Source organism: Halorubrum marinum (assembly GCF_048381195.1).
In the GTDB taxonomy this organism is placed as follows: Archaea; Halobacteriota; Halobacteria; order Halobacteriales; family Haloferacaceae; genus Halorubrum.
Window position 1 is genome coordinate 284,912 of the sequence record NZ_JBLWMM010000004.1, and the last position, 110,021, is coordinate 394,932.

The following is a 110,021-nucleotide window of genomic DNA, read 5'->3' on the forward strand; positions in this document are numbered from 1 at the left end:
GACGACGTCGGGAGCGCCGAACAGCAGGCGGCGGACGGTGCGTGACCACACCGTCCGTCACTTCCGGTCGCCGTCGATCGACTCGACCGCGTACCCCTCGTGTGCGAGTTCGAGCGTCTCCCTCGCGACGCCGTTGCCGCGCGCGTCGAGCGTCGGCCCCGCGAGCCGGACCGGCCACGCGTTCTTCACCTTCCAAACCACGGCGGGGTCGTGATTCTCGTCGAGCAGCGAGACGCTGACGTCCCGGCGCTCGACCGATCCGAGTTCGATCGTGTTCAGCCACGCGAAGAACTCGTTGTCGCCGGGGACCACCCCCCGCTCCAACACGAGATTCGCGTACCGCGGCCGCCCGGGAAGCTTGCGGTCGCCGTACTCGGAGGCCGATCCCTCGCGGTAGGCGATGTCGTCGTAGGCGATCTCGAGGCCTGACACCCTCGTGCAGCCGATCCGGCTGCCGCCCCACTCGACGGTGAAGTGGATCGGGCTGACGGTATCTGTTGACATGGTCCGTGGACACACATACCAAATATAACCGTATCGGTCGCTGACGGCGATTCGGAGTGAGCGACGCAACCCCCGCCGCGACGCACCCTTTTAACCCAATTCGATACGAGAGGCGATCACGTATGACACGTCACGAGGGAGACGCGGACGCGGCGACCGCTCGACGCGAGTACACCGTCGATCACCGCCTCTCGGACGCCGAGCGCAACATCCACCGGGCGTGGGACAACTCGCTCGATCCCGTGCTCACGGTCGAGTCGGGCGAGGTCGTCAGGTTCGAGTGCCGAGACGCCGTCGACCGTCAGCTCGACGTGGAGTCGACCGCGGCGGACTTCGCGGACGTGAGCTTCGATCCGGTCCATCCCCTCACCGGACCCGTCGCCGTCGAGGGCGCCGAACCGGGCGACGTGCTCGAAATCGAGCTGCTCGATCTCCAGCACAAGGGCTGGGGATACACCGGCTATCTTCCCGGTGAAATGGGACTCGGTCTCCTCCCCGAGGAGTTCCCGGAGGCCGACGTACACGTCTGGGACCTCGACGGCGACGTCGGCCACTTCGTCGACGGGATCGAGGTCCCCCTCGATCCGTTCCCCGGCGTCATCGGGCTCGCACCGGGCGACGACGGCGAACACGACACGCTCCCGCCGTACGACACCGGCGGCAACATGGACGTGAAACACATGACCGCGGGGTCGACCGTCTACCTCCCCGTCGAGGTCGGTGGCGGGCTGTTCTCGACCGGGGACTGTCACGCCGCGCAGGGCGACGGAGAGGTGTGCGTCACCGGCGTGGAAGCGCCCATGTTCGTCACCGCCCGCCTCTCGGTGCGGACGGACATGGACGTCGAACAGCCGCAGTTGCGGACCTCGGGCCCGTTCACGGCGACCGGTCGCGACGAGTCGATGTACGCGACGACGGGGATCGCCGACGACCTGATGGTCGCGACGAAGAAGGCGACCAGTCACATGATCGACCACTTGGAGGCCGAGCGGGGTCTCACGCGCGGCGAGGCGTACATCCTCTGTTCGGCCGCGATGGACCTCAAAATAAGCGAGGTCGTCGACGCGCCGAACTGGACGGTGACGGCGTACGTCCCGGACAGCATCTTCCCCGAGAACTAGGCTGTCCGGGACGGGGAGGCCGCCTCAGTACCCCGTTCCGAGCGCCCAGTTCGCGGCGAGAACGACGACGGTGACGCCGAACAGCGCGGCGAGGATCCCGAGGGACACGCCCCACCCGAACAGGTCGGCGGCGAGCCCGACGCCGACGGAGCCCGCGGAGCCGATCACGGTGTAGACGGTCCGGACGAGGCCGAATCCGGCGCCGCGCTCCGCGTCGTCGAGCGCGTCCATGAACCGCGGGTCGATGGCGGAGAAGAAGCTCGACCCGGTGCCGGCCAGCACGACCGCGACGGCGATACCGGCGAGTCCCGGGCCGAGGACGAACGCGGCGGTGCCGAGCGCCCCCGCGAGCATCGCCCCGCCGATGGCGGCGTCGCGGCCCAAACGGTCCGACAGCCGCCCGAGCCCGACCTGCGCGACGGCGCGAACCACGAAGAACGCCGAGAACACCCCGGCGGCGAACCCCGTCGAGTACCCGCGGAACTCGACCAGAAAGGTCGGGAGAAACGACATCATCCCCTGCACCACGTACGTGCCGACCATGGCGACGAACAGCGAGAGGAGAATGCTCGGCCGCGAGAGCAGTTCGAACAGCGGCGCGAGCCGAAACCGGTCCCGCATCGGCTGGTCGGGGCGCCGGGGCTCCGTCGGACGGACGCGCCACGCGAACAGCGCGAACACCGGGAGGCCGACGAGCGCGGCCAGCGCGACCGCCGGCCGCCAGCCGTACCGGACGCCGACCCACGCCGCGGCGACCGGCGCGACCAGTCCGGCGAGCGGGCCGCCGACGGAGTGAAGCCCGATCGCGGTCCCGATGTCCTCGAAGGTCCGCGAGAGCAGCGTCGTCGCCACCGCGTAGTGGAGTCCCGCGACGAGTCCCAACAGCACGGCCGCCAGCACGAACGCGGGGAACGCGGGGGCGAGCGCGAGCAACACGCTCATCGCGGCGGTCCCGCCCACGGCGACGAGGATCACCCGCCGTTCGCCGAACCGGTCGGCGAGCACGCCGCTCGGGAACTGAGAGACGCCGTACGCCAGCCACATCCCCGAGAGCGCGAGGCCGATGGCGGCGTTCGACACCGCGAACTCCTCGACGATGAGCGGCACGACGGGGCTGATCGCCAGCCGGGCGAAGTACGTCACGAGGAACGCGAGCATACACAGCGACAGCACCGTGTGCCGGTACTGCCAGCTCATCCGAGGGTCACGACCGAGCGGTCGTCCGGTCGGCGCTCAACGCTTTCGGTTCCGGAAGTCCGCGCCGTCATGGCGGCGAGTCTATGCGGGACTCACTCGCCCGCTCCCGATCGCTCCCGAATTCGATCCGCGATTGCGGCGCCCGCGGACCGCGGATCCGCCGTCGCGATCGCGACCTCGTCGCCCACGGTCACCGGACCCGCTTCGATCACGTCACAGCAGAGCCCGCCGCGATTTCGCAGCGCCGACGCCAGTCCCGCTTCGCCAGCGAGCGATTCGACGTGTGCACAGGGTGGCCGCCGACGCGTCGGTCGCAGGAGCGCGTCGCCGACCGACACGGTCGCCTCCAGCAAGTCGTCCATTCCGGTTCCGAACCCCTCGACGACGACGTTCCGACGGTGCCGTCCGTCGGAGACGTCGATTCCGGTCTCCTCGCGGACGGCCGCAACGGCCTCGGCCGCGACGAGGGTAACCGCGCAGCCGTCGAGTTGGAAGTGACCCTCGCCGCGTCGGTAGCGGTCGCCCTCGACGCCGTCCGGGCGGATCGCAACCGACTCCCGCGGCTCGGGCGGGGCTCCGCTCTCCGGGGCGACGAACAGCGCCGCGACCGACCCCGCCCTGTCTCCCGCCATCACGGCCCCCCGAGAAGAGCGGGGTCGCCGGGCTTCAGCCACTCGCGGTGGGCGTAGTACGCGACCGCGATCGGCGGAACGACGAGGGCGACGAACGCGTAGAGCCATTTGAAAAGGCCGAAGTCGGCGACTCCGCGCTCGGCGAGCGAAAGCGCGTCGAGGAGAATGGCGGTCGTGACGAGCGGAGCGAGGAGGTACGCGTGTGCGAACCCGACCGCGGCGCCGGCGGGAGTGCCCGCCTCCAAGAGGAATCTGTCGAGTCCGTAGAAGACGGTCCAGCCGCCCGCAGCGACGGCCATAATTCGGAGCCACGGCCCGTCGAACCGCCGGTCCGGCGCGGCGCCGTCGGATCCGACACCGGACCCGGCGTCCGGGTCGTTTCTCGGTGCGTCGTGCGTGTTCACGGCGGACCTGCGTGCCGGATCGTACTCAACGTTCGGGTGGCTGCGACGGTCTCGCGCTCGGCGCGCTCCGGGGACTCACTCGTCGAACGTCCCGGCCGAGAGGTACCGCTCGCCGCTGTCCCAGAACACGGTGACGACGAGCGGCTCGTCGCCGGCGTACTCGCCCGTGTCCCGGAGTCCGGCGGCGACCGCCTTCGCCGCGAGGTTCGAGGCACCGGACGACTGCCCGACGAGGAGCCCCTCCTCTCGGGCGAGCCGACGGCACTCGGCCTCCGCTTCGTCGATGTCGACCGTGTGAACCGCGTCGAGGAGGTCGGTGTCGAGGTTCGGCGCGATGAATCCGGGACCCATTCCCTGGAACTCGTCGACGCCGGGCTCGCCGCCGGAAAGCACGGCGTTGGTGGTCGGCTCGACCGCGTCGATCCGCACGTCGGGAAACGCCTCGCGGAGTCGGCGACCGATTCCGGTGATGGTGCCGCCGGTGCCGACTCCGGCGACGAGCGCGTCGACGGTCCGGTCCCCGACTTGGTCGAGGACCTCCGGGCCGGTCGTCTCGTAGTGCGCCCGCGGGTTCGCGGGATTGTCGAACTGGCGGAGCTGGACCATGCCCTCGTCGCGTTCGAGGGCGTCCGCTCGGTCTTTTGCCGCCGAGATGTCGCCGTCGACGAGCTCGACGGCGGCGCCGTACGCCCGCATGAGCCGGCGGCGCTCCATCGACTTTCCGTCGGGAATCACGAGCGTCACGTCGTACCCCTTCACGGCGCCGACCATCGCGAGACCGATCCCCGTGTTGCCCGACGTGGGCTCGACGATCCCGTCGCCCGGTTCGAGGTCACCGGCCTCCTCGGCGGCCTCGACCATGTACAGCGCGGGCCGGTCCTTCGCGGAGCCGCCGGGGTTGCGCGACTCGACCTTCGCCGCTATCGTCGTCTCCGGCGGGGAGTCGACTCGAACGAGCGGCGACCCGAGCCCCTCCAGCACGTCCTCTTGCATTAGCGGAACCGAGGTGACCGGCACTCAAATGCCCGACGGACTGCGGCAACGTTCATCGAGGTGTTCGGACGTCCCCGATACTGGCGCTCGTTGCCATCGACGCGTCGTTTACAAGCGTCGGCGACGTACGCGAGGTATGTCACTCGAAACGCTCGCTCCCGCGTCGGATCTCGGCACGGACGACTTCGATGAGGCGGTGCTGGACGCGCTCGCCGCCGCCGACTACCGATTCAAGGTGTGGGGCGGCGACTGGTGTGTCGACTGCCAGCAGCAGCTCCCCGCGTTCGGCGCGGCGCTCGCCGCCGCCGGCGTTCCCGACGACCGGATCGAGGCGTTCCCCGTCACGAAGGGGCCGAACGGCAAGGAGGGCCCCCAAGTCGAAGCGTACGACATCGACCTGATCCCGACCGTCGTCGTCGAGACCCCCGACGGCGAGGAAGTCGCTCGATTCGTCGAGGAGGCGAACGTGACCATCGCCGAGTTCATCGCGCGGCAGCTCGCGGATATCGAAGTCAGCGCCTAACCGGGCGCGTCCCGTCAGTCCAACTCCGCCACGATCCGTTCCCGTATCTCACCGGCGTCGACGGGCGCCCACGCCTCGAGGTCGTAAGTCACGTCCGCGAGAGTCTCCAATCGTTCCGTCTCTCGGTCGTTGATCGCCGCGACCGCGTCCGCGGACAGCCTATCCAAGACCGCCGCCGAGAGCGACTCACGGTCCACGTCGCGCTCGGGCACGTCGAGAATGTGCGGAAGGTCCTCGGCGTCGGCCGGGAGTGACGGAAACGCGGCGGGGCCGACCGCGAGCGCGACATCGCCTCGGTCAGTGTTGTCTCCGGCTCCGGCTCCGTCTCCGGCGCTCGCTGGGTCGATCACGCCGGTCGGTTCGGACGATCCCGCCTCGAAAAGCGCCGTTGGCGGCGCTGGCACCAGCGCATATTCCGTGACGGCGATATCGATGGCGGCGGCGATGGCGTCTTCGTCGACTTCGGTGCGCTGCTTGAACGCCAACTCCGAGAGCGCTCGCGAGAGCTCCGCGCGAGTGAGCCAGTCGAACAGGTCGACGATGCCTGCGAGATCGTCGCGGGCGGCGACGCTCGGCGCGTCTGCGCTCACGTCACTCCTCCTCCGGCGCGGAGCCGGGCTCTGACTGACCGCCGGAGTCGCGGGCGACTTCGGGGGCACGGTTGCCGTTGAGGTCGACGTGCGGGCGATGGCCGTTCCGATTCGAGGTCTCTCGGGACGCCTGCGATCCCGTTGCCCCCTCGTCCATCGCCGCTTCGATGTCCGCTCGGACCGCCGCTCCGACCGCCTCCGGAGTGATCGGCGCGTCCCGCCACGCCGGGAGCCGCGTGTCTGGACCGGGCGGGGCGAGGCCCTCCGCGTACGTCGCGACCTGTGACCGTTCGCTCGCGCGGTCGTAGTCGAGCCCGTTGAACGCGGCGTCCGTCTCGTAGCCGTCGATCAACCGGTCTGCCGCCGCCCGGTAGCGTGCTTCGAGCCCGTCGTAGTCGACGTCGATGCCTCCCTCCTCGACCGCGCGCAGCGTTGCCGCGCCGACCGCACGGCTCATGTCTGCGAGGCCGGTCGGTCCGTCGACGGAGCGGTGGTCGTGCTCGTACCGACCGAGGTCGACCTGCGCGCTGTCGGTGAAGCCGGCGTGTGCGAACGCCTCGCCGAGACTGCCGACCTCCAGCCCCCAGCCCCGCTGAACGCGGAGCCGCGAGACGAGGTCGGTCGTCGCCGCGAACTCTCCGGCGAGCGCGTACCGGAAGGCGTCGAGGTACTCGATCACCCCGGCCTCGCGGGTGTCGGTCCCATCTGCGAGCGCGCGGACGAGCGGGCGGAAGAACAGTCGGAACAGCCGCCCGTACAGCGCGCCGTCCTCGACGCGGGCGTAGTACCCCTTCGAGAACGAGTGGCCGTGTGCGAGCGGGAAGAGGAGCCGGTTCACGAACGCCTGCGAGTAGGTCTTCGTGTCGGCGTCGTGGACGACGACGTACTCCGCTGCGAGCGCCCGCCCGAGACCGAGCCACACGTCGCGACCCTTCCCGCGGGACCCGTCGAGCCCGTGCTCGGTGAGCAGGTCTGCGAGTCGCGGACCGCCGCACCACAGCGTCTCGACGTCGAGGTCGAAGTCGCCGAGCCATCGCACGAACGGACCGACGCGTTCGGCGGGGGCTCGGAGGGGAACGATCACACGAGCGGGGTCGACCGTCTCTAGTGTCGTCAGCACGCCGTCGGCCGCGAGCGTCCCGTACTCGCGCTCCGTCATCGGCACCACGACCGCCGCCCGACCGGTCGGGGCGTCCGGTCGATGGTCGGTCAACGCGTGCAGGGTCGTTACGCGCTCTTGCACGTACTCCATTTACCAATTACACGAGCGGGACGAACTAAATAGGTGCGATACCCGTGGTCCGTGCGGCTCCCGTGAGCGGTGGTGATCCGTGCCGTTGCCGGTGATGCCGAGCCGATCGGACCGCGCCAGCGATCAGTCGGGTCAGACGGCGCCAGCCGCACCGCCCGGCACGCGACCCAATCCTTCCAAGACCGCGTACGCGAGGACAATGAGTCCGAGTCCGCCAGCGAGCGTGAGGAAGACGGCGTCGTATCCCGCGCCCGCTTCGATCGCCTCGCCGACGACCCATGATCCGGCGGCTTGCGTCGTCATCATCCCCGCCGAGAACACGGCGTACGCGGACGCCCTGGACTCATCTGGCAGCGACGCGAGCAGGTAGGTGTCGCCTGCGGGGAACAGCATGTGGATGGCGAAGCCGACGGCCACGCTCGCGACGACGATCGCGACGATCCCGGAAGAGACGACGACGAGGACGACGCTCGCGATGAACGTCGTGACGATCCCGAGCAGGTACGGGACGTGCGGGAGCCGGTCAGCGAGGTCACCGGAGATCAGAAAGGCCGGGACGCCCGCGGCGAATATCACCGTCAGCAGGTTGCGCGCGGTCGTCGGCGCGAGCCCCTTGTCGATCATGTACAGCTCGTAGAAGTTGAACAGGCCCTGCCAGACGAAGCTGGTGAGTCCCATCAGGACGACCCCGGCGACGATCAGCTTCCACTCGGAGCGCGCACCCGCGACGAAATCGGTGTCGCCGACTCCCGCGCCCGGCAGGTCGGTCCGTCGAGCGAGGACGGCAAAGATGACCGTTGTGGCGGCCGCGACGACCGCGAGCCCGTAGAAGGCGAGCCGCCAGTCGTACCAGAGCGCGACGGTGACGACGGGCGCGGCCGCGACGGCCGCGAGCTGGCTCGCCATCCCGTGCACACCCATTACGCGTCCGACGCGGTTCGGGAACAGCTCCGAGATGAACGGGTTCGCGGCGACGAAGTAGACGCCGGACGCTAAGCCGATCGCGAACGCGGCAGCCATCAACGTCGGCACGCCGGGGGCCAGCGCCACGCCGAGGGCTCCGACGGTCAACATGACGCCGGAGACCAAAACGACGCGCTGACGGGAGAACCGGGTGAGCGCCCAACCGGCCGGGAGCCGCGGCGCGGCAGAGCCGATCCACGCGAGCGTGACGATGAGTCCGGCCGTCCCCTCTCCGATGGAGAACTCGCCGATGAACTCGCCGACGAGCGGCGCGAACACGACGCGAGCGAAGTTGACGAGGAAGACCAGCGCACAGAGCGAGCCGAACAGCCGGTTCCGTGACACGGCCGAGTTACTCCGGGGGGAGAGACAAGCGTTGCGAAATGAGGACGGCCGGCGGAACGGCCCGATACCGACGCCGTTCGGGTTTTCTGGTCGCCCGATTTCGTTGAAACCCGCAGTAGGTGCTATTTCGCCGCACCCCAAGCTCAGTACAGGCGCCCGAGGTATCGCGGTGGGAGCGCTCTATCACGGCCTGTCAGAATGAAATTGCGGAATAGAGACAGCTTATTTTATTGAGATCGATAGATATTGATTTTCAAATAATGTACAATATTATATAATATTCGTTATTATTCAACAGTCACTATTATTCAATTATTACCTACTTGGTGTGGCTATCTAACTTTACGCGTGAGGGCCCTCTTATCAACGTGGTACACTATGCGTAGTAACAACAGGGCGGATTCCGATGACAGGCCGAGCACCGATATGGGCATGAACGCAAACCGTCGCGATGATGATCGCGCTGCCCACGAGCGTCGAGACGCCAACGATGACCGCGGATATCGGGACGACGACGCGACCCGCGAGCGTCGCGATGCCAACGATGACCACGGATATCGAGACGTCAACGCGACCCGCGAGCGTCGCGATAACAACGTTAACGAGGCGAATCCGGGGGGACGTGGCAAATGGCTCTCGCCGCTGATTGCACTCCTCGGGGCCTGGATGATCGTACTGACCCTCGTATTAGACGTCACCGGAGCGCATTTCTGGAGCGCCGTCCTCGTTGGGGCGCTCCTGGTCGGCGTCGGAGCATACAACTACTCGCGACAGTCGAACGAACGGCTGGCGAATTCCGCGATCGCCCTGATCGCCGTTGCAGCCGGTCTGTGGCTGATCGCGGCACCGTACGTGCTGGGTGGCGATGCCGGGCTCACCGAGTCGGCTTACGAGCTGTGGTTCTACAACCACATCGCTGTTGGCTTGCTCGCGGCGGGTCTCGGCGCATACAGCGCCTACGTGGCCCGAGATCACCAGCAGGACACTCGGCGAACAGAAGCCTGAACCGGCCCTTCTCCTCGTGATTTTTCACAGTACGCGTTATCCCCACCGTCGAGAGAGCCGTTGCCGCCGGTAGGCCGCGAGCTGATACTGGGCCAGCAGTACCGAGGAAGCGATTGCCAGCACGACGAAGCTGCCGATATACACCAGCGACCCTCCGTGGAGAATCCCGTTCAGCAGCTGCAGGAGCGCGAATACCGGAAGGCTGAACGTGAAAAGGCCGGTCCGAATTGGGAACTCCCGCGCCATTCGGATGAACGTGTCCGTCTCGGTCGCCGTGGTGTCGTCCATTGTTCTGCTTGTTAACACCAACATAAGAGCACATATAATCGCTTCGAACGGCGGTAAGACAGAGTGTCCTCGGGGGCTCGTGGGAGGGCCGACCGAGAAAATCGGCGACGTGAAGGGTACCTCCTCCGTCGGCGTGTCCGACTCGTGTCGGACGGGGTTTTTATACCCTCCCGGGATCAACGCTGACGCATGAAATCAACGCGGAAGGGACTTCGGGACGGTGACCTGACGAAAGACACCTACGAGCGTCTCAACTGCGCCCGATGCGAGCAGGTGCTTAAAAAGAAAAACGACCCCGACGAAGTGTTCGCGGTCCGCATCTGCCCCGAGTGCGGAGCGAAGTTCAAGGAACTGCGCTAGACGCCGAACGCTCGGCGTCCCTTCTGCTCTCGTTCGTCGTCAATACGTTTCGTCGCTCAGCGAGCGATTCGCGCTGATTCTGTCCGAGACCGGATGTATCGAAGCACCGGTCCAGGCTCACTCGAAGATCGCGTCGAACGCCGACGCACCGAGCGGATCGAAGGTGCCTGCGGCGACGTTCTCGCGAACGTGAGCGGGGTCGCTCGCGCCGACCAGCGAGGACGTGACCCCGGGCGCGCTTCGCGCGAAGTTGAGCGCGCGCTGCGCCGGTGTCTCTCCTGCGAGCGTCGCGTCGATATCTGTCGGTATCGCGCCCGCAACCGCGAGCGCTCCCTGCCCGATGCTCGCGCTCGTCACAACGGAGAGCCCGGCTTCGTGCGCGAACTCCAAGGCGGAGACGGGTTCGTCGTCGCCGTCATCGGCGTCGGCAACGGGGGTATCGCTGGCTCCGTCGATCGGTCGCTGGTTCGCTCGTGTAAACGCGTCCGCCATTGCGACGTTGAACGGGAGCTGTATCGTCTCGAACCCGTGGTCGTCGTCGGGGCCGACCGCCTCGCCGGCGGCCTCGGCGCGCGCGAGCACCTCCGCGAGCGAGAGGAACGCGTCGTCGTCCGCGGCGACGCGGAAGGCGGTCCACGTCGCGACGCCGTACGAGCCGACGTCGCCGGCGACGCGCCGGCGCTCCAACATCTCGAAGGCGGCCTCCAGCTGGTCGTAGACGGCCTCGCGGGAACGCACCGCGAGCTGCGTCTCCGGATTGTGGACGTAGAAGCAGTCGACGCCGTCGAGCCCGAGACGGTCGAGCGAGCGGTCGAGCGACCACTCCAGGTAGTCTGGCGCGATAGCGTGCGCACCGTTCGCGAGGTCGGCGGCGTCGACGATCCCGTTCGCGAGGAAGCGGTCGCGGACGTACGCGGAGGGCTCGGCCGGGCGCTCGCCCTCGAACGGGAGGAACCCGCCTTTTGTCGCGACCACGATCGCCTCGCGGTCGATCGGCGAGTCACGGATCGCCTCACCGACGACGCGCTCGGCGCGGCCAGCGCGGTAGTTTATCGCGGTGTCGACGTGGTTGATCCCGGAGCGGAGCGCGAGCGCGATCGACTCGCGATAGGCGTCGTCGACCGCGGCGGTCGCGTCGCCGAGGTAGGTCCCGAGCCCGATGCTGGAAACCACGCCCGGGCCGAACCGCCGAAAGTAGGTCCGCCCGAAGGCGTCGCCGAACTCGTTTCGATAGTTCCAGAGGGCCTCACGGGTCGCCATATGCGTCCGGGTAGTCGACTCGCGGGTAAAAGTCGCGCGGGAAGTCGCCTCACGGTCACTGCTCACGGTCAAGGACAACGCTCGTGGGGAGCGGTCACCTGACGAGTTCGGCCGATTGATCGTCGACCATCAGCGTGTCCCGAATGAGGGTGTCAATCCCCCGTCGCAACCGTTCGGAGAGCGCCTGATGAGACACGCCTAAGTCCGCGGCGATGTCGACGAGCTCGGCCCCGCGGGGAACTGTGTAGAAGCCCTTCCCCCAGGCGGTCGTCAACGCCTCGAACTGCGGGTCGGTGAGTCCGTACCGGCCCGCTGGTTGGCCGTTCATCTCGCGGATCGCGATCATCTCCAGATCGATGTCGTGCGCCTTACAGTGGGCCATCGTTTCGCTCACGCCGTCGTGAGTCGGGAACATGAGCCGTACGATCCAGCGCTCGTTGTTCGTCGTCGCCGTCAGGATCGTTGCCTGATTCGTCACGAGCGTCTCAAGCAGGCCCTGGACGTTGCTGATCCATTTCATCCGATACAACCACCGATCGGCGTGATCCGAGAGTAATTCGACCTCCTGTGTCGTGGGATCATCCGAGAGGGCCGTCTCGAGATGGTCGTGATCGGCGGCGCTCGCCCATATGAGGGGCATCACGCTGGTCTCGCACGTCTCAACCACCCCCTCGACCTCGAAGCTCGCGTTCGGAACCGACGACAGCGTCTCCGTGAGAACGAACTTCTCGTGGGGAAGCGCGGCTGACAATAGCGTGACCATAGCGATCGCTCACTTGTCTGACCTACATATTAAAGCCAGAGTATAGTTCACAATTAAATATTGTTATCTCTGAAATAACTCGGTGGGAGGAATTCCGCTGAACCGGCCCGGAGACGAGCCCCGATGCCTCCCATAGATTAGCCGGACGCTTCCGTTCGAAGCAGCTAGAGAGGTGGGGACCACTAGCGCACCGGCCATCCGCGGCCCGTCTCAGAACTCGGTATCGACATCCGATTTCATCGCAGCTTAACCGACCGAGCCGTCCCGTTTTTCCGTTCAGTCACCGGCTCGACAGGGTACACCCCTGCGTCGGGTGTCGTCACCGAGCGCGTCGGTCTACCGTCGTTGCGCTGTCGTACACCCCTCAGTCCTCTTCGACCGCGACGATCGCTTCCTCCGGCGCGCCACACGACGGACACGACTCCGGCATCCCGCCCTCGAGGTCGCCCATCTCGCCGCACTCCGAACAGCGCCACATCAGGTACCCCTCGCCGAACTCCTGTCCCGGGATGGTCTCCGCAGTGTCTCCGCCGGTTGAGCCGCTCTCCGTGGTCGTGACCTCGAACCCGTCGGGGGTGTATCCGCTGACCTGCCCGAGGGCCTGTCCGTCCTCGTCGTACACCGTCTCTCCGGGTTCAACGGGCGTGTCGTCCGGATCCGACCCCTCCCCTGCGTTCTCGCTCATGCTCGACCCCTCCTCGGTAGCCGTCCAGCCCGAGGGGCGCGGCGGGTCATCGTTTCACCCCCATCCCGAAGCGGAGCGCGCCCTGCTCGATCAGCTCGGCACCTCCCGAGGCCAGACGTCGACCGCGCCGGATCCTCCGGTAGAGCCGAATGAAGACGGAAATGACCACACCCGATCCCGGCACCCAGTTCGAGACGACAGCCGCACCGAGTAAGAGAATCCCCGTCCGGACGTCCCGGCGGGCGAACGCCGCAGCGGCGTCCAGCAGGATCGAGACGAGTTCTACCCTCCGCAGCGTTCGTCCTCCGAGCATCGATCGTATCATAGTACAGATACAGAATCGACGTACAATAGCGTCGGGCTTGCGTTCGCAAGTTCTTCGCCGGCGAATCGTCCTCCTGAGCAGTCCGGGAACCGCACCGGCGCGAGCCAGAACAGTGCGACACCGCAGTGTCGATACAACCGTCTCGGAGCCTCGTGCGCGCCTGATTCGGCGGAATCAGTCAGTGTGAATCGAGTCCGATCCCGGTATACTCGCTCACGCTCGACCGCCCCCTGACAGTCACCCGATCCAATGATATGGTGGACGCGATCCAAGGATACGGTCGTGGGTCACCGGTCGGCCTCCCCTTCCTCCTCAAACCGGCGCACGCCCTCCTTGGTCCGGTCTGCGCTTCCGAGGGTCCAGACGTCGACCTCGCCGCCGGTGTCGGCGTCCCGTTCCATCACGGTCTCCAGCACGTTCCGTACCGCTGCGGCGGGATCGGTTGCCGCCTCGTCCGGGTCGAGTGCCTCCAGCAGTCCGAGGGCGACCGCGTCCCCGGTACCGAGGGCGACCTCGCCGGTCTCGAGTACGCGCCCGTCCGAGCCGACCTTCCGAAGGCTCGCGGCCCCGTCGGCGTCGCGCGCGCCCACCACGGCGTCGACGCTCGCTCGCTGCGCCTCCCGGGCTGCGATGCGAGCGATAGCGTCGATATCGGGGGTATCATTCCCCTCAAAACCGCGATCTTGAATCGCGACATCGAGCCACTGCCTGAACTGCTGGACCGCTCCCGACTCGCCGACGACGCCAACGCCGACGCCCCTGACATCGAACACGCGTTGGAACTGATCCGATGATACCGACTCGCCGTCAACGGCTCGGGTGTCCCCGGCGATAGCTACCCCTGTCGGCGTCTCGACCGCCACTACGGTGCTCATCGTCGATTGGGGACTGCTGCTACCGTTGTAACGTCACTGCCTGCGTGTGCGGGGAGGGGACAGAGACAGGTACACCGGTGCCCCGTCAGGGGGTGACGGTGCCTTCGAGAGTCCGACGGCGATCGCGCGGAGCGGAGTTCCGCGGACCATTCGAGCAGAGCAGGCCTGCGGACCATTCGAGCAGAGCAGGCCTGCGACCCACGAGAAGAAGCCGTGAGCGAGTGGGGGAGGGAGGGAGGATACGGACTCACCAGCGAACACTAACTAAGTCATCGTGTGACAAACAAGCAAGGTGATGGATGTAACCGATCCGACGACGAACGAAGTGATCGAATCGTACGAGGAGCACTCACCGTCCGATGTCGACGAGATGCTCGGAGCCGCCGCGACCGCGTTCGAGACGTGGAGACACCGCCCGCTTACCGATCGGGAGCGACTGCTCGCGGCGGCCGCGGAGGTCCTCCGAGAGAACGCCAGCGAGTACGCCGAGACGATGACGCGCGAGATGGGTAAGCCGATCACGCAGGCCGAAGCCGAGGTCGAGAAGTGCGCGTGGGTCTGCGACCACTACGCCGAGCACGCGAGCGCCTACCTCGAACCCGAACACCACCCGAGTCCGCCGGGGACGACGGTCAAGACCGTCCACGAACCGCTGGGGCCCGTGCTGGCGGTGATGCCGTGGAACTTCCCGTTCTGGCAGGTGTTCCGGTTCGCCGCACCGTACCTCACGGCGGGCAACGTCGGCCTGTTGAAACACGCCTCGAACGTCCCCGGGTGTGCGCTCGCCATCGAGGAGGTGTTCCGCGAGGCGGGCTACCCGGAGGGGGTGTTCCAGTCCCTACTGGTCCCGTCCGACCGCGTCGAAGACGTGATCGGCGACGACCGCGTGACGAGCGCGACCCTCACCGGGAGTGACGCCGCGGGGCGGGCGATCGCCTCGACGGCCGGCGAACACCTGAAAAAGACGGTGCTGGAACTCGGTGGGAGCGACCCGTTCGTCGTCCTCGAAGACGCCGACCTCGACGCCGCGGCGTCGACCGGCGCGTGGGCGCGCAACCAGAACGGCGGACAGTCGTGTATCGCCGCGAAGCGGTTCGTCGTCGTCGACGCGGTGTACGACGAGTTCCTCGACCGGTTCGTGGAGACAGTCGAATCACTCGCGGTCGGCGACCCGACGGATCCGGCCACGGACGTGGGACCGCAGGCCCGCCAGGACCTGCTCGACGACGTTCACGAGCAGGTGCGGGCGAGCGTCGAGGCGGGGGCGACGGTCGTCACCGGCGGCGATCTCCTCGACCGGGAGGGCGCGTATTACCCGCCGACGGTGCTCACGGATATTCCGGAGGGATGTCCCGTAGATACGGAGGAGGTGTTCGGTCCCGTGGCGACGGTGTACCGCGCCGACGACGAGGCGGCCGCCGTCGAGAAGGCGAACGACACCGCGTTCGGACTGGGCGCCAGCGTGTGGACGGCCGACCGGGACCAAGGCGAGCGACTCGCCGCCGACATCGACGCCGGCTGCGTGTACGTGAACGAGCTCGTGAAGTCCGATCCGCGGGTCCCCTTCGGTGGAGTCGGTATCTCGGGGTACGGCCGCGAGCTCTCCGAGGCCGGGATCAAGGAGTTCGTCAACCGCAAGACCGTCTGGCTCGCCGACGAACCGGGAGACGGACCGGTGGTCGAATGAAGGCCTCTGACCTGCTGGTCCGGTGTCTCGAAGCGGAGGGCGTCGATCACGTCTTCGGTCTACCCGGGGAGGAGCTCGAGGACCTGCTGTTCTCGCTCCAGGCGTCCGACATCGAGTTCATCCCCACGCGCCACGAGCAGGGGGCGGCGTTCATGGCCGACGTCCACGGACGGCTGACCGGCGGCGCCGGCGTCTGTCTGGCGACGCTCGGCCCCGGCGCGACCAACCTCATCACCGGCGTCGCCGACGCGCACCTCGACAAGTCGCCGCTGGTGGCGATCACGGGCCAAGGCGGGCGTGAGCGACTTCACAAGGAGAGCCATCAGGCGCTGAACATCGTTCAGATGTTCGAGCCGGTGGTCAAGTGGAACAGCCAGATCGCCGAGGCCGAAACCGTACCCGAGTCGGTGCGAAAGGCGTTCAAACTGGCTCAGTACGAGAAGCCGGGCGCGACCCACCTCGAGTTTCCCGAAGACGTGGCTGCCGAGACGGTCGAGGCAGCGCCGCTCTCGAGCCGTCAGCGGGTGCGTCGCTCGGATCCGGACCAGGCCTCACTGGACCGGGCGGCGGATCTGGTTTCGACCGCGGAGGCGCCGTTGGTACTCGCCGGCAACGGTGCCGTTCGGACTCCCACCGCCCGTCAACTCCGAGAGTTGGTCGAGCGGGTCAGCATGCCAGTCGTCGCGACGTACATGGGAAAGGGGGCGATCTCGGACCGACTCGACGCGTCGCTGATGACGCTGGACTCCGGACCGGACGGCGAGGCGGCCGCCGCGATCGAGCGGGCCGACTGCATTCTCGCGGTCGGATACGACATCGCTGAACACGATCCGAAGTCGTGGAATCCCGACCGTGACAAGACGGTCGTCCACATCGACTACGAACCGGCGGAGGTGTACGAGCACTACAATCCCGACGTCGAGATCGTTGCGGATATCTCGGCGACGCTCCGAGGCCTCCGCGAGCAGCTGAACGACGGGACGACACCGACGTGGTGTCAGGACCTGCACGAGCGAATCGTCGCCGACGTCTCCCGCGAGCCCGACCCGGACGACCCCTTCTCGGTGAAGGGGGTGCTCCCGTACCTCCGGACGGCGATGGCCGACGAGGACGTCCTGATCTCCGACGTGGGGAGCCACAAGATGGCTATCGCACAGCACTTCCGCACCTACGAGCCCAACACCTGCATCATCTCGAACGGCCTCGCGAGCATGGGGATCGCCGTCCCCGGCGGAGTCGCGGCCGACCTCGCCGTCGACGCCAACGTGGTGGTCGCGACCGGCGACGGCGGGTTCCTCATGAACGCCGCCGAGATCGAAACCGCGACTCGACTCGGGTCGGGGTTCACCATCATCGTATTCAACGACGACGACTACGGGCTCATCTCGCGGAATCAACTCGAGCACACGGGCGAACAGTTCGGGACCGAGCTGACGAACCCCGACTTTCAGCGGTTCGCAGAGAGCTTCGGGATCGACGGCTACCGTCCGGAGACGTGGGACGACGTCGAGTCGACGCTTCGAGAGGTCGTCCCCGGAGACGAGATGGCGCTCGTCGAGATCGCCTTGGGGAATCAGTCCCCGTGAGCGAGGTGCTCACGGACTATTCGGATGTCTCCCTCGCAGAACCGATGCGTCTCTCCGTCCGTTGGAGATCGCGGTTCGGGGGTGAGTAGAACTCGGTGACTCGGCCGGAAGCGCGTCGGGGCCGTCACTGCTGCAGGGAGAAGGGCCCCGCTCCGGCGGTTCGCTGGGCGACCGCCGAGAGCCGAAGCATGTACGAAGTCAACACGAGAAACGGGGCCAGCGAGATCGTGAACACGGTCGCGACGAAGCTCAGCAGGGGCGGAAGCCCGAACACCCACGCGCCGGGCAGAAGCCCCGCGTTGATCGCGAGGATGGCCGACGCGGTGACGAGGATCGACGGCAGCGAGACAACGAGAAGCGTCTGCGATAGCTGAGACACCTCTTGGGTGTAGTAGATCGTCTTGAAGTACTCCTTGCCGACGGCGAACAGCTGGAACGCCTGGACGAGGTCGTCGAGCCGCTCGTCGAACGTCTCGGACAGTTCGTTTCCGTGTGAGCTCCGCAGCATTCGCGAGCGGTCCATGAACGGCCCGTAATCCGCCTCTAGACCGAGCCAGAGGATACCGAACTCCGCGCCCGAGGCGCTGTCGTCCTGATGGCCGAGCGGCTCGACCGTTTCGGTCACCTCGGCGACGTACTCCTCGATGTCCTGAGTTAGCTCCTCGCCGCTCCCCCTCGAGACGCCTTGGAGGGCGGTCGCGCGGTCGTGAATGACCGACGCCATCAGGCTGAGGAACGAAGCCGGATCCGTGGGGCTCTCGCCGCCCTCGGTCAACTCGCCGATATCCCGTCGGAACTCCATAACGCCATGGATACGGCTTTCCTGCGCGTCCATGGAGGTGATGTCGTGAGACAGGACGATCGAGTTGATCGACACCACGATCGACACGAGCAGGATAATGCCGCTCAACAACGAGCTCAGAATCGTCTGGACCGCGGGCGTCTCCGTGAGGACCTGTTGCATCTCGAAGGTCCAGGTAGACCCGATGAGCATGAGCGCCGCGAACATAAACGTCAGCAACGCGCCGGTGACAGCGAGCCGGTTGGCCTCCAGCAGGACCCACCGGATCACGTGGATCCGACCGTTTCTCTGCGGGACCGGGAACCAGTCGCGGAGGTCCCAGTAGTAATCGACGACGTTCATGAACCGTTTGTGGGATCGCGCGTCACCGTTCTCTACACCGGACGCGCCCAGCGACTCGGGGCCTATCAGTCACACGAGCGCCCTCGCGTTCGTCATCATGCGTGCCCCGACGTAGGGTCCCGTCGCACCGACGAGCGGGCTCGCTAGGAGCGCGATCAGTGTCGCGGATTGCCATGAAAGTGACGCGGCTCTGAGAGTGATAAAATCGCGGCTTGCAGACGCAACCTACCGTCGGTTGTAATCCGGGATCTCGCGACCGCCGCGCTCGTCCCGGTTCGAGTCACGGTCAGGTTCGGGCTCGGAACCGCTGCCCGAGGAATCGCCTTGCTTGGCACGCCCCGCCTTCGGTTTCTCCCGATCTTGAGTCCACGCCGATGGAGAACCGGACGCGAGAACGAGGTCCGCCTCCCACGTGAACAGACTCGCAGCCGAGTATCAACGTCTTGCTCTTGCAAGCCGACGGCACTTAATGCTCTCTCGCGCGTAGTGTGACGTGACCACTGACACCGACGTCGCGTTCCCGCCGGACGCGGACGCTTCTGCCATCCGCGTGCCAGCGATGGGCGCCGAGACGGTTACGATGCGCTACTCGCCGCTGCAGTCCCGCTCGGAGTTCGAACCGGGCAGTTGGGACCGAGCGGCGCTGTCACCGACCGACGACGACGGGTGGTACGAACTGGATCTGACCGAATTGGACTTGCCCGACGGCCGCTACGAGTACGAGTTTCTCGTCGATCGCGGTGAGGACGAGCCCGTCGTGGCTTCCGACCCGTTCGCCGAGGAGATCACTCGATTCCAAGGGATCCGCGGCAGCTTTCGGATTCGGGACGGCGAGCGCTACCGCCCACCGTTCTCGTGGAACGACGAGCTCCCCGAAAACGGGCTGCCGGGAAACCACGAGTTGGTCCTGTACGAGTTTCCGCCCCGCTGGGCTGCGCCCGCGGCGAGCGGGAACCGGCGTAACGTCGCCGACGGCGACCTGCAGGACTTGTTGACCGACCACTTGGACGCGATCGCGGACTTGGGTGTCAACGCGATCGAGCTGCTGCCGATCATGGATTCGCCGGACGATCGGGGGTGGGGGTACGGTACGCGGTTCTTTTTCGCACCCGACAACGACCTCGGCGGGCCGATCGACACGAAGTTCCTGATAAAGGAGTGTCACCGCCGCGGTATTCGGGTGTTCCTCGACGTGGTGGTGAACCACGCGACGGAGTGTCCACTGGAGCCGCTTGCGGACGGCTGGTTCTTCCGTCACCCGGACGAACAGCCGGAGCGGAGCGACTGGGGCGGGCGCCGCTTCGACTTCGAGGCGACGCTCGACGGCTATCACCCGGCACAGGAGTTTCTCTGTCGGATGGGGGAATACTGGGTCGAGGAGTACCACGTCGACGGCTTCCGACTAGACGAGTTCAAGGGCGCCGACCACTGGCGGTTCATCCAGCGGTTCCGCGACCGCACCCACGCGGCCCACGCCGAGTTGTTCCCCGACCGACCGTTCCTCGTCGTCGCTGAGGACTCGCACAGCCGCGCACAGATCGTTCGTGACCACGAGGAGAACCCCGACGGTCGATCCGTCGTCGACGCCATGTGGAACTTCGACTTCCAGGTCGAAGCCAGACGCGTCCTTCGGGACGGAATCGAGCCCGACGAGGACGGACCCCCCCGGAGCGAACGGCTCCGGGCGCTGATCGCCAACGACCGGACGTACGACGGTCGGACCGGAGAGTTTGAGAAGGGATTCGACGACCTCTCGCAGGCGGTCAACTACGTTACGTCCCACGACGTGGGCGCGGAGGGAGACCAACGGCTGATGAACTTCCTGTTCGGCGCCATGGTCGCCGAACGGGGCCTCGGCGACGGAGCGATCGAGAACGTCGAATACCTGATCGACAGCCTCGTCACCGCCGGCGATGGCGTGCAGATCGACGCCCATACCGAGGCGATCGACCGAGTCCGAGGGGCGTTCGCGATCCTACTGACGTCGGTCGGGATCCCGATGATCTTGGCGGGCGAGGAGTTCGCCGAGATTCACGACCTCGATTACGAGAACTGGCAGCGAAAGATGGAAGACCCCGTCGACTGGTCGCGCCGCGAGTACCCCGGCCACGACGCGCTCCACGAGGCCGTCCGCGACCTGATCCGCCTGCGGACGTCGACGGCGGCGCTCCAGCGGAACGAGGTGGAGTTCCTCCACGTCCACCCCGAGACGGACGACCCCGACGGCCCCACCGCGGTCGCCTACTGTCGGTCGGGGGGCGAACCGGTCGGGAGCGACGGCCAAGTCGTCGTCGTCGCCAATTTCGGCCCGGAGTCGTTCGAGGCGTTCGAGATCCCGTGGATGTGGGGGGAAGCGGTGACGGAGCGTGGCGCACCTCTGCGCGGGGGAGACCTGGATATATCGCCGGACGAGGAACTCGCACGACTCGATCTGGCGCCCCATCAAGTACGAGTCCTGCTGACCTAGGCGGCGTGCGACGTGGCGACGCCGCGACTACGGAGAACTCGCCATCCGGACGGGGCGCGCACTGTTCTTCCGCTTCGTCGGTGGGACCGATCGGAGAGGGGGTCGAGTCGCTCAGCGGCCGCGTTCGTCATATACGCCTAGCACAGGCAAGCAGAACGATTAGTCTTTGGAGCGGTGTTTATCGATTCGCCATGGACGATACTGTAACACTGACGGAGAACGACGAAGGGAAGAACGTGGTAAACGCCAGCGGCGACGCGGTCGGTCGTGTCACCAGTGTGGAACACGGTACGGCACACGTCGATCCCGACCCGGGGCTGACAGACACGATCCGGTCCAAACTGGGCTGGGGCGATGCCGACGAAGACAGCTACCAGCTCGACACCGAGAGCATCGAGACCGTCTCTGACGACGAGATTCGACTGAACAGGTAACACCACCCACCGGGCCTTCACCGGTCCGTCTCCCGCTGGATCCTTCGTTTCAGTGCGAAACTTCGGTGTGTTGACGCATAACTATAAAGGCAGATGATATTTCAGAGACACTAGCTCACATGAATGTTCGCCCTGCGGAGTCGGACGACCGAGAACAGATCGGCGCAATCACCCGCGACTCGCTGCAGTCGTCGTACTCGCTCAGTCCGGAACAGATCGAGATGATTCTCGAAGCGGAGTTCGACGACGCAGCGCTGGCCGACCTACTCGATGACGCGGATACGACGGTGCTCGTCGCCGAAGAGACGGTCGACGGCACGGAAACCGTCCGCGGGTTCATCACCGTCGAAATCGGCACGGAAGCGACGATCCGGTGGCTCCACGTGGATCCGACGGCACGGGGTGGAGGCGTTGCCACGGCGCTGCTCGATCGCGTCCGCGAACAGTACGCCGAAAAGCCGCTCGCGGCGTGTATCCTCGACGAGGCGGTTGAGGGCGGCGAGTTCCTCGAAGAGTTCGGCCTCAAACAGGGCGAGCACGAGCACGTACTGCTCGGCGGAGAGGAGTTCGCAGTCACCATGTTCACGGAAGGCCAATCGACGGAGACGCCGAACGAACCGACCGTCACGGTCCCGGAGTTCGTCACCGTCGACGGACGTGACCGACCCGTCGATCACGACGAGAGCGTTCCCGGCAGCGAGGCCCCGTTCTTCACGATGTACAGCGCGGACGACGAGGAGGAAGAGGCGTACGGGTACTTCTGTTCGCAGTGCGGCAGTACGAACGTCTCCATCGACGGGCTCGAGAGGCTCGAATGCGGGGACTGCGGCAACACTCACCTGGCCGACGAGTGGGACGACGCGTACCTCTGACACGGGCGAATGATAGCTCCTCCTCGGTCACCGGATCCCAAGTTCTCGGGTACCGATCGAGACTCCTCCGGCGACACAGTGACTGACGTCGATAGGCCTGTAGGGTCCGACCCGCTGACTGTGGACGGTCGGCGTGGCGACGAGGCTGCGCCGCAAATCGACGTCGGGGTCCTCATCGCGCACTCGCCGGGAGCGGACGTCGAGCCGCTGCAGTCGTTCGCCGAGGAGATGGCCCGCGACGGCGTCGACGAGCTCGCGTCGGCCACGGACGCGATCTGGCGGGTGTATTGCGCCGAGCCGGACCCGCTCTCCGACGGCGCCCCTCGACGGCCGTCCGAGTTCCTCGACGAGGCCGCACTGCACATGGTGAAACGACCGTACGACCTCGTCGTCGTCGTGACCGACGTGCCCCTGACCACGCGACAGGAGCGATCCGTCGAGGGACTCGCGTCCCCGCTCGCCCGCGTCGTCGTCGTCTCCACACGGCGACTCCTGCGGACCCACGACCGGGAGGCGGTCAGGGCGCTCGATTCACCGGCGGTCCGCTGGAACGCCGCGACGCTCCTCGTTCACCTCTTGGGGCACGTGTTTCGTGTGGGCCACGATGCTGGCGGCGTAATGGCTCCGTTCTCGTTCGATCCCGACCGACGGAGCGTCCCGGCGTTCGATGCGGACATCACGAACCACCTCCGGAAAATCGCCACGCGCATCCCCGAAGAAGACGTCTCGCGGGGGCGACTCCGACGGCTGGCGTTTCACGCGCTGAGTCTCGTGCGAAACCCGCGCATCGTTATCGCGACGCTGCTGCAGAGCCGCGCACCGCTGCTTCCGTTCTCGCTCCCGCGCCTCTCGACGGCCGCGGTGACGCCGACGCTAATCTTAGTGTTCAGTGCCGAGGCGTGGGACGTCGGGCTGAACCTGACCAACGGGACCGCCGCGCTGTTCGCCATCGGGAGTATAATCGCCGCCGCGGTCCATCTCTTGTACGTCCAGCGGCTGTCCTTCCCGCACGAGCGTAGCCAAGTGATCACCGAACACATGGCACTGGTGAACGTGACGGTGTTCTTCATCCTCGTCGCGGCGATGACGGGACTCTTCGTCCTCGTCGGATCGATCATGCTCCTGATCGAGCTCGCCGTCTTCCCGCCGAACCTGATGACGAACTGGCCGAGCCTCGAGGATCCCGCTGTCGGGCTCGTCGACCTCGTCCGCGTCGGTGGCTTCATCAGCACGTTAGGTGTGCTATCGGGCGCGCTCGCCGGCGGAATCGAGAACCGCATGGCGCTTCGGCATCTCGCGCTCTTCCGCGACCGGCCTTGACGGCCTTTCACACCGAACCACCGACGACCGCGGGCACAGTCATCTCGACACACGACACACGATGTAACATGACAGATCAGAATATCGGCACGAATCAGCGACAGACCGGCGAACAGAGAGGATCGACCACCAGTTCCGGATTACGCGTCCTCCGTGGGCTGATTCGGGGGTTCGTCGGCGGGCTGATCGCCACGGTGCTCATGACCCTGTACCGGTTCCCCGTCTTCCGGGCGCTGCCGCCGACTGCCGACTTTTGGGCGAAATACGTCGGGGGCGAAGACGCGGAAGCCCATCTCACCGTCGGACTCGCCTTGCACTTCCTGTACGGTGGCATCGCGGGCGGCCTGTTCGGCGTCGGGATCAGTCTATCGACGTTCCGGAACGAGCGTGAACACGACCTCGGCGTGATCGGGCTCGCTCTCGTCTACGGGCTCGCGCTCTCCGCCTTCGGTACGCGGTTCGTCTTCCGCTATCTTCTCGACGAGGAACTCAAGCCGGACGAAGCCGTGATATTCCACGTCGGACACGTCATCTACGGGCTGACTCTCGGCACGTGGATCAGCTTCAGGGCACGGAAGGGCGAGGTGTACGACTGAGGAGTGCGGAACAGTCGGCCGATCCACCGTCTCTTCGGACGGGGAGCGCGGCGGACCTCAACGGTACCGGTGAACGTACTCGTATCCGGTCTGCACGAGTTCGTTGACCCGCGAGTCGCGAATCTCTACCGCAACTGCGCCCTCCCGAATCGCCGTGACCACGGCTTCAGGCGTGAGTTCCGCCGCCTCGATCCGAGTCACCGTCCGCCCGACCTCGAAGGGATAGTGGGCGTCGCTCCCGCCGACGACCGGTATTCCGAGCGATTCGGAGAGCCCCCGTACGCGCTCGGCGTCGTCGGGATGCTTCCCGTTTATTTCGACGGCGTCGAAATCCGCGTCGCTCTCGCGGACGCGGCTCCGCCGATACGGGTGCGCGATGATCGCGGCACACCCGTTGCTGTGCGCCTGTGACACGACCTCCTCCGGGGTCCGTTTGCCGGGAACCGTCCGACGTGGGGGATCCGGTCCGACGACCAAGAGGTGGCCGAGCGTCGTCGTCACTTCGATGCCCGGAATGAACTGCGGGCCTCCTATTCCGGTGTCGAATGAACGGTAGTAGTCGTGATTGGTCAGCGCGATCCCGTCGAGCCCAGCGCGTCGCCCCCACAGTGCTAACAGACGCACGCCGATCGGGTCGAAGGCGGTCGGTTCCGCTTGGAAGCCGTGGAAAAACCGAGTGTGGGCGTGGAGATCTACCGTGAACATTGGTACCCCGAGAGACGATTCGCCGTCCTCCAGCGGTCCGCGGGACCGTCCGAAGTCACGTGTCTGTCGGGGCGGAGTCGTATCCCTCCCCGACGACGAGCCCCAGTGTGTTCGGCCGGACGTCGAGCGCGAGGTCGCGTTGCTGAATGATCTCCCCGTCCAAGCTGAATCTGACGGGGTCCGACGAGTGGCTCACGATATCCAGCGACGCGGCTTGAAACCGCTCAATGTGCGCCGAATCCTGTCCGAACAGACGCTCAAGTACCGTGTCACTCATCAGATCGATCGCGGGCACGTTCGTGATAATCGCGACCTCGAAGAGGCCGTCCTCCATGTTGGCCTGTGTCGTCCCGTCCGCCGCGAACTGACGGCCGTTCCCGACCATTACACAGAGCGCTTCGCCGCTCCAAGTCGGGGTCTCCCCGTCGCTCACCTCGTTATCGATAGTAAGCTCCAGCGGCTCGAAGTCAGACACGGTTCGGAGCGTCGTGAGCACGTATGCCAACTCACCGATACGAGACTTCAACTCCCCGGACGTCTCGCTGCTTGACGTGGCGGTCAACCCCGCGACACAGGAGTTCACGAACGGCCGGTCGGTCGCCATCCCGATGTCAATAGTACGCCGGACATCGTTATCCAGAGCAGTGAAAGCGGTTTCGAGGTCGGTGATACCGATCTGTTTCGCGAAGTTGTTTCCCGTCCCGAGCGGGAGGACGCCGAGCGTGACATCGTCGAACGCGTCGGCCTGGTCGATCCCCTGAACGACTTCGTTGACCGTACCGTCACCGCCCCCGGCCACGACCGTCGAGTATCCGGCTTCGACGGCCTCCCGTGTCAGTGTGACCACTTCGCCGGCTTGTTCGGACCGTTCGAGCGCGTACCCACACAGATCCGCTCGGGCCCCGACCTGGTCGGCGTGGGAGCCGCTTCCGCTCTGCGGGTTGTAGATGATCACGGTCCGTGTCATCCGAGACTCCCGATGTCCGATCGCGGACCCCGAGATTTCCGGATACGTCCGTCCGGATCGAGTAGAGGCGTTCGAGACATTATCTGCTAATCGCACTGCTGTTAGATTGTTAGGACGCCCCCTATCTCTTAAGTATAGCATATTTTCTCATTAATCATCTATGGATAGAAACTAATTCAGACTCGCTCGGAAGAGACGATGACGACGGAGAGAGAGCGTGACGAACCGATCGGAGCAGCGCTGGTACGTGATCGCCGCCGAGGCGTACGAGGCGTGTGCCGACGAGTGCGTGCCGCACACGCGCCCACTGCTCGCGCTGTATCGATGCACCCGGGACTGCGTGACAGACTGCCGGGAGACGAACGCACCCGAGAGCCCACCGTCCGACTGGGACCGCCCGCATGGAACCGTTCCCCTCCCACCCGGCGAGGGCCTGCACAGATCGTAAATAGCTTCGGCACGGCGTTATAGGACTGATGACCGATCAGAACGACGATAGCCGCGAGCAGGGCGTGGAACTCGGTCCGCTCGCGGACGAGCTCGAGGACGAGGAGTACCCGATCGATCTGGAGGAGTTACTGGAGCGGTACGGCGACCACGAGTTAGGGCTGGGAGACGACACGGCGACGCTTCAAACGGTGTTAGAACCGCAGGAAGACGCCACCTTCGAGTCCGCAGACGACGTGCGACAGAGCATCATCGGGATGGTCAGTGACGACGCGATCGGGCGGAAGAACTACTCGGACCGCGGTGGCAGCGCGGGCGACGAGGAGGACACCGAGGAGTCGGCGTAGGCGGCTGACTGGCCGCCCCCTTCGCCTTCCGTACGACGAGACCGCTCCGCGCTCTCAAAGCGCCGAGGGCCCCGAGGAGAGGGGTAGTTGACGAAGCGGTTCGGTCCAACCCCCACTGTACCGGCCGGTCACGCGGTTCGCTTATTTTCGCAGCCTGACCTCGTCGTCGGTAACCGTGTCGATATGACTGCCGTCGAGTCGATAGATATCCTCGTCGTCCCTGTCGCCCCACCCCAGTTTGTCGATGAGTCTTTCGCCCAGTCCCGGGTTGGGGTCGACGTGGGCCGTCCCGTCCTGAACCTTGATCACACGACCGATCTCGTCGCCGCGGGCGTTCACCAGGTTTTTCCCCTCGTCGCCGTCCGTAAGGGTCGTGTCTTCTCGCATCGTCACTCGACGAAGGCGGCCCGATCGCATCACGATTCACCTTGCGGGCGCAGGGAGATTCCGCTGCTATTGACGTCCACCGCTAGCAGCTGGCGCATGAGAAAGACAACGACGTGGGCTTGCGCTTGCATGCCGCCCGATTATGTTCGTCCGACACCTCCTTTCCGCTGAATCATGCTCAAGCGCCTACTCAAGCTCGCGTACTACGCATCCAGTGTCGGTACTACTCTCCGCCTCCTCCAGAAGCTGGTCCGGGCGGTCCGTGGTCGATCCAGCTGAGCGGCGAGCGGCGTTCGAATTGGATCTCTCGCGGGAGAACGCGCCGCTCGAGCCGAAACGGACCGGCGAACGGGACCGGCCGACGCTGAGGCTCCCGGAAGGAGCGGCGGCGGCCGACGCCGAAAAGCGAGCGACCGAACGAGCAACTGACATGATCGTATCGACATCGACCCCGCCGACCCCGACGGCGAAAGCGTCGTCCGCTAGGAATCCGACACGGCCGGCTCCGCCTCCGTTTTTCGCGGCTGTCGACCGCCGGGTACCCGACCACGCCAGCCGAGATCATACCGACTGGAGCAGGTCGCTCTCGCTACTGAGAGGAGAGGGATACTGATTCAACGCGCTCGTATGAAGATGGACCCTGACATTCGAACTGAGAGTTCCGTATACGGGAAGACCACCTGGGAACGCGCGACGTCGTGGGTGCTTATCAAGGGCGATCGACGCGTTGTCGCGAGTGGGATCACCATCGGTGTCGTCGGGATCGTTGGAGCGCTACTCTGGAACGGCATGCTGGCCGTGGGATCGGACAGCGCAGTCGACTCGCTCTTTTCGAGTGGATTTACCGCCGGTGTCATCACGCTAATCACGATCTCTCTTTCGATAATTCAACTCGTTATCTCACGTGTGTTCGGGACGGTGAACTCGCTGAGAGACCGCCTCGACGGCGCGCGCGAACTCCATGCGGACGTCGCAGCCCTCGCGGGACGACCGTCGAGTCCGAACGACCCGGCTGCGTTCCTCTCACTCATCGCTCGGACGCTGAGCGAACGGGTCGCGACCCTCCGTGCGATGGACGAATCCGGCGAGTGGGACCCACCGAGCGAGGTGACGAACGCGCTTCGCGACATCGGCGACTACGGAGAAAACATCGAGTCACGTCTCGACGACAACATTCGGGTTGACTCCGTGCTCACCATTCTCTTGGGACCAGAATACGCCGTGAATCTGAATGCAGTACAACATCTGCAGAACAGATACGCCGGGTCGTTCCCGGAGGCCGCTCAGGCGGAGTTGCAGGCGATCGACGAGCTCCTCAAATCGATCGCCGTCGTCCGTCAGTTCTACAAGACGATAGCCCTCCAACAGGATTTCGCAGAGCTCTCGCGGATGATCGTCTACGCCGGGTTGATAGCGTTCGTCACGACGATCTCGGTGACGCTTCTCTACCGGACGAACTCCGTTACGATTCCGCCCTCGATGCTTCCCGCCGTCGTCACTCTGGGTATCGGTGTCGTCACCGTGCCGCTAGCGCTCTTCGTGTCGTATATCCTCAGGGCAGCGACGGTCGCCCGGCAAACCGTCTCGGTCGGTCCCTTTATTCCCCCGTAATGACGTCTCCACCCACTCCTTCGTATCGCCTCTGGGGACGAACGGTCCTCCCAGCGGCCCTCGTGGTTGTTCAAGCGACGGCACCACCACCGGAGGTCGGTCCTGGGGAACTCTTCGAGTACTGGCCTACCGTCATCCGTGTCGGCTGGTTCCTCGCCGGCGTCCTCGCAGTCGTGATACTCAACCGAATCTTCATCCAACCGGTCTTCACGCGGATACTCCGTAAGCGAAACCGCAACAACCCCACGCTGCAGAACGCCCTGCACAGGTACTTTCAGGTTGTTGTTATTCTCGTTGCCGTCTTCGTCGGTGTAAGCATCGCCGGATACGGTCCGACGCTCGGCAACTCCGCGCTCCTCATCAGTGCTGTCGCACTAGCGATCGGTGTCGCGGCCCAGTCGGTGATCGGCTCGCTGGTTAGCGGTATCGCCCTCGTACTCGACCCGGACTTCAACGTCGGCGACTACATCCAATGGCCGAACGGCGAGGGGGTCGTCCAGTCGATCGCCCTTCGAACCACGCGCGTCAAAACGCGGGACGGAGGGCTCGTGACAATTCCGAACACGATTCTGACGAGCAATGAGATATCTCGGCCGTTCGGCCGGGGGAATCATCGGGTAGTTCAGCAGTTTGCGATCGGCTACGAGAACGAGATCGACGACGCGATAAGACACCTCGAGGACATCGCAGCCTCAATCGACGCAGTTCTCTCGGACCCGGCTCCGGTGGTGTATGTCGACGAACTCGGAGACGTGGTCACAGTTCGCGTCCATTACTGGATAAGAGATCCCGGTCAGCAAGACATCCTCGCCGTCCAGTCGAAGTACGCTCGTCGAATCAAACGCCGATTCGAGACGGAGGGACTCACGATCAGTCCCGCACCGGAGCTAGATATCAGTGGACAGATCGCTATCGACGAGCCGGGGCGATTTCGGCACTCCAACGCGGACACCGACTCCGACAGTGGAACGAACGGAGAGGATCGCTGATATCCTCAGCGGTGTCAGACGCTCGCACGACGCCGACACAACGACTATACGTCGTCCGGGAGTCAATTCGAGCAATGGCCTCGCTCACTGACCACCTGTCCGATCTCGTCGAGGACGCGGACGCGGTGCTCCTGTTCTCGCCGACGAGTTCGTTTTACGCCCGGTTCAGGGACGGCGACACGGAGATCGTCGTCGTCGCCCCCGACAACGACGTCGACGCCGACACCTTCGTCGAACTCCCCCTCCCGTTCGACAACGTCAAAGATCGGATCCGGTTCGGGATCGAGGGCGCGATGGACGCCGAGCTGGTCTCCGAGGGCGACGAGGTGGTCTGTATCGCCTCCGTCTTCGACGGGGGCTCCGACGCGGTGATCCGCGTCACCGTCGACGAGACGATTCACACCGGGATCTACGACCTGTTCGTCAACTCGCGGGCGGAACCAAGCGTGATCCGCGACGTGTTCGAGGTCGCGATCGAGCTCGGACAGAAGGGACAGAAGGGGAAGCCGGTCGGCGCGCTGTTCGTCGTCGGCGACGCCGGAAAGGTGATGAACAAGTCCCGCCCGCTGAGCTACAACCCCTTCGAGAAGTCCCACGTCCACGTCGGCGATCCCATCGTCAACGTCATGGTCAAGGAGTTCTCCCGGCTCGACGGCGCGTTCGTCGTCTCCGACTCCGGGAAGATCGTCTCCGCGTACCGCTACCTCGAACCGGGCGCCGAGGGCGTCGACATCCCGAAGGGGCTCGGCGCGCGCCACATGGCCGGCGGGGCGATCACCCGCGACACGAACGCGACGTCGATCGTGCTGTCGGAATCCGACGGTCTCGTTCGGGCGTTCAAGGCGGGTGAGCTCGTCTTGGAGATCGATCCGGAGGAGTACTGATCCCGATGTCGGGCGTTCAGTCTGCAGTCGTCGAGGCCGTAGCCCGCGTTCCCGACAGAATCTGGCTCGCGCTGTTCGTGCTCGTGCTCGGACTCATTGCGGCCTATCTCGTCGGGGTGATCAACCGACGGCTCCTGACACGGGCGGGAGTTCCCGACGTGATCGAGGGGACCGCCTTCGAGCGCACGGCCCGGGAGTTCAACACGTCGACGGTCCGCATTCTCGCGAAGCTGTCCAGTTACTTCATTCTCGCCGTCGCGATTATCGTCGCCGTCACGGTCGCCGACGTGCAGTTCCTCGAACAGTTCTGGGCCAGTGTAGCAGCGTTCCTCCCGCGGCTGTTCGTCGCCACCCTCGTGGTGATCATCGGCATCGTCGTCGGCGACAAGGCGGAACTCCTCGTCGCCGAGCGACTCCGCGGGATCAAGCTCCCCGAGCTCGGCGCGGTGCCGCCGCTCGTCAAGTACAGCGTCGTCTACGTCGCGGCGCTGATCGCGCTGGGACAGATCGGCGTCCAGACGCTCGCGCTCACGGTGTTGCTCGCGGCGTACGCGTTCGCCGTCGTGCTCTTCGCCGCGCTGGCGACGAAGGACCTCGTCGCGTCCGCCGCGGCCGGCGTCTTCCTCCTCCTCCGGCAACCGTACGAGATCGGCGACGAGGTGCGCGTCAGCGGCGAGCGCGGGATCGTCCAAGAGGTCGACCTGTTCGTCACGCATATCGAGGTCGACGGCGAGGAACACGTGGTCCCGAACCACTCGGTGTTCCGAGACGGGATCGTGTTGATCCGGGAGTGAGAGACCGTTCCCAGGCGGAGAGACCGTTCCCACAGCGTGGGAGCAGCTCACACGATATAACCCGCCGGGCGACGAACGCGTAGCCATGAGCACTCACACCACGGACACCGCCTGCGACGGGTGGGACGGAAGCGAGTGCGAGGGGACTCCCCACTGCCCCCCTCGCTGCCCCCGATTCGTCGATACGGAGGGAACGCGGTGGACCGTCCGGCCGGCCGTCCGCGAGGACGCCGCGGCGCTCGCGGAGATGTACGAGCGGTTCGGTGCCGAGAACCGCGCGCAGGGGCTCCCTCCGGTGACACGGAGCCGTCGGGCCGAATGGCTCGACGCGATGCTGACCGAGGGGAGCAACGTCGTCGTCGAGCGCGGCGGCGAGCTGTTCGGCCACGCGATGTACACGCCGACGGACGCGAAGCGTCCCGAACTCGCGGTCTTCGTCTATCCGGACGTCCAGGGCCGGGGACTCGGGACCGAGCTCTGCCGACACGTGATCGCCGACGCGGCCGCAGCGGGACGGGAGGGGCTCGAACTCCACGTCGAGAGCGGAAACCGAATCGCCCGGAGCGTCTACCGCACCGTGGGGTTCCAGATCGCCGAGCGGAAGGGCGACCTTCGGATGGAGCTCGATCTGACCGACCCGATCGCGATCGAGGTCCGGTGGCCTCCGGTCGTTCGGGAGGGACCTGCCGACCCCGCGCCGCGAGACCTTCCGGGCGGCGGCTCGCGAGCGATTCCGAGCGGCGATTGAGCGGCGGCGGTCCCGAGCGACCGCGACGGACCGGCGAGAGCGGCGACGCCGACCACAACGATTAGGCGGTCGCATCCCGTGCAATGGGTATCGTGGAGGACGCCATCGAATGGCTGCGGGATCGACCGTTCTACGAGGGACAGATCGCGGAGCACCGTCGCCTCCCCGCCCGAGAGCCCGAGTTCGCCGATGTGGACCTCGCGCCCCGCATGGCCGACGCGCTCTCGAAGCGGGGAATCGAGCGCCTCTACCGGCATCAGGCGGACGCCATCGAGGCGGTCCGCGACGGCGACGACGTCGCGCTCGCCACGGAGACCGCGAGCGGGAAGTCGCTCGCGTATACCGTCCCGGCGTTCGAGGCGGCGATGGACCACGGCGGTCGCACCCTCTATCTCGGTCCGCAGAACGCGCTCATCGCCGACCAGGAGGAGTCGCTCTCGGAGCTCGCTCGCGGGCTCGGGTTCGGGAGCCGCGTCTCGGTCGACTCCTACACCGGACGGCTCTCGCAGAGCGAAAAGCGGGACGTGCGCGACCGACAGCCGACGGTCCTACTCTCGAACCCGGACATGCTGCACTACGCGCTCCTGCCGTACGCGGGCCGACTCTGGGAGTGGTTCTTCTCGTCGCTGGAGTACGTCGTGATCGACGAGATCCACAGCTACCGCGGCGTGTTCGGGTCGCAGGTCGCCATGACCCTGCGCCGACTCGCTCGGACCTGCGAGCGGTTCGGATCGACCCCGCAGTTCGTCTGCTGTTCGGCGACGATCAACAATCCCGTCGACCACGTCGCGACGGTGACCGGCCGCGACCCCGGACGGATCGCGCTCGTCGACGAAGACACATCGGGACGAGGCCCCCGCGACTGGGTGCTGTGGAACCCGCCGGAGTACGACGACGACTGGCAGGAGCGCGGCAGCGGCCGTCGGAAGTCGAGTCACACCGAAAGCAAGCGGCTGTTCTGTGACCTCGTAACGGCGGGGGCGCAGACGCTCGCGTTCACGCGGGCTCGTCAGACCGCGGAGCAGTACGCGACCGACAGCGCGAGCGAACTGCGGAGCCGCGGCGAACGCGACCTCGCCGGGAAGGTCGGCGCGTACCAGGCGGCCCTGAAAAACGAGCGCCGACGCGAGATCGAGACGGACCTCCACTCGGGAGCGCTTCGGGGCGTCTGGACGACGAGCGCGCTCGAACTCGGCGTCGACGTCGGCGGCCTCGACGCCGTCATCCTGGACGGCTACCCGGGCACGCGGATGTCGGCGTATCAGCGCGCGGGGCGGGCCGGGCGCGGCGACGATCCCGCGCTCGTCGTGATGGTCGGCGGCGAGGACCAACTGGACCAGTACCTCATGGCCAACCCGGCCGACTTCTTCGAGGCGCCGCCGGAGGACGCGATCTGCGATCCGGCGAACGACCGGCTCCTCCCTCGGCACGTCGCCTGCGCGGCCGACGAGCGCTGGCTCTCGCCCGACGACGAGCGGTTCTTCGGCGAGACGTTCCCCGCGGTCGTCGGCGACCTCACCGACGAGGGCGTCCTCGATCGACGGGAGACGGCGTCGGGGATCCGGTGGGTCCACGCCGGGTCGTCAAGTCCGCAACAGGCCGTGAACCTCCGAACCGCCGAGGATCGGGAGGTCGAGCTGATCGACGAGTCGAGGAACGAGACGGTCGCCTCGTTGGGGTTCGGGGACGCGCTCCGCGACGCCCACCCCGGCGCGATATACCACCAGCAGGGCCGCACCTACGAGGTGACGACGCTCGACCTCGATCGGAACGTCGCCGAGCTCCAGCACTCGTGGGCCGACTACTACACGCAGACCCTCTCGGAGAAGGACATCGTCGTGAACGACGACGTGGGCGAACACGCGCTGACGGCTCGCCCGGACGTGCCGGTCCGGTTCGCGGACGTCACCGTCACGGAGCGGATCACCGGCTTCGAGCGGAAGGACGCCGCGACCGGGGAGTCGCTCGGGGAGTCGTCGCTCGATCTCCCGGAGACGAGTCTTCGGACCAAGGCGCTGTACTTCCCGGTTCCGACGGACATCGAATCTGAAATGCGGTCGATCGGGGCGAGTAGGTCCGACGCCGTGACCGATGGCGGTGACAGAGAATCGCTCGGAAGCGACAGCGCCGACGGCGGATCGCTCGACGGCGACGACGCGTCACCGCCGAGCGGCGAGTACGGATTCAACGGCGGGATCCACGCCGCCGAACACGGGATCATCTCGCTGTTCCCGTTCCACCTGCTGTGCGACCGCGCCGACATCGGCGGGATTTCGACGCCGTATCACCCGCACACCGACGCGCCGGCGGTGTTCGTGTACGACGGCTACCCCGGCGGAGTCGGACTCACGCGGCGCGGCCACGAGCGTATCGAGGAGCTGATGGAGCGCACGGCGCGGCTCATCGACGGCTGCGACTGCGCCGACGGCTGTCCGGCCTGTGTCCAGTCGCCGCACTGCGGAAACGCCAACGAACCGCTGGCGAAGGCGACCGCGGTGCACCTGCTGCGAGCGTTGACCGGCTCCGGGGACTGAGACCGTCCCGACGCGAGGACGACCGACGGGTACCGCCCTCGGTCGACGAGCGGCGTCCCGACCGACATGGTTCGGCACAACGCATTTGCTACCAACTGCCGTGCGATCGATAGATGCCGGTCAAGATCAAGGAGGTCACCGATCCGTCGGCGAGCGCGATGCGGTGGCTCGTGCTCGGAGCGGCGTACTTCCTCCTCGTGCTGTTCGTGATCGGTCTCTTCGACATGCTGTTGTCGCTGTACGGTCTGCTTCGCACCGGCCGGTTCACCGACCCGATCGCCGTCGTCGATCTCCTCGACACCGTTCTGTTGCTGCTCATCATCGTCGAGGTCCACCGGACGCTTATCGCGTATGCGCGGGAGGAGCCGGTCCTGCGGATCGTCGTCAGCGCGGCGATCATCGCGGTCTCCCGAGAGGTGATCAGCTTCCGAGTCGCGGACTACGGGACCGGCGAAGAGGCGCTCTCCGTCGCGACCGCGTTCGCGGTGCTGATCCTGACGCTCGTTCTCGGATACTTCCTCCTCGACCGCGTCGATATCACGAACTGACCCGTCGAGCGGCGGACGGGCCGCGAGCGGGGACACACCGGAGGCCGGTGGTTTGACGGTGTTCGCACCCGTGGCGATCCCATGGAGCTGTTCTGGCACCGACGGGACCTCAGACTGGCCGACAACGTCGGGCTTGCGGCCGCGATCGAGCGGGCCGACGACGGCGTCGCGTCGCTTTTCGTGTTCGACGACGACGTGCTCGCACACGCCAGCGACGTGCGGGTCCGACGCCTACTCGACGGGCTCGTCGCGCTGCGGGAAGCGTACCGCGACCGCGACAGCGACCTCCTCGTGGCACACGGGGACCCTGAGACGGTCGTCCCGACGGTCGCCGACGCGCTCGACGCCGAACGGGTGGTGTGGAACCGCGACTATTCCGGGCTCGCTCGCGAGCGGGACGCGGGGGTCCGCCAAGCCCTCAACGAGGAGGAGATCGACCGCGAGGCGCACCACGACGCCGTGTTGCACACGCCCGATTCGATACGAACGAACGCCGGCGACCCCTACTCGGTGTTCACCTACTACTGGCGGAAGTGGACCGACCGCGAGACCGACCCACCGGCGTCGATACCCAACGCGGGAGACCTCGCCGAGCCCGCGCAACTGGCCGCAGCGGCGGAGGGTCTCGACGCGCGGGCGGACGGCGGCATCGGGGGGACGACCGCCGGGGGCGTCGCCGTCGGCGACCTCCCGACGCCGGGGGACCTCGGGTTTTCAGAGCCGGAGGCCACCGTCGGCCCGGCCGGGACCGAGGCCGCACGCGAGCGGCTCGACGAGTTCCTCTCGGAGGCGGTGTTCTCGTACGACGCGGAGCGCGACTATCCGGCCCGCGAGGCGACCTCGCGGCTGTCCGCGTTCCTGAAGTACGGCGAGATCGGCGTGCGCGAAGTGTACGAGGCAACTACGCGAGCGATGGCGAGGGCCGAGGAACGGGCCGCAGGCGGCGGGGCGGTGAGCGAGAGCGACGGTGACGGCGGCGACGCGGACGACGAGAGCGGCGGCGACGCGGACGACGAGAGCGGCCCCGTCGCGGCGGTCGGGGAGTTCCAGCAACAGCTCGCGTGGCGGGAGTTCTACACGCAGGTGTTGTACCACAACCCCGAGGTCGTCACCGAGAACTACAAGCAGTACGAGGCGGGGATCGAGTGGCGCGACGACCCCGAGGAGATCGCGGCGTGGAAGCGCGGCGAGACCGGGTATCCGATCGTCGACGCCGGGATGCGCCAGCTCCGCGAGGAGGCGTTCATGCACAACCGCGTGCGGATGATCGTCGCCTCCTTCCTGACGAAGGACCTGCTCGCCGACTGGCGGCACGGCTACGAGCACTTCAGGGAGCGGCTCGCGGATCACGACACCGGCAACGACAGCGGCGGGTGGCAGTGGGCGGCCTCCACGGGCACCGACGCCCAGCCGTACTTCCGCATCTTCAACCCGATGACGCAGGGGGAGCGGTACGACCCCGACGCGGAGTATATAACCGAACACGTCCCCGAGCTCCGCGGGCTCGACGCCGACCTGATCCACGAGTGGCACGAGCTGTCGCCCACCCAGCGCGCGAACGCCGCGCCCGAGTATCCCGCGCCGATCGTGGACCACTCGGAGCGACGCGAGGCGGCGTTGGCGATGTATAAACGGGCGCGCGGCGAGGACCCGGACGAATAGACCACCCGCCGACGGGCTCAGCGACCGGAAACTCCGGACCGCCGTGTCGAGCGCAGGGCGTGTATTCATCAGTCGCGCGCACGACATCTGAAACGGCGATACATCATGGTCGTAAGCGTTCACCACTACGAGCTGTCGGAGTCGGCGACCCCGTCGGAGTTCCGTGACGCGGTGAATGAGGCCGTCGATCGCGGCCTGTTCGAGAACGTTCCCGGCCTGGTCGACTACCGGATCGGCCGCGGTATCAGAGGCGATCGAGCCGGAAGGTTCGCCGCCGTTTGGATATACGAGAGTCGAGAGGCATGGGCTGACGTCTGGGGACCGGCCGACGATCCGGTGACGAGGACCGACTACCCCGACGAGTGGCTCACGTGGGAAGACGAACTGCTCGATCCGTTACTTTCCGAGGATCCCGACGCGATCGAGTACACGTCGTACGAACTCGTCGCCGGACGTGCCGATATGAGCGAGAGTCGGTGATGGCGTCGCGGCCGCCGCGGTACCGCTCGCGATCCGTCGCCCGTCCGCCGCCGACGGATCGACGGTCCGATTTAAAAAAGCGCCTCGCTCTCGTCGAGCAGGTGCGCCGGACCGCCGACCTCCCAGACGTCGGTGTCGACGCCGACCTCGGCGATTCTGCGCTCGACCTCGTCGGCGTGGTCGGCCAGCGTGTTCACGTACACCGACGCGCCGGTGTCCGTCGAGAAGTAGACCGGGACGCCGTCCTCGCGGAGTTCGCGGACCGCGTTGAAGACGGCGATCGTCTCCGGCTGCCAGTACACCCACCCGGCTGGGCCGGTCATCGTGGTGGCCGTCAGCGACAGCGAGTCGTGCTCGGCGGTGCCGAAGATGCGGTCGAAGTCGCCGTCGCGGAGCGCGTCGGTCATCTCGACCAGTTGGTCCTGCACGTGAGCGGTCCGCGCCTGCATCATGTGACTCGCGGCGGCCTCGCGGTGCGCCTCTTCCGTCTCCTTATAAGCGGGAACGTGCGCGGCGACGATCCGGAGGTCCTCCTCGGGATCGAATCCGTCCTCGCCCACGCCCGTGTCGAGTCGATACGAGCGGCAGTCCTCGTCGTTGAGTCCGGCGTCGAGCCGGGAGTACGCGCCCGTGACCGCGCGGGCCGCGGAGGAGGACCCGCGACGGGCGACGGTCGAGACCTCGGGTAAGGAGAGGTCGAGACCGGCGGCCTCGGTGAGCGCGAGCGCGGCGGCCGCGAAGCCCGACGAGGAGGAACCGAAGCCGATGTTCGACGGGAAGGAGTTCTCGCTCTCCAGTCGGACGGCGGCGTCGACGCCAGCCAGTTCCCGGACGTGCTCGACGACCATGTCGATGCGCTCGGCGGCGCGGCCCCCCACTTCCTCGTCGCCGATGACGTAGACGTCCTCGCTCGCGTCCGGCTGCCACTCGACGGTCGTCGTCGTCGCGGTCGGCGCGGTACAGAGGCTGATGCTGTCGTGGTACGGTAATCGCAGTTGCTCGTCGCGCATCCCGTGGTACTTGACGAGCCCCTGGATCGGGTGGGCTCGCGCGGTGGCCTTCTCGGTCATACCTCGGGAAGCGTTCGGCGGGGGATTAGTCGTTGCGATACCACCGACTCGTCCGTCTACCTCGAAGGATCTGTGCGTCTCGATCCGTTCCCACCGAGGCGACGCGATCGAGGGGAACCCTTTTTGAGGAGTCGGCGGGAATCTCGGGTATGACCGAGTACACCGTCGAGTTCGTCGGCACCGACGAAACGATCGAGGTGGCCGACACGGAGACGATCCTCCAGCCCTGCATCGAGGAGGGGATCGCCCAAGAGTACTCCTGCCGCGTCGGGATGTGTCTCGCTTGTTCCGCCGAAATCGTCGAAGGGGAGGTGACCCAGCCGGCTGCTCGCGGGCTCACCGACGAGGAGGCCGACGACTACGCGCTCACCTGCATGGCGCGCCCGCAGTCCGACCTGAAACTCGACCGCGGCAAGTACCCGCCGAGCATCGAGGACGACAACGCGACCGACGCCAGCGACGCCGACGGCGCCGCCGCGGACGACGACTGACTGCGACCACCGGGCGTGACGACTAGTTACTCGACGCGCTCGAACCGGTGGCGCACCACGTCGGCGTCGTCGTCCCAGTCGAAGCTTCCGCCGTGTGCGCGGACCATCCGCTCTTTATACGCGTCGAGCGAGGGTGACCCCTCGCGCCGCGCGTCCTCGTCCGTCATGTCGCCGAGGGTTCGCTCGGTGACCTCGGTCAGTTCGAACGTCACGCCCTCGATATCGAAGGTGTCGCCGGTCTCGCCGTACTGATTGCCGCGGTGGAGCTGCGTCACGTCGCCGTCGAGCGCCGCCTGCTTCACGCGGTCGTTCGGAAGGAGATCTGCGGGGTCGTTTTCGGACATGCTCGTGTGTTCGGACCGGATTCAGTTATAAGCGCTGCCGAGACGAACCACAGACAGTACCTCGCCGCCGGTCCCTGCCGGGGCGTCGCGCGGGAGCGAGCCCCGCGTTCTACGAATCTCGAAGCGGCGCGCGCGTGAATCGACACGGACGTGAACACCGGATACGGCGCCCGAGCCGAGAGATTCAAGAGAGTGCCGGTCCCCTTCTTCGACGATGCGTCAGGACCACCTCATCACCGCGACCCAGCTCTCGCGGGACGACATCGAGGCGGTGCTCGACCGGGCCAGGGCGGTCGCCGACGACCCCGCCGCCTACGCGGACCGGCACGCCGGATCGGTGCTCGCGCTCTGTTTTTTCGAGCCGAGCACCCGAACCCGGATGAGCTTCGACAGCGCGGCAAAACGCCTCGGCATCGACACCATCGGCATGGGCAACGTCGACTCCTCGTCGGTGTCGAAAGGCGAATCGCTCTCCGACACCGTCCGCGTCATCGAAGGGTACGCGGACGCATTGGTGCTCCGCCATCCCAGCGAGGGCGCCGCGACGCTCGCCGCCGAGAACGTCTCCGTCCCCGTGGTCAACGCGGGCGACGGTGCCGGACAACACCCCTCACAGACGCTCCTCGATCTGCACACGATCCGCGAGAACCACGGGCTCGACGACCTCACCGTCGGGATCATGGGCGACCTGAAGTACGGCCGCACCGTCCACTCGCTGGCCGCGGCGCTGACCAACTTCGACGTCAACCAGCACTTCATCAGTCCGGAGTCGCTGCGGCTCCCGCGGTCGGTCCGCTTCGACCTCCACGAGACCGGCGCGCAGGTACGCGAGCACGAGGACCTGGACGGCGTCATCGACGAGCTCGACGTGCTGTACGTCACTCGGATCCAGAAGGAGCGCTTCCCCGACGAGAACGAGTACCACCGCGTCGCCGGCGAGTACCAGATCGACGCCGAGACGCTGGCCGCGGCGCCCGACCACCTCTCCGTGATGCACCCGCTGCCACGCGTCGACGAAATCGCGCCCGACGTCGACGACACCGACCACGCCCGTTACTTCGAGCAGGCGCACAACGGGATCCCGGTGCGGATGGCGTTACTCGACACCTTACTCGAAAACGCCGACGGCGAGGCCGCCGAAGGGATGGAGGTGGACCGATGAGCGACCACGAACTCCGCGTCTCGAAGATCCGTAACGGCACCGTCATCGACCACGTCGAGGGCGGACAGGCGCTCAACGTGCTCGCGATTCTCGGCATCGACGGCTCGGAGGGGCTCGGCGTCTCCGTCGGGATGAACGTCCCCTCCGACCGGCTCGGCCGCAAGGACATCGTGAAGGTCGAAGACAGAGAGCTGTCGCCGTCCGAGGTCGACGTGCTCTCGCTCATCGCCCCCGAGGCGTCGATCAACATCATCCGCGAGTTCGAGGTCGTCGAGAAGAACCGCGTCACCCGCCCGGACAGCGTGACCGGCGTGCTCTCGTGCCCGAACCGTAACTGCATCACGAACGCCGGCGAGCCGGTCGAGACCCGGTTCGACGTCGTCGCCGACGGCGTCCGGTGTGACTACTGCTCGACGATCCTCCGCAGCGACATCGCCGAACACATCGACGTCTGAGGCGGTCCAGTCCGGCCGGTCCGAATCGTCCTGACTCGGTTCGACTCGAGGGTGCCCGAGCCCTCCGGTAGGTTTTAGCGCCCGCCGTTCGTTATCTGAGGCATGAGCAAGAAAGCGAAGCTCGTCCTCGTCCTGTCGTTGGTTGCGCTCGCGTACTTCCTCTTCGCCGGCGACAAGACGCCGGTCGAAGTCGAGTAGCGACGACGCCGCGGAGCGACCCCGTCGTACAGCGCGCTGACCGCCGCGCGCACCGCGGACCGGATGCCCGCCGTTTTTATCCGTCAGCCACGTAGCGACTGCCATGTACGGGGTCGTCACGCGTAACGCCGACGAGGTCGAGATGGAGCCGTTCGACCTCGGCTTCTACGAGGTCAAAGACGTCACGGGGCGGGCGGCCGCGCCGCTCCCGAACGCCGTGAACATGGTGTCGTGTTTCGGCGACAACGCCGCGGCGAGCGAGAACCCCGATCTCGTTCCCGTCGACGAGCGGGGCGAACCGGCGACCCGCGACCGCGACTACTTCGACTGGGCGTACATCTGTCCGACGCACCCCGAGTACCGCGAGGGACTCCTCGAGATCATCGAGGACTGCGCGGCCGAAAACGGCGACGTGCGCCTCGATGATGTCGGATTCCCGCGGGAGGGGTTCTGCCGGTGTGAGCGCTGTGAACGCCTGTTCGCCGAGAGCGACCGCGAGCGCTGGGCAGACTGGCGCGCCGACGTGATCACGGAGTTCGTCGCCGACGCGACCGACCGGATCCCCGGGCGCGCGCTGCTCACGCTGTATCCCGACCCGTACCCCGGCCACCTCTACGCGCGGAGCGGCCTCGACCTCGACCGGCTCGCCGAGCGCGTCGACGAGTTCGTCGTCCCGCTGTACGACTTGGAGTACGGAACCACGTACTGGCTCGAAACCATCGCCCGCGGCTTCCGCACGCGACTCGGCGGCGACTACGACGTGCACGGCGCCCCGCCGGAGACCCCCTTCTCGCTGGAGCTGTACGCGGTCGACGTCGGCGTCGACGAGCTCGTCCACGCGACCGAGGTTGCAGAGACGTACGCGAAGGACGTGTTCTTCGGCTACGACGCGAACAACGCGGCCGCCGCGCTCCGTCGGAAGGACGCCGAGTCGCGCGACGGCGAGGTCCACCGCCCGGAGTAGGTCGGTCGCGGTTCGTTGTCGGCGAGTGCGAGACGAGGCGGCGTCCCCACAAGCGAGGCGTTATATATCTCCGTGGCGGACGGTTACTCGACCGGCCGCCGGTGTGCGACACACCGATCGTCTCGCGTTCGCGCGAGGCGGTCGCCTTTCAACGTCCGCACCGTAGCGGCGGTCGCCCTACACTCGTGAGCCGACGGCTCGGCGATTTCGCTCGAACGCGCTTCCGCCTGTTAGTGCACCGTCCGGTCGTCGCTCGTGTCGATGTCCTCGATCGGGTCGGCGTTACCGAAGTCGGGCGTCGGCCCGTCGCCCGGAGCCGCCCATTCGACCGCATTACGGAGCACCTGACGCACGTCGTCGTTGTAATAAACGGGGTACGTCTCGTGTCCCGGGCGGAAGTAGAACACCTTGCCGCTGCCGCGGCGGTAACAGCAGCCGGAACGGAACGTCTCGCCGCCGGCGAACCAGGAGTTGAACACGAGCGTGTCGGGCGCCGGGATGTCGAAGCGCTCCCCGTACATCTCGGCCTCGTCGACCTCGATGTACTCGCCGAGTCCGTCCGCGATCGGGTGGCTCGGCTCGATCGTCCAGAGCCGCTCCGTCTCGGCGGCCTCCCGCCACTTCAGCGAGCAGCTCGTTCCCATGAGTCGCTTGAATATCTTCGAGTAGTGGGCGGAGTGGAGCACTAAGAGTCCCATCCCGTCGAGCACGCGCTCGTGGACGCGGTCGACGACCTCGTCGCGGACCTCGTCGTGGGCGGCGTGACCCCACCACGTGAGCACGTCGGTGTCGTCGAGAACGTCCTCGGTGAGCCCGTGGTCCGGCCCCTCGTCGAGGGTCGCCGTGCGCACGTCGTGACCGGCCTCCTCCAGCGCCTCGGCGACGACGGCGTGGATGCCGTCGGGATACAGGTCGGCGACGACGTCGCTCTCGCGCTCGTGGCGATACTCGTTCCAGACCGTGACGCGTACCATACGTCCGGTCTCGCTCGGAGCGACTTGTACGATCGTATCTGGGTCGCGTCGGTCTAGCCCGAAAATTCCGACTCGCTCACGCGAACGATCAGCGTCTCCTCGACGTCACGGAGGTCGTACTCGGGCGTCTCGCCCTGCGTCCGGCGGACGTACAGCGGTTCGACCGGGTTGCCGTCGACGAGGCCGAACACCTTCAGCCGCTGGTCGGTCTCCTCTGGGGGGACCGCGCCGTCACGTACCTCGCGTGCGAGGTCGCGAGAGAGCCACTCGTCCGGGGATACCGAGGGCTCTCGGACCAGCGCCTCGTCGACGAATCGGACGAGATACCAGTTGAGGTCGTTTAACAGCGACACCGCGGCTCCGAGGCTCACGGTGTCGACGGCGACGCTGTTCTCGAACGGCTCCTCGATGTCGTAGGTCGCGAGCGCGTCCCGCGCGGTCTCGCGAGACAGCAGCTCGTAGGTGAGGTTCACGTCCGGGTCGCCGAGGAGACACACCCGCGTCACACGCGAACGATCTCGCCCGTTCCTCAAATCGGTTGTGGTCGTTCGGTCGCGTTCTCATCGCGGGCTGACGGACGGAGCCGTCGAGAGCCGCTCAGAACGTCGAGACGTCGCCGTCGATGACGCTACGGGTCACGTCGCTGACGTTCGCCAGCTCGTCGTCGACGATCGCGCGGACCTCGTCTTCGATGTCACCGAGCGCGACCCCCTCCTCGGTGACCAGCTGCGCGTCGGCGACGTGGGGCTCGTCGATCGGGCGCCCGATCTGCGAGAGCAGTCGGACCTGGAGATCGCGGATGCCGTCGACCTCGTCCGTGACCGACTCGGCGATTCGCGTCGACAGCAGGTTGTAGATCTTCCCGATGTGGTTGACGGGGTTCTTCCCCGAGGTCGCCTCCATCGACATCGGACGGTTGGGCGTGATGAGCCCGTTCGCGCGGTTACCCCGCCCGACGGAGCCGTCGTCGCCGTGCTCGGCGGAGGTGCCGGTGACGGTGAGGTAGATCGAGCCCTCGTCGTAGTCGTCGGCGGTGTTGACCTCGACGTTGACGTCGCGGTCGGTGTATCCCTCGGCCAACTCGGTGACGAACGCCCTGACGTCGGTGACGGCGTCGGCGTAGTCGTCGAGGTCGTCGATGTACCCGTCGACCATCGCGGCCGCGACGGTGATGTCGATCTGGTCGCCCTCGCGTTTACCCATGATCTTCACGTCCGGGCCGAGCTCGGGGTGCTCGTCGTAGTACGTCGTGTTGAGGGCGCGCTCGGCCTCGCGAACGATCGTCTCCGTCTCCGTCAGGGGCGCGTGGCCGACGCCGAAGGAGGTGTCGTTCGCCATCGGCACTTCCTGCGTCTCCTCGCCGAAGACGTCCTGTAGGTCGCCGGAGCCCTCGCCGAGTCGGATGTCGACGATCACGTCGGTCCCGTACTCGAGTTCCGGGATCGCCTCGGAGAGGTAGTCGCGGGCGGCCGACAGCGCGGTCGAGTCGACCGGGAGCTGCGTTCCGTCGTACTCCTTCGTCGCTCGGCCGACGATGAGCACGTACATCGGCTCGACGACCTCACCGCCGCCGTACGCGGGGGCGGCGCGGCCGGCGACGAGCTGCGTCTCGTCGGTGTTGTAGTGGAGTACCTTTCCGACGCGGTCCAAGTAGAGCTGTGAGAGCGCTCGCGAGACCGACTCCGCGATCCCGTCGCAGATGGAGTCCGGGTGGCCGATACCCTTCCGTTCGACGATCTCGACCTCTTGGTCCTCGACCGCCTGTCGGTCGAGGCGGCTAACCTGAATGTTCCGATCCATTAGGTGTCGGTACTCCGCGGGTCACAGTATAACTTGCGGAAACCTCCCGTCGACGGGTAATACCTGGAGGTTATTATTTGGTAGTACTTGCCGCTACTTCGCCGCCTCGTAGGCGTCGGCCATCACGTCGAGCGCTTCGTGAAGTTCGTCCTCGTCGGTCGCGTACGAGATGCGCGCGTGTCCCCGGCCGTGCTCCCCGAACGCCTCGCCCGGGACGACGATTACCCCGCGTTCGAGACACTCGTCGACGAACCCGTCGGGGACTCGGGGCATCGCGTAGAACGCCCCCTGTGGCGTCGGACAGTCGATGCCGATCTCCGCGAACCCGTCGAGGAGGAGGTCCCGTCGGCGCTCGAACGACGCCGTCATCTCGTCGACGACCTCGCGGCTCCCCCGCAGTGCGCCCTCCGCGGCGTACTGGGCGGGCGCAGAGGCGCAGGCTTGGGCGTACTGGTGGACGCGAACCATCCGCTCGACGCGCTCGGACGAGCCGTACACCCAGCCGAGCCGCCAGCCGGTCATCGAGAACAGCTTCGAGGCGGAGTTGACGACGACGACGTTGTCCGTCTCCGCGAATTCGATGGGAGAGTAGTGCTCGCCGTCGAAGACGGTGTACTCGTACACCTCGTCGGAGATACACAGCACGTCGTGTTCGTCGGCGATGCGCGCGAACTCGCGCACGTCGGCCTCGGAGGAGACCGCGCCCGTCGGGTTGCCGGGGGAGTTGACGACGAACGCCGCGGTGTCGTCCGTGATCGCCGCTTCGATCGCGGCCGGGTCGATAGTGAGGTCGTCTCGGAGCGGGACTGGAACCGGTTCGCCGCCGGCCAGCTTCGTCAGCGCGTCGTAGGAGACGAATCCGGGATCGGGGATGATCACCTCGTCGCCCGCGCTCACGTGCGCCTCCATTGCGATGTGCAGCGCTTCGCTTCCCCCCGCCGTGGCGATCACGTCGTCCGGATCGAGGTCGATCCCCTGATCCGTCCGGTGCTTCTCGGCGATCGCCTCCCGGAGCGACCGCGTTCCCTTGTTTTCCGTGTAGGCGTCGACCTCGCCAGCCTCGATGGCGTCGATGGCGGCTCGGCGCGCGTGCTCGGGCGTCGGGAAGTCCGGCTGTCCCAGTCCCAGATTGATCGCGTCGTCGCCCGCCGCCTCGAACACCTCGCGGATGCCGCTGATGGAGATCCGCTCGACCCTCTCGGAGAATGTCGGCATGAATGAGTCGGAGCGCCGCCGGGAGTTAGTTCTTGTCACGTCGACCGTTGCGTCGTCCCGGCCGCCTCGGCCGACCGTGCACCGGAGGGCGTCACCGCTTTCGCTCCCACACCGGTCGGCGTTCTTGGGATCCGGGGCCACCGCGAAGCCTCCCGTCGACGTCGAGGGGCAGCGCGAACCGCCCGCGAAGCACGCTGAGGACTTCCTCGGGTCGAGCACGCAGCAGCGCCTCGTCGACCGCGCGGAGCCGCAGCCGCGGGCGACCGGGACCCATCGGCACCTTGATCGACTCGATCAGCTGTCGCTCGACGAGTGCGCGGCGATCGGCGGTAAGCTCTTGGCCCGGCGCGATCCCGACCCCCGCCTCGTCCTCGCTCCCGATCCAGCGGCGGAGATCCCCGAAAAGGTGATCGTGCCGGGCCGCCAGCGCGACGAGCAGCGTCTGATCGGTGACCGTTCCCGTCCGGCCGACCTCGCCGTAGCGGAGCGCGGCGAGCACCGATTCCACGTCATCGGCGAACCGGTCGTCCAACAGCTCGCGGGCGCGCGACAGCAGTCGCGTCCGCGAGGGCATGTCGACGGCCGCGGGGGTCGACGCCTCGAAGCGTCTCGTCGCTACGTCGATCGCCCTAGCGACCGCGTCGTCGCCGCGCTCAGTGACCAGCGTTCTGGCTCCCGTCGGCCCCGCAACCGCGTCCACTCGCTCGGGCGTCGCGAAGAGGATCCGGTCCGCGCCGCGCTCGCCGACCCGACGGTCGGAGTCGTGAACTCGCAACTCGATCGCGTCGCTCGCTGTCGTCTCTGCGACGGCCGTGCCGAGCGCGAACGCCCGCCCGAGCGCGTCGGCACCTCCCGGCCGACAGGCGATTCGCCACGAACCGCCAGTCGTCCGACTGCGAGCCGAAAGAATCGCCGGAAAGAGCCCGAGCGGAACGCCCACGGCGACGACGCCGGATCGACCGACGAGCGCGGACTCGACCGACGCGGCGAACCCGTCATCGACCGCCGCGAGGGCTGCGCCGACCTCCGTGTCTGCGTCGTCGAGAGGGTCGTCCTCATCGAAGGGTCCGTCGTCATCGGAGGCGTCGCCGGGGGGAGAACCCATGTACCTCCGTGTCGGCGCGAGCAGAAAGAACGTTGCGCCGATTCAGGGCGCCCGCGCGAACACGAGGTAGCCGGTGTGGCCGACGCCCGCGGTCGACGGGCGCGAGCCGCGCTCCGAGAAGTCCATCTCTCGTTGTATCGTTTCGAGGGTCTCGACATCGGTGAGACCGGCGTCTCGGGCCGCGAGAACCGCCTCGCGGGTCCCTTCGACGAACGGCGAGTAGACGGCGAGGAACCCGCCCGGAACGAGCAGTTCGTCCGCGCGCCCGACGACTGCGGGCGCGTCGCCCGTGTCGAGGGTGAGCACGTCGAACGGCTCTCCCGCCGCGAGTTCGTCGATCTCCTCGGAGACGTCGCCGGTACGGACCTCGACGCGGTCCGCGACCCCGGCGGTGTCCATATTCTCGCGGGCGACGTCCGCGAACTCGGCGTCGATCTCGTAGGTGGTCACGTCGGCACCGGCTCTCCCGAGATACGCAGAGAGTATGCCGGAGCCCGTCCCCGCGTCGAGCACGCGATCGCCGGCAGAGGCGCCGGTGTGGCCCATCACGAGGCCGATATCGCGGGGCATCATCGGCGCGCCGGTGCGTTCGAGGTGATTGAACAGATCCGGGCCGCGGAGCTCGCGGACCTCGAAGACGGTGCCGAGGTGCGTTTCGATCTCGTCGCCGCCCTCGACGTCCTCGGGCACCTCGATCACGCCGAGGTCGGTGCCGAACTCCTCGCCCGGCTCCAAGAGGTACTCCCGATCGTCGTGGACCAACAGGTACGCGGCGTCGGTCACGTCGAATCAGTCACTCCAGGTCCGCGATCGCGGCCGCGAGGTCGCCGTTGGCGTCCTCCAGCGCCTCGCGGGCGGTCGACTTCGGGACGCCGGCGCGCTCGGCGACGAGCGCCACGTCTTCGTCGGGGATAGCGGCGTCGCCCGCATCGGTCGCGTCGGTCGCGTCCTCCGCGCCGTCTGCGTCGGTCGCGTCCCCCGAACCGGCTTCGACCGCACCGACCGCGGACCCGCTCTCGACTTCCGACGGCGAGCCGACGATCTGGTAGGTCTCCTGACCCTGCGCGTCCATCTTGGTGACCTGCGCGCCGTCGAAGACGAGATCGGCGTCGGCCGTCTCGATGACGACCCGCTCGGCGTCGATCTCCTCGACGTCGATCCCCATCTGTTTCATCATCTGTTTCATCTTCCGCGGGTTCATGCCGCCTCCTCCGAACATACCTGGGATTTCGGTCGGACGGACCAAAAAGGGTGGCGACACGGGACGGCGGGCGGATACGTTGAACATAGAGACGTGGCGCCGTGACGAAACGAGCCGGCGAACCGGGCCGCGACAGCCGGATTGATACGCCTCCCGCGTGAGGTGACCGCATGTACCTCGCCGACCAGACGTGGCCCGAACTCGGGGAGCGGCTCACGGAGGAGTCCGTCGCGGTCGTTCCGCTCGGTTCCACGGAGCAGCACGGCCCGCACCTCCCGCTCGCGACCGACCACCTCATCGCGGAGGCGCTCGCGACCGCGGCGAGCGAGGAGACCGGGTTCGTCCGCACGCCGACGATCACCGTCGGCGTCAGCCCCCATCACCGGCAGTTTCCCGGGACGATGTGGGTGGACCCGCCGGCGTTTCGCGACTACGTCGAGAGCGTCACGCGGAACCTCGCGTACCACGGGATCGACCGCGTCGTGTACGTGAACGCTCACGGCGGCAACGTCTCGCACCTCCGGGAGGTCGGTCGGCGCCTCCACGAGGACGGCACGAGCTACGCGATCGAGTGGATGTGGGACGAATCGATCCCGGAACTCGTCGACGAGCTGTTCGAGCGCAACGGCCCCCACGCGGGACCGAAAGAGACCGCGATGATCACCCACATCGCCCCGGAGCTCGTCCGAACCGACCGCTTGGAAGACGCTCGCGACGGGGGGCTCGTCGATCTAGCCGGCTCGGACGCGCGGGTCCACGGCTCGCGCACCTACTACGACGCGATCGACAACTCCGCGAACGGCGCGTTCGGCGACCCGACGGACGTGACTCGCGAAAAGGCCGAGCGGCTGTTCGAGGCCGCGGCGGATCAGCTCGTGGGGCTGCTGGAGTGGCTCGACGCTCGCGATCGCGAGGAGCTGCTACCGAAAGGGCGGGTCGCGTAGACGGGAGACGGTGGCGTTGCGAAGCGCCCGTTTAAGCGATGTCGAGAATCGGGTCGAGCGCCGCGTCGAGTCCCCGTCGGCGACCGTCGAGGACCTCGAACTCCTCGTCGCGGCGTCGTTCGAGCCATCGGAGCAGTCGGGCGGCCCACGTCAACTTCCGCGCCTTCATCGGACCGACGGCGGGATCGTCGAAGTCCCAGCCGAGGAACGCGAGTTGACCCGCACCGACGTGGTCGGCGAGGAACGCGGCGCGGTCCCCGTCGGTGAACCCGCCCGGATTCACCACGGGTCCCGCGGGCGCCGCCTGCGTCGTTACCAGCGTCCACTCGGGGTCGAACCGCGGCAGCCACTCGCGGACCGCGGGAACGTTGTCGCCGTGAGCGTGTGCCGCGACCGGGACGCCCTCGCGCGTCAGCGCCGCGGCCGTCTCGGGATTTTTGTCGAGGTCGGTCACCATGCAGTCGACGGCGATCCCGCTGTCGCGAAGCACGTCCGCCGCGGTGGAGGCCGCGACCACGGCGTCGGCCGTAGCGGCAACGTCGAGTTCGTCGGCGAGACAGGGGGCCGCGCCCGCGACCGCCACCGTGGCCCCCTCCCAGTCGCCGAGGCCGTCGAGATCGAACGGTGTCGCCAGTTCGACGGCAACGTCGCGTGCACGCTCGTCGGCGTCGCGAGCGAAGCCGAAGTCGGCGAGAATCGCCTCGTACATCGGCTCGAACGTCGCGAAATTCACGGTTCAATCGCCTCCGAACGCGCGTGGTTTCGACGATCGGCTCGCGAATTCAGCGGTAGCAGTGGAGCCGAGATCGTCCGGCCCATCGACCGACGAGACCGCGTTCGACGGCGCCGCGGCTGGCGGAGTCGAATATGGTATGGACCGGAGTAGCACAGAGTACCCCTACCCGCGTGCCCCTCCGGCGTCCAATCGATTGGTTGTCTGCACGGCGGCATAAACTTTCTCTTAGGGTGAGCCGACATCGATCGTTTCGAGCGCGGCGTCGAGTGCCGCCGAGACGCCCGATGCTTCCGATTTCACCGCACCGAGCGCTCGCGGCGTCCCGACGAGGAGTCCGCGACGACCGGACGCGCGACTCGTCGCGTCGGCGGCGGCAGGCCCCGTCGATCCACCGTCGGTCATCGAGTGCTGTGTCGCGGCCACGTCACCCCCGGCGAGGGCGAACGACGCGTTCGTATCGGCGCTCGCGACCGCCGCCCGGAGGGCACCGACGCCCTCGGCCGTCAGGCCGGAGAGCTCGTACGTTCGAACGACGGCGTCGCCGGCGACCGTCGGATCGGTACCGAGCCGGTCGAGGTGTCGTTCGGCCTCGCTGACGGTCGTCACGTCGAGTTCCTCGACGCCGACCGCTCCCGGGGCACTCGTCGTTCGGATTCGCTCGCGGGCGAACTCGGCGCCGACGAGGGCGGCATCGCGGGTCTCCGCCACGTCGTGGGTTCGGATCACGTGCGCGCCGCGCTCGACGGCCATCGAGGTCGCCGCCAGCGAGACGGGCAGCGCCTCCTCGGTCGTTCGACCAGCGATCGTCTTCAAGAAGCTCTTGCGGTTGATCGAGACGAGAAGGGGGCGGCCGTAGCCGCGGAACTCGCGGAGCCGGTGGAACGTCTCGCGGTCGTCGTCGTGGGTCTTGGCCGCCGACCAGCCGCCGAAGGCCGGGTCGAGGATCGTCTTGTCGGTGAGGCCGTTCATCGCGAGGGCGTCGTAGATCTCGTCCACGTCCTCGATGGCTCCGGGGCGTTCCAGGTCCGGCGGGGACGCCATCTTCGAGACGGCGACGTCGTGTTCGCGGCAGACGCGGGGCATCTCGGGGTCGGCGAAGCCGCAGATGTCGTTGACCATGTCGAACCCGCACGAGATCGCCGCGTCGGCGACCTCGTGGTAGCGCGTCTCGATCGACCAGACGGCGTCGCCGGAGGTGGACTCGAGCGTCTCGACCGCCGTGTCGAGCCGGTCGAGCTCCTGCTCGGCGGAGAGCACGTCCAGGTCCTTGTTCGCCGACTCGAGGCCGACGTCGACGATGTCGGCGCCCTCGCCGATCAGCTCCTCGTCGACGTACTCGGCCGCTTCGCCCGGGTCGTCGTACACGCTCGGATCGTACGGCGACTCCTCGGAGACGTTGAGCACTCCCATGATTCGAGGCGGATGGTCGTCGCCGATTCCGAGGCCCGCGGCGTCCACGTTTCGCATACGATCACCACGGGCGCGAGCGACATAAACGGGGCGAGTGGGCGAGGTGGCGATCGGCGACGCGGCATCGATCGGTTCACGCTTCCGACGAGACGTGTCAGTGTGAGACATGACGGCAGCCGTCGGGCACGAGTTAACCGCGTCTAGCACGTGATCAGGGTATGAACACGAAAGCGGAAGACAGCTTGATCGGACTCGCGTTAGCGGCCCTCGTCACGACGATGGGCGGCGAACTACTCGGGAGCCAACTCCTCGTCACGGTCGGGGTGGCCGGGTTCGCTCTCGCTCTCGTAGCGCTGTTCGCGGTCATGGCCACGGTGCTCGCGGTGAGTGTCGCTCGAACGCCGGATTTGACCGCGCTCGACTCGGCGACGACCGACCGGGCTCGCTAAAACGGGGTCACTGAAACGGAGTCACTGAAACGGGGTCACAGTTCGAACGCCAGCGTATCGCCGACCGTGACAGCGTTGCGGTCGGTCCATTTATACGGCACCTCCAGCACGTACTGCCCCGATCCGGGGTAGCGCTGGTCGCTTCCGTCCTCGTCCGGTCCCGGTTCCGGCGCGTTGTGGATCCGAGTTATCGTCCTGTCTCCGTCGACGTAGACGATGTCGATCCCGAAGTCCATCTCGCGCATGACGTACGTGAGCGACTCGCGTGGGGTGTTGTAGGTAAACAACATCCCGGCGCCGTCGGGGAGCGCTGTCGCATCGCTGAGGCCGAGATACCGCTTGTCGCGCGTGTCCGCGATCGCGGCTGTCACCGTGGCGAGTGCGTCGCCGTCGGCCGATCGTACGGTTACCTCGGTCGTCTCGTACTCGGCGTAGGGGGCCGAGGGCCACTCGGGAGCGGTGTCGTCGGTCGCGGAATCGCCTCGAGCGTCGCCGCCGAGATCCGACCTCGCACAGCCCGCAGTCCCGCCGACTGCCCCCGTGGCGACCGCCGCGAGAAATCCTCGCCGTTGCATTACGGTCGGGTACGTGTCACTCGGGTAAAGGCGTCGCGGCGACTGCCCCGGTGTCCTGATCCGCCGCGAACGGGCCGTTCGTTCCTCGAAGGACGCGCTTTTATCCGTCCCTCATCTATCGACTCGCATGGCGAAAGTGAGCGTCGGCCTCCGCGGATGGCGGTTCGACGAAGACGAGATCTTCACCGAGGAGGGGGAGCTGAAGCCCCTCGACGAGATCCCCGAAGAGCCCCGCGAGCGACTCGTCAGGCTCGTCGGGCTCGTCGAGGAGCCCTGCGACGTCTGTTACCTCGAACACGGCGAGGACGAGATCCACCGGTGTACCCAGGCGGAGATCGTGTACGGCGAGCCCAACGGGGAAGTGCTCCTCTGTCCCGAACACGAGCCTGACCTGATCTACTGGTACCGCGAGGAGGGCGGGAGCGACCACGCCGGCAGCGTCGAGTTCGGCGACCGTTTCCACGAGTGGGTCGCCGCCGGAAACGCGGCTCCAGACGACTACGGGACCGTCGAGCACGTCGAAGAGGATCCGGAGGGACTCCCGGACCTCCCGGACCAGCAGGAGATCCAGGAGCGCGTCGAGGCGAACTTCGAGGGCGAGCGGATCGATATCCTCGAACTCGCGGGCGTGAGAGAGGGAGAGAACGGAGCGTCCGACGGCGACGAAGTCGACGATGACACCGACAAACTGACCGAAGCGGACCTCGCCGACTCCGACGTCGATCTGGGAACGGAGTACCCGTCGAACAGATGACCGACACGGATCCCGGCTCGAAAACGGCTGACGCGGACCCCGACTCGGAGCGGACCGGCGTAGACCCCGTAAACACCGAGGAGGGCGGGTCTCGTGCGCGCCGCAAGCCCGTCGTGGTGGTCGTCGAGCCGGAGACGCCCGGCAACGTCGGCACCATCGCCCGGGCGATGAAGAACTTCGGGCTCACTGACCTCAAGCTGGTGAACCCGCCGGAACTCCGCGAGGACGGCGAGGCGTACGGCTTCGCCGGTCACGCCCGCGAGGACGTGCTGCCGAACGCAGAGGAGGTGACCTTCGACGAGGTCGTCGAGCGCTACCACACGGTCGGTACCACCGCGATCACCGGCGAAGACGACCAGAGCCACGAGCGGTTTCCATTCAAGACACCGGCCGAGCTCCGGGAGTCGCTGCGGACCGTCGACGCGCCCACCGCGATCGTCTTCGGTCGGGAGGGACGCGGGCTCAACAACGAGGAGCTCTCGCGGCTCGACGAGGTGTGCTCGATCCCCGCGGACGACGACTACCCCGTGTTGAACCTCGGACAGGCCGCCACGGTGCTGCTGTACGAGCTCCGCGACCTCACCGTCGAGGAGACGCAGCTGCCCGACACGTCGGTCACGCGGGCTCCCGAGCCCGACATCGAGCGCTTCCACGAGTACTTCGGGGAGTTCCTCGAATCCACGGGACAGCGAGACCACCACGTCGAGAAGAACGCGCTGCTCGTGCGCCGGCTGCTCGGGCGTGCACACCCGACCGAACGCGAGATTCACTCGCTGTTGGGAACCTTCCGCAAGGCCAATCGGAAGCTCGAACACGCCGACCACCTCGCCGCGAAGTACGACGAGCCGGTGTATCCGCGGGAGTGAGACCGATGGACGAACCCTCCTCGGACGACGGATTTCTCGAGGGCCTCCGCGACGGCGACCTGTGGGCAGGAGTGCGGGACGTCTCGCCGTTGATGCTGGGAATCGTTCCGTTCGCGCTCGTCGCCGGCATCGCCGCCGTCGACGCGGGGCTTTCGCTCGTCGAGGCGGTGGGGATGTCCGTGATCGTGTTCGCGGGGGCCTCACAGCTCGCCGCGCTCGACCTGCTCGGGTCGAACGCGCCGCTCGCGGTCGTGGTCGGCACGGCCGTTATCATCAACGTCAGGATGGTGATGTACTCCGCGTCGATCGCGCCGCACTTCTCCCGGTACGCCCGTCGAACGCGGGCGACGCTCGCGTACTTCCTCACCGATCAGGCGTACGCGCTCTCCGTCGCCGAGTTCGCCGAGAACGAGGCGCGGACGCGCTGGCGGTACTACCTCGGCGCGGCGGCGTCGCTGTGGCTCGTCTGGCAGGTCGGGACGATCGCCGGGGTCGTGCTCGGCGCGGGCGTCCCCGACGAGTGGGGACTCACCTTCGCGGTGCCGCTCGTTTTCCTCGCGCTCCTCGTACCCGCGATGAAGGACCGTCCGACCATCGGCGCCGGGGTGGCCGGTGGCGTGGTGGCCGTCGCGGCCGCCGGACTCCCGCTCAATCTGGGCCTGCTCGCGGGGGCGGTCGTCGGCATCCTTGCGGGGCTCGTGACGGAGGCGATCGACCGATGACGGGCGCGCTCGCGCTCGGCGGCTCCGCGCGGGTCTGGGTCGCGATCGTCCTGATCGGGATCGCGACGTACGGGTTTCGACTCTCCTTCATCCACCTCTTCGGGCGGATCGACGAAGTGCCGAAGTCGGTGCAGCGACCGCTTCGGTTCGTCCCGCCCGCCGTGCTCGCCGCGCTCGTGTTGCCCGATCTGGTGACCGTCGAGCCGACAGTCGTCGCGACGCTCACAGACGAACGCCTGATCGCCGGCGTCGTCGCCGGCGCGGTCGCGTGGCGCACGGAGAACGTGTTCGCGACGATCACGGTCGGGATGGTCGTGCTGTGGCTGTTCCGGTTCGTCGTCTTCGCCTGAGTCAACTCGGACAGCCAGCGATAGAGCACGCCTCCGATGGTATCGGTTACCGATCGTGTTCGGCCGTTCGCTCCGCGGATCGGCCGGTCTCCGTCCTCGGTCGCTCGCGCTCGACCGGTCGGTCGAACCGGGACGCAGTGCCGGACTCGTCGGCCTCGCGTTCGCGGACCGCGGCGAATCGCTGGGCGGCGTCGGCGATCGAGTCGAGGACGGCGAGCGTCCGGTAGGCGAGGTACAGACCGACGGTCAACGACGACGCGATCATGACGCCGAGGATGACCTGTCCGACGATCACGAGCGAGTAGGCGAGGAGGAAAGCGCTTACCGCAGCGAGGACGCCACCGATGCGGGTGCGGAGGGCTTCGGAGGGAGAGAGCGGGTCGTGGGCCATACGCGGCGGTATCGACGCGAATCACTTAATACTGGTCGGAGCTGCGGGCGACGCGCGAAATCGCGTCCCTCGCTCTCGGCCTCCGCGAGCTACGCTGCGAATATCGTGTCGCAAGTCGGCTCCAGCCGCACCTCGCCGTCGGGGAGGAGATACACGTCGACGCCCCCGGCCGAGCGCGTTCCCTGCTGCTCGCAGTTCGGGTCCGGCCACTCGCGCTCGATCGGCTCGCGGTCGTCGACGGCCACGACGACCGCCCTCGGCCTCCCGGTGAAGGGGTCGGTCCCCTCGCGGGCGCGGTCGCCGTCGATCTCGAAGGTCCGTCGGTACAGCGCGTCGCCGTCGGCGTCCTCGACCCGGACCGAGAGCGTGTGAGCGGCGTCTCGGCGGTTGTAGACCTCGACCTCGTGTGCGAGTTCGTCCGAGCCGAGGAGGTCCGTGCAGCCGGCGAGCCCGCTTACCGCGGCGGCACACCCCGCGGCGAGGAGCGAGCGACGGGACGGGGACTGCCGGGAGAGGGACCGGTACATCTGATTCGAGGGCATATCGAAGCCGTGCGTGCGGTCCCGTGATACTGGTTACGGTCCGTTAAAAGTCCGATCGCGAGACGGCGAGCCTCAGTCGTCGGCCGGAGCGGCGGAGTCGCCGGCGGAGACGCCGGTGCCGGGGCCGATGTCGATACCGAGTGCGTCGAGCTTCTCGTCGGGAACGACGCCGTCGACCCAGTCGCGGGTCTCGTAGTACTCCGCTTTCATTTCGTCGAGCTCGCACAGCTCGCCTTCGCTGGCGCCCGAGCCGGGGATGGCGTCCGGGTGCCCGTCGATGAAGCGGTTCGGCAGCGTGTCGTCCGCGCCGTCGAAGCCGGCGAGGTTGTTGAAGTAGCGTTCGAGGTTGTACACCCGCTCACCGGCCTCGAACAGTTCGTCCTCGCTGACGTCGCGGCCGGTCATGCCGTTGTACTGGAGCACGTACTCCTCGATCCCCTCAGCGAACGCGCTGAACTTGCAGATGTCGAACGAGTCCGACACCGCGTGCAGGTTCTGGAAGGTGGCGGTGAGTTCGCCCTTGCCCTCCCACTCGTACGGATCGACTTTCTCCGGAATACCGAGGATCTCGGCGGCCGGCGTGTAGCCGCGCAGGTGGCACGCACCGCGGTTGGAGGTCGCGTACGCGATCCCCATCCCCTTCATGCAGCGCGGGTCGTAGGCGGCTATCGTCTGGCCCTTGACGGAGAGCTTGTTGTCGTGGGCGTCCTTCGCGTCGGCGACGCGCTCGGGACCTTCCGCGAGGAGGTCGCCGAGGTCCGAGGAGCGGTGGCCGATCTCGTCGAGGAGGTCGATCATCGTCTCGGAGTCCCCCCAGTCGAGGTGGCCGACGCCGTCGAGTTTGCCCTCCTCGCTCATCTCCATCGCCATCGCCATGATGTTGCCGGACTCGATCGTATCGATGCCCAGGTCGTTACAGCGCTGGAGCATCAGCGCGATCTCGTCGCGGTCGGAGTGCCCTGAGTTCGGGCCGAGCGCCCACGCGGACTCGTACTCGTACGATTCCGTGCGGACGTTCATGTCTTCGCCTTTATGGGTGACGTCGACCTCGACCTCCTTCTTACACGCGACCGGACAGGAGTGACACGTCGGCTCGTCGACGAGGATGTTCTCGCGGACGTTCTCGCCCGAGACGCGCTCGGCGTCGATGTCGAATCCCTCCGCGTCGTGGTACGCCTCGGTCGAGGTGTACTTCGCGTTCTTCGACGGCAGCCCGTCCATCTCCTCGGTCGCGTTCATCAGGACGTTGGTGCCGTACATCGAGAGCCCGCCCTCGTTGGGCGCGGTCACGTCGGACTCGCGGATGACCTCCATCGCCTGCTGGTAGCCCTCTTGGAACGTCTCGGGGTCCGCCGGTTTGGGCATCTTGGTACCGCTTTTCACGACGACGGCTTTCACGTTCTTCGAGCCCATGACGGCGCCCGTGCCGCCGCGGCCGGACGCGCGGTCGTCCTCGTTCATGACACAGGCGTATCGCACGCCGTTCTCGCCGCCCTGACCGATCGCCATCACGGAGAGGTTCTTCCCGACGGAGCCGTCGAGCTCCTCGTCGAGCGTGTCGATCGTCTCGTGGACGCCCATCCCCCAGAGGTGGGAGGCGTCGCGTACCTCGACGTCGCCGTCCTCCACGTGGAGGTAGACGGGGTCGTCGCTCGCGCCGTCGAGCAGGACGCCGTCGAGCCCCGCCCACTTGAGGCGCGCGCCCGACCAGCCGCCGTGGTGCGAGTCGGTGACGGTCCCCGTCAGCGGGGACTTCGTCACCAAGGCGATTCGACCGCTCATCACGGTCTGGGTCCCGGTGAGCGGACCCGTCATGAACGCGAGCCGGTTGTCCGGCCCCATCGGGTCCACGTCCGGACCGGCGTCGAAGACGTACTTCACGCCGAGCCCGCGCGCGCCGATGTATTTTTTCGCGTCTTCGTCATCGATCCCGCGGTAGTTGACCGCTCCGTCCCCGAGATCGACCTGTGCAACTCGGTCTCTGTAGCCACCCATTTCAGTCATGTAATGCTCATTAATTATAGACGGACCACAGCCTGTTAGGTGTTCACCTCTTTGTGTAACTAATAATAGTTACGTGATACACCAGTCAAACGGGTCAGATTTTATAAAGCATAATGCCGATAAGCTGGTCAAAACCCGATGACTGCGAGGCGTCTTGCGGAGCGCTCTTGCACGAATGCAGAAACTGTAGTATCGAGCGGTTTCGGCGTACCGTCGAAGTTTCGGTTGTCGCGGTGGCGGCCGGTGATCGATGACGGGGAGTCACGGGCTCGACGCCGCACGTTAACTCCCCCGGTGACAAACGGGTCGGCGTGACCCGGGGACGGACCGACGGCCGAACCCTGCGCGGAGCGCGGACGAGAGCCGCGGCGTTCGCCTTCCTCCTCTTGATCGCGTCCGTCGTTCCGGTTCCGGGTCGCGGATCCGGGACCGGCGGAGCGGGGATCGACCTGCCGCTCGGAATCGGCCTCACGGACCCGTTTCATCTCGTCGGGTACGCGGTCCTCGCCGCGCTCCTTGCGGGCGCGACCCAGCGACGGCGGTTCGGGATCCTCCTCGCCGTTCTCGTCGCCGTCGCGGTCGGCTTCGGGATCGAACTCGTACAGTCGACGGTGCCGTGGCGGTCGTTCGCGTGGCGCGACGTCGGGATCAACGCGATCGGTGCGACGATCGGCGGCGCTGTGAGCCTCGCACGCCGAGTACGAGAGATCAGCCGCCAAGCGGACACGTCCCAGCGACGCAGATGACGACACGGCTTTACGCGCTCGCCCGCTTTCCTCGATAATGAGCAAGCCGAGCCCCGACGCGTACGAGCAGGGGCGCGGGATGGACGCGCACAACGCCGTGATGCGCGACATCCGCGCCGAGCGCTCGGAGACGTACGACCCGACGCAGCCGACCCGCGTGTGGATCGACGAGGACAACACCCCGGACGGGGTCGTGAACTCGCTCACGATCATCCTGAACACCGGCGGCTGTCGGTGGGCCCGCGCCGGCGGCTGTACGATGTGCGGCTACGTCGCGGAGTCGGTCGAGGGCGGCAGCGTCGCCCACGAGGATCTCATGGCCCAGATCGACGTCTGTCTCGACCACGAAGCGGAGAACGCGGAGGCCCCCGCGGAGCTGATCAAGATCTACACCTCCGGCTCCTTCCTCGACGAGCGAGAGGTTCCCGCAGAGACACGGCGAGCGATCGCCGAGACGTTCGCGGACCGCGACCGCATCGTCGTCGAGTCGCTTCCGGACTTCGTCGACCGCGAGAAGATCGGCGACTTCGCGGACCACGGGATCGCGACCGACGTGGCGGTGGGACTGGAGACCGCGACGGACCGCGTTCGCCACGACTGCGTGAACAAGTACTTCGACTTCGCCGACTTCGAGGACGCCTGCGCGGAGGCGGCAGCCGCCGATAGCGATTTCGACGCGGACGTGGGGATCAAGGCGTACCTCCTGCTGAAACCGCCTTTCCTCGCGGAGCCCGAGGCCGCGGCCGACATGATCGACTCCATTCGCCGGTGTGCAGACGTCGACGGCTGTCACACGGTTTCGATGAACCCGACGAACGTCCAGCGATACACCATGGTCGACGAGCTGTTCTTCGAGGGCGGGTACCGCCCGCCGTGGCTCTGGTCGGTGGCACACGTCCTCGAAGCGACCGCCGACGTCGACGCCATCGTCGTCTCCGACCCCGTCGGCCACGGCTCCGATCGCGGCGCGCACAACTGCGGCGAGTGCGACGACCGCGTTCAGACCGCGATCAAGGACTTCGACAAGCGACAGGACCCGAGCGTCTTCGAGCAGGTCTCCTGCGAGTGCGAGGCGACCTGGGAACTGGTGATGGACGAGGAGACGAGTTACAACATGCCGCTTGCGCGGTAGGAAACGCGGTCTCTGTCGCCCCGCTGACCCCGTGTGAAACGGGCTCTCACCCATTCTACCCGAACGATCAGATCGAACAAGACCCTTATACGTCCAGCTCCTGATAATACGTATGAACGCAGTCACCAGCGGTTCCCGGTCCCCGCGGAAGTCGGTCCTCTTCTGTGCGGAGTGCAGCTTCGAGAGCCCCATCTCCGAGGGGTGGCTCGTCGTCAGCGACGGCGAGGAGCGAACGATCGTCTGTCCCGAGTGCGGCCACGTCGCCGACCACCGGACGGAGCGCTCGGCACCGCCGACGCGACACGCCGACTGACGACCGGCAGTACCGCTACTGACACCGACGACGGGCGGTATGACTACCGATTTTCCGGCGCGCGCTCCGCCAACACGGGTATCGCGTCGAGCGTTTCCGCGTCAAGTTTCTCCCAATCGATACCCGTCGGTCGCGGGTACGAGGTCTCCGTTCGAACTGTCCGCTCGGGAGTGACGACCAGATCGAGGGGCACGTCGTGCGAGTCGGGATTCGGAAGCGGTTCGCCGGAATCGCGGGCGGCCGCGACCGCCGACTTCGGACCGTCAAGGACGGAGAGCTCGTGGACGGTCGTCGCGACGGTCGTCTCGTCGTCACCGGGCGAAGCCCGGTTGCCCGAGGGACTCTGTCCCTCGCTGTCGTCGGGCTTCGCCCGACTGCCAGAGGCGCTCTGCGCCTCTCTTCCGACGGCGTCGAGCTCGCGGAGCACGCCCCATTCCAGGTCGCTGTACCCCTCTCCCTTGCCGATTCGAGCCCCTGCAGTGGTGACGCCCACCGATCCGGCGATCACGAGGTCGACGTGCGGCACGTCTTCCGGCCCCACCGGCGTTCCGTGCGTCGAGATGCCGGAGACCGTCGTGGCGTCGTCGACGTCGGCGTCCCTGTCGGCCTCGATCGCATCGGGCTCGAGCCTGAGGAACGGCTCCGGGTCGCGGAGCCGCGGCTGGGCGACGTATATCGTCTTGCCGGCGCGGAGCGCGGCCCGACGGACCGGAAGCTGCGGCGCGTCCGGGTTGCACTTGAGCGTGTCCGCGGCCTGCCACTCCTCGGTGCCGCACAAGCGCTCGCACGCCGCGTCGGCGCCCGCGAAGTTCGGGATGCGACCGCGGGGCGGGAACGGGAAGCGGGCCTCGCCGGTGTCCTCGAACGCGTCCCAAACGGCCTCGCGGACGGCCTGTTTGTCCATGCCGGTCCGAGGGGCGCAACGGGTGTTAAGCGTCGGGATCGGCGACCTCACAGCGCCGGGGACACAGCGACCCCCGCCGAGTCAGCCGATCGGTTAGATATATCGGTGTGTTTATCTAATAGATCGGAGTTGTGTGCCGGTATGCTCGAAGACGGACTCTCGTACCCGATTCGCAGCGATTGGATCGGACGGATCATCATCGGCGGCGTCCTCGGCTTTCTCTCTCTGCTCGTCATTCCGGCGTTCGTCATCGTCGGGTACCTCGTTCGGGTGCTCGAACGGACGGTCGCCGGCGACGAGGTTCCCCCGGAGTTCGATGAGTGGGGCGATCTCTTGGTGAAGGGGGTCGTCGGCACGGTAATTACGATCGCGTACACCATCGTGCCGGTACTCGCGTACTCGCTCCTCGTCGCGGTCGTGTTCGGGGCAGGCGCTGGGATTGGTGGGGACGCCGGCGCGCTCGTCGGCGTGGTGGGGCTGCTTCTCGCGCTGGCGTTTATTCCCGTGCTGTTCCTGATCTACTACGCCGTGCCGGCCGCGTTGACGGCCTACGCGGCCCGCGGCGAGATGGGTGCCGCGTTCGACGTGGCGCTGTTGAAGCCCACGCTGTTCTCCACCGAGTACCTCGTCGCCGTCCTGATGCCTATCGTCGTCGCGGTGATCACGTGGGTCGTCTCCGGCGTGCTCACCGCGACCATCATCGGAATCGTGCTCGTCCCCTTCGTCCAGTTCTACGGGCAGGTCGCCGTCTTCCGGATGTTCGGCACCGCGTTCGCGACCGTGAACGAGCGGATCGACGCGGACTCGCCGGGCGACGACCTCGGTCGGGTCGGCGAGGACATCGACCCGACCCCGAACTGAGCCGCAAGCGACGCGGCGGTTACGGAGAATCAAGGAGAAAGCCTCGCGCTTCAGCGCGGGGATGAATCCGACAACTCCTCCACAGCCCACCGCTCGAAGGCATGGCTGGATATTCCACGCCATGTGAATGGCTACTATTAAGTAGAATTATTGTCATAGGTTACGTATGGCAAAACAGGTCGTCACACGCACCTATACTGCTTCCATTCGGAATCAGTCACGGGTGTCTGACGACCTTGATGCCCTCGGTTTCGCAGCCTCGAAACTCTGGAACGTCGGGCGGTGGACGTGCAGCCGGATTTGGGACGAGATCGGTCACATCCCAAACCACAACGAGCTCACCACGTACCTCAAGAATCACGAACGCTACGATGACCTACATTCTCAGTCAAGTCAGCGAGTCCTTCAAGAACTCGCTGAAGCGTTCAACGGGTGGTACGGCAAACGACGCAACGGAGATGCGAGAGCGAACCCGCCCGGCTACCGCAAACACAACGACGATCACCCGCGTTCGACGGTCACGTTCAAAGCTGCCGGCTTCAGGCTCGACACTCAGTATGACCGCGTCCGACTCTCTCAAGGGTCAAACCTCAAAGAGTATTGGTCCGACTTCATCCTCTGCAAATTCCAAACTCGGCCTGACATTGATCTCTCCGCCGTGGAGAAGGTCCAACAAGTGAAGGCGGTTTGGACAGGCGACGAGTGGGAACTTCGCTTCGTCTGCAAAGTTGCGGTTGACGTGTCTGAGTCGCCCGGCGAGCAGACCGTCGGTATCGACCTCGGTATCAACAACTTCGCCGCATTGGCCTACGAAGACGGCCACAGCGAGTTGTACCCGTTGAACTGTCTGAAGCAGGACGACTACTACTTCAGCAAGCGGCTCGCCCAGTGTGACGACTCGAACTCTGAGCAGGCTGCCCGGCTGAACCAGAAGAAATCGAATCGACGGGCGCACTACTTCCACACGCTCTCGAAACACATTGTTCAGCGGTGTGTTGAGGAAGATATCGGCACGATAGTGATCGGCGACCTCTCTGGGATCCGCAAGGACGACGAGAACGGTGAGTCGAAGAACTGGGGCAAGCATGGTAACCTCGATCTTCACTCGTGGGCGTTCGACCGCTTCACGGAATTGCTCACCTACAAGGCCGAGATGGGAGGTATAACGGTTGAGGAAGTCTCTGAGCGCGACACGTCGAGGTCGTGTTCGTGCTGTGGTCGCAAGCGTGATGCGAACCGTGTCGAACGTGGGTTGTACGTCTGCGATGAATGCGGGACAACGGCGAACGCAGACGTGAACGGAGCCGAAAACATTCGGCAGAAAGTATCTCTGAGTTCACCGAATCTCTCGGTGAATAGGAGTAACGGCTGGTTGGCACAGCCATCGACGTTCCTGTTTGACAAGGAAACTGGCGCATTCGCGCCTCAAGAACAGGTAACATCGTAAACCACAATATCCCAACTCAGCGGCGCGGTGCCGTGGGAATCCTCGCCCTTCAGGGCGGGGAGGATGTCAAGCGCCAGTCAAACCGTTCGAAAAGACGCACCGTCGAGCCCGACGGCGCGTTCAGTCGTCGTCGGCCCCCGCCGACCGACCTCCGACTCGAACCGTTCGAGTCGCCTGAACCCCCTTGCGGTTCGCGTCGAACTCGGAGAGCACGTACACCAGCCCGCCGAGCGTCACCACACCGACCGGCAGCAGCACCAAGGGCGTGATCCGGGTGGCTCCCCACACCGTCAGCAGTACCGCCGCGACGATCAGTACCGTCGTGGCGTAGTACACCTGCGTGCGGACGTGGTCGATGAGGTCCGACCCGGTGAACGTCGACGAGAGGATCGTCGTGTCGGAGATGGGCGAGCAGTGGTCGCCGAAGATCGCGCCGCTGAATATCGTCCCGACGGCGACGGGAAGCAGCGCCGGCGTGGCGCCGCCGACGCTCCACGCCAAGGGCACCGCGATCGGCGTGACGATCGCCATCGTCCCCCAAGAAGTGCCCGTCGAGAACGCGATGACCGCGGACGCCATCAGTACGACGACCGGGAGCAGCGTCGGCGTCACGAAGTTCTCAGCGATGTTCGTGACGTAGATCCCCGTGCCGAGCGCGGTGGTCACGGTACCGATCGTCCACGCCATCACGAGGATCGTGAGCGCGGTCAGCATCATGGAGAACCCGTCGATCACGGTCTCCATCGCCTCGTCGAGGTCGGCGATACCGCTCGCGAGGCCCATGGTGAGCGCGACGGCGACCAGCGTGAACGTCCCCCATAAGAGCGCGTCGACGAAGGCAGCGTTGCCGGCGATCTCGAACGGCCCCGCGCCGGGGTCGGACGCGCCGAGCCCCGTGTACGCGGCACCGCCGATCACGACGGCAATCAGCGAGAGCGTCGGGACGACGAAGTACCGGAGTTTCGGCGAGTCGGTGAGTATCTCCCCGAGGCTTTCTTCGGCGCTTTGTAACGGAGTCGCTCCGTCGCGCAGGAGTTTCCCCTCGCTCGCCGAGCGATGCTCCGCGTCGAGCATCTCGCCGAAGTCGCGCTTGGAGATCACGATGATCCCGACCATCGCGACCGCGAGCAGACAGTACATGTTGAACGGGATACTCCGAAGGAACAGCGCGAACGCACCGGGGACCTCACCGGCCTCCACGGAGACGCCCGCGGCGTTGTATCCCTCGCGGATCATACTCAGCTGGTAGGCGACCCAACTCGAGATACCGAACGTCGCGACGGGTGCCGCCGTCGAATCGATGATGTACGCGAGCTTCTCGCGAGAGATCCGCACCTCGTCGGAGATCTCGCCCATCGTGGTGCCGACGATCGCCGTGTTCGAGTAGTCGTCGAAGAACCAGAGCATGCCGAACAGCCACGTCGCCACCCCGACCTTTCGCTGAGAGTCGAGCCGGGCGGTCACCGCGTTGGCGATGGCGGCCGCCCCGCCGAGCCGCCAAATGAGCGCGACACCGGCCCCCAAGAACAACACGATCAGCATGATCTTCGCGTTGAACGTGCTCTCGCCGATCGAGGAGACGAGCCAGTCAAGCGTCTGGACCACGCCGTGGTTCGCCGTGAAGATCACGCCGCCGGACCAGATCCCCAGAAACAGCGAGAGGATCGGCTTCCGCGTCACGATCGCCAGGACGATCGCCAGGAGCGGCGGAACGAGCGAGATGGCGCCGAACGTCTCGGCCGTCATGCGCGTACCCCCGAGCGATCCGAAACGGGCGGTGGAGACGAGCGGCCCTCGACGGGTGATCGCCGCCCTCGCCGCACGCGTTTCCGGACGTCGGTACGGGTTTTCGTCGGCTTCGTCGGGCCGATACGACGGTTACGAACCCTCGTCGGGAAAACCATGATACGATGACTCACACCGAGTCAGTGTATATAAATGTACGGTCTATTTCATCGTTTTAAATATGTTATTTCAGATATGTCGCCCCCAGTTGGTGCAGCGGCTCGTCGGTCGTCGACCGACGGAACGCTCGGGAACGTATTCAGCAGCGTACACCGTCGGCACCCGGCCGGTGCGAGCCGCTCCCCGTCGGAAAGGCGTTCGCGAGCGACGACGCGTCTTTTAAACCGTTCAGTCGCCCACGTACACGTATGTTCGAAGACCGGCCGGACCGCGACGCCGAGGTCGTCCTCGTGGGGCGCTCGAACGTCGGCAAGTCCACGCTGATGCGCGAGCTCACGGGCCACGATTTCTCGACGGGCGGCAAGCCGGGGGTCACTCGGCAGCCGAACCATTTCGACTGGGCGAGCGAGGACTTCATGTTCACTGACCTCCCCGGCTTCGGGTTCATGTCCGGCGTCGAGGAGGAGCACCGCGAAGCGATCAAGACGAACATCGTGCGCTATCTGGAGGAGAACGCCGAACACATCTTGGCGGGAGTCGTCGTGATGGACGGGAAGGCGGCAGTCGACATCATCGATCGGCACGCCGAGCGCGGAAATATTCCGCACGACGTGGAGATGTTCGGCTTCTTGGAGGACGTCGGCGTCGATCCGATCATCGCCGTCAACAAGACCGACAAGATCGACGACCTCGACGAACGGCTCGACGAGATCTGCGACCGTCTGGGGCTGTACCCGCCGTGGCAGCAGTGGTCCGACCGGGTGGCGCCGATCTGCGCGAAACGCGGCGATATCGAGGCGTTGGAAGAGTGTCTGCGGACGCGGTTTCACGAGCACAACCGCGACGATCTCTTGAAGTTCGTCAGCTAGTACTCGAATCCGACGGCGTCGTCGCTCGGCCGGAGCGGACTCCGCGAGTACGGCGGTGAGGCCTTCGGATCGTTGAACGGACGGGGAGCCGCGTCGTTCGGCGCGTCGGGGTACCAGAGCGCGGCGAGCGCCTGGATCGCCGTTCGCCCGCTAGCCAGTTCGAACTGACCGCCGCCGTACAGCCGAATGTCCTCCTCCTGACAGTACGCGATCGTCTCGAACAGCGATTCGAGGGTGCCGAACCGCGAGGGCTTAATGTTACACCAGCCGGGATCGACCGGGAGCGATTCGAGACTCTCGACGCCGTCGATCGGGTAGTCGAAGGCGAGCCGGTCCGCCTGCGGTTCGACGAGCGGTGTCGTTTGGGGCGTAAACGCGGCGTCCTCGACGATCGCCGTCGGGAACGCGGCGAACACGTCGCGGTACAGTTCGGGATCGGCCTCGACGTCGACATCGGTCCCCTCGTACCACCCTTTTAAATCGAGAATCCGCACTGCGTCCGTCTCGCGGAGGGTGACGAACGCCTCCTCGGGCCAATCGGGCGTCGGGTCCAACTTGAATTCCAAGTCGTCGTCGAGCGCGAGCAGTTCCTCGACCCGCTCGGTCGTCGGCGGGTCACCGAGCCGCGTCGAAACGACGAATCGGACCGGTTCGGGCTCGATGCCCAGACACTCGCCGAGCGACTCCTCGCGCTGTCGGAGGGCCAGATCGAGCGCCGCGCTCTCGACGGCCCACTGACGATAGTTGCGAGACGTCTCCTGTTCGGGCGGCTTGGCGGCGAACAGGTCGACGCTTTCGAGGTGGGTCGACAGCTCGTCGATCGTCCACTCTCCCTCGAGGTCGATCGGGTCGGTCCCGGCCAGCGCGTCGTGGTCGGCGGTGTCGTAGGTCACGTCCTCGCCGCGGCCGGTCACGCCGTCGCCGGCGAGGCGGAACTCCGTCGTGACTCGCTCGAACCCGCTGGTCGTCGCGCCCGTGTACCGGCGGCGGGCCGTCGACTCGATCGTCACCGATAGGTCTGCAATCCGTTCGTACGCGCTCATACCGACCTCACGTCGCCGACAAACTTAAAAGGGGAACGCCGCCGAACATAGCGGGCGAACGGCGACCGGCGCAGTCCCGTCACGACGCCTCGTCCGGCACGCGGAGCCGGAGCTTCGCGACCCGGGTTGCGAGCGCCCAGAACAGCGGCACGATAGTGAGGACGACGGCACCCGCCGCGGCGACCTGCAGCACCGTCGTGGTGAACCACGGCGATCCGCCCGCGTACGGCAGCGAGGTGTGGGTCACGTCGCCGACGACCGGAACGAAGTAGTCCATCAGCAGATCGAGGGTGTACCACGCGGTCGCGACGGCGACGGCCGAGAGCGGGAAGTCCGTGATCCGGTAGAGCACGAACGCCTGCACGGCCATCCCGAGGTGGCTCACGAAGAGGAACGCGTACATCGCGGGCCCCGAGTTGCCGAGGAATCCCGGGTAAAAGGCCACGAGGACGTACGGCGTCCACAGTCCGAGCTTGATGTTGCCGAAGAACGCGAGCGCCGTGAGCCAGTCGCGCTGCCTGTCCAGCGCCCACGCCGCGAGCGCGAGGGCGATGAGCAGGGTGGCACCCGGACTGTCCGGGACGAACGGCCACATCTCGACGGGGATCCGCTGGAACTGAAAGCGGTAGTACCAGAAACCGAACGCCGTGCCGAGGAGGTTGATCGCGACGATGACCCACACGAACCGAAAGGCGACGTCTTCGACTGCCTTCGGAAGCGGGGCGAGCCAGCGCGGAAGGGGCTCGCGATCCGGGGGGTCGCGTCCGAGCGCGCCGACGATGTCCATGCGTCTCGCTGGGTGCCGTCTGTCAAAGCGGTGGCGGTCCCGGCGGTCGACGGGCGGGCGGTCACCGAAGACGCCGCCCGGGACACCGAAGACGCCGACGCCGCCCGCGACGTTGACGACCCCGTTCGGGACGAAAAGGGCTATGGGCCCCCAGCGGGAAGACGGTGGTATATGCGCCCGCGAACGCTGCTCGCGTTGCTCCTCGTCGTCCCGCTCGTGGACGCGCTGTTCCTGATCGTCGTCGCGACGCGGCTCGGGTGGGGGATCACGGTCGCGCTGGTCGTGTTGACCGCCGTGCTCGGGATGCTCCTCCTCCGCGCCGAGGGGCGCGCGACCCTCGCACGGGTCCAGCGCAAGCTGGCCCGCGGCGAGCCGCCGACCGACGAACTGCTCGACGGCGGCCTCCTCATCGCCGCCGGCGCGTTCCTGCTCACGCCGGGGCTCGTCACCGACGCGATCGGCTTTCTCCTCGCGCTCCCGCTCTCGCGGGTGCCGATCCGGATGGCCGTCAAAAAGTACGTCGTGGTGCCGTACCTCGACAAGGAAACCGGCGGGTTCGCCAGCGGCAACGTGTACGTCGGCGGCTTCCCCGGTAACGGAGAGGGCGGTGCCGCCGCGGGCGGGTTCACGTTCGGCAACGGCGGCGGGTTTCCGGGCGGCGCTGGCGGAGACGCCCCCGGGGCGGGGTCGAGCGGCGACGTCGACGGAGACCCCGACGCGGCGGGCGATCGATTCGACGACGCGGACCACGCGGACGACGTCGTCGACGTGGACTTCACGGTCGAAGACGAAGGGGAGAGGTCCGGGCGAACCGACTGACCGCGCGGTGACGGGGGTCTTGACGGGCGAAACCGGGGGACGGCGGGCGACTGTCGAAAGGAAACCCTTAAAATCCTACCCGCGCAACGACTGAATGCGCTCACCTGGGCCAATAGCTCAGTCAGGTTGAGCGCTCGGCTGATAACCGGGAGGTCCACGGTTCAAATCCGTGTTGGCCCACCTCAGATCGGGCGGTCTCTGACCGCTCGAAATTGGTGGGCTGGGACTCCCCAGCCACCCAATTTCGGTATCTCATTCCTGTGAGCTGCTGCTATTGTCACGTATCGACAGCCGCTCAGCGTTGACCACGGAGGCGATAAAGCGAATCGGAGTGCCCCGCAGTCGTGATCGACGACGACCTGACGGAGCGGCTATCCGTCGATACCCTGATACCGTAAAACGACGAAATAGCCGACCATGAACCTCCTCTCCGTCGCGGTCACCGAGACGATCCGCCCGAGAGCCTTCCTCGCCCCGCTCGGCGTCTGGCTACTCATGGCGCTCGTCGCCGTCGCGAACGGCGGGTTCCGCGAAGTCGTGCTCATCCCTCGCGTGGGGGAGTATCCGGGACACGTAGCGAGCACGGCGCTGTTGGTCGCGGCCATCCTCGCGATCGCGTTCGCCTTCTTCAGTCGAACGTCGGTCGCATACGGGACCGCGGAGCTGGTCGCTATCGGCGTCGGCTGGACCCTCCTCACGGTCGGCTTCGAGTTCCTCGTGGGACGCCTCGAAGGGACGCCGGTGTCGGTGACGATCGGCCAGTACGACGTGCTGGCGGGACAGGTGTGGATCGCCGTCCCGCTGACACTGCTCATCGCACCGCTCTTGTTCGGCCGGTAGCCCCGATCTGCCCACTATCTTTAACAGATCCCGGAGTGTCAGGGACATTGATTATGAAGAAGCTGATCAACGATCCGGACGACGTCGTCGACGAAATGCTCGATGGAATGCTCGCCACGTACCCGGACCGTCTCCGGCGACTCGCCGACACGCAGGTACTGGTGCGCGACGACGCGCCAGTGGACGGGAAGGTAGCGCTGGTCACCGGCGGCGGAAGCGGCCACGAGCCGACGCACGCGGGTTACATCGGCGACGGCATGCTCGACGGGGCGGCCGCGGGCGGCGTCTTCTCCTCGCCGACCGCCGACGAGTTCGAGGCGCTCATCGACGCCTGCGACGCGGGCGACGGCGTGCTCGCGATCATCAAGAACTACGAGGGCGACGTGATGAACTTCGAGACCGCCATCGAGCTCGCCGAGATGGAGGGCGTCGAGGTCGACAGCGTCGTCGTCGACGACGACGTCGCCGTCGAGGACTCGCTGTACACCTCGGGCCGCCGCGGGGTCTGTGGGACGGTCCTCGTCCACAAGGCCGCCGGCGCGAAGGCCGCGGAGGGCGCGGAGCTCTCCGAGGTGAAACGCGTCGCCGAGAAGGTCATCGACAACGTCGGCACGATGGGGATGGCGCTCACCTCGTGTGTCACCCCCGAGAAGGGCGAGCCGACCTTCGATCTTGGCGACGACGAGATCGAGCTCGGCATCGGGATCCACGGCGAGCCCGGCACCGAGCGAACCGGAACGATGAGCGCGGACGCGGTGACCGAGGAGCTGACCGAGGCCGTCCTCGACGACCTCGCCCTCGATCCCGGCCAGGAGGTGCTCACGATCGTCAACGGGATGGGCGGTACCCCGCAGATGGAGCTGTTCGTGGTCAACCGCCGGCTCCAGGAGCTGCTCGGCGAGCACGACCTCGAAACGTGGGACGCGTGGGTCGGCGACTACATGACCTCGCTCGATATGGCCGGCGCGTCGATCACCGTCTGCGCCGTCGACGACGAACTGAAGGAGCTTCTCGGCGCGCCCGCCGACACCCCCGCGCTGACGCAATGAGCGGGGAGGGTTCGAGCGGCGAGGACGGAGGGAGCGACGGGGTCGGCGAAGGGACGAACGGCGACGGCGAGGCCGTCGTCGCGGCCGTCGAGGCGGTCGCCGAGCGGATCGAGCGCGAGCGCGACCACCTGACCGAGCTCGACTCGGCCATCGGCGACGCGGACCACGGCGGCAACATGGCCCGCGGATGGGCGGCCGCGGCCGAGGCCGCCCGCGACCTCGACGACCCGGACCCGCAGACCGCGGGCAAGACGGTCGGCAAGACGCTCATGTCGAAAGTCGGTGGCGCCTCCGGGCCGCTGTTCGGCGGCTCGCTCGTGTTCGCGAGCGCCGAGCTCGACGGCGGGCTCGACGCCGAGAGCGCGGTGGCGTTCGCCGAGACGTACCTGCAGAAGGTCGAGGACCGCGGCGACGCCCGGCCCGGCGACCAGACGATGGTCGACGCGCTGATGCCGGCGGTCCACACGTTCAAGAAATCGATCGAGACCGACGGTCTCCCGCCGCTCGAAGCGCTCGCGAAGGCGGTCGACGCGGCCGAGCGCGGCGTCGCGTTCACCGTCCCGATCCGCGCCCGCAAGGGCCGGGCCTCGTACCTCGGCTGGCGCTCCGTCGGTCATCAGGACCCCGGTGCGACGAGCACGCTGTACATCCTCGAAGAGGTGCTCTCGGTCGCCGCCGACCAACTCGACAGCGATGTGCCGGACGTCGACGCGACCTCGCCGACGATTCCGGACGACGCGGGAGACGGGGCGGGCGAGGACGGTCACGCAGGCGAAGACGGCGAAACCGTCGCGGAGGACGACTGATGGTCGGACTCGTCGTCGTCTCGCACAGCGAGCGGGCGGCCGACGGGATCGTGGAGATCGCCGCCGAGATGGCCGGCGACACGCGGCTCGAGGCGGTCGGCGGCGACGGCGAGGGCGGTATCGGCACCGTCCCCGACGCGATCGAGGGGGCCATCGAGGCGGCGGACGACGGCGACGGCGTCGTCGTCCTCGTCGACCTCGGCAGCGCCGTGATGAACGCCGACGTCGCCATCGAACTGAGCGATGTCGAAGCGGTCATCGCGGACGCGCCGGTCCTCGAAGGCGCCGTCAACGCCGCGGTCGCCGCCACGGACCCGTCCGCCACGCTCGACTCGGTCCGCGAGCAGGCCGAGGCGGCCCGCGAGATCAAGAAACTGTAGTACGGCTGCGCTGGGAACATAACTGAAAAGCGGCTCGGCTTACAGGTCGAGCAGCTCGCGGACCTCGTCTCGCGTTTCACAGGCGAGCGCGGCGTCGGCGAGATCCCTCGCCGCTTCGCTGTCGACCGTTTTTATCCGCTCCTTTACCGCGGGGACCGTCACCGCGCTCATGCTGAGCTCGTCGAGCCCGAGGCCGACGAGCAGCTCGGTGAGCGCCGGTTCGCCCGCCATCTCGCCGCACATTCCGACCCACGCGTCGGTGCCCGCGGCCGCCGACGCCGTTCGGTCGATCGCCCGCAACACCGCCGGATGCAGCGGGTCGTGGTAGTCGGCGACAGCCTCGTTCTCGCGGTCGGCCGCCATCACGTACTGCGTCAGGTCGTTCGTCCCGATGCTGAGGAAGTCGAGCCGCGCGGCGAGTCGGTCCGCGAGCAGCGCCGCCGCCGGCGTCTCGATCATCGCACCGAGGTCGGGAGCTGCGTGGTCGATCCCCTCCGCGGCGAGGTCGTCGGCGACCGACTCGACGATTGACACGGCGGCTTCGACCTCCTCGATTCGGGCGATCAGCGGGAACATAATCGCGAGCCCGCTGCCGCTGTTATTTTCGCCCTCGTGGGCCGCCGCGCGCAACAGCGCCCGGAGCTGCGTCTCGAACAGGTCGGCGTGTGCGCCGAGCGACAGCCGGATCCCGCGGCTTCCGAGGAAGGGGTTCGACTCGGTCGGGAGATCGAGGTACGGAACGGGTTTGTCTCCGCCGATATCGAGCGTTCTGACGACGACGCGGTCGTCGGGGAACGCCTCCAGTGCGGCCGTGAACGCCTCGTACTGCTCGTCCTCCGTCGGCGGCGACTCCCGGTCGTAAAAGAGGAACTCCGTGCGGAACAGCCCGATCCCGTCGGCGCCGCGGGCCGAGGCCGGTCCCAACTCCGCCTCGCCGCCGACGTTCGCCGCGACCTCGATCGGCCGTCCGTCGGCCGTCGAGACGTGCTCGGTCTCCACCGTCGCGTCACTCTCGTCGACGGCCGCGCGGGTCTCGGCGTCCGGGTCGACGACCACGCGCCCGGCATCGCCGTCGACGAGAACCTCGGCTCCGTCGTCGATCTCGCGGAGCGACTCGCCGACGCCGACGACCGCCGGGATCGACAGCGAGCGCGCGATGATCGCCGCGTGCGAGGTCCGCCCGCCGAGGACGGTGGCGACGCCGGCGATCCGATCCGGGTCGAGTTCCGCGGTGTCGCTCGGCGTGAGTCGCTCCGCGAGCAGGACGGTCCCCGACGGGAGCTCGGAGAGGTCACGGGTACTCGCGTTCCGGTCGAGGAGGGCTCGCAACATCCGATCTCGGACGTCGCGGAGGTCGTCCGCGCGCTCGGCCATCCGCCCGTCCAGCGCCTCGAACTGGGTGATCGCCTCCGCGAACCGGTCGTCGACGGCGTGTTCGGCGGGCGTCCCCTCCGCGATGGCGGCCTCGACGTCCTCGACGATCGCGGGGTCGTCGAGGAACCCCTCGTGCGCCTCGAACACCGCCGCTTCGTCCTCGCCGACGCGCTCGGCGGCGCGATCTCGTGCCGCTCGGATCGCCTCGCGCGCCGCGTCGCGGGCGGCCTCGAATCGCTCCCGTTCCGCCTCGGGGTCGACCGCGGACGGGTCGGGCCGATCGGGGAGCGTCAGCTCTGCGCCCGGCCGGTGCCAGCGCGCGGTCCCGACCCCGGAAAGCGGGGTGCTCCCGACCCCGGTGAGCGTCCTCACTTCGTCTCACCGCCGTCGTCGGTGTCTCCTCCGTCGTCGGTCTCTTCTCCGTCGTCGGCGTTTTCGTCGCCGCCGTCGTCCGGGTGGTCCAGTTCGCTTTCGAGCAGCTCACAGACCGCGTCAAGCGCGTCTTCGGCGTCAGCGCCCTCGGCGACCACACGGACCGACTCGCCGTGGGCGACGTTGAGTCCGCTCACGGAGAGCATGCTGTCGGCGCGCACGAGGCCGTCGCCGCCTTCGTCATCGCCGTCGTCACCCCCCGCCCGGCCGATCGACACGTCGGCGTCGAACCGGTTCACCGTCTGCACCAGTTTCGAGGCGGGTCGCGCGTGCAAGCCGGCTTCCGGCACCACCGTCACGGTACGTTCCATGTGCCCAGATGCGCGGTGAGCGGTCTTATAAGTGGTGCGCGGCTCGGCTTACGACACGACGGCGACGACCGCCGCGTCGATCATCCGCGCGAGGACGACGCGGGGCACGTCGGCGCGCTCGTGGACGACGCCAGCGATCTCCCGCGCGACCGCCTCGTCCGCCGCGTCGTCGACCGCGTTCACGAGCGGGATCGGCGTGGCGCCGTCCGGGACCCGTTTTAAGCTGCCCGCCTCGTGAGCGAGCACGCGCCCGATCAGCTCCGGCGTGATCTCGTCGCCGACCGCGGCGTCGGTTATCGCCGCCACCCGTTCGGGGCGATGCACGGTCTCCGCCGACAGCGACTCCCCGACCGCGCCGACGCTCGCCACCGGAACCACGGTGTCCGCACCGGGGGGAATCCGCGGCTCGTGGTCCGCGGGAGCCTTTAACAGGCGCGTCCGCGCGCCGTCGGCTTTGACGAGCACCGGCCCGTCGTGTGCGGCGGCGAGCGCGTCGACCGTCGCCGGGTCGTACCCGAGGTATCGGTCGTCGCGCTCGCGCTCCGGGACGAGACCGAGGGGGAAGGCGTCGCCCGAGCCCCCCTCTTCCGTCGCTGACGCGTCCAGGTCGCGGAGCGCCGCCACGGGCGACTCGGTCACCCGAACCGACGCGACCCGAGCGTCGAAGATGGGGATCCGAACCGTGGCGGTGAGTATCGCGCGGTCGAGCCGGTTCGCGAGCGCGTAGAGGGTCGTCTTCTTCCCACCGGCGCCGACGAGACAGGTGGTTCCCTCCGCCGCGTCGAGCGCGTCGAGGATATTCATGCTGAAACGGTTGGGGGTCAGTTCGCAGCGTCGAAAGCGATTCGGTCGCGGCAGGCTGTGGAGGGCCTCCTACCCATGGATTCATTCCGCTCGGGAATCAACGGCCGGTGATGCATCCACCGGACCGGATCCTCCGCGTCGACCTCTCGGCTCGTCGGGTCGAGAGCGAGCCGGTCCCCGACGAGTGGCTCGCGAAGTACGTCGGCGGGAAGGGGTTGGGAGCCCGGTACCTCTACGAGGCGGGCCCCGGGATCGACCCCGAGTCGCCGGCGAACCCCCTCGGGTTCATGATCGGCCCCCTGACCGGCTACACGCCGGGCGAGCAGCGGTACGCGGCGATCACGAAGTCCCCGCTCACCGGCACCTTTCTCGACTCGTACGGCGGCGGCGCGTTCCCGGCTCGGCTCGCCGGGTCGCTCGGGCCGCACCTCGGCGTCCTCGTGACCGGGGCGGCCGACGAGCCCGTCGTCCTCTCGCTGTCGGGCGGTGAGGCGTCGATCGAGTCGGCCACCGATCTCGCCGGACTGGACGCCGCGGAGACCGGCGAGCGGTTTCCGGACGCCGCGGTCGCCTGCGTCGGCCCGGCGGGCGAGCGCGGCGTGAAGTACGCGACGATCGCCTCCGACGGCGGCGACCACCACGCCGGACGGGGCGGGGCGGGAGCGGTGATGGGCTCGAAGCGACTGAAAGCAGTCGTCGCGCGTGACCCGCGACCGGAGCCGAACGAGGAGCTCGCCGCGCTTCGCGCCCGAGACGGCGACGCGTTCGCGGACAGCGACGCGGGACGCTGGCTCGCCGCGAGCGATACCCTCGAAACGGTCGATTTCGCCAACGAGGCCGGGGTGCTACCGACTCGCGGGTGGCAGGCGAGCCGGTTCGACGGTGCCGCCGAGATCGGCATCGAGCGCGCCACCGAGCGCGCCGCGGGACGCGAGCGCCCCGACGACGCCGTCCCCGGAGGGTTCGAGATCCCCGACGACGGAGCGGACCGAACCGAGCCCAAAGCGAAGAGCGTCCCTCGCGGCGCCACTCCGATCGTCTTGGGCGCGGGCCTCGGTATCGACGACTTCGACGCCGTGGCCGCCCTCGGCGGCGTCTGTGACCGGCTCGGTATCGACGTCATCTCCGCGGGCAACGCGGTCGCCTGGGCGGCCCGCGCCGCCGACGAGGGACTGATCGACCGAGAGATTCCGTTCGGTGACGAGGCGGCGGCGCGGGGGCTCATCGAGGAGATCGCCGCTCGATCCACCCCGCTCGGCGACGCGCTCGCCGACGGCGTCTCTGCGGCGGCACGGCAGTTCGGTGGCGACGATCTGATCCCGACGGTAAAGGGGATGGAGCTCTCCTCGTACGATCCCCGAGGAGCGACCTCGATGGCGCTCGCGTACGCCACCAGCGACAGGGGCGCGTGTCACCGTCGCGCGCGGCCGGTGGAGATCGACGCGGTGGCACCCGACGCCCGAGATCCGTCAGACGTCGCGGCCGCGGTCGCCGCCGAACAGGACCGCCGCGCGGCGTTGTGGTGTCTCGTCGCGGACGACTTCCTCGACGACGTCTTCGAGCCGACGGTGGTCGCCGAGTGGCTCGCGGCTCGCGGGTACGATCACACCCCCGACGACCTCGCCCGCCTCGGCGAGCGCGTGTGGACGCTCGTCCGCCTGTACAACGTACGGGAGGGGTTCGACCGCGCGGACGACTCGCTACCGGCGGCGCTCGCGGGCGCAGACGGGTCGGACACGGGGGACTCAGACGCGCTCGACCCGGACGCGTTCGACGATCTCCTCGACCGGTACTACGCGGTCCGGGAGTGGGACTCGTCGGGGCGGCCGACCCGCGATCTGGTCGAGCGGTCGGGGATGGCGTCGCTTCCGGCACTCCCGGCGCTCTCGGAGCACCCGGAGCACTCAGAGCACCCGGAGCACTCGGACTCGTCAAAAGACGGAGACGACGATTCGGAGCGGGACGGATCCGACGACTAAGGCGCCGCCTGCTTCGTCGATATCAGTTCGATCACGTCGCGGTGGGACAGCTCGTGGTCGGCGCCGACTTGCCGGCCGCTCCGACAGTCCGTGCCGTGGAGGAGCCCCTCCCCGATGTCCGAGTGGATGTGGAACGCGAAGTCCTCGGTGGTCGAGCTTTCGGGGAGAATAAAGCAGTCGCGGAAGACGCCCTTCTCGTCCGTACTCCCGTTCGCGGAGCCGGGGAACACCGCGATGCAGTCGAGCACGTCGAAGACGGCCGCTTCGAGCGCGCCCTGCACGCCCGTCCCGTCGTACTCGGCGACGAACTCGCCGATTTGGTCGAGTCCGGCCGCCTGCTCGCCGGAGACGTCGCCGACGACCTCGAAGTCGGCGTCTCCAGGCCTGTATTCGACGATTCCGGCCTCGTCGGCGTTTTTGAGGGCCTTCTCCGCGTGAGCGCTCGCGGGGACGAAGGAGAGGTGATCGTAGTCGGGGTCCGCGGTGATCTCCTCCCAGTTCGCCTGCGCCTCCGGCGTGTCCATCTTGTTGGCGGCGACGACCATCGGCTTCGTGCGCTTGCGGATCTCGCGGGCGAGTTCGGCTCTGTCCGCGTCGTCCCAGGTCTCGGGGTCGAGCTCGAGCCCCTCCGCGAGGATCACCTGTTTCATCCGGTCCTTGTCGATGCCGAACGCCGACATCTGCTCCGCGAGCTCCTCCTCGATCGCGGCCTCCGAGCCGTGGTAACGCGTCGCGAACTTCTCGATTCCCTTCGTGAGCACGTCGAGGTACCACTCGTCGAGCTCTTCTTCGAGGAAATCGATGTCCTCGCGCGGGTCGTGGCCCTCGGTCGCCTCGCCCTCGATGTCCGTCTTTCCCGAAAAATCGACGACGTGGATCAACACGTCGGTCTCGTTGAGGTCGGTGAGGAACTGGTTGCCGAGCCCGCGGCCCTCGTGGGCGCCCGGGACGAGCCCGGCGACGTCGACGAGCTTTATCGGGACGAAGCGAGTTCCCTCGCGGCAGACGCCGACGCTCGGCGTGCACGTCTCGTCGAACTCGGGGGCGGCGCAGTCGACGCGGACGTACGCCTCGCCGACGGTCGGGTCGATAGTGGTGAACGGGTACGCGCCCTCCGGCACGTCGTTCATGGTCGCGGCGTTGAAAAACGTCGATTTGCCCACCGAAGGCTTACCGACGAGACCGATCCGATAACTCATTGCCATCACTGCGTGACCCGCGGTAAAAAGCGATGCGAGACGCGTCGTGGCGTGCGTAGGAGTAACGAAGAGGCGTGTGTGCGGCTGGCGAGGAGGCGTGCGTACCGACGATACCGCTCAGGCGTCGCCGTCGGACTGCCCCGGCTCGCCGAGCGCCTCGATGGGCAACACGTTCTGGAGGGCCGCGAAGGCGTCCTCCGCGCTCTCGAAGCGCTCTTGTTGGATGTCATCGACGAGCTCGCCGAGGTCGGCGTCGCCGTCGGCGAACAACACGGTCGTGCCGGAACAGGCGTCGGCGAGCGCCTCGCGCTCCAGCGGGTAGTCGTGGTCGTGGAACTCGTCTGCGACGCGTGAGAGGTGAACGTCGGAAGTCATGACCGTATATTGACGGCTGAGGGCTTAAACGCACGCTTCCCGAGAGTCCGATCGGTCGTCTGACCGTTCGTTGAGAGAAACCACAGGCGAAGAACCGGCAAAAATCGCAAAGAGTTATGTGTCGCCAGAGCCATGCGTTATGTGAACAGATGACATTATACGATCGGATCCTGGTTCCGACCGACGGCTCGGCGGAGGGAGAGCGCGCGGTCGCGCACGCCCTCGACGTCGCGACGGTCCACGACGCCGCGGTCCATGCGTTGTACGTGGTCGACACCGCGAGCTACGCCGGGATGCCGATGGAGAGTTCCTGGGAGGGGATCGGGGACCTCCTGCGGAGCGACGCGGCGGACGCGGTGGAGCGCGTCGAGCGGCTCGCTGCGGACGCGGCGGTCGACGTCGAGACCGCGGTGGTTGACGGGTCGCCGAGCCGCGAGATCATTCGCTACGCCGAGAACAACGGCTGCGACCTCGTCGTGATGGGGACGCACGGCCGCGGCGGAATCGACCGTCTCCTCCTCGGAAGCGTCGCGGAGAAGGTGGTTCGCGGCGCATCGATTCCCGTGTTAACCGTGCGGCTCGACGGCGAGGTTCCGGAGGGGGAGATCGTCAGGTCGATCGAGGCGGCCTCGGCGGATGAGGTGACGAGCAGGGGCGACGCGGCGGATGGGGCCAGCGACGCCGAGGCGACCGGGCGGACGTAGGTCGCGGCGGCAAATAGGTGAGAGCGAGAGCGACTACTCTTCAGCGTCGCGTAGGTGTTCGCAGTCGCCCGCGTGAACCCGTCGTTCCCCCTCGCCGGTGTCGATCACGAGCGCGCCGGGCGAGACCACGTCGACCGCGGTGCCGACGATCGAGTCGGTCGCCGTCTCGACGCGGACCCGTCGACCGAGGGTACTCGCGCGCTCGCGCCACGCCGGAAGCACCCGGTCGAGTCCGTCGGCCGTCTCCGTGAGCGCCGCGAACCGCTCGAGCAGCGTCGCTGCGACTCGTCGGCGGTCGACGGGGCCGTCCAGCTCCGCTCGGAGCGAGGTCGCGCCCGCGGGCAGGTCGCTGGCGTCGATGTCGGCGTTGATTCCCATGCCAGCGATGAGCCACGACACTCGATCGGCTTCACCTTCCATCTCGGTGAGTACCCCGGCGAGCTTTCGGCCGCCGCGACCGATCGGGGCCGACGCCGATGACGCCGATGACGCCGCCGATGCCGATGATGCCGACGATGGCGGGTCCTCTCGGGTCTCCTCGTTTTCGTCGCTGTCGCCGTCCTCACGGCCGACGAGCACGTCGTTCGGCCACTTGATGTGAGCGTCGACGCCCGCCTCCCGACAGGCGTCCGTCATCGCGATCGCGGCGGCGAGGGTGAAAAGCGGCACCCGCGCCGGAGAGACGTCCGGGCGCGTCGCGACGGAGACCCAGACGCCGCCGCTCGGCGCCACCCACTCCCGATTCAGCCGACCGCGTCCGCCGACCTGCTCGTCGGCGACGACCGCGACGCGGTCCGCCCCCTCCGTCGCGAGCTCGCGAGCGCGGTCGTTCGTCGACGAGACGCGCTCGTGGTACTCCACTGCGTACGGCGCGTCGAGACCGAACTCGATGCCGGCCGCGGAGTACCCGAGACGGGCGGGCGCGACGTATCCCTCGTTCGTCGACGCGACGGCGAACCCCTCCTCGCGGAGCGACTCGACGGCCTTCCAGACGGCCGCACGGGAGACGTCGAGCTCTTCGGCGAGGGCCGGACCGGCGACCGGCCCCTCCTCCAGCGCGGCGAGCAGCGCGCGACGCGTGTCCATACCGGTCGGTTGTCCCGGACCGCCGATAGCCGTTGCGGGTCTCGATGCGGCCGGCGGGGGCGACGAGACGCAGCTAAGCGTCGGCGGCCCGTACTTTGGTCCACGCGATGTCGAACCTCGACGAGAGTTCCGAAGACCCAGAACAGTCCGGTCCAGATCCGACCGACCGCGTTCCCGTTACCGTCGTCGAGACCGACGGAACGGTGACCGAGCTCACTGCCGAGTCGGGGCGTACCCTTCGCCGCGTCCTGCTGGAGGCGGATCTGTCGCCGTACGCGGCCGCGACGAGTCGGCTCAACTGCGGCGGTCGGGGGCTCTGTGCGACCTGTGGCGTCCGGCTGCGCGAGGGACCGCCGCCGGATCACTGGCACGATCGGCTCGCGGCGCGGTTCGGCTACCCGCGGCTTTCGTGTCAGGTAGTCGCCGACCGGCCGCTGACCGTCGAACTCGTCGACAAGCGAGTGTGGGGGTCGCGCGAGCCCCGACCAAGCCGACACCGTGAGGAGTGAGCGTGGCGAGGGAAGCGGTCGCGAGGTGCGACCGACCGGATCGAACTCGGGCAGTCCCGAGACGGCGGAGCACACCACGTTTCCGGTGAAACGACGGCTGCTACCGCGGCGCACGGTCGGACGGAAAGCGTACGGGTCGCGGGTTCGATCATGCTCGTCGAGTACGCGTCAACACAAGACACAAGGTCTCACGGGCGAATTTCCGGGTATGCAACCCTCCAAGGAACGCGAGGCGTCGGACGGAGACCCGATGGACGACCTCGACGACCTCCTCGACGACGACCTCACCGATAGCGGGGGGAGCGAGGGGGCGGCGGGCGCGGAGCGGTCGTCTCCCAAGTCAGCCGAGAGCGACTCCCGTCCGGGGGCGACCGATTCGAGCGGCGGGCGGATCGGGATGAGCGGTCGCTGGTTTTCGGGGAAGGCGTTCGCGGTGGTCCTCGTCGCCGTCGCGCTCGGCGTGTTCGTCGGCGGCTCGATCCCGCTCATCGGCGGAACCGTCGGCTCCGCGGCCGGCGTGTTCCTCGCGGCGTTCGCCACGGGACTCGTCTTCTCTGCCCGTCGGTACGTCGAGACCGGGATCGCGGGTGCGGCCGCCGGCGCCGGGACGGCGGTGACGAGCGTGCTCGGTGTCGGGTTCCTCCCGATCGGCGTCGACTACCTCCAGCAGTGGGGGCTCTCGCTGCTCGCTATCGGCGGCGGGTTAGGACTCGTCTTGGCGCTGGTCGGCCACTACTTCGGACGGGATCTCCGGGCGGGGCTGACCGAAGACGTCTAGCTGTAGGGCACAGGGAGCGGAGTCGGTCGTCGGTAGTTTGGTGCGACTACCGGAACGAGTATCCTGCGTCGAGGCCGACGTACGCCGCGATTTCGTGTCGTTCGAGGGCGACGAAGCCCGCGAGGATCGCCACGAAGCCGACGAGCGCCTCCGCCTCGATCAGGCTGCCGAGCACCGCCCAGCTCCCCACCGCCGCGACGACTGGCTCGGCGTAGCCGACGAGATGTAGCTGGGTCGGCCCGACCGCGTCGAGCAGCGCGAAGTAGATGAGGAACGCGACGACCCCGGACAGAACGGTGAGGTACGTCAGCGAGGCGATCGACGTCGCGTTCCAGACGATATCCGCAGGCGATTCGCCGAGCACCGCGGCACCGACGAAGAGGAGCCCCGAGCCGAGCACCATCGCCCACCCCTGTAGCGCGGCGAGCGGCAGGTCCGTGCGGAGCGGTCGCAGGAGTACAGCGCCGAGCGAAAACGCGATCGCGCCGCCGAGCACGAGTACGACACCGAGCAAGGCGGAGCTGCCGAGCCCGGAGCCGACCGGGTCGGCGATGACGACCACGCCGAGAACCCCGAGTGCAAACCCGCCGATCTCGACGGGTCCGAGGCGCCCGTTCGGGAGGAGGACAGCCGCGAAAACGGCCGTGAGCACCGGTGAGAGGCTCACGATCACCGCGGCGACGGCCCCGGAGACGTGGAGCTCACCGACGTACAACAGGCCGTGATACATCGCGATAACGAAGACGCCGGCGACGGCGACACCGAGCCACTCGTCGCGACCCCGCGGCACCCATCGGTCGGCGACGAGGGCGGCGTATCCCAACACGACTGCACCGGCGATGACGTATCTGACACCGGCAAACAGCAGCGGCGGGAAGTAGTGGAGACCAGCTTCGATCGCGACGAACGACATTCCCCAAAGTACCGCGAGGAGGAGAAACGCGCCGACGAGTGATTCGGGAGTGGAAAGGAGGTTTCGCAGACTCATTGATTGTCTATTCAGAATTCCTAGAGATGTTTAAACTATTCTCTGAAGCTTGGCGTGATTGAAAATGAACAATCACACATACGAATGACGTACGACTCGCTCCCGAAACGAGTTCAATTATTGTACTCGAATCCAAGTCTATCGGTCGTAATATATAACAGACCATCACGAAAACGGAGGGTATGGACGAGCGCGACGTACGGCTGGTAAAGGCCATCTCCGATCTGGGGACGGGTAGCCCCGAGCGGCTCCACGAGGAGACGGGGATCCCCGTATCCACGATCCACTACCGGCTGAACAATCTCCGAGAGGCCGGAATCATCGAAAACGATCTCTACGACCTCGACCACGAGGCGCTCGGGCTCGGCGTCACGATCATCGTCGAGGTGCTCGCCGACTACGAGGGCCCCTACGAGGAGTTCGCGGACCAGCTTCTCGAGGTCGAAGGCGTGACAGAGGCGTTCTTCACGATGGGTGAGACGGACTTCGTCGTTCTCGCGCGGCTTTCCTCGTCGGACACGGTCGAGCGGCTCATCAGTGATTTCGAAGCGATTCCCGAGGTCGAGCGCACGAACTCGACGTTCACCATCGCGACTTTGCGCGACGAGTCGCGCGCGCCGGCGACGTACGACCTCGAGACGCTCATCGAGGAGCTGACGGACTGAGGAGAGGCGGTCTCACCGCGTTGCCGGCGGTATTTTTAAGTAGAACTGGGAGTTTCGACGATCGCTTATAAACAGATGTGCGGTGGCGCGTGCCTCCGAGTGGCCGCCGAAGGCGGCCGCGAGTGAGCACGCGCGAGGGAGTCGGTCGCCCGGAGCGAAGCGGAGGCCGGCCGACGAGGCTGGGGAGGCGTGAGGCGCGCGGCGGTGCTGTGCGGGGCGGGATTCAAAGGGGCAGCCGGGAGGGCGAAGCACGACGACGCAAGCACCACAGCGAAGGAGCGGTAGCGACTGAGCGAGGAGCACAGCGAGTCGCGCGAGCCCTCCCGGCTGCCCCTTTGGAGGTGGTTACTGCACCGTCAGCAACGATGGCTTATAAACGGTTGTCGCACCACACGCCGAAATCTACGACCGCTTGCCGATCTCCTCGCGCAGCACGTCGGAGACGACCTCGCCGTCGGCCTTCCCGCGAAGCGCGCCCATCGCCTCGCCCATCAGCCCGGAGAACGCGCCCATCCCCTCGTCCTCGATCTGGTCGGCGTTTCGCTCGACGACCCCGACGACTGCCTCGCGGACCTCCGCTTCGCTCACGCCGGAGAGCCCCGCCGCCTCGACGGCCTCAGCGGCCGACAGCGACGGGTCCTCGGCGAGCGTCGTCAGCACCTCGGGGACCCCTTCCTTCGCGAGGTCGCCGTCCTCCACGAGGTCGAAGAGCGCGAGGAAGTGGTCGTCGGTGAGGTTCTCGACGGCGGCCCCGTCGCGCCTGATCTCCGTCGTCGTCGATTCCAGCGTGGAGGCCGCGAACGTGGGGTCGACGCCCCGCTCGACGGCCGTCTCGAACAGGGGGAAGCGTCGGCCGAACGCGACCTGTTCTGCGAGTCCGCGGTCGAGCCCGAACTCGTCGACGTAGCGGTCGGTCTTCTCGTCGAGCAGTTCGGGGCGGTCCACGTCGGAGGGGTCCGGCTCGACCGGCGGCACGTCCGTCTCGGGGTACATCCGGGCGGCCCCCGGCAACGGACGGAGGTAGCGCGTCGTGCCGTCGTCGTTCGCGCCGCGGGTCTCCTCCGGGACGCCCTCGATGGCCGTCGTTGCGCGCTCCGCGGCCGCCTCGATCGCGAGGTCGGCCGTCTCGGGGTCGGCGGCGACGATCGCGACCGCGTCGTCCCCGCTCGCGCCGACCGCGTCGCGGAGGGCGTCGACCTCGTCCGCGGTCACGCCGTACGCCGGCAGCTCGTCGGTGTGGAAGATGCCGCCCGCGCCGTGTCGTTTCGCGTGATCGGACAGCTCCGTGCCGAGGCGACGGTCCGTCTGGATCTCGCGGCCGACGAGGCCGTCGAAGCCGAACAGGGGCACCGCCGTCACTTTGCCGCCCGAGTCGAGCGCCCCCCGGATCACGCCGGAGTCGGTGTCGGCGAACGTGTCGGTCACGTCCCGCACGTCGCCGACGCTCGCGCCGCGCTCGCGGAGCTCGTCGCGGATCGCCAGCAGCTCTGCCTGCCGTCCGACCTCGCCGCGGACGATCGCTTCGATCCCGTCGAGGTCCTGAACGCCTTTCACCTCGACGCGAGCCCCGTCCGCGATGGAGACGTTGACGTCCTGGCGGATCGTGCCGAGCCCGCGCTTGACCGCGCCCGTCGAGCGCAGCAGCATGCCGATACGCGCCGCGGCCTCGCGAGCGCCCTCCGGGCTCCGGATGTCCGGCCCCGTCCCGATCTCGACGAGCGGGACGCCGAGACGGTCGAGCGAGAACACGACGCCCTCGTCCGTCTCCTCCACGCGCTTCGCCGACTCCTCTTCTAACATGAGGTCGGCGACCGACACCGTGCCCTCGCTCGTCTCGATCTCGCCTGCTTGGCCCAGCAGAATCGAGCGCTGGAAGCCGGAGGTGTTCGAGCCGTCGATGACGAGCTTCCGCATCACGTGCGCCTGATCGACGACCGAGATGTCGAGCAGGTCTGCGATCTGGAGGGCCACGGAGAGGGCCTCGCCGTCGATCCGTCGAGGCGGCTCGTCGTCCTCCTCGACGAGGCAGGTGGTGTCGTACGCGAGGTAGGTGAACTCGCGGTCGACGCGGCTCTCCTCCATCGCGGCGTCGTCGAGCTCTCCGAGTTCGCTCTTCGTCGGGTGGAGTCGACGGGTGATCGACCGCTCGGACTCCGCCGAGTCGCGCTCGGTCGTCGGGGAGTCGCAGAACAGCTTCGTCGCCGTATCGAGCTGCTGGTGGATCTCCAGCCCGGCGACGAGCCCCAGTTCCTCGTAATCGTACTCCGGGGTCGCGTCCGTACTCATTACGCCTTACTCCGACAGCGCGGGACTAAAAGGGTGGCAGTTCGCGCGAGCGGTGATCGACCGCCAGACTAAGCATCGCAGACCGCCGCCAGCGACGTAGTATATAACTGAATGATGCGGTGGCGCGCCCCGGTGAGCGGCCCGGAGGGCCGCGAACCGAACGCGAGGGAGTCGGGTGGCCGGAGCGAAGCGGAGGCCGCCCGACGAGGCTGGGGAGGTGTGAGGTGCGGTGCGGTTGGGTGGGACTCGAAGGGGCAGTCACCGGCGCTACGCGCCGGTTGCAAGCGAGAGCTCCGCTCTCGCCCTGCCGCGAGGACGACGGTGGCCGACGTAAGGACCGCAGGAGCGAACGGAGTGAGCGACGAGGAGCGTGGTTCGAAAGAGCGGCGCTCTTTCGTCATCGCCAGAAATCATCGATTTCTGGCTAGCAGTCAGGACGCTGTGCGTTCTGACGACATCACGAAAGTCTCCGATTTTCGAACGACAGCGAGGCCCCCAAGTCCTCGCGGCTGGGGCTTTGGAGGTATTCACTGTCGGTCCGCCGTCAACGACTTATAAGCGAGAGACTGGACTTTGGAAGTGGTCACCGTCTCCACGTCCAACACAAAGTCATCACTCACCCTCTAGCGTTCGAAAGGAATTGTGCGTGGGTGCTGTCGTAGAGACAACACCGTGCATCGGTGTGGCGGGTGTGCCGCCGAGCGATGCGTGGGACCGGATTTGAACCGGCGGACCTCTACAGGACAGCGCCCTCAACGCTGCGCCGTTGGCCTGGCTTGGCTACCCACGCTCGCGGTGTTCTATCGCGTTTCCTCGTACCCTTCCCCCAATTAAAAGCCCTTCCATTCGACAGTGCCGTGTCGCCGAGTGTCACCGCGGCGGTCGTCCGTCCACCGGACCGCATCCGTCTGCGACCGAACGAAGCTCCCCCGCCCGAACCGGCACCGGTTTGAGAGTCGCGTCCGTGTCTCCGATATGTCCGATTGGGCCCGCGAGAACGTCCCGCTGTTGACCGCCCTCCTCTCCGTCGTCTCCCTCGGTCTCGTCTTCGGCGCGGTCGGCGGTATCATCCCGAGTCGTCTCCTGCCACGCGCGAGCGACGCCGTCCTCGCCGCGATCCCGCATCTGAACGCCGCGATTTCGGCGACAGCCATCCTCACCATCCTGCTCGGCTGGCGAGCGATCTCGCGAGGAGCGGTTCGACGGCATCGAGCGCTTATGCTGACGTCGTTCGGCCTCTTCGCCGCGTTTCTGGTGGGCTACCTCTACCGACTGATCGTCGTCGGGACCGCCGAATTCCCCGGTCCCGACCTCGTGTACAGCTACGTCTACCTCCCGTTCCTCGCGATACACGTCCTGCTCGCGATCGTCTGTATCCCGTTCGTCTTCCACGCGCTGCTACTGGCCGCGACGCGTCCGTACGAGGACCTCTACCGCACTCGACACGCGCAGGTCGGGTTCGTCGCCGCCGTGCTCTGGCTGATCTCCTTTACGATGGGCATCGGCGTCTACCTGCTGCTCCATCACGTCTTTTGAGTACTGAGTTTTCAACCGAATCGGCCACCCGCGCTACTCGTTCTCTTCGGCCATCTGGTGAGCCGCGTAGAACAGCGGAATGAGCAGCGCTCCCGCGAACCCGAGAGTGAGTGCGAGCGCACCGATGTCGTCGAGGGTGAGCGACCGGCCGGACGCCCCGTCGTCTGACTCGTCACCGTCGCCACCCGCCTCGTCGTCACCCGAGCCCTCGTCGTCTCCCTCGCCGCCCGGCGTCACGAGGTCGTCGTCGACGTCGCCGACGGCAACCACTCCCTTCATCTGGACCGCTTCGTGGGGGACACAGACGTAGTTGAACGTGTCACCTTCTTCCGCATCGTCGAAGGTGTACTCGAAAGTGTGTCCCCCCTCCGCGACCGCATCGCCGCTGTTGAACGTCTCGTCGTTCGCGACGACGTTGTGCCCGCCGCCCTCGCCGGTCCACTCCCAGACGATCGTCGCGCCGGGGTCGATCAGGACCGCCGCTGGCCCGAAGCGCAGGCCGTTGTCCCCCACACCGACCTCGACGAGAACCTCGTCCTCGCCGCGGTAGTCGTGTGTCCCGTCGTAGTTGTCGACGTCGTCCAGCCAACCGTCGTACTGCGCGGCGACGGATCCCGTTCCGGCGGCCACGCCAGCGGCGGCTGCGGCACCCGCTGCCCCGGCACGGAATAAGCCGCGGCGGCTCATCGTCGTGTCGTCGGCGTCCAGTGTCATATGGGTACATCCCGTCGTGGGCGTATTTAAGCTCCCGATACGCGCCGGAGAGGGGTCACGGGACCGCCCCGGCGAAACGAGCGGTCGGTCGCCCGCCGGCGTCGGAACGTCTCAGTCGTCCGCCGGCGTCGGATCGGGCACCGCGCCCTCGATCTCGCGGTCGGCCTCCTCGCCCTCGACGTCGAAGGGGTACTCCCCGGTGACGCAGCCGAGACAGAGGTCGGCGCGGCTCTCGCCGAGCGCGTCGGCGACGGCGTCGATGGAGAGGTACGACAGCGAGTCGGCACCCACGTGCTCCCGGATATCCTCCGTCGAGGCGTCCGCCGCGATCAGTTCGTCCCGCGTCGCCATGTCGATGCCGAAGTAGCAGGGAGCGATGATCGCCGGCGCTCCGATCCGGAGGTGGACCTCCTCGGCGCCCGCTTCGCGGACGAGTTCGACGAGTTGCGTCGAGGTGGTTCCGCGCACGATCGAGTCGTCGATAATGGTGACCGACTTCCCCTCGACGGTCGACCGGATCGGGTTGAGCTTCAGGCGAACGGCGCGCTCCCGCTCGTCTTGAGTCGGCATGATGAACGTCCGGCCGACGTACCGGTTCTTCATCAGTCCCTCGGCGAACGCGATTCCCTCGTCCCCGTCCGCTCTGGGATCGCCGTCTGCCGTCGTCTCGCTCGCGGCATCGGCGTATCCCGAGGCGAAGGCTCGTCCGGAGTCGGGAACGGGCATCACCACGTCGGACTCGACGCCCGACTCCTCCCAGAGCTTTCGTCCGAGCGTACGGCGCACCTCGTACACGAGATTCTCGTCGATCACGGAGTCGGGGCGAGCGAAGTAGACGTGTTCGAAGAAACAGTGCGCTGTGGATTCGCGCTCGACGAGCTGATACGTGTCGTAGCCGGAGCCGTCGGGATCGAGTACGACGAGTTCGCCCGGCCGGACGTCTCGGATCAGTTCGCCGTCGAGGGTATCGATGGCGGCCGATTCGCTCGCGAGCACGTAGCCGTCGTCAACCTTCCCGAGACACAGCGGTCGGTTCCCGAGCGGGTCGCGAACGCCGAGAACGGTGTCGTCGTGGGTGATCGCCAGCGAGTAGGACCCGTGGATGCGGTTCATCGTGTGTTTGACGGCGCGCACCAGGTCCTCTTCGAGGAGGTTCCGTGCGAGGTCGTGAGCGATGACCTCCGTGTCGCCGTCGGAGGTGAACGCGTGTCCGGCCGCGGCGAGCTCCTCGCGCACCTCGTCGGCGTTCACGAGGTTCCCGTTGTGCGAGAGCCCGAGCGACCCGGATTTAAACGAGACGGAGAACGGCTGCGCGCAGCTCTTGTCGAGGCTGCCCGCAGTCGGGTACCGAACGTGACCGATGCCGGTCCCGCCCGCCAGCGACTTCAGATCCCCCTCGTCGAAGGCGTCGCCGACCAGTCCGCGCTCGACGTGGCTGTGCTGTTGAAACCCGTCGTGGGTGACGATCCCCGCGGACTCCTGTCCGCGGTGTTGGAGCGCGTATAGCGCGTAGTACAGCGGGCGCGCGGCCTCTCGATCCGCGAGCGAGATACCGACGACGCCGCACTTCTCTCGCGGCTCGTCAGCGGTGTGGTCCCCACCGGCGTGCATATACAGGTCGATGGGGCGTGAGCCGATAAAAACCCTCGTGTTCGTGGCACATTAGCTCGTTTAGACTGCCATCATATGCACATTCATGCATTGGTATGCCGTCGATCACGTCATCAACGGGCCGCCGCTCACATCCCATGAACGGGCCGTCGGTCAGGCCCCTCTGACATATTCGTCGAGGCGCTCGAAGTACGCCTCCCGAGGCACCTGATACGCCGCCCGGTAGTCGACGTCGCCCGCGGCGAATCGCGCCGCGACGTCGACCGCCGCGGCCGCGCCCGCCTCGCGGCTCTCGTGCGTCTCCGAGACGGCCTCGACCTCCGGCTCCAAAAAGAGGACGACGTGCCACTCGTCGGTCGCGTACTGGCCCGACCCCGGTCGAGCGTTCCGCGCGCCGTTCGTCAGGTAGATCGTCGGAAGACACGCGGCGGGCAGGTCGTCGCCGCTGAAGACGTCGGGGCGGTACACGAGGATAGCGCGACCGCTCGGCTCCTCGTTCCACACCCGCCAGCCCTCCGGCAGCGCCTCGAAGCTCATAGGACGGCTCGGGCACGGAGGCTTGAAAGGGTCGCGTTCCGGAGGGGTTCGCGAGCCGCGGCGAGCCCACTTCACGACATCGGAGCGGCCTCACTCCACGATATCGGAGCCGCCCGGCGGCAGAAACTCCTGTAGCTGGTCTGCACTCGCGACCTTCCGCACGAACGACTGATCGGCGAAGCGGTCCTTCAGCCGCCGGTACACCATCATCGCCGCGTCGTTCTGGGCGTACATCCCCGGCTCCAGCGTCACCGAGGTGGCCGCGCGGTCGACGATCGCCGACGGCGGCCCGCCGATGGCTTGCGTTACCGGTTCGCACTGTACGCCGACGGCGATCCGGCACGGAACGTCCTCGAAGTACGTGCGGTCGCCGCGGATCACGAAGCTCCCCTTCTCGATGTACTCCCCGCTCTCGGGAGTCTTCGAGACCTGATCGGGCTCGACCATGTACGCGTCGCCCGCGCCGCGACCGTCCTTCCAGTCCGAGGAGTACGACACCGCGAACTGCGCGGCCTCCCGCAGCGTCTGGTCGTCCCAGTCGACGGGGTCGGCCGACTCGGACGGACCCGCCGCCTTCAGTAGGGTGACCGGTCCGCCGTGCGCCTGCGTGTGGAAGAAGCGATCGTGGTTCCCCATGTACTTCTTGACGAGCTCCTCGTTCTGATCGGCGTTTCGGCCGCCGATAACGAGGTATCCCGTCGAGGTATGGAACCAGCGGAAGCGATCGTACCAGTCGTCGGGGCTCCGGATCGGGATCGACGAGCGCGAGAGCCAGTCGGTCTCGTACTCCGCCTCGTCATCGTCCTCGTCCCCGTCGGCGGTGCCATTCGACTGGCCCCCGTCGTCTGCCGCCCGTTGCGCCTCCCACTCCGCCTTGCGTTCCTTGACGGCCTCTAACTCCGCCCGAGTGGACTCGATGGCCGTCAGCGCGCCCTCCTTTTTCCCCTCGATACGTTTGGCCTCCTGATAGAGCCGGTCCGCGTTGACCTCGACGCCCGCGCTCGCGTCGAGGTCGACGCGGACAGTGTCGTCATCCTCGCCGTCGAGCATGACCGTCACGGTTCCCTCGCCGCCGTCGACGCTCACGACGGCCTCCGCCGCCGGGATTCCGCGCTCCGCGCCGGCGTCCAGCGTCGATTCGATCTCGTCCCACGGCACCTCGTCGTCGCGAGCGCCCCGGACCGTCGAGAGCACTTCGTCGACGAGGTCGTAGTGCGCGTACAGCAGTTCGGCGCGCTCGCGCTCTTCCGCCGCCTGATCCTCGAACCCCTCGATCGCGCCCTCCTGCTGTTCGATGATCCGCTCCTGTTTGGCGATCTCTTCCTCGAAGTCGGGCCGGGAGGGGCTGGCGTCGGCGGGCGCCTCGCCCGCGTCGGTGTCCTCGTGTTCGAGCCGGTAGAAGTACTCGTCGACGGCGGCGTTAAACGAGTCGAAGCCGACGCTCGGGAGCCCTTCGTGTTCGGAGAGCGGGAACGGCGTGACGTCGACGACGCGAGGTTTGCGGGCCTCGCTGCCCTCGTCGCCCTCGTCGCTCTCACCGCCTTCGCCGTCGATTTTCTCCTCGTACACCCGCGGGTCGACGTCGCCGGAGCGGAGTCGGTCGCTGAGGTTCTCCAGCGCCTCGTGAAGCGCGCGGAGCTGATCGTCGGTCGCCTCCTCGATAGCCGTCTCCTTCTCGACGCCCGCGCGGGTGCACACCTCCTCGGCGTACAGTCCGCCGAGATTGAGCTGCGTCGCCAGCGTCCGCACCACGTCGCTGTCGGACTCGCGCATGTGGCGCGTGAACCCGGCGAGGGTCACGTCGAGCGGGTTGAGCCGCGAGGCGGGGTACTCGTACTGCGCGCCCGGCGCGACCGTCCGCGACTTGAGTCGAACCGTCGACAGCGACCCGACGACCTCGCCCGTCTCGTCGAGTGCGGCGACGTTGCCCTGGCCGAACAGCTCGGCGACGAGCGTCGTGTTCTCGTCTTCGCGCTCGAACTCGAAGGTGAGGATGCGGTCGAACTCGTACTGCTCGACGCCCGCGAAGTCGGCTCCGGAGAGTCGGTTCCGCAGCATCTTCGCGAAGTTGGGCGGGCGTCCGGGGGCGTCCGCGACGTGGTCGGGGTCCGCGACGTGGGCGCGCTTGATGTCGCCCACCTCGATCATGAGTTCGACGCGCCCGCGGTCGAAGTCGCGGAGCTTCAGCCGGAGCAGGTCGTCGTCGTAGAGGTACGCCTTGTCGACCTTCGCGCCCGTGTACCGATTGAGCTCGGTGACGAGCGCGCCGAGGTCGATGCTCGACAGCTCCCGCTTCTGGTCCATACTCGAGAGAGACACGCGGCCCGGAAAAAGGCGTGTCGTTGTGGGGCGGCGCGGCGTCGGCGTCAGTTGTCGGATCCGTTGCCGGGTCTGTTCCCGTTACCGGAGCCACCGTCGTCCGCGAGGGCTTCGACCGTATTTAGCGCGTTAATACTGCCGGTACCGAGAGCCGGATCGCTGCGGCCGTTTCCGCCCTCGGCTCCCTTCTTGATCGCCGACTCGACTTGGTTCGGACTCGCGTCGGGTCGGAGTTCCCTGACGAGCGCGACGAGCCCGGCGGTGTTCGGCGCGGACATCGACGTGCCGGCCTTCCAGCCGTAGGGCGCGCCCTCGTTGAGCGGAGACGTCGTGGAGAAGACGAGATTGAATGGATAGGGCCAGGCGGGCGACTCGAATTCGATGACTTCGGCAACCTCCTCGGGGTCGAAGACAACGTTGCCGTCTTCATCTAACCAGAGTTCGCCTTCGTCTCCCTCTTCAAGCGGGTGGTCGCTCCGCCGGAGCGGTGCACCTGTAAACACCCACTCTCGGATGCCGTAGAAAGTCTTCAGATTCGTCTCGTACCCTCCACCGCCGGCACCGACGTCGATCTCGTTGGTCCCGAAGTTGGAGAAGAACGCCCGCTCGTCGTTCGGCGCGAGCGCGCTGATGCTCATCGCCCCCTTCGTGCTGTTTGGCAACGAGAACACCCCCCGTCGCTGGAGGTCGGTGTTCGCGTTTCCGGCACTGGCGACCACGACCGTTCCGCGGTTGACGGCGGATCGGACGACCGTCTCGTACGCGAGCCGAATCGTCCTGAGCACCTCGTCTTGGTGGACTCGTGGCGGGAACGGGGGCGTTCCGAGGCTGAGGTTGACGGCGTCGAGTCCCTCTTCGGCACCGAAGTCGATCGCAGCGAGAACATCGCCAGTCGTTGTCGTCGGCCCCCAGTCTGGGTCCTCGTCCTCGTCGCTGAAGTCCTCCCACCAAAACACGCGGTAGGAGATCAGGTCGGCGTCCGGGGCGACGCCTTGGACACCGGAACCGAAGGGCCCGCCGACCCCCGATTCGGGGTCAGCCGCAGCGATACCGGCGACGTGTGTGCCGTGGCCGTTGACATCGGAGGCGACGTGCTGTTTGACGCGTTGGATCTGCTCGTCTGGATCCGGATTGTTGACGACGAGGTCTTCTTCGACTCCGGATCGGGTCTCTCCCTCGCGGAAGAGCCGTCCGGCGTCCGCGTCGAGGTTTGGCGTCAGGTCGGGGTGGGCGTAGTCGACACCTGTGTCGATGATACCGATCTGCGTGCCCTCACCGGTCGCGATGTCGTTTGCCGCGACGGCATCGCTGTTCTGTTTGTCCCAGAGGTTCTCGTACCAGTCGGATTCGACGCCGCCGGACTCGCCGCCCTCCTCGTCCGGAATCTCCGTCTCTGCGGACTCCTCGAGTTGGAACTGCACGTCGCGAACCGCGCCCTCGACGCCGCGGACTCCGGTGAGATCGTCGACCGAGTCCGCCGGGCCGGAGACGATGAGCACGTCGCCGCCGGCGAGTTCGCGTGTGACGCTGAATCCGTCGCGTTCGAGCCGGCGACTGACCCCGTTTCCGCCGCCGAGCACGATGTATCGCGCTCTGCCGTCCGCCGCGCTGGCGTGGCCGGCGAACGTGAGTGATGCACCCGCTGCACCGATGCCTTTCAGTAAATCTCGTCTGTCGATATTCATGCTAACACCCCCCGTGAATAGAGGTATCATGTGGTTAGGCAAATATCGCCAAATAGTTTTTGATTGCCAACTATATTGATGTTGAATTATATTTACTGAGATAATTTCCATCTTCGCACCGAGAATAGCGAACCGAGAGAGGGAGTCCGTGGGTGCACTCGTTTTGCGTCGGGCGTTCGTTCGAGTCGAGACGATCAGAACACTCGCGTCTCTCGCTGGCGCGACGAGAACGACCGTGACGTACTCTCCGTACCTTCCCGAAAAAGGTCCGACCGGTCTACAGCCGCTTCGACACGTACGGCCCGTCCTGCTGGTAGCCGAGCTTGTTCCGGTAGTACTCCCGCGCGCCGATCCCCGAGATGATCGCCAGCTTTCGGTAGCCCGCGTCGCGAGCGAGTTCCTCCGCGCGTTCGAGGAGTCGAGTGCCGTACCCCTGGTGCTGCCAGTCGCCGTCGCCGCCGATGGCGACTTCGGTACCGTAGACGTGGAGCTCGCGGATGAGCGCGGCGTCCTCCAGTTCGCGGCGGACCGCGTCGCTCTCGGTGCCGGGCGCGCCCGGCTGATCGGGGGCGAAGGAGGGGAATCGCAGGCGACAGAACCCGACGAGCAGGTCGCGGACGGGATCCTCGAAGGAGATGAAGTGCTCCGTCCCGCCGCCGGCCTCGTAGGTCGTGACGCCGAGTTCGACGTCGTCCGGGTCGGGATCGGCGTCGTTGTGGCCGACTTCCCGTGCGCGGATGTCGCGCTGGGTGATCCCCTTCTCCTCGGCCCGCTTGGCGGCGAGCTGTCGGAGGTTGGACTTCCAGACGCCCCCTTCGATGAAGTCCGCCGGGATGTCGCGCTGGACGCGCTGGAGCCGGGTGTACTTCGGGATGAGATCCATCACTTCGGCGACGACGTCGGCGGCTTCCTCGTTCGAGAGCGGCTCGAACTCGTCGCGGCGCCACCGGTCGTACACGCGCGTCCCCCCGACGACGAGCGTCGGGTAAATCTTGAGGTAGTCCGGCCGCCAGTCGGGATTGTCGAACAGCTGGCGGAAGTCCTCGATACACATCTCCCGCGTCATCCCCGGCTGACCGGGCATCATGTGGAATCCCACCTTGAACGCGGCGTCGCGCAGGCGGCGGTTGGCGTTTCGAGAGGCCTCGTTGCCGTGCCCGCGGTGCATCTCGCGGTTGATCCGCTCGTAGGTCGTCTGCACGCCGACCTCGACTTTCGTGCCGCCGAGATCGAGCATCCGGTCGATCTGTTCGGGGTCACACCAGTCCGGCTTCGTCTCGAACGTGGTGCCGATGTTGCGGATCGCGTTCGTCTCGTTTTCGGCGATCACGTCCTCCAAGTACTCGAACTCGACCTCCTCGGGGGCGGGCGCGAACGACTCGCCTTCCGCGGGCTCGGGATCCGTGTCGAGATCGTAGTCGTTCATCGCCTGCAGCGCGCGCTTGACGAACCACTCTTGGTAGTCGTGCGAGCGCGCCGTCATCGTCCCGCCCATCAGGATGAGTTCGACCTTGTCGACCGGGTGGCCGATCTTCCGGAGCTGTTCGAGCCGGAGCGTCACTTGGCCGTACGGGTCGTAGTCGTTCTGTTTGCCGCGGGCAGCGGCGGGCTCGTGGCCCGTGTACGACTGCGCCGAGGAGAACTCCGAGGCGGGGCCGCCGGGACAGTAGAGGCACTTCCCGTGCGGGCACAGCTTCGGTGAGGTCATGATCGCGACCGGCGAGACGCCGGAGGCGGTCCGGACCGGCTTCCGCTGGACGACCTCGATCACGTCGTCGCGGTGCTCGTCCGGGGCGTGGTCCAGAATCTCGGTGTTCTTCGGCACCTTCGGCGAGGAGAACTCCGAGCAGGCGTCGAGCTTGGCGGATTCGAGGTCGTCGCGGTCGATCTCGCCGGCGAGGATCCGGTCGACGAGGTGCTCGCAGGTCCGGACGAACGCCTCCGATTCCGCATCTCCGCCGTCGCCCTCGCTTCCGGCGTCCGCGTCACTCGCCGCGTCGGTACTCATTACCCTCCGATCGTCGGGTTTCGGAGTTAAGGGTGTCGCACCGGGAGAACCGGCCGGTTTTAGGTGGGTCCTCCCGTAGCCGTCGCCGTGTTACGGAAGGACCTCCTGCGCGTCTCCCGAGCCGGCGGCGGATTCCGTCCCCGGTTCACGACGCGAGAGCATCGACCCCTCGCGGCTCGGGTGCTCGGGACCTTCGAGTCCCACGTCGGCGAGCGACGCGGCGACCTCGACGACGCCCTCGACGCGCTGGAGGCGGAGGCCGCCGAACGGGGCGGAGACTTCAAACTCGTCAGGGGGCTCGCGGCGCTCGTCGAGCGCGAGTGCGTCTTCGAGACGCGGGCACCGGTCCCGCCGCGTCGTGTCCGACGAGCGGCGTTCGAGGCGGCGGAGGCGGTCGGGGTCGCCAGCGAATCGGAGCGCGAGGCCGCGATCGGTCGCGCCGCAGACGCGCTCGGAATCGAGAGCGAGGCGATCGCGGCCTCGCTGTACGCCGACCGCGACGTCAACGAGGTCCTCGTCGACGCCGACGTTCGGTGGGACTCCGACTCGCTGTTGGCGCAGTACGACCTCTCGCTCGCGCAGACGGCCCTCTTCGACGCCACCGAGGTCCGTGTGCGATCGAACGACCCGAAGCGACTCGTCTCCGCGGTCAAGCGGCTCCGGCTGATGTACGAAGTGGAGCAGACGCCCGAGGGCCGCGAACTCGTCGTCACCGGTCCGGACGCGCTCTTCTCGCGCACCCGCCGGTACGGGACCGCGTTCGCGCGGCTGCTCCGGACCGTGGCGGGGTCCGCGGAGTGGGAGCTGACGGCGACGATCGACGACCGCGGGCGCGAGCGCACCATGCGCCTCTCCGACGGCGACGTGGCGGTCCCAGGCGTCGAGCCGGTCGCGGAGCCGGCGTTCGACAGTGGCGTCGAGGCCGACTTCGCCGGGCGGTTTCGCGGGCTCGACCTCGACTGGACCTTGGTGCGGGAGCCGGAGCCCCTCGAAACCGGAACGCGGGTGATGATCCCGGACTTCGCGTTCGACTACGACCACGCCGACTTCCGCCTCTTCTTCGAGGTGATGGGCTTTTGGACGCCCGAGTACGTCGCGAAGAAGCTCTCTCAGCTCGCTGACGTGGAGGACGTGGATCTGCTGGTCGCCGTCGACGAGAGCCTCGGCGTCGGCGAGGCGATCGCCGCGCGCGACCACCGCGTGGTGACCTACTCGGGGACCGTTCGAGTAAAGGGAGTCGTCGACGTGCTCCGCGAGTACGAGGCCGAGTTCGTCGCGGACGCGGCCGCCGACCTCCCCGAGTCGCTGTCGCCCGACGCGGACGCGACCGGGCTCGACGAACTCGCCGACGCACACGGCGTGAGCGTCGAGGCGATAGAAGACAAGGCGTTTCCCGAGCACGAGCTCGTCGGTCGGACGCTCGTGCGGCCCGCGGTGCTGGAGGCGGCGAGCGAGCAGGTCGAGGCGGGAATGTCGCTCTCGGCCGCCGAGTCGGTGCTCGACGAGCGCGGGATCGACGACGCGAGCGCCGCGCTCTCGCGGCTCGGGTTTCGAGTGGAGTGGGAGGGGCTCGGCGGCGGGACGCTGCGAGAGAAAGGGAAGTAGGGGCGAGAGCGTCGGAGAGCAGATAGCGACGACCGCCGGGATCGACGCGATATGTGAAATTCGACAACGTCGCCGACGACTGTTTATAACTGAATGAGGCGTCGGCGCGCGCTCGTGAGCGGCCGATCCGGCGGCCGCGAACGACGCCGCGCGAGGTCGCCGGCGCTACGCGCCGGCTGCCAGAGAATCTTCGATTCTCGCTGGACGCGGTGAGCGCTCGAAGAGCGCGAACCGCGAGGCTGGGGAGGTATGAGGCCGTGCGGTGCAGTCGGGGGAGGACTCAAAGGGGAAGCCGCGAGGGCGAAGGTGGCCGCAGCAAGCACCGCAGCGAGCGATAGCGAGCGAGGAGCGCAACAAGGCTCCCGAGCCGTCGCGGCTGGGGATTTGAGGGTGTTCACCGCGAAGTTACCGATCACGTCCCGTCGAGCGGTTGGGGCTTTGGATGCCTTCGCCGTGTTACTCAGATCTACTTGTTCGCCACGAGGAGAATCTATTACTCCACGACCGGTAGGTCCGCCCGACTCCCCTTCGGCACGACGGAGCGAAGCTCGTCGTAGAGGTACAGCCCCACCCCGATCGGTGCCTGTCCGCCGGCGATCTCGTGCGTCGCGATCAGGTATCCCCAGTCGCCGTCCCACTCGGGGATATCCTGGTCGTCTCCGGCCATGAAGGTGACAGCCTGCTCGGGGTCCAGTTCGATCACGCACTTCGTCGCGTGGTGCCCGAACCGGGTGACCGCCCGACTCGTCGGCTTCCAGTGCTCCTGTCGCGTCCGGAGGAAGGTCATCCCGATCGCCTCCACCGCGCTGGGATCGGTCGCCTCGCCGTTGAAGATCCAGACCTTTCCGGCGCCCTTCTCCCAGAAGCTGTATCCCTCGAAGACGCTCCGGTCGATCCCGAACCGCTCCGTCCACCAGTCGAGCACCTCCCGTCGGCTCGCGCGTCCGTCGACCTCGCGATCGGCGGGTGTCTCTGGGAGGCGATCGAACCGCTGTCCGTCGTTGGTGAGGGACTCGCCCTCCGCGTCGCCGGCGGAGCCCGTGTCGCCGCTCATGCGCCCGCCTCCTCGCCGTCGCTGGCGGCGTCAACGTTCCCCCCGCCGACGCGCAGCTTCGCGCAGAAGAACCCGCCCGTGTCGTTGTGGTGCGGATAGACGCGGTGCGCGCGGGTGACCGAATCATGGTACGTCTCGCCGTCCCACTCGGTGACGCCGGGCACCGTGTCGAGCGGGAGGTCGAACTCGACGATATCGCAGTCCTCGTTCGCGAGGACGTGGTCGAGCACCGCCTCGTTCTCCTCGGGCGCGAACGTGCACGTGGAGTAGACGACGGTTCCGCCCGGACGGGTCGCCTGCACGGCCCGCGCTAAGATCCCCTTCTGTATCCCGGCGACGCCGTGGACGTGATCGAGCGTCCACTGGTCGACGACGTCGGGGTTCTTCCGACAGGTCCCCTCGCACGAGCAGGGAGCGTCGACGAGCGCGCGGTCGAACTCGTCGAACGCGAGCGGCTTCGTCGAGAAGTTGCGCGCGTCCTGGTTCGTCACGATCGCGTTCGTCACGCCGAGTCGCTCGGCGTTGTGCCGGAGCGCGGAGAGTCGACCGAGGTTGTTGTCGTTGGCGACGACCGTTCCCTCGTCCGCCATCGCGTCCGCGATCTGCGTCGTCTTGCTGCCGGGGGCCGCGCAGGCGTCCCACACGCGCTCGCCGGGCCGCGGGTCGAGCGCGAGCCCCGGCAGCACGGAGACCTCCTCCTGCCCGTGGGTCCATCCGTGGACGTACGGCCAGTTGCCGCCGGGGTTCCCGTCCGGAAGTCGAAACAGGCCGTCGTGCCAGTCGACGGGCTCGTAGGCGACGCCCTCCTCGTCGAAGGCCCGACGGACCCGATCGGGGGAGGCGGCGATCTCGTTCACGCGGACGACCGACGGGAGCGGGCGATCACAGGCGGCGCGGAACGCGGTCGCGTCGTCGACGAGCGGCTCGTACCGCTCTAACGGATTCATGGTCTCCGTTTCGCGTCGGTCCGTTTGTCGGTTTCGGGACGGAGGCGAGCGAACGACCGCTCGCGCCTTACATTTAGGTTACTGCCCGGAGTACGCGAACACATGACACGCATCTCCGTCATTGACGACGACATTTCGCTTGACGAACCGACGCTGGTGGAGGGATTCCCCGGGGTCGGCCTCGTCGGCAAGATCGCGACCGACCACATGATCGAGACCCACGAGATGGATCACTACGCGAACGTCCACTGCGACGGGCTCCCGCGGGTGGCCGTCTACCGCGACGACAACCCGACGGTGACGACCCCCGTGCGGCTGTACGCCGACGAAGAGCGCGACCTCGTCGCGCTCCGCAGCGACGTGCCGGTGAACCCCAGCGCCGCGACCGAGGTCGCCGGCTGTCTGGAGAGCTGGTTCGCGGAGACGGCGGTGTTCCCGATCTTCCTCTCCGGGCTGGGCCACGAGAAGGGGGAGGAGCCGCCGGCGCTCTACGGGATCGCGACCGGCGACGGCGGCGAGGCGCTTGACCGTGCCGACATCGGGGACCCGCCCGAGGCCGGACTCGTCTCCGGGCCGACGGGCGCGATGCTCGCAGAAGCCTTGCAGCGCGACCGCGACGCCGTCGGCCTCGTCGTCCAGTCGGACCCGCAGTTCCCCGATCCCGAGGCCGCGCGCGTCCTCATCCGAGAGGGGATCGACCCGATCGCGGGAACCGACACGCCGACCGACGGACTCGTCGACCAAGCGAGCGAGATCCGGGAGGCGAAGCGGGCCTTCGCCGAGCGGATGCAGAAGGCCAACGAGGAGAGCACGCAGGCCGAGCCGCTGAAGATGTTCCAGTAAGCGACGCGCGAGTCGGCCGGAGGGCGTCAGTCGTCGGCCGGAGGAGGGCAATCGTCGGCCGGAGGAGGTCAGTTGTCGCTCGCACCGGTCGATCCGTCGCTCGCCTCCAACTCGTCGAGGATCGGTCGGTACTTGAGCTGGACCTCGTCCCACTCGCGGTCCGGGTCCGAGTCGGCGACGAGCCCGACCCCGGCGAACAGCGTCGCGCGGCGCGGGTTCGCGACCGCGGAGCGGATCGCGACCGCGAACGCGCCGTTCCCGGCGGCGTCGATCCAGCCGACCGGTGCCGCGTACCACCCTCGGTCGAACGGCTCCGTCTCGTGGATCGTTTCGAGCGCCCGGTCCGGCGGGAGACCGCCGACGGCCGGGGTCGGGTGAAGCGCTTCGACCAGTTCGAGCACGTGTCTGTCGGCGTTCAGCTCGGCGGTGATGGGCGTGTGGAGGTGTTGGACCGTCGCGAGCCGGCGCACCCGACGCTCTCCCGCGGCGATCGACGCGGCAAACGGTTCCAGCTGTTCGCGGACCGTCTCGGCGACGAGTTCGTGTTCGTGAACGTTCTTGTCGTCGTCGAGCAGCTCTCGTGCGAGCCACTCGTCTTCCGCCGGCGTCTCACCGCGACCGGTGGTGCCCGCCAGCGCGTCCGTCTCGACCGTCCGACCGCGGAGCGCGACCAGCCGCTCGGGCGTCGCACCGAAGAACGCGCTCCCGGTCGCGTCGGGCTCGAAGTAGTAGCGGTGACAGTCCGGATACTTCTCCGCGAGCCGGTCGAGCGTCGCCGCGCGCGGGAAATCGGCGGCGAGGTCCGCCTCCAACGCCTGCGCGAGGACGACCTTTTGGAGGTGACCGCCGCGGATCCGATCGACCGCGGCCTCGACGCCCTCGCGCCAGGCGGTCCGACTCATCGTGCGACGGCTCGCGGTTATTCCCGGGCGCGGAGGGCGAGAGGCCTCCGGCGTCAGCCCCGAGAGACGGTCGACCTCGGCTGCGAGACGCTCCTCGACCTCGTCGACGGAGGTCGCCGAGCCGGTCGCGTTCACGGTGAGCCACGTGCCGTTGTCCGCGAACGTCACCTGCACGCGCGGGAGGACGAACCGAGCCTCGGGGAACGGTCCCCACGGGTCGCCGTCACACCCCCCTTCGTGGAAGGCGAACCCGCCGAAGAGTCGCGGACGGGCGGCTTCGGTACCGGCGTGGACGTCGCCCGAGTCGAACAGTTCGTCCGCCGTGGACCGGATCTCCGCGAATCGCTCCGCACCGCTCGCGGTCAGCGTCGCCGCGGCGCCGCTGGCGAGGATCAGCGCGTCGTTCGGTGCACTCCAGGTCATCCGTGGAGCCGACAGCGCGTCGAACGCGGCCGCAAACGTGGGCGGATCGATGGCGGTGGTCCGGCTGACGAGAGTCGGTTGCGAGGTCGATCGCGCCCGTTCCATTAGCCCGAGGTCGGGGCCGGGGAACCTTTATCCTGACTATCACGGGGGTTCGTGAGGTGGACGGGGGAGCCCGGGCGTTCGCGTGCTCAGCTGTACCGTTCCTCGTTCCACGGGTTCGCCGTGTCGCTGTATCCACGCTTCTCCCAGTAGCCGAGCTCTTTCCCCGTGAGGAACTCGACGCCCGAGACCCACTTCGCTCCCTTGTACGCGTACTTCTGTGGGGTGACGACCCGGATCGGTCCCCCGTGGTCGGCGGGAAGGTCGTCGCCGTCGTAGCCGTACGCGAACAGCACGCCGTCTCGGGTGCACTCGTCCAGTGCGAGATTCGTCGTATAGCCGTCGAGCGCGTGGAAGAGGACGTGTTCGGCGTCGTCCCGAACGCCGGCCAGCTCGACGATATCGGCGAACTCGACGCCGGTGAACGCGCAGTCGAACTTGCTCCAGCCGGTGACGCAGTGGAAGTCCTGTCGCTGCGTCACCGCGGGGAGGTCGCGGAACGCCGACAGCGAGTACGACAGCGGCTCGTCGACCGCCCCCCAGACCTCGAAGGCGAATGAATCGGGGTCGACGGAGGGCGTTCCGCCCTTCGAGAGCACGGGGAACCGGTCCGTCTCGCGCTGCCCGGGCGGGAGTCGCTCGTCGCCGTACTCGCGATAGAGGTCGGTGAGGTCCTCGATCTCCGGATCTCCGGTGCCCTGATCCTCGCTCGCGGTACCTGATGTAGTCATACGTATCGAGACGGCGTCCGGTCACCTATGAATGTCGCTCCGCGCTGAGCCGTCGCTCGAACGCTCCTTACTGTCTCTAGAAAACATCAATAATAATATGGTATTTTCGGATTTTCTAACGTAGGTTGGGGTGGCTTGAATTGAAATTACTGAGTTCCCCAGTCGAGCTTTCTCATAACCGTATCGCCGACGCCAAATTTATATACCCATTGCCATTACTCCCGGACAGGAAATGCCACGAGTAGAGATAACCGTGCCGGAGCATCTGGAGATGCAGATCGCCCAGATGGTCGAGCAGGGTGAGTTCCTCAACCGTGAGGAAGCGGTCGAGGAACTCCTGTCGACGGGGATCAAGGCGTACAAAACGAGCGGTCCGATGGAGGATGACGACTCCGGTGGGTTCGAAGACGAGGGGATGATGGGCCACGAAGACGAGTACGTCTTCTGACCGTCCGGTACCGTACGGCACGAGAAACCGTCTGACGGAACCGTGCGTGTACCCCTCAACAACCCTTATAGGGCGTAGGCTACGTATTTAGGCGTATGCACAAGGACGAACTGCTCGAACTCCACGAACAGATGGTGACGATCATGGAGCACTTCCGCAGCCACGAGACGGTCGATAGCGCCCTTTTTGACCCCTACGACGAGCTCGACGTCGACCCCTCGCACGTCCATAAATCCAAGAGCGAGCACAAACACGCCGTGTTCGTGCTCGGTAACGCGCTCGCGAACGCCATGAGCGAGGACGAGTTCTCCCCGGCCGGCCGCGTCGGTAAACGGATGGAGGAACTCGCCGACGACGCGGAAAGCAAGATCTGAATCAGGTCCGAGACCCCCGGCCGCGTCGAGCTGAAAGCGAGAGCGAAAGCGAGTCGCTCGGCGAGCGGCGGGAAGTTCCGCGTCGGCCCGACCCGCGGATTGATATGCGACCACCCGCTCTCTCCTCCACATGATCGCGGACGCGCTGACGTCGGACGCCGCTCACCTCGTCGTCGGTGCCGTCCTCGTCGCCGTCGCGCTCATCGCCGTCTACCGGACGGATCGCCCCGACGGCGCGTGGACGCGACAGCTCCGGTCGCGGTTCCTGTTGGGCGTACCGTGGGGGACGCTCGTGGTCGTCGTCGCCGTCGTCGCCGTCTACCTCTTCGTACAGCGCGGGATCGAGAACCCGAATCGACCCGTGGTGATCCCGTTCCGATCGTGGTCGTACTTCTATCCCGAAGGGATGCTCTGGTCCGGCTTCGCCCATTCGAGCCGGGGCCACATCACCGGGAATCTGCTGTCGACGCTCGTCGCCGGCGCGCTCGCCGAGTACGCGTACGGTCACTTCCCGGGCGGCCGCGGCGTCGACGACGACACGGGAACGCTTCGGTCGCATCTCCCGCGATCGGTCGCCCGCGAGGACGTGGCCGACTCGCTCTGGGGCCTGGCCGATTCGATCCCGAGCCTCGGCTCGCTGCGCCGAGCCGTCGCCGCGCCTCCGCCCGCATCGAATCCGTACGTCCGGGCGTTCGTCGTCGTTCCCGGCGCGATGCTGACGTTCGGGTTCGTCTCCTCGCTGTTCGCGCTCGGTCCCGTGATCGGGTTCTCCGGGGTCGTCTTCGCGCTGTGGGGGTTCGCACTGCTCCACTACCCGGTCGGGACTATCGCGGCGCTGACCGGCGCAACCCTCGTAAACGTCGCGTACGAAACGCTCCGAAACCCCGTCGTCGTCGCCGAGGCGAGCGGCTCGTACGGGCCCCCGAGCTGGGCGAACATCGCCGTGCAGGGACACGCGATCGGGCTTATCTCCGGGGTCATCGCGGCGGTGCTGCTGATACGGTATCGGCGCCGCAGCCGTCGACGACGGTCGCTCCTTCGGGGGCGAGATCGGACTCACACCGCCGGGCTCGTCGCGTTCGGTGCAGTCCTCCTGTTCGGCGCGTCCCGTCGACTGTGGGCCGTGTACTGGTACCTCGGGAACGAGCGGTACGAGCTCTACCGGGCGCTCGGTCTCGGACTGGTCGCCGTCCTCGCCGCGGTCGTCGCCGTCGCGGTCGCCGGGCGAGACGAGCCGTTCCGTCCGGACCTCGCCGTTCCGAACCCGGAGACCGTCCGCGACGCGATGCGATCGGCTACCCCGGCCGCAGTCGGGCTCCTCCTGTTAGTCTCGGCGCTGGCTCTCGTCGCGGGACCGGGTGTCGTCCCGAACCTCGTCACCGTCGGCGAGGGCGACCTCCCGGGCGATCCGATCGAGGTGGAGGGGTATCAGGTGACGTACGCGGAGGGCGTCGAGGACGAGGTGGTGAACGTCGTCGATATCGAGGCGTTCGGGCGGTCCACCTCGGTGCAGACCTCCGGTGTGATCGTCAAAAACGCCGATCGAGAGATCTGGACCACGGCGGTCTCGCGCGGGAACCTCGCCTTCTGGGGGTACCGCGCGGTCGACGTGGGCGGGACCGGCTGGCGCGAGACGGTGTGGGTCCAGCGGACCGGGTGGGTCGCGACGAACGGCGGACCGACGTATCGGGTCGACGGGCTCCACGACGAGACGCGGTCGACGCTGTTCGCGAGCGATCCGGCTCGGGCGGAACCGCGAATCGACGGGCGAAACGTGAGTATCGCGGCGGTCGAGGGCGGATTCGAACTCCGAGTCGACCGCGAAGGAACGACGGAATCCGCCCCGTTCCCGGCGGCGAACGAGTCCGTGACGCTACAGGGGGTCTCGTTCGTCCGCGACGGCGACCGGATCGTCGCGGAGCGCGGAGAGACGCGGGTACAGATCGCTCAGCGGGAGCAGTACGAGGGACGGCAGTAGCGGCACACGACAACATTCGAACGCCGGGTGCCGGAACGACGCGCGTCGAGCGGAGCGTCGGTACCGCGAACTCAGCGCCACTCGATCCGGTACACTTCGGCGTCGATGTCGCGAGCGGCGTCGGTGTGGTGGTCGAACTGCGCCGCCAACTCGAACGCCGCCGCGAACGCGTGAGTCACCTCGCCGCCGTTGTCGGCGGCGAACGATTCCACGAACGCCCGGCTCCCGCCGTTGTGAACCGAGTACGAGACGTCGGCGATTTCGCTCGCGGTCGAGAGGAAGCCGCGGTCGGCGTTGCGGTTTCCGTCTTGTGCGCCGAACGGCGGATTCATCACGACCGTGACCGGGTCCGGAATACGGAGCGGGAGCCGCGTCGCGTCGGCTTGGACCCAGTGGACCGGCGCGCTCGCCGCGACCCGTCGCTCGTTGGCCGACGCGGTCGTCAGCGCGGACCGGTCGAGTTCGATTCCGAAGACGCGCGCGGGACCGCGGAGGGCGGCGGCGAGCGCGAGCATCCCCGTGCCGGTGCCGAGGTCGACGACGGTGCGACCGTCAACGTCGCCGTGAAGGTCTGCGAGGTGGACGACGTGGGCGGCCAGATCCGGCGGCGTCGGGTACTGTTCGAGCGCGACGCGGGGGTCTTCGAAGCCAGCGACCACGCCGAGCTTCGTCGCGAGCGAGCGCTTCGTCGCCATCGCTAGGCGGCGCCGTCCCCGGTCCGAACGAGTTCGACGCCTTCGCGCCGAGCTCGTTCGGCGAGCGCCGACAGCGCCGGTTCGGCCACGCCGGAGTCGACGACTTCGTCGAGTCGGACCGCAATTCTGCCGGCGCCGAGGAACGCGGCGGCGCGAACGAACTCGCGCAAGCGGTCCGCCTCGCGCTGGATCGCGAGCGTGTCGTCGTCGTCGAACCGAGCGTCGACCGCCAGCGTCGCGGGCTGGTAGCCGCGCGCGGACAGCTCGGTCTTGATATCGCGTAGGTGCTCGGGTGCGGTGCTTTCGAGGTCGGCTGCGTCGATGACGATGGGATCGACTGCTGCCGGTCGACACCCGTCGAGCGTCGCCGCAATTCCGTCGGGCTCCGTCGTGCTCATACTCGTCATATGTTATAGTAATACAAAAGCATTACTCAATGCTCAGTAGTAATATGTTGTCGGGGGAACGACCGCACACCGAATAGATATCGACCGTATCCAACGGTCACGTTTCGTGTTCACGGAGGCGTCGCAGAGACTCCGTTCGGAGCCGTACCCGACAGTGTCGTAGAAGGTAGACACACCGTTCGACCCGTAAAACGCCCCAAATACCCGTTTGAGGTCGGAGTCTTCGTTTCTTGTCAGCTGATATATGGGACAAAGGTTTAAATGCGGCAGTAACCAGAAACCTTATAATGGAACGTCCGAGCCGCCAGCGTCAACAGGAGCGAGACACAGAGCGAGAGTCGGACGAGGAAACGCTCACTTGTCCGGAGTGTGACTCCGAGAGCATCGTCACGGACGCCGACCAAGAACTCGTCTGTGAGGATTGCGGGCTGGTACTCGACGAACAGAATATCGACCGCGGACCGGAGTGGCGCGCGTTCAATCACAACGAACGGCAGTCGAAGTCGCGCGTCGGTGCCCCCATCACCGAAACGATGCACGACAAGGGGCTGACGACGACGATCGACTGGAAGGACAAGGACGCGTACGGCCGCTCTCTCTCCTCGGAGAAGCGGTCGCAGATGCACCGCCTGCGCAAATGGCAGGAGCGGATCCGCACGAAGGACGCGGGCGAGCGGAACCTCCAGTTCGCGCTCTCGGAGATCGATCGGATGGCCTCGGCGCTCGGGGTACCGCGATCGGTACGGGAGGTCGCCTCCGTCATCTATCGACGCGCCCTGAACGAGGATCTCATTCGCGGACGCTCGATCGAGGGCGTCTCCACCGCCGCGCTCTACGCCGCCTGTCGGCAAGAGGGCATACCGCGATCGCTCGACGAAGTGGCCGACGTGTCGCGCGTTCCGCAGAAGGAGATCGGCCGGACGTATCGCTACATCTCACAAGAGCTCGGGTTGGAACTCAAGCCGGTCGACCCGAAACAGTTCGTGCCCCGCTTCGCTTCTGCGCTCCAACTCAGCGAGGAGGTCCAGTCGAAGGCGACAGAGATAATCGACGTTTCGGCCGAACAGGGGCTTCTCTCCGGGAAGTCTCCGACCGGGTTCGCGGCCGCCGCGATCTACGCTGCCTCGCTACTCTGTAACGAAAAGAAGACCCAACGCGAAGTCGCCGATGTCGCACAGGTCACCGAGGTCACCATCCGCAACCGGTATCAGGAGCAGATCGAAGCGATGGGATTCCGGTGAGCACGGTCACGCCTTGACATCCTCCCCGCGCTAAAGCGCGAGGCTTTCTCCTCGATTCTCCGTAAGCTGTCCGAGGACCGCGACGGGCTGAGACCAACAGCCTTCGGGTACCGCGACGGGCTGAGACCCGCGGCCTCCGGAAGTCGAGGATCGTGATCGGGTTTTTAATCGATACCGGGCGTATCTGCGGACAGCATGTACTCCGAGATCCTCGTACCGACCGACGGAAGCCCGGCGTCGAACGCCGCGATCGAACACGCGATCGACCTCGCGAAACAGTACGACGGCCGACTGCACGCCCTCTACGTCGTCGACGGCGCGGCGTACTCGACGCTCGAAGCGGGGGCGGAGATCGTCGTCGAAGCGCTCGAATCCGAGGGGAAGGAGGCAACGAATCGCGTCGCCGACGCGGCCAACGCCGCTGGCGTCGACTGCACGACGAGCGTCACCACCGGTACCGCCTATCGGTCGATCACTGACTACGTCGAGGAACACGGGATCGACATAGTCGTCATGGGTACGCACGGTCGGAAGGGACTCGACCGGTACCTGCTCGGCAGCGTCACCGAACGAGTCGTCCGGACTTCGGAGGTTCCGGTGCTCACGGTCAGACAGCCGACGGATGAGTGAGCACCGACTCGCGGAACCGCTGCCGACTATCAACAGGTGACACGTATGCGAGATTGGTTATCACACCGCGTCGTCTCTTCGCCGGACGACACCGCGCTCGTTCGCGCCGAGGACGGCGAGTCGTGGACGTACACTGACCTCGACCGGCTCGTTTCGGAGACGGCGGGCCGGCTCGCCGCGCACGGGATCGAAGCAGGCGACAGGCTTGGAGTCCTCACACCGCCGTACGTCGGCACGGTCGGGCTGATTCACGCCGCGATGCGGATCGGGGCGACGTTCGTGCCCCTCGGGGAAGGGATGACTGAGCGCGAGCTCGCCGAGCGGATCGACCGATCCGATCTCGCCGCCGTCGTCTGTGCCGAACCGACCGAAAGTGAGGCGATCGGGGCCGTCAAGCGGAGCGATTCGGTTCCGGTCTTCTCCGTCGACGAGCCCACGGCCGAGGCCGTCACCGGCGTTCACGACGTCGACCCCGACCCCGTCGATCCCCCGGAGTGGGGGTTCTCGGACACGCTCTGTATCTTGTTCACGTCCGGGACGACGGGCGATCCGAAGCCCGTCCCGCTCACGGCCGGGAACGTGTACAGCTCCGCGGTCGCGTCCGCATTCCGGCTGGGCGTCGACCGGGGCGATCGGTGGCTGGTATCGCTCGCGCTTCACCACATGGGCGGGCTCGCACCGGTGTATCGCTCCGTGCTGTACGGCACGACGCTGGTCCTCAGGGAGGGCTTCGATCCCGGCGGGACCGCCGACGACATCGACGCGTACGACGTCACCGGCGTCTCGCTCGTCCCGACCATGCTCCAGCAGATGCTCGACAGGCGGGGGACCCTCTCCGACTCGCTCCGAACGGTACTGCTCGGCGGTGCCCCGGCCCCGAGCGAACTTCTCGAACGCTGCCGCGGGTACTCGGTTCCCGTCTACCCGACCTACGGGATGACCGAGGCGGCCTCGCAGATCACGACGGCGACACCGCGGCAGACGAAGGGCCGGTTGGAAACCGTCGGTAGACCGGTCTTCGGCACCGATGTGACGGTCGTCGACGAAGACGGCGACGTCGTCGACCCCGGAGAGACAGGGGAGATCGTCGTCGACGGGCCGACGGTGACTCCCGGGTACATCGATCCCGATTCGGGGGATTTCGACCGGTCGTCGTTCGGACCACACGGTCTCCACACCGGCGATGTCGGCCGCGTCGACGAAGACGGGTTTCTCTACGTGCTCAACCGGCTTGACGATCGGATTATCACCGGCGGGGAGAACGTCGAACCGGGGGAGGTTGGCGACGTACTCCGCGGCTTCCCCGAGGTCGAGGACGTCGCGGTCGTCGGGGTCGACGACGACGTGTGGGGCGAGCGGGTCTCCGCACTCATCGCGGTCGGCGATCGGAGCGCCGCCACGAACGAGGTCGATACGGACGAGGTCGATACGGACGAGGTCGATACGGACGAGGTCGATACGGACGAGGGTGCGACAGGCGAAAGTGCGACAGACAGCGGAGAGACGAGTGTATCAGATGAGGATTCGGTCCCGTCTGACACGGACACGAGCGCATCCGGCGAGGATGCGAGCGGACCGGATCCGGACGACGACAGCGCAGCCAATGCCGACGCCGAGGCGGGCACGGCCACCGACGGATGTGCGGATCGAGACGACCGCGAAGACGTGACGCCCATCGACGAGAGCTCGCTCGTCACGTTCGCTCGGGAGCGACTCGCCGGGTTCAAGCTCCCGAAAACCATTGCGTATGTCGACGAGCTTCCACGGACGGTGTCGGGAACCGTCGACCGGGAGGCGGCCCGGACGATCCTTCGCGAGCGGGGA

Annotated in this window: 116 protein-coding genes, 2 tRNA genes and 1 pseudogene (2 of these 119 running past the window's edge); 59 read left to right on the forward strand and 60 right to left on the reverse strand. The window is 67.1% G+C overall.

Going from position 1 to position 110,021, the window contains the following annotated elements; genetic code table 11:
• Positions 1–51 carry the start of a DUF8453 domain-containing protein gene (locus ACNSN4_RS07845; protein WP_418285243.1) on the reverse strand. It extends 363 nt beyond the left edge of the window, so only the first 51 of its 414 coding nucleotides appear in the window; it begins with the start codon at positions 49–51; its stop codon lies beyond the left edge, outside the window.
• 6 nt (positions 52–57) lie between these two features.
• On the reverse strand, positions 58–504 hold the full coding sequence (locus ACNSN4_RS07850) for a phage tail protein (RefSeq protein ID WP_418285244.1): 447 nt from the start codon (positions 502–504) through the stop codon (positions 58–60).
• A gap of 122 nt (positions 505–626) precedes the next feature.
• Here ACNSN4_RS07850 and ACNSN4_RS07855 point away from each other — a divergent pair, with 122 nt between their 5' ends.
• Positions 627–1,625, forward strand: coding sequence for an acetamidase/formamidase family protein (locus ACNSN4_RS07855; RefSeq protein ID WP_418285246.1), 999 nt, complete (start codon positions 627–629; stop codon positions 1,623–1,625).
• A 24-nt stretch (positions 1,626–1,649) separates the two neighbouring features.
• On the opposite strand, the gene ACNSN4_RS07860 is transcribed toward ACNSN4_RS07855, so the two are convergent.
• The 4 genes from ACNSN4_RS07860 to ACNSN4_RS07875 all read right to left on the reverse strand — a co-directional run bounded on the left by ACNSN4_RS07860 (position 1,650) and on the right by ACNSN4_RS07875 (position 4,851).
• The gene (locus ACNSN4_RS07860) at positions 1,650–2,822 is read right to left on the reverse strand and encodes an MFS transporter (protein ID WP_418285247.1); all 1,173 of its coding nucleotides are present in this window, start codon (positions 2,820–2,822) and stop codon (positions 1,650–1,652) included.
• Between the two features lie 92 nt (positions 2,823–2,914).
• On the reverse strand, positions 2,915–3,454 hold the full coding sequence (locus ACNSN4_RS07865) for an MOSC domain-containing protein (protein ID WP_418285248.1): 540 nt from the start codon (positions 3,452–3,454) through the stop codon (positions 2,915–2,917).
• Positions 3,454–3,858, reverse strand: a complete 405-nt coding sequence (locus ACNSN4_RS07870) for a hypothetical protein (RefSeq protein WP_418285249.1) — start codon at positions 3,856–3,858, stop codon at positions 3,454–3,456. The genes ACNSN4_RS07865 and ACNSN4_RS07870 overlap by 1 nt, the downstream gene beginning before the upstream one ends.
• A 75-nt stretch (positions 3,859–3,933) precedes the next feature.
• Positions 3,934–4,851, reverse strand: a complete 918-nt coding sequence (locus tag ACNSN4_RS07875) for a PLP-dependent cysteine synthase family protein (protein WP_418285250.1) — start codon at positions 4,849–4,851, stop codon at positions 3,934–3,936.
• A 136-nt stretch (positions 4,852–4,987) separates the two neighbouring features.
• On the opposite strand from ACNSN4_RS07875, the gene ACNSN4_RS07880 reads away from it, so the two are divergent.
• Positions 4,988–5,374 carry a thioredoxin gene (locus ACNSN4_RS07880; RefSeq protein WP_418285251.1) on the forward strand — a complete coding sequence of 129 codons (387 nt, stop codon included), beginning with the start codon at positions 4,988–4,990 and terminating at the stop codon, positions 5,372–5,374.
• 14 nt (positions 5,375–5,388) lie between these two features.
• Here ACNSN4_RS07880 and ACNSN4_RS07885 read toward each other — a convergent pair whose 3' ends face one another.
• The 3 genes from ACNSN4_RS07885 to ACNSN4_RS07895 all read right to left on the reverse strand — a co-directional run bounded on the left by ACNSN4_RS07885 (position 5,389) and on the right by ACNSN4_RS07895 (position 8,524).
• Positions 5,389–5,964 (reverse strand): DUF7109 family protein, encoded by a 576-nt coding sequence (locus tag ACNSN4_RS07885; protein WP_418285252.1) that lies wholly within the window; start codon positions 5,962–5,964, stop codon positions 5,389–5,391.
• Between the two features lies 1 nt (position 5,965).
• Positions 5,966–7,216 (reverse strand): glycosyltransferase family protein, encoded by a 1,251-nt coding sequence (locus ACNSN4_RS07890; RefSeq protein WP_418285253.1) that lies wholly within the window; start codon positions 7,214–7,216, stop codon positions 5,966–5,968.
• Positions 7,217–7,348: 132 nt separating this feature from the next.
• Entirely contained in the window at positions 7,349–8,524 is a 1,176-nt protein-coding gene (locus ACNSN4_RS07895) for an MFS transporter (RefSeq protein WP_418285254.1), read from the reverse strand.
• Between the two features lie 378 nt (positions 8,525–8,902).
• On the opposite strand from ACNSN4_RS07895, the gene ACNSN4_RS07900 reads away from it, so the two are divergent.
• Positions 8,903–9,529, forward strand: a complete 627-nt coding sequence (locus tag ACNSN4_RS07900; RefSeq protein ID WP_418285255.1) for an SPW repeat domain-containing protein — start codon at positions 8,903–8,905, stop codon at positions 9,527–9,529.
• Positions 9,530–9,565: 36 nt separating this feature from the next.
• Here the strand turns inward: ACNSN4_RS07900 and ACNSN4_RS07905 are convergent, their stop codons facing one another.
• A complete protein-coding gene (locus ACNSN4_RS07905; protein WP_418285256.1) occupies positions 9,566–9,817 on the reverse strand; it encodes a hypothetical protein in 252 nt (83 codons plus the stop codon).
• A 189-nt stretch (positions 9,818–10,006) separates the two neighbouring features.
• On the opposite strand from ACNSN4_RS07905, the gene ACNSN4_RS07910 reads away from it, so the two are divergent.
• Entirely contained in the window at positions 10,007–10,177 is a 171-nt protein-coding gene (locus ACNSN4_RS07910; RefSeq protein WP_418285257.1) for an HVO_0758 family zinc finger protein, read from the forward strand.
• A 117-nt stretch (positions 10,178–10,294) separates the two neighbouring features.
• Here ACNSN4_RS07910 and ACNSN4_RS07915 read toward each other — a convergent pair whose 3' ends face one another.
• The 5 genes from ACNSN4_RS07915 to ACNSN4_RS07935 form a co-directional block, all read right to left on the reverse strand.
• On the reverse strand, positions 10,295–11,437 hold the full coding sequence (locus ACNSN4_RS07915; protein ID WP_418285258.1) for an aldo/keto reductase: 1,143 nt from the start codon (positions 11,435–11,437) through the stop codon (positions 10,295–10,297).
• 94 nt (positions 11,438–11,531) lie between these two features.
• Positions 11,532–12,200, reverse strand: a complete 669-nt coding sequence (locus ACNSN4_RS07920; RefSeq protein WP_418285259.1) for a helix-turn-helix domain-containing protein — start codon at positions 12,198–12,200, stop codon at positions 11,532–11,534.
• Between the two features lie 364 nt (positions 12,201–12,564).
• Positions 12,565–12,885 carry a DUF7130 family rubredoxin-like protein gene (locus ACNSN4_RS07925; RefSeq protein ID WP_418285260.1) on the reverse strand — a complete coding sequence of 107 codons (321 nt, stop codon included), beginning with the start codon at positions 12,883–12,885 and terminating at the stop codon, positions 12,565–12,567.
• A 46-nt stretch (positions 12,886–12,931) separates the two neighbouring features.
• Complete coding sequence (locus ACNSN4_RS07930; RefSeq protein ID WP_418285261.1) at positions 12,932–13,210, reverse strand: hypothetical protein; 279 nt, start codon at positions 13,208–13,210, stop codon at positions 12,932–12,934.
• 287 nt (positions 13,211–13,497) lie between these two features.
• The gene (locus ACNSN4_RS07935) at positions 13,498–14,085 is read right to left on the reverse strand and encodes an Ntn hydrolase family protein (protein WP_418285262.1); all 588 of its coding nucleotides are present in this window, start codon (positions 14,083–14,085) and stop codon (positions 13,498–13,500) included.
• Between the two features lie 295 nt (positions 14,086–14,380).
• On the opposite strand from ACNSN4_RS07935, the gene ACNSN4_RS07940 reads away from it, so the two are divergent.
• Together ACNSN4_RS07940 and ACNSN4_RS07945 are read left to right on the forward strand one after the other, a co-directional pair.
• Positions 14,381–15,772, forward strand: coding sequence for an NAD-dependent succinate-semialdehyde dehydrogenase (locus tag ACNSN4_RS07940; RefSeq protein WP_418285263.1), 1,392 nt, complete (start codon positions 14,381–14,383; stop codon positions 15,770–15,772).
• Complete coding sequence (locus tag ACNSN4_RS07945; RefSeq protein WP_418285264.1) at positions 15,769–17,358, forward strand: acetolactate synthase large subunit; 1,590 nt, start codon at positions 15,769–15,771, stop codon at positions 17,356–17,358. Before ACNSN4_RS07940 ends, ACNSN4_RS07945 begins: the two co-directional genes overlap by 4 nt.
• A gap of 124 nt (positions 17,359–17,482) precedes the next feature.
• Here the strand turns inward: ACNSN4_RS07945 and ACNSN4_RS07950 are convergent, their stop codons facing one another.
• Complete coding sequence (locus ACNSN4_RS07950) at positions 17,483–18,502, reverse strand: DUF7972 family membrane protein (RefSeq protein ID WP_418285265.1); 1,020 nt, start codon at positions 18,500–18,502, stop codon at positions 17,483–17,485.
• A 493-nt stretch (positions 18,503–18,995) separates the two neighbouring features.
• Between ACNSN4_RS07950 and ACNSN4_RS07955 the strand changes: the two genes are divergently transcribed.
• The 5 genes from ACNSN4_RS07955 (at position 18,996) to ACNSN4_RS07975 (ending at position 24,191) form a co-directional block, all read left to right on the forward strand.
• On the forward strand, positions 18,996–20,969 hold the full coding sequence (locus ACNSN4_RS07955) for an alpha-amylase family glycosyl hydrolase (RefSeq protein ID WP_418285266.1): 1,974 nt from the start codon (positions 18,996–18,998) through the stop codon (positions 20,967–20,969).
• Positions 20,970–21,160: 191 nt separating this feature from the next.
• Positions 21,161–21,403 carry a DUF8593 domain-containing protein gene (locus ACNSN4_RS07960; RefSeq protein ID WP_418285267.1) on the forward strand — a complete coding sequence of 81 codons (243 nt, stop codon included), beginning with the start codon at positions 21,161–21,163 and terminating at the stop codon, positions 21,401–21,403.
• 119 nt (positions 21,404–21,522) lie between these two features.
• Positions 21,523–22,275: a GNAT family N-acetyltransferase gene (locus ACNSN4_RS07965; RefSeq protein ID WP_418285268.1), complete on the forward strand. Its 753-nt coding sequence runs from the start codon at positions 21,523–21,525 to the stop codon at positions 22,273–22,275.
• 120 nt (positions 22,276–22,395) lie between these two features.
• Positions 22,396–23,595 (forward strand): hypothetical protein, encoded by a 1,200-nt coding sequence (locus tag ACNSN4_RS07970; RefSeq protein WP_418285269.1) that lies wholly within the window; start codon positions 22,396–22,398, stop codon positions 23,593–23,595.
• Positions 23,596–23,663: 68 nt separating this feature from the next.
• A complete protein-coding gene (locus ACNSN4_RS07975) occupies positions 23,664–24,191 on the forward strand; it encodes a hypothetical protein (RefSeq protein WP_418285270.1) in 528 nt (175 codons plus the stop codon).
• Positions 24,192–24,248: 57 nt separating this feature from the next.
• Here ACNSN4_RS07975 and ACNSN4_RS07980 read toward each other — a convergent pair whose 3' ends face one another.
• Both ACNSN4_RS07980 and ACNSN4_RS07985 read right to left on the reverse strand, forming a co-directional pair.
• On the reverse strand, positions 24,249–24,896 hold the full coding sequence (locus tag ACNSN4_RS07980) for a PHP-associated domain-containing protein (protein WP_418285271.1): 648 nt from the start codon (positions 24,894–24,896) through the stop codon (positions 24,249–24,251).
• 55 nt (positions 24,897–24,951) lie between these two features.
• The gene (locus ACNSN4_RS07985; protein ID WP_418285272.1) at positions 24,952–25,863 is read right to left on the reverse strand and encodes a diacylglycerol/lipid kinase family protein; all 912 of its coding nucleotides are present in this window, start codon (positions 25,861–25,863) and stop codon (positions 24,952–24,954) included.
• 217 nt (positions 25,864–26,080) lie between these two features.
• Between ACNSN4_RS07985 and ACNSN4_RS07990 the strand changes: the two genes are divergently transcribed.
• Both ACNSN4_RS07990 and ACNSN4_RS07995 read left to right on the forward strand, forming a co-directional pair.
• Positions 26,081–26,311: a hypothetical protein gene (locus tag ACNSN4_RS07990; RefSeq protein ID WP_418285273.1), complete on the forward strand. Its 231-nt coding sequence runs from the start codon at positions 26,081–26,083 to the stop codon at positions 26,309–26,311.
• Between the two features lie 28 nt (positions 26,312–26,339).
• Complete coding sequence (locus tag ACNSN4_RS07995; RefSeq protein WP_418285274.1) at positions 26,340–26,657, forward strand: DUF5789 family protein; 318 nt, start codon at positions 26,340–26,342, stop codon at positions 26,655–26,657.
• Positions 26,658–26,798: 141 nt separating this feature from the next.
• Here the strand turns inward: ACNSN4_RS07995 and ACNSN4_RS08000 are convergent, their stop codons facing one another.
• Positions 26,799–27,044, reverse strand: a complete 246-nt coding sequence (locus tag ACNSN4_RS08000; RefSeq protein WP_418285275.1) for a DUF8593 domain-containing protein — start codon at positions 27,042–27,044, stop codon at positions 26,799–26,801.
• Between the two features lie 262 nt (positions 27,045–27,306).
• Between ACNSN4_RS08000 and ACNSN4_RS08005 the strand changes: the two genes are divergently transcribed.
• The 10 genes from ACNSN4_RS08005 (at position 27,307) to ACNSN4_RS08050 (ending at position 37,294) form a co-directional block, all read left to right on the forward strand.
• Positions 27,307–27,657, forward strand: a complete 351-nt coding sequence (locus ACNSN4_RS08005; protein ID WP_418285276.1) for a hypothetical protein — start codon at positions 27,307–27,309, stop codon at positions 27,655–27,657.
• Positions 27,658–27,677: 20 nt separating this feature from the next.
• Complete coding sequence (locus ACNSN4_RS08010) at positions 27,678–28,655, forward strand: DUF7972 family membrane protein (protein ID WP_496923289.1); 978 nt, start codon at positions 27,678–27,680, stop codon at positions 28,653–28,655.
• A complete protein-coding gene (locus tag ACNSN4_RS08015) occupies positions 28,655–29,644 on the forward strand; it encodes a mechanosensitive ion channel family protein (protein WP_418285278.1) in 990 nt (329 codons plus the stop codon). Before ACNSN4_RS08010 ends, ACNSN4_RS08015 begins: the two co-directional genes overlap by 1 nt.
• A 74-nt stretch (positions 29,645–29,718) precedes the next feature.
• Entirely contained in the window at positions 29,719–30,528 is an 810-nt protein-coding gene (gene dacZ, locus ACNSN4_RS08020; RefSeq protein WP_418285279.1) for a diadenylate cyclase DacZ, read from the forward strand.
• Between the two features lie 5 nt (positions 30,529–30,533).
• Positions 30,534–31,322, forward strand: a complete 789-nt coding sequence (locus tag ACNSN4_RS08025; RefSeq protein WP_418285280.1) for a mechanosensitive ion channel family protein — start codon at positions 30,534–30,536, stop codon at positions 31,320–31,322.
• 85 nt (positions 31,323–31,407) lie between these two features.
• Positions 31,408–32,070, forward strand: a complete 663-nt coding sequence (locus ACNSN4_RS08030) for a GNAT family N-acetyltransferase (protein WP_418285281.1) — start codon at positions 31,408–31,410, stop codon at positions 32,068–32,070.
• A 92-nt stretch (positions 32,071–32,162) separates the two neighbouring features.
• Positions 32,163–34,604: a DEAD/DEAH box helicase gene (locus ACNSN4_RS08035; protein ID WP_418285282.1), complete on the forward strand. Its 2,442-nt coding sequence runs from the start codon at positions 32,163–32,165 to the stop codon at positions 34,602–34,604.
• 113 nt (positions 34,605–34,717) lie between these two features.
• Entirely contained in the window at positions 34,718–35,152 is a 435-nt protein-coding gene (locus ACNSN4_RS08040) for a phosphate-starvation-inducible PsiE family protein (protein ID WP_418285283.1), read from the forward strand.
• Positions 35,153–35,233: 81 nt separating this feature from the next.
• Positions 35,234–36,814: a cryptochrome/photolyase family protein gene (locus ACNSN4_RS08045; protein ID WP_418285284.1), complete on the forward strand. Its 1,581-nt coding sequence runs from the start codon at positions 35,234–35,236 to the stop codon at positions 36,812–36,814.
• A 105-nt stretch (positions 36,815–36,919) separates the two neighbouring features.
• On the forward strand, positions 36,920–37,294 hold the full coding sequence (locus ACNSN4_RS08050) for a hypothetical protein (protein ID WP_418285285.1): 375 nt from the start codon (positions 36,920–36,922) through the stop codon (positions 37,292–37,294).
• A 71-nt stretch (positions 37,295–37,365) separates the two neighbouring features.
• On the opposite strand, the gene mvaD is transcribed toward ACNSN4_RS08050, so the two are convergent.
• Complete coding sequence (gene mvaD, locus ACNSN4_RS08055; RefSeq protein ID WP_418285286.1) at positions 37,366–38,364, reverse strand: phosphomevalonate decarboxylase MvaD; 999 nt, start codon at positions 38,362–38,364, stop codon at positions 37,366–37,368.
• A 149-nt stretch (positions 38,365–38,513) separates the two neighbouring features.
• Between mvaD and ACNSN4_RS08060 the strand changes: the two genes are divergently transcribed.
• Positions 38,514–38,855 carry a 2Fe-2S iron-sulfur cluster-binding protein gene (locus ACNSN4_RS08060; protein WP_418285287.1) on the forward strand — a complete coding sequence of 114 codons (342 nt, stop codon included), beginning with the start codon at positions 38,514–38,516 and terminating at the stop codon, positions 38,853–38,855.
• Positions 38,856–38,881: 26 nt separating this feature from the next.
• Here the strand turns inward: ACNSN4_RS08060 and ACNSN4_RS08065 are convergent, their stop codons facing one another.
• Positions 38,882–39,199, reverse strand: a complete 318-nt coding sequence (locus ACNSN4_RS08065; RefSeq protein WP_418285288.1) for an ASCH domain-containing protein — start codon at positions 39,197–39,199, stop codon at positions 38,882–38,884.
• Positions 39,200–39,413: 214 nt separating this feature from the next.
• On the opposite strand from ACNSN4_RS08065, the gene pyrB reads away from it, so the two are divergent.
• The 3 genes from pyrB to ACNSN4_RS08080 all read left to right on the forward strand — a co-directional run bounded on the left by pyrB (position 39,414) and on the right by ACNSN4_RS08080 (position 41,978).
• Positions 39,414–40,361: an aspartate carbamoyltransferase gene (gene pyrB, locus ACNSN4_RS08070; RefSeq protein ID WP_418285289.1), complete on the forward strand. Its 948-nt coding sequence runs from the start codon at positions 39,414–39,416 to the stop codon at positions 40,359–40,361.
• On the forward strand, positions 40,358–40,816 hold the full coding sequence (pyrI, locus tag ACNSN4_RS08075; protein WP_418285291.1) for an aspartate carbamoyltransferase regulatory subunit: 459 nt from the start codon (positions 40,358–40,360) through the stop codon (positions 40,814–40,816). The genes pyrB and pyrI overlap by 4 nt, the downstream gene beginning before the upstream one ends.
• Before the next feature lie 301 nt (positions 40,817–41,117).
• Positions 41,118–41,978 (forward strand): glycoside hydrolase family protein, encoded by an 861-nt coding sequence (locus ACNSN4_RS08080; protein WP_418285292.1) that lies wholly within the window; start codon positions 41,118–41,120, stop codon positions 41,976–41,978.
• Positions 41,979–42,208: 230 nt separating this feature from the next.
• Here ACNSN4_RS08080 and ACNSN4_RS08085 read toward each other — a convergent pair whose 3' ends face one another.
• The 7 genes from ACNSN4_RS08085 to ACNSN4_RS08115 form a co-directional block, all read right to left on the reverse strand.
• Positions 42,209–42,952 (reverse strand): ThuA domain-containing protein, encoded by a 744-nt coding sequence (locus tag ACNSN4_RS08085; RefSeq protein ID WP_418285293.1) that lies wholly within the window; start codon positions 42,950–42,952, stop codon positions 42,209–42,211.
• Between the two features lie 53 nt (positions 42,953–43,005).
• A complete protein-coding gene (locus ACNSN4_RS08090) occupies positions 43,006–43,458 on the reverse strand; it encodes a DUF5804 family protein (protein ID WP_418285294.1) in 453 nt (150 codons plus the stop codon).
• A 91-nt stretch (positions 43,459–43,549) separates the two neighbouring features.
• The gene (locus ACNSN4_RS08095) at positions 43,550–44,752 is read right to left on the reverse strand and encodes a methionine adenosyltransferase (protein WP_418285295.1); all 1,203 of its coding nucleotides are present in this window, start codon (positions 44,750–44,752) and stop codon (positions 43,550–43,552) included.
• A 93-nt stretch (positions 44,753–44,845) separates the two neighbouring features.
• The gene (locus ACNSN4_RS08100; protein WP_418285296.1) at positions 44,846–45,967 is read right to left on the reverse strand and encodes a pyridoxal phosphate-dependent aminotransferase; all 1,122 of its coding nucleotides are present in this window, start codon (positions 45,965–45,967) and stop codon (positions 44,846–44,848) included.
• A gap of 91 nt (positions 45,968–46,058) precedes the next feature.
• Entirely contained in the window at positions 46,059–47,072 is a 1,014-nt protein-coding gene (locus ACNSN4_RS08105; protein ID WP_418285297.1) for a transcriptional regulator TbsP domain-containing protein, read from the reverse strand.
• A 42-nt stretch (positions 47,073–47,114) separates the two neighbouring features.
• Complete coding sequence (locus tag ACNSN4_RS08110) at positions 47,115–47,855, reverse strand: tRNA (adenine-N1)-methyltransferase (protein WP_418285298.1); 741 nt, start codon at positions 47,853–47,855, stop codon at positions 47,115–47,117.
• 10 nt (positions 47,856–47,865) lie between these two features.
• Entirely contained in the window at positions 47,866–48,291 is a 426-nt protein-coding gene (locus tag ACNSN4_RS08115; protein WP_418285299.1) for a nascent polypeptide-associated complex protein, read from the reverse strand.
• A 152-nt stretch (positions 48,292–48,443) separates the two neighbouring features.
• Here ACNSN4_RS08115 and ACNSN4_RS08120 point away from each other — a divergent pair, with 152 nt between their 5' ends.
• A complete protein-coding gene (locus ACNSN4_RS08120; protein ID WP_418285300.1) occupies positions 48,444–49,217 on the forward strand; it encodes a creatininase family protein in 774 nt (257 codons plus the stop codon).
• Positions 49,218–49,248: 31 nt separating this feature from the next.
• Here the strand turns inward: ACNSN4_RS08120 and ACNSN4_RS08125 are convergent, their stop codons facing one another.
• Both ACNSN4_RS08125 and folP read right to left on the reverse strand, forming a co-directional pair.
• Positions 49,249–49,950 carry a 6-hydroxymethylpterin diphosphokinase MptE-like protein gene (locus ACNSN4_RS08125; RefSeq protein WP_418285302.1) on the reverse strand — a complete coding sequence of 234 codons (702 nt, stop codon included), beginning with the start codon at positions 49,948–49,950 and terminating at the stop codon, positions 49,249–49,251.
• Between the two features lie 228 nt (positions 49,951–50,178).
• Positions 50,179–51,420 (reverse strand): dihydropteroate synthase, encoded by a 1,242-nt coding sequence (gene folP / locus ACNSN4_RS08130; RefSeq protein ID WP_418285303.1) that lies wholly within the window; start codon positions 51,418–51,420, stop codon positions 50,179–50,181.
• Positions 51,421–51,581: 161 nt separating this feature from the next.
• Here folP and ACNSN4_RS08135 point away from each other — a divergent pair, with 161 nt between their 5' ends.
• Complete coding sequence (locus ACNSN4_RS08135) at positions 51,582–51,812, forward strand: hypothetical protein (RefSeq protein ID WP_418285304.1); 231 nt, start codon at positions 51,582–51,584, stop codon at positions 51,810–51,812.
• Between the two features lie 35 nt (positions 51,813–51,847).
• On the opposite strand, the gene ACNSN4_RS08140 is transcribed toward ACNSN4_RS08135, so the two are convergent.
• Positions 51,848–52,387, reverse strand: coding sequence for a DUF192 domain-containing protein (locus ACNSN4_RS08140; RefSeq protein WP_418285305.1), 540 nt, complete (start codon positions 52,385–52,387; stop codon positions 51,848–51,850).
• 127 nt (positions 52,388–52,514) lie between these two features.
• Between ACNSN4_RS08140 and ACNSN4_RS08145 the strand changes: the two genes are divergently transcribed.
• Genes ACNSN4_RS08145 through ACNSN4_RS08160 form a run of 4 tightly spaced genes read left to right on the forward strand, consistent with a single transcriptional unit; the run spans position 52,515 to position 55,079 of the window.
• Positions 52,515–53,141, forward strand: a complete 627-nt coding sequence (locus ACNSN4_RS08145; RefSeq protein WP_418285306.1) for a DUF8114 family protein — start codon at positions 52,515–52,517, stop codon at positions 53,139–53,141.
• Positions 53,138–54,007, forward strand: coding sequence for an RNA methyltransferase (locus ACNSN4_RS08150; RefSeq protein WP_418285307.1), 870 nt, complete (start codon positions 53,138–53,140; stop codon positions 54,005–54,007). Before ACNSN4_RS08145 ends, ACNSN4_RS08150 begins: the two co-directional genes overlap by 4 nt.
• Positions 54,008–54,012: 5 nt before the next feature.
• Entirely contained in the window at positions 54,013–54,729 is a 717-nt protein-coding gene (locus ACNSN4_RS08155; RefSeq protein ID WP_418285308.1) for an AzlC family ABC transporter permease, read from the forward strand.
• Entirely contained in the window at positions 54,726–55,079 is a 354-nt protein-coding gene (locus ACNSN4_RS08160) for an AzlD domain-containing protein (protein ID WP_418285309.1), read from the forward strand. The genes ACNSN4_RS08155 and ACNSN4_RS08160 overlap by 4 nt, the downstream gene beginning before the upstream one ends.
• A gap of 46 nt (positions 55,080–55,125) precedes the next feature.
• Here ACNSN4_RS08160 and ACNSN4_RS08165 read toward each other — a convergent pair whose 3' ends face one another.
• The 3 genes from ACNSN4_RS08165 to ACNSN4_RS08175 all read right to left on the reverse strand — a co-directional run bounded on the left by ACNSN4_RS08165 (position 55,126) and on the right by ACNSN4_RS08175 (position 58,016).
• Positions 55,126–55,470, reverse strand: a complete 345-nt coding sequence (locus tag ACNSN4_RS08165; RefSeq protein WP_418285310.1) for a DUF8066 domain-containing protein — start codon at positions 55,468–55,470, stop codon at positions 55,126–55,128.
• Positions 55,471–55,559: 89 nt separating this feature from the next.
• Positions 55,560–56,012: a hypothetical protein gene (locus ACNSN4_RS08170; RefSeq protein WP_418285311.1), complete on the reverse strand. Its 453-nt coding sequence runs from the start codon at positions 56,010–56,012 to the stop codon at positions 55,560–55,562.
• Between the two features lie 72 nt (positions 56,013–56,084).
• On the reverse strand, positions 56,085–58,016 hold the full coding sequence (locus ACNSN4_RS08175; RefSeq protein ID WP_418285312.1) for an aldehyde ferredoxin oxidoreductase family protein: 1,932 nt from the start codon (positions 58,014–58,016) through the stop codon (positions 56,085–56,087).
• A 311-nt stretch (positions 58,017–58,327) separates the two neighbouring features.
• Here ACNSN4_RS08175 and ACNSN4_RS08180 point away from each other — a divergent pair, with 311 nt between their 5' ends.
• The 3 genes from ACNSN4_RS08180 (at position 58,328) to ACNSN4_RS08190 (ending at position 60,207) form a co-directional block, all read left to right on the forward strand.
• Positions 58,328–58,762: a VanZ family protein gene (locus ACNSN4_RS08180; protein WP_418285313.1), complete on the forward strand. Its 435-nt coding sequence runs from the start codon at positions 58,328–58,330 to the stop codon at positions 58,760–58,762.
• 37 nt (positions 58,763–58,799) lie between these two features.
• Positions 58,800–59,894, forward strand: a complete 1,095-nt coding sequence (locus ACNSN4_RS08185; protein ID WP_418285314.1) for an archaeosine biosynthesis radical SAM protein RaSEA — start codon at positions 58,800–58,802, stop codon at positions 59,892–59,894.
• Positions 59,895–60,006: 112 nt separating this feature from the next.
• Positions 60,007–60,207, forward strand: coding sequence for a DUF8106 domain-containing protein (locus tag ACNSN4_RS08190; protein ID WP_418285315.1), 201 nt, complete (start codon positions 60,007–60,009; stop codon positions 60,205–60,207).
• 43 nt (positions 60,208–60,250) lie between these two features.
• Here ACNSN4_RS08190 and ACNSN4_RS08195 read toward each other — a convergent pair whose 3' ends face one another.
• Positions 60,251–61,111, reverse strand: coding sequence for a 5-formyltetrahydrofolate cyclo-ligase (locus ACNSN4_RS08195; RefSeq protein WP_418285316.1), 861 nt, complete (start codon positions 61,109–61,111; stop codon positions 60,251–60,253).
• A 141-nt stretch (positions 61,112–61,252) separates the two neighbouring features.
• Between ACNSN4_RS08195 and ACNSN4_RS08200 the strand changes: the two genes are divergently transcribed.
• Both ACNSN4_RS08200 and ACNSN4_RS08205 read left to right on the forward strand, forming a co-directional pair.
• Positions 61,253–61,972 carry a DUF4013 domain-containing protein gene (locus ACNSN4_RS08200; protein ID WP_418285317.1) on the forward strand — a complete coding sequence of 240 codons (720 nt, stop codon included), beginning with the start codon at positions 61,253–61,255 and terminating at the stop codon, positions 61,970–61,972.
• 166 nt (positions 61,973–62,138) lie between these two features.
• Positions 62,139–63,419, forward strand: a complete 1,281-nt coding sequence (locus ACNSN4_RS08205; RefSeq protein ID WP_418285318.1) for an RNA-guided endonuclease InsQ/TnpB family protein — start codon at positions 62,139–62,141, stop codon at positions 63,417–63,419.
• A gap of 120 nt (positions 63,420–63,539) precedes the next feature.
• On the opposite strand, the gene ACNSN4_RS08210 is transcribed toward ACNSN4_RS08205, so the two are convergent.
• Positions 63,540–65,165 (reverse strand): Na+/H+ antiporter NhaC family protein, encoded by a 1,626-nt coding sequence (locus tag ACNSN4_RS08210; protein WP_418285319.1) that lies wholly within the window; start codon positions 65,163–65,165, stop codon positions 63,540–63,542.
• 407 nt (positions 65,166–65,572) lie between these two features.
• Here ACNSN4_RS08210 and engB point away from each other — a divergent pair, with 407 nt between their 5' ends.
• Complete coding sequence (gene engB / locus ACNSN4_RS08215) at positions 65,573–66,193, forward strand: GTP-binding protein EngB (RefSeq protein WP_418285320.1); 621 nt, start codon at positions 65,573–65,575, stop codon at positions 66,191–66,193.
• On the opposite strand, the gene ACNSN4_RS08220 is transcribed toward engB, so the two are convergent.
• Positions 66,190–67,236, reverse strand: a complete 1,047-nt coding sequence (locus tag ACNSN4_RS08220; RefSeq protein WP_418285321.1) for a hypothetical protein — start codon at positions 67,234–67,236, stop codon at positions 66,190–66,192. The genes engB and ACNSN4_RS08220 overlap by 4 nt on opposite strands.
• A gap of 79 nt (positions 67,237–67,315) precedes the next feature.
• Positions 67,316–68,023: a DUF1405 domain-containing protein gene (locus ACNSN4_RS08225; RefSeq protein ID WP_418285322.1), complete on the reverse strand. Its 708-nt coding sequence runs from the start codon at positions 68,021–68,023 to the stop codon at positions 67,316–67,318.
• 171 nt (positions 68,024–68,194) lie between these two features.
• On the opposite strand from ACNSN4_RS08225, the gene ACNSN4_RS08230 reads away from it, so the two are divergent.
• From ACNSN4_RS08230 to dhaM, 6 genes are all read left to right on the forward strand, one after another.
• On the forward strand, positions 68,195–68,842 hold the full coding sequence (locus ACNSN4_RS08230) for an FxsA family protein (protein WP_418285395.1): 648 nt from the start codon (positions 68,195–68,197) through the stop codon (positions 68,840–68,842).
• Between the two features lie 106 nt (positions 68,843–68,948).
• Positions 68,949–69,022, forward strand: a tRNA-Ile gene (locus ACNSN4_RS08235).
• A gap of 237 nt (positions 69,023–69,259) precedes the next feature.
• Entirely contained in the window at positions 69,260–69,682 is a 423-nt protein-coding gene (locus ACNSN4_RS08240; RefSeq protein ID WP_418285323.1) for a hypothetical protein, read from the forward strand.
• A gap of 53 nt (positions 69,683–69,735) precedes the next feature.
• Positions 69,736–70,731, forward strand: a complete 996-nt coding sequence (dhaK, locus tag ACNSN4_RS08245; protein WP_418285324.1) for a dihydroxyacetone kinase subunit DhaK — start codon at positions 69,736–69,738, stop codon at positions 70,729–70,731.
• The gene (gene dhaL / locus ACNSN4_RS08250; RefSeq protein WP_418285326.1) at positions 70,728–71,537 is read left to right on the forward strand and encodes a dihydroxyacetone kinase subunit DhaL; all 810 of its coding nucleotides are present in this window, start codon (positions 70,728–70,730) and stop codon (positions 71,535–71,537) included. The genes dhaK and dhaL overlap by 4 nt, the downstream gene beginning before the upstream one ends.
• Positions 71,537–71,917, forward strand: a complete 381-nt coding sequence (gene dhaM, locus ACNSN4_RS08255; protein WP_418285327.1) for a dihydroxyacetone kinase phosphoryl donor subunit DhaM — start codon at positions 71,537–71,539, stop codon at positions 71,915–71,917. The genes dhaL and dhaM overlap by 1 nt, the downstream gene beginning before the upstream one ends.
• 39 nt (positions 71,918–71,956) lie before the next feature.
• On the opposite strand, the gene ptsP is transcribed toward dhaM, so the two are convergent.
• Genes ptsP through yqeC form a run of 3 tightly spaced genes read right to left on the reverse strand, consistent with a single transcriptional unit; the run spans position 71,957 to position 74,838 of the window.
• On the reverse strand, positions 71,957–73,663 hold the full coding sequence (gene ptsP, locus ACNSN4_RS08260) for a phosphoenolpyruvate--protein phosphotransferase (protein WP_418285328.1): 1,707 nt from the start codon (positions 73,661–73,663) through the stop codon (positions 71,957–71,959).
• Complete coding sequence (locus tag ACNSN4_RS08265) at positions 73,660–74,034, reverse strand: HPr family phosphocarrier protein (protein ID WP_418285329.1); 375 nt, start codon at positions 74,032–74,034, stop codon at positions 73,660–73,662. The genes ptsP and ACNSN4_RS08265 overlap by 4 nt, the downstream gene beginning before the upstream one ends.
• Before the next feature lie 48 nt (positions 74,035–74,082).
• Positions 74,083–74,838 (reverse strand): selenium cofactor biosynthesis protein YqeC, encoded by a 756-nt coding sequence (yqeC, locus tag ACNSN4_RS08270; RefSeq protein WP_418285331.1) that lies wholly within the window; start codon positions 74,836–74,838, stop codon positions 74,083–74,085.
• Between the two features lie 110 nt (positions 74,839–74,948).
• Between yqeC and ACNSN4_RS08275 the strand changes: the two genes are divergently transcribed.
• Positions 74,949–76,817 carry an aldehyde ferredoxin oxidoreductase family protein gene (locus ACNSN4_RS08275; RefSeq protein ID WP_418285332.1) on the forward strand — a complete coding sequence of 623 codons (1,869 nt, stop codon included), beginning with the start codon at positions 74,949–74,951 and terminating at the stop codon, positions 76,815–76,817.
• On the opposite strand, the gene ACNSN4_RS08280 is transcribed toward ACNSN4_RS08275, so the two are convergent.
• Positions 76,814–78,016 carry a redox-regulated ATPase YchF gene (locus ACNSN4_RS08280; RefSeq protein ID WP_418285333.1) on the reverse strand — a complete coding sequence of 401 codons (1,203 nt, stop codon included), beginning with the start codon at positions 78,014–78,016 and terminating at the stop codon, positions 76,814–76,816. The two genes, ACNSN4_RS08275 and ACNSN4_RS08280, sit on opposite strands and share 4 nt — an antisense overlap.
• A gap of 117 nt (positions 78,017–78,133) precedes the next feature.
• Positions 78,134–78,391, reverse strand: coding sequence for a DUF5789 family protein (locus ACNSN4_RS08285; protein WP_418285334.1), 258 nt, complete (start codon positions 78,389–78,391; stop codon positions 78,134–78,136).
• 149 nt (positions 78,392–78,540) lie between these two features.
• Between ACNSN4_RS08285 and ACNSN4_RS08290 the strand changes: the two genes are divergently transcribed.
• Positions 78,541–79,095 (forward strand): universal stress protein, encoded by a 555-nt coding sequence (locus tag ACNSN4_RS08290; protein WP_418285335.1) that lies wholly within the window; start codon positions 78,541–78,543, stop codon positions 79,093–79,095.
• A 33-nt stretch (positions 79,096–79,128) separates the two neighbouring features.
• On the opposite strand, the gene ACNSN4_RS08295 is transcribed toward ACNSN4_RS08290, so the two are convergent.
• Positions 79,129–80,181: a biotin--[acetyl-CoA-carboxylase] ligase gene (locus tag ACNSN4_RS08295; protein WP_418285336.1), complete on the reverse strand. Its 1,053-nt coding sequence runs from the start codon at positions 80,179–80,181 to the stop codon at positions 79,129–79,131.
• A gap of 107 nt (positions 80,182–80,288) precedes the next feature.
• Here ACNSN4_RS08295 and ACNSN4_RS08300 point away from each other — a divergent pair, with 107 nt between their 5' ends.
• A complete protein-coding gene (locus tag ACNSN4_RS08300; protein WP_418285338.1) occupies positions 80,289–80,690 on the forward strand; it encodes a 2Fe-2S iron-sulfur cluster-binding protein in 402 nt (133 codons plus the stop codon).
• A gap of 208 nt (positions 80,691–80,898) precedes the next feature.
• On the forward strand, positions 80,899–81,468 hold the full coding sequence (locus ACNSN4_RS08305; RefSeq protein WP_418285339.1) for a DUF8526 domain-containing protein: 570 nt from the start codon (positions 80,899–80,901) through the stop codon (positions 81,466–81,468).
• Between the two features lie 46 nt (positions 81,469–81,514).
• On the opposite strand, the gene ACNSN4_RS08310 is transcribed toward ACNSN4_RS08305, so the two are convergent.
• Positions 81,515–82,456, reverse strand: a complete 942-nt coding sequence (locus tag ACNSN4_RS08310; protein ID WP_418285340.1) for a DMT family transporter — start codon at positions 82,454–82,456, stop codon at positions 81,515–81,517.
• A gap of 182 nt (positions 82,457–82,638) precedes the next feature.
• Between ACNSN4_RS08310 and ACNSN4_RS08315 the strand changes: the two genes are divergently transcribed.
• On the forward strand, positions 82,639–83,121 hold the full coding sequence (locus ACNSN4_RS08315; protein ID WP_418285341.1) for an Lrp/AsnC family transcriptional regulator: 483 nt from the start codon (positions 82,639–82,641) through the stop codon (positions 83,119–83,121).
• 402 nt (positions 83,122–83,523) lie between these two features.
• Here the strand turns inward: ACNSN4_RS08315 and gatE are convergent, their stop codons facing one another.
• On the reverse strand, positions 83,524–85,407 hold the full coding sequence (gene gatE, locus ACNSN4_RS08320; RefSeq protein ID WP_418285342.1) for a Glu-tRNA(Gln) amidotransferase subunit GatE: 1,884 nt from the start codon (positions 85,405–85,407) through the stop codon (positions 83,524–83,526).
• Positions 85,408–86,112: 705 nt separating this feature from the next.
• Positions 86,113–86,197: transfer RNA gene (locus ACNSN4_RS08325), tRNA-Leu, on the reverse strand.
• Between the two features lie 185 nt (positions 86,198–86,382).
• Here ACNSN4_RS08325 and ACNSN4_RS08330 point away from each other — a divergent pair.
• Positions 86,383–86,943, forward strand: coding sequence for a DUF420 domain-containing protein (locus ACNSN4_RS08330; RefSeq protein ID WP_418285343.1), 561 nt, complete (start codon positions 86,383–86,385; stop codon positions 86,941–86,943).
• Between the two features lie 33 nt (positions 86,944–86,976).
• Here the strand turns inward: ACNSN4_RS08330 and ACNSN4_RS08335 are convergent, their stop codons facing one another.
• From ACNSN4_RS08335 to ACNSN4_RS08365, 7 genes and pseudogenes are all read right to left on the reverse strand, one after another.
• Positions 86,977–87,657, reverse strand: coding sequence for a halocyanin domain-containing protein (locus tag ACNSN4_RS08335; RefSeq protein ID WP_418285344.1), 681 nt, complete (start codon positions 87,655–87,657; stop codon positions 86,977–86,979).
• 111 nt (positions 87,658–87,768) lie between these two features.
• Positions 87,769–89,268, reverse strand: a complete 1,500-nt coding sequence (gene purF, locus ACNSN4_RS08340; protein ID WP_418285345.1) for an amidophosphoribosyltransferase — start codon at positions 89,266–89,268, stop codon at positions 87,769–87,771.
• Between the two features lie 153 nt (positions 89,269–89,421).
• Complete coding sequence (locus ACNSN4_RS08345) at positions 89,422–89,805, reverse strand: DUF5820 family protein (RefSeq protein WP_418285346.1); 384 nt, start codon at positions 89,803–89,805, stop codon at positions 89,422–89,424.
• Positions 89,806–89,895: 90 nt separating this feature from the next.
• Complete coding sequence (gene rqcH, locus ACNSN4_RS08350) at positions 89,896–92,109, reverse strand: ribosome rescue protein RqcH (RefSeq protein WP_418285347.1); 2,214 nt, start codon at positions 92,107–92,109, stop codon at positions 89,896–89,898.
• A gap of 62 nt (positions 92,110–92,171) precedes the next feature.
• Positions 92,172–93,704, reverse strand: coding sequence for a S8 family peptidase (locus ACNSN4_RS08355; RefSeq protein ID WP_418285396.1), 1,533 nt, complete (start codon positions 93,702–93,704; stop codon positions 92,172–92,174).
• 57 nt (positions 93,705–93,761) lie between these two features.
• Positions 93,762–93,920: pseudogene (locus ACNSN4_RS08360) on the reverse strand (hypothetical protein); the annotation flags it as partial.
• A gap of 166 nt (positions 93,921–94,086) precedes the next feature.
• Positions 94,087–95,817 carry a tRNA uridine(34) 5-carboxymethylaminomethyl modification radical SAM/GNAT enzyme Elp3 gene (locus ACNSN4_RS08365; RefSeq protein ID WP_418285348.1) on the reverse strand — a complete coding sequence of 577 codons (1,731 nt, stop codon included), beginning with the start codon at positions 95,815–95,817 and terminating at the stop codon, positions 94,087–94,089.
• Between the two features lie 87 nt (positions 95,818–95,904).
• On the opposite strand from ACNSN4_RS08365, the gene ACNSN4_RS08370 reads away from it, so the two are divergent.
• The gene (locus tag ACNSN4_RS08370) at positions 95,905–97,422 is read left to right on the forward strand and encodes a DUF790 family protein (protein ID WP_418285349.1); all 1,518 of its coding nucleotides are present in this window, start codon (positions 95,905–95,907) and stop codon (positions 97,420–97,422) included.
• A 493-nt stretch (positions 97,423–97,915) separates the two neighbouring features.
• Here the strand turns inward: ACNSN4_RS08370 and ACNSN4_RS08375 are convergent, their stop codons facing one another.
• Positions 97,916–98,476 carry a DUF7122 family protein gene (locus tag ACNSN4_RS08375; protein WP_418285351.1) on the reverse strand — a complete coding sequence of 187 codons (561 nt, stop codon included), beginning with the start codon at positions 98,474–98,476 and terminating at the stop codon, positions 97,916–97,918.
• Positions 98,473–99,423: an RsmB/NOP family class I SAM-dependent RNA methyltransferase gene (locus ACNSN4_RS08380; protein ID WP_418285352.1), complete on the reverse strand. Its 951-nt coding sequence runs from the start codon at positions 99,421–99,423 to the stop codon at positions 98,473–98,475. The genes ACNSN4_RS08375 and ACNSN4_RS08380 overlap by 4 nt, the downstream gene beginning before the upstream one ends.
• Positions 99,424–99,525: 102 nt before the next feature.
• Here ACNSN4_RS08380 and ACNSN4_RS08385 point away from each other — a divergent pair, with 102 nt between their 5' ends.
• Positions 99,526–100,266 carry a proteasome assembly chaperone family protein gene (locus ACNSN4_RS08385; RefSeq protein WP_418285353.1) on the forward strand — a complete coding sequence of 247 codons (741 nt, stop codon included), beginning with the start codon at positions 99,526–99,528 and terminating at the stop codon, positions 100,264–100,266.
• A 68-nt stretch (positions 100,267–100,334) separates the two neighbouring features.
• Here ACNSN4_RS08385 and ACNSN4_RS08390 read toward each other — a convergent pair whose 3' ends face one another.
• The gene (locus ACNSN4_RS08390) at positions 100,335–101,696 is read right to left on the reverse strand and encodes an isochorismate synthase (RefSeq protein ID WP_418285355.1); all 1,362 of its coding nucleotides are present in this window, start codon (positions 101,694–101,696) and stop codon (positions 100,335–100,337) included.
• Between the two features lie 86 nt (positions 101,697–101,782).
• The gene (locus ACNSN4_RS08395) at positions 101,783–102,424 is read right to left on the reverse strand and encodes a sulfite oxidase-like oxidoreductase (RefSeq protein ID WP_418285356.1); all 642 of its coding nucleotides are present in this window, start codon (positions 102,422–102,424) and stop codon (positions 101,783–101,785) included.
• 232 nt (positions 102,425–102,656) lie between these two features.
• Between ACNSN4_RS08395 and ACNSN4_RS08400 the strand changes: the two genes are divergently transcribed.
• From ACNSN4_RS08400 to ACNSN4_RS08410, 3 genes are all read left to right on the forward strand, one after another.
• Positions 102,657–102,872 (forward strand): DUF7120 family protein, encoded by a 216-nt coding sequence (locus ACNSN4_RS08400; RefSeq protein WP_418285358.1) that lies wholly within the window; start codon positions 102,657–102,659, stop codon positions 102,870–102,872.
• A gap of 95 nt (positions 102,873–102,967) precedes the next feature.
• Entirely contained in the window at positions 102,968–103,246 is a 279-nt protein-coding gene (locus ACNSN4_RS08405; protein ID WP_418285359.1) for a UPF0058 family protein, read from the forward strand.
• A 130-nt stretch (positions 103,247–103,376) separates the two neighbouring features.
• Positions 103,377–105,224 carry a rhomboid family protein gene (locus ACNSN4_RS08410; RefSeq protein ID WP_418285361.1) on the forward strand — a complete coding sequence of 616 codons (1,848 nt, stop codon included), beginning with the start codon at positions 103,377–103,379 and terminating at the stop codon, positions 105,222–105,224.
• A gap of 71 nt (positions 105,225–105,295) precedes the next feature.
• Here the strand turns inward: ACNSN4_RS08410 and ACNSN4_RS08415 are convergent, their stop codons facing one another.
• A complete protein-coding gene (locus ACNSN4_RS08415; RefSeq protein ID WP_418285363.1) occupies positions 105,296–105,919 on the reverse strand; it encodes an METTL5 family protein in 624 nt (207 codons plus the stop codon).
• Between the two features lie 2 nt (positions 105,920–105,921).
• Positions 105,922–106,317 carry a DUF7961 family protein gene (locus ACNSN4_RS08420; protein WP_418285364.1) on the reverse strand — a complete coding sequence of 132 codons (396 nt, stop codon included), beginning with the start codon at positions 106,315–106,317 and terminating at the stop codon, positions 105,922–105,924.
• A 296-nt stretch (positions 106,318–106,613) separates the two neighbouring features.
• Between ACNSN4_RS08420 and ACNSN4_RS08425 the strand changes: the two genes are divergently transcribed.
• The 3 genes from ACNSN4_RS08425 to ACNSN4_RS08435 form a co-directional block, all read left to right on the forward strand.
• Positions 106,614–107,567, forward strand: a complete 954-nt coding sequence (locus tag ACNSN4_RS08425; RefSeq protein WP_418285365.1) for a transcription initiation factor IIB — start codon at positions 106,614–106,616, stop codon at positions 107,565–107,567.
• Positions 107,568–107,762: 195 nt separating this feature from the next.
• On the forward strand, positions 107,763–108,197 hold the full coding sequence (locus ACNSN4_RS08430; RefSeq protein WP_418285366.1) for a universal stress protein: 435 nt from the start codon (positions 107,763–107,765) through the stop codon (positions 108,195–108,197).
• 45 nt (positions 108,198–108,242) lie between these two features.
• Positions 108,243–110,021, forward strand: partial view of an AMP-binding protein gene (locus tag ACNSN4_RS08435; protein ID WP_418285367.1) — the 5' portion only. 300 nt of this gene lie beyond the right edge of the window; the window shows 1,779 of its 2,079 coding nt (coding positions 1–1,779); the start codon lies at positions 108,243–108,245; its stop codon lies beyond the right edge, outside the window.

Coding starts and splice junctions, on each gene's coding strand:
- pyrB (WP_418285289.1), top strand. CDS start 39,414: ATGCGTCAGGACCACCTCATCACCGCGACCCAGCTCTCGCGGGACGAC.
- rqcH (WP_418285347.1), bottom strand. CDS start 92,109: ATGGACCAGAAGCGGGAGCTGTCGAGCATCGACCTCGGCGCGCTCGTC.
- ACNSN4_RS07910 (WP_418285257.1), top strand. CDS start 10,007: ATGAAATCAACGCGGAAGGGACTTCGGGACGGTGACCTGACGAAAGAC.
- ACNSN4_RS08420 (WP_418285364.1), bottom strand. CDS start 106,317: ATGAGCACGACGGAGCCCGACGGAATTGCGGCGACGCTCGACGGGTGT.
- ACNSN4_RS08330 (WP_418285343.1), top strand. CDS start 86,383: ATGTCCGATTGGGCCCGCGAGAACGTCCCGCTGTTGACCGCCCTCCTC.
- ACNSN4_RS07890 (WP_418285253.1), bottom strand. CDS start 7,216: ATGGAGTACGTGCAAGAGCGCGTAACGACCCTGCACGCGTTGACCGAC.
- ACNSN4_RS08315 (WP_418285341.1), top strand. CDS start 82,639: ATGGACGAGCGCGACGTACGGCTGGTAAAGGCCATCTCCGATCTGGGG.
- ACNSN4_RS07855 (WP_418285246.1), top strand. CDS start 627: ATGACACGTCACGAGGGAGACGCGGACGCGGCGACCGCTCGACGCGAG.
- ACNSN4_RS08205 (WP_418285318.1), top strand. CDS start 62,139: ATGGCAAAACAGGTCGTCACACGCACCTATACTGCTTCCATTCGGAAT.
- ACNSN4_RS07985 (WP_418285272.1), bottom strand. CDS start 25,863: ATGACACGGACCGTGATCATCTACAACCCGCAGAGCGGAAGCGGCTCC.
- gatE (WP_418285342.1), bottom strand. CDS start 85,407: ATGAGTACGGACGCGACCCCGGAGTACGATTACGAGGAACTGGGGCTC.
- ACNSN4_RS08295 (WP_418285336.1), bottom strand. CDS start 80,181: ATGGACACGCGTCGCGCGCTGCTCGCCGCGCTGGAGGAGGGGCCGGTC.
- ACNSN4_RS07880 (WP_418285251.1), top strand. CDS start 4,988: ATGTCACTCGAAACGCTCGCTCCCGCGTCGGATCTCGGCACGGACGAC.
- ACNSN4_RS08365 (WP_418285348.1), bottom strand. CDS start 95,817: ATGAGTACCGACGCGGCGAGTGACGCGGACGCCGGAAGCGAGGGCGAC.
- ACNSN4_RS07920 (WP_418285259.1), bottom strand. CDS start 12,200: ATGGTCACGCTATTGTCAGCCGCGCTTCCCCACGAGAAGTTCGTTCTC.
- ACNSN4_RS08380 (WP_418285352.1), bottom strand. CDS start 99,423: ATGAATCCGTTAGAGCGGTACGAGCCGCTCGTCGACGACGCGACCGCG.
- ACNSN4_RS08025 (WP_418285280.1), top strand. CDS start 30,534: ATGTCGGGCGTTCAGTCTGCAGTCGTCGAGGCCGTAGCCCGCGTTCCC.
- ACNSN4_RS08080 (WP_418285292.1), top strand. CDS start 41,118: ATGTACGGGGTCGTCACGCGTAACGCCGACGAGGTCGAGATGGAGCCG.
- ACNSN4_RS08140 (WP_418285305.1), bottom strand. CDS start 52,387: ATGCAACGGCGAGGATTTCTCGCGGCGGTCGCCACGGGGGCAGTCGGC.
- ACNSN4_RS08290 (WP_418285335.1), top strand. CDS start 78,541: ATGACATTATACGATCGGATCCTGGTTCCGACCGACGGCTCGGCGGAG.
- ACNSN4_RS08120 (WP_418285300.1), top strand. CDS start 48,444: ATGTACCTCGCCGACCAGACGTGGCCCGAACTCGGGGAGCGGCTCACG.
- ACNSN4_RS08155 (WP_418285308.1), top strand. CDS start 54,013: ATGGACGAACCCTCCTCGGACGACGGATTTCTCGAGGGCCTCCGCGAC.
- dhaM (WP_418285327.1), top strand. CDS start 71,537: ATGGTCGGACTCGTCGTCGTCTCGCACAGCGAGCGGGCGGCCGACGGG.
- ACNSN4_RS07980 (WP_418285271.1), bottom strand. CDS start 24,896: ATGTTCACGGTAGATCTCCACGCCCACACTCGGTTTTTCCACGGCTTC.
- ACNSN4_RS08265 (WP_418285329.1), bottom strand. CDS start 74,034: ATGGAACGTACCGTGACGGTGGTGCCGGAAGCCGGCTTGCACGCGCGA.
- ACNSN4_RS08345 (WP_418285346.1), bottom strand. CDS start 89,805: ATGAGCTTCGAGGCGCTGCCGGAGGGCTGGCGGGTGTGGAACGAGGAG.
- ACNSN4_RS08210 (WP_418285319.1), bottom strand. CDS start 65,165: ATGACGGCCGAGACGTTCGGCGCCATCTCGCTCGTTCCGCCGCTCCTG.
- ACNSN4_RS07935 (WP_418285262.1), bottom strand. CDS start 14,085: ATGAGCACCGTAGTGGCGGTCGAGACGCCGACAGGGGTAGCTATCGCC.
- dhaK (WP_418285324.1), top strand. CDS start 69,736: ATGAAGAAGCTGATCAACGATCCGGACGACGTCGTCGACGAAATGCTC.
- ACNSN4_RS07950 (WP_418285265.1), bottom strand. CDS start 18,502: ATGAACGTCGTCGATTACTACTGGGACCTCCGCGACTGGTTCCCGGTC.
- ACNSN4_RS08310 (WP_418285340.1), bottom strand. CDS start 82,456: ATGAGTCTGCGAAACCTCCTTTCCACTCCCGAATCACTCGTCGGCGCG.
- ACNSN4_RS08160 (WP_418285309.1), top strand. CDS start 54,726: ATGACGGGCGCGCTCGCGCTCGGCGGCTCCGCGCGGGTCTGGGTCGCG.
- ACNSN4_RS07900 (WP_418285255.1), top strand. CDS start 8,903: ATGCGTAGTAACAACAGGGCGGATTCCGATGACAGGCCGAGCACCGAT.
- ACNSN4_RS08170 (WP_418285311.1), bottom strand. CDS start 56,012: ATGCCCTCGAATCAGATGTACCGGTCCCTCTCCCGGCAGTCCCCGTCC.
- ACNSN4_RS08085 (WP_418285293.1), bottom strand. CDS start 42,952: ATGGTACGCGTCACGGTCTGGAACGAGTATCGCCACGAGCGCGAGAGC.
- ACNSN4_RS08240 (WP_418285323.1), top strand. CDS start 69,260: ATGAACCTCCTCTCCGTCGCGGTCACCGAGACGATCCGCCCGAGAGCC.
- ACNSN4_RS07850 (WP_418285244.1), bottom strand. CDS start 504: ATGTCAACAGATACCGTCAGCCCGATCCACTTCACCGTCGAGTGGGGC.
- ACNSN4_RS08000 (WP_418285275.1), bottom strand. CDS start 27,044: ATGCGAGAAGACACGACCCTTACGGACGGCGACGAGGGGAAAAACCTG.
- ACNSN4_RS07925 (WP_418285260.1), bottom strand. CDS start 12,885: ATGAGCGAGAACGCAGGGGAGGGGTCGGATCCGGACGACACGCCCGTT.
- ACNSN4_RS08400 (WP_418285358.1), top strand. CDS start 102,657: ATGCCACGAGTAGAGATAACCGTGCCGGAGCATCTGGAGATGCAGATC.
- pyrI (WP_418285291.1), top strand. CDS start 40,358: ATGAGCGACCACGAACTCCGCGTCTCGAAGATCCGTAACGGCACCGTC.
- ACNSN4_RS08150 (WP_418285307.1), top strand. CDS start 53,138: ATGACCGACACGGATCCCGGCTCGAAAACGGCTGACGCGGACCCCGAC.
- ACNSN4_RS08045 (WP_418285284.1), top strand. CDS start 35,234: ATGGAGCTGTTCTGGCACCGACGGGACCTCAGACTGGCCGACAACGTC.
- ACNSN4_RS07905 (WP_418285256.1), bottom strand. CDS start 9,817: ATGGACGACACCACGGCGACCGAGACGGACACGTTCATCCGAATGGCG.
- ACNSN4_RS08220 (WP_418285321.1), bottom strand. CDS start 67,236: ATGAGCGCGTACGAACGGATTGCAGACCTATCGGTGACGATCGAGTCG.
- ACNSN4_RS08225 (WP_418285322.1), bottom strand. CDS start 68,023: ATGGACATCGTCGGCGCGCTCGGACGCGACCCCCCGGATCGCGAGCCC.
- ACNSN4_RS08105 (WP_418285297.1), bottom strand. CDS start 47,072: ATGGGTTCTCCCCCCGGCGACGCCTCCGATGACGACGGACCCTTCGAT.
- ACNSN4_RS08195 (WP_418285316.1), bottom strand. CDS start 61,111: ATGGACAAACAGGCCGTCCGCGAGGCCGTTTGGGACGCGTTCGAGGAC.
- ACNSN4_RS07875 (WP_418285250.1), bottom strand. CDS start 4,851: ATGCAAGAGGACGTGCTGGAGGGGCTCGGGTCGCCGCTCGTTCGAGTC.
- dhaL (WP_418285326.1), top strand. CDS start 70,728: ATGAGCGGGGAGGGTTCGAGCGGCGAGGACGGAGGGAGCGACGGGGTC.
- ACNSN4_RS08335 (WP_418285344.1), bottom strand. CDS start 87,657: ATGACACTGGACGCCGACGACACGACGATGAGCCGCCGCGGCTTATTC.
- ACNSN4_RS08390 (WP_418285355.1), bottom strand. CDS start 101,696: ATGGAACGGGCGCGATCGACCTCGCAACCGACTCTCGTCAGCCGGACC.
- ACNSN4_RS08060 (WP_418285287.1), top strand. CDS start 38,514: ATGACCGAGTACACCGTCGAGTTCGTCGGCACCGACGAAACGATCGAG.
- ACNSN4_RS07940 (WP_418285263.1), top strand. CDS start 14,381: ATGGATGTAACCGATCCGACGACGAACGAAGTGATCGAATCGTACGAG.
- ACNSN4_RS08405 (WP_418285359.1), top strand. CDS start 102,968: ATGCACAAGGACGAACTGCTCGAACTCCACGAACAGATGGTGACGATC.
- ACNSN4_RS08145 (WP_418285306.1), top strand. CDS start 52,515: ATGGCGAAAGTGAGCGTCGGCCTCCGCGGATGGCGGTTCGACGAAGAC.
- ACNSN4_RS08200 (WP_418285317.1), top strand. CDS start 61,253: ATGCTCGAAGACGGACTCTCGTACCCGATTCGCAGCGATTGGATCGGA.
- ACNSN4_RS08430 (WP_418285366.1), top strand. CDS start 107,763: ATGTACTCCGAGATCCTCGTACCGACCGACGGAAGCCCGGCGTCGAAC.
- dacZ (WP_418285279.1), top strand. CDS start 29,719: ATGGCCTCGCTCACTGACCACCTGTCCGATCTCGTCGAGGACGCGGAC.
- ACNSN4_RS08230 (WP_418285395.1), top strand. CDS start 68,195: ATGCGCCCGCGAACGCTGCTCGCGTTGCTCCTCGTCGTCCCGCTCGTG.
- ACNSN4_RS08425 (WP_418285365.1), top strand. CDS start 106,614: ATGGAACGTCCGAGCCGCCAGCGTCAACAGGAGCGAGACACAGAGCGA.
- engB (WP_418285320.1), top strand. CDS start 65,573: ATGTTCGAAGACCGGCCGGACCGCGACGCCGAGGTCGTCCTCGTGGGG.
- ACNSN4_RS08015 (WP_418285278.1), top strand. CDS start 28,655: ATGACGTCTCCACCCACTCCTTCGTATCGCCTCTGGGGACGAACGGTC.
- ACNSN4_RS08185 (WP_418285314.1), top strand. CDS start 58,800: ATGAGCAAGCCGAGCCCCGACGCGTACGAGCAGGGGCGCGGGATGGAC.
- purF (WP_418285345.1), bottom strand. CDS start 89,268: ATGCACGCCGGTGGGGACCACACCGCTGACGAGCCGCGAGAGAAGTGC.
- ACNSN4_RS08280 (WP_418285333.1), bottom strand. CDS start 78,016: ATGAGTTATCGGATCGGTCTCGTCGGTAAGCCTTCGGTGGGCAAATCG.
- ACNSN4_RS07995 (WP_418285274.1), top strand. CDS start 26,340: ATGACCGATCAGAACGACGATAGCCGCGAGCAGGGCGTGGAACTCGGT.
- ACNSN4_RS08030 (WP_418285281.1), top strand. CDS start 31,408: ATGAGCACTCACACCACGGACACCGCCTGCGACGGGTGGGACGGAAGC.
- ACNSN4_RS07865 (WP_418285248.1), bottom strand. CDS start 3,454: ATGGCGGGAGACAGGGCGGGGTCGGTCGCGGCGCTGTTCGTCGCCCCG.
- ACNSN4_RS08135 (WP_418285304.1), top strand. CDS start 51,582: ATGAACACGAAAGCGGAAGACAGCTTGATCGGACTCGCGTTAGCGGCC.
- yqeC (WP_418285331.1), bottom strand. CDS start 74,838: ATGAATATCCTCGACGCGCTCGACGCGGCGGAGGGAACCACCTGTCTC.
- ACNSN4_RS07860 (WP_418285247.1), bottom strand. CDS start 2,822: ATGAGCTGGCAGTACCGGCACACGGTGCTGTCGCTGTGTATGCTCGCG.
- ACNSN4_RS08385 (WP_418285353.1), top strand. CDS start 99,526: ATGACACGCATCTCCGTCATTGACGACGACATTTCGCTTGACGAACCG.
- ACNSN4_RS08285 (WP_418285334.1), bottom strand. CDS start 78,391: ATGACTTCCGACGTTCACCTCTCACGCGTCGCAGACGAGTTCCACGAC.
- ACNSN4_RS07960 (WP_418285267.1), top strand. CDS start 21,161: ATGGACGATACTGTAACACTGACGGAGAACGACGAAGGGAAGAACGTG.
- ACNSN4_RS07945 (WP_418285264.1), top strand. CDS start 15,769: ATGAAGGCCTCTGACCTGCTGGTCCGGTGTCTCGAAGCGGAGGGCGTC.
- ACNSN4_RS08165 (WP_418285310.1), bottom strand. CDS start 55,470: ATGGCCCACGACCCGCTCTCTCCCTCCGAAGCCCTCCGCACCCGCATC.
- ACNSN4_RS08410 (WP_418285361.1), top strand. CDS start 103,377: ATGATCGCGGACGCGCTGACGTCGGACGCCGCTCACCTCGTCGTCGGT.
- ACNSN4_RS07930 (WP_418285261.1), bottom strand. CDS start 13,210: ATGATACGATCGATGCTCGGAGGACGAACGCTGCGGAGGGTAGAACTC.
- folP (WP_418285303.1), bottom strand. CDS start 51,420: ATGCGAAACGTGGACGCCGCGGGCCTCGGAATCGGCGACGACCATCCG.
- ACNSN4_RS07965 (WP_418285268.1), top strand. CDS start 21,523: ATGAATGTTCGCCCTGCGGAGTCGGACGACCGAGAACAGATCGGCGCA.
- ACNSN4_RS08095 (WP_418285295.1), bottom strand. CDS start 44,752: ATGGATCGGAACATTCAGGTTAGCCGCCTCGACCGACAGGCGGTCGAG.
- ACNSN4_RS08040 (WP_418285283.1), top strand. CDS start 34,718: ATGCCGGTCAAGATCAAGGAGGTCACCGATCCGTCGGCGAGCGCGATG.
- ACNSN4_RS08190 (WP_418285315.1), top strand. CDS start 60,007: ATGAACGCAGTCACCAGCGGTTCCCGGTCCCCGCGGAAGTCGGTCCTC.
- mvaD (WP_418285286.1), bottom strand. CDS start 38,364: ATGACCGAGAAGGCCACCGCGCGAGCCCACCCGATCCAGGGGCTCGTC.
- ACNSN4_RS08100 (WP_418285296.1), bottom strand. CDS start 45,967: ATGCCGACATTCTCCGAGAGGGTCGAGCGGATCTCCATCAGCGGCATC.
- ACNSN4_RS08305 (WP_418285339.1), top strand. CDS start 80,899: ATGCAACCCTCCAAGGAACGCGAGGCGTCGGACGGAGACCCGATGGAC.
- ACNSN4_RS08175 (WP_418285312.1), bottom strand. CDS start 58,016: ATGACTGAAATGGGTGGCTACAGAGACCGAGTTGCACAGGTCGATCTC.
- ACNSN4_RS08050 (WP_418285285.1), top strand. CDS start 36,920: ATGGTCGTAAGCGTTCACCACTACGAGCTGTCGGAGTCGGCGACCCCG.
- ACNSN4_RS08065 (WP_418285288.1), bottom strand. CDS start 39,199: ATGTCCGAAAACGACCCCGCAGATCTCCTTCCGAACGACCGCGTGAAG.
- ACNSN4_RS08300 (WP_418285338.1), top strand. CDS start 80,289: ATGTCGAACCTCGACGAGAGTTCCGAAGACCCAGAACAGTCCGGTCCA.
- ACNSN4_RS07915 (WP_418285258.1), bottom strand. CDS start 11,437: ATGGCGACCCGTGAGGCCCTCTGGAACTATCGAAACGAGTTCGGCGAC.
- ACNSN4_RS08395 (WP_418285356.1), bottom strand. CDS start 102,424: ATGACTACATCAGGTACCGCGAGCGAGGATCAGGGCACCGGAGATCCG.
- ACNSN4_RS08375 (WP_418285351.1), bottom strand. CDS start 98,476: ATGAGCGGCGACACGGGCTCCGCCGGCGACGCGGAGGGCGAGTCCCTC.
- ACNSN4_RS08115 (WP_418285299.1), bottom strand. CDS start 48,291: ATGTTCGGAGGAGGCGGCATGAACCCGCGGAAGATGAAACAGATGATG.
- ACNSN4_RS08010 (WP_496923289.1), top strand. CDS start 27,678: ATGGACCCTGACATTCGAACTGAGAGTTCCGTATACGGGAAGACCACC.
- ACNSN4_RS08275 (WP_418285332.1), top strand. CDS start 74,949: ATGCATCCACCGGACCGGATCCTCCGCGTCGACCTCTCGGCTCGTCGG.
- ACNSN4_RS07975 (WP_418285270.1), top strand. CDS start 23,664: ATGACAGATCAGAATATCGGCACGAATCAGCGACAGACCGGCGAACAG.
- ACNSN4_RS08415 (WP_418285363.1), bottom strand. CDS start 105,919: ATGGCGACGAAGCGCTCGCTCGCGACGAAGCTCGGCGTGGTCGCTGGC.